This is a genomic window from Mucilaginibacter sp. P5_A6, assembly GCF_056400585.1.
Genome location: NZ_JBFUKZ010000006.1, coordinates 1 through 115343 on the forward strand (window position 1 = coordinate 1; position 115343 = coordinate 115343).

93 protein-coding genes, 1 tRNA gene and 1 riboswitch (1 of these 95 running past the window's edge) are annotated in these 115343 nt (G+C 42.0%); of the genes, 29 read left to right on the plus strand and 65 right to left on the minus strand.

What is annotated here, in order from left to right; genetic code table 11:
- Positions 1-113: 113 nt before the first annotated feature.
- The 3 genes from AC1DO4_RS07805 to AC1DO4_RS07815 all read right to left on the minus strand — a co-directional run bounded on the left by AC1DO4_RS07805 (position 114) and on the right by AC1DO4_RS07815 (position 2010).
- The gene (locus tag AC1DO4_RS07805; RefSeq protein WP_477414540.1) at positions 114-698 is read right to left on the minus strand and encodes a 50S ribosomal protein L25/general stress protein Ctc; all 585 of its coding nucleotides are present in this window, start codon (positions 696-698) and stop codon (positions 114-116) included.
- A gap of 120 nt (positions 699-818) precedes the next feature.
- On the minus strand, positions 819-1763 hold the full coding sequence (locus AC1DO4_RS07810) for a ribose-phosphate pyrophosphokinase (RefSeq protein WP_477414542.1): 945 nt from the start codon (positions 1761-1763) through the stop codon (positions 819-821).
- Between the two features lie 176 nt (positions 1764-1939).
- Positions 1940-2010 (minus strand) — tRNA-Gln (locus AC1DO4_RS07815).
- A gap of 213 nt (positions 2011-2223) precedes the next feature.
- Here AC1DO4_RS07815 and AC1DO4_RS07820 point away from each other — a divergent pair.
- The gene (locus tag AC1DO4_RS07820; RefSeq protein WP_477414544.1) at positions 2224-5361 is read left to right on the plus strand and encodes a glycosyltransferase family 117 protein; all 3138 of its coding nucleotides are present in this window, start codon (positions 2224-2226) and stop codon (positions 5359-5361) included.
- 168 nt (positions 5362-5529) lie between these two features.
- On the opposite strand, the gene AC1DO4_RS07825 is transcribed toward AC1DO4_RS07820, so the two are convergent.
- The 3 genes from AC1DO4_RS07825 to AC1DO4_RS07835 form a co-directional block, all read right to left on the minus strand.
- Positions 5530-6486, minus strand: a complete 957-nt coding sequence (locus AC1DO4_RS07825) for an acetyl-CoA carboxylase carboxyltransferase subunit alpha (RefSeq protein ID WP_477414546.1) — start codon at positions 6484-6486, stop codon at positions 5530-5532.
- Between the two features lie 48 nt (positions 6487-6534).
- The gene (locus AC1DO4_RS07830; RefSeq protein ID WP_477414548.1) at positions 6535-7035 is read right to left on the minus strand and encodes a hypothetical protein; all 501 of its coding nucleotides are present in this window, start codon (positions 7033-7035) and stop codon (positions 6535-6537) included.
- A 67-nt stretch (positions 7036-7102) separates the two neighbouring features.
- Positions 7103-8860: a family 43 glycosylhydrolase gene (locus tag AC1DO4_RS07835; RefSeq protein ID WP_477414550.1), complete on the minus strand. Its 1758-nt coding sequence runs from the start codon at positions 8858-8860 to the stop codon at positions 7103-7105.
- A gap of 221 nt (positions 8861-9081) precedes the next feature.
- On the opposite strand from AC1DO4_RS07835, the gene AC1DO4_RS07840 reads away from it, so the two are divergent.
- Complete coding sequence (locus AC1DO4_RS07840) at positions 9082-11166, plus strand: beta-galactosidase (RefSeq protein ID WP_477414552.1); 2085 nt, start codon at positions 9082-9084, stop codon at positions 11164-11166.
- Between the two features lie 111 nt (positions 11167-11277).
- Here the strand turns inward: AC1DO4_RS07840 and arsB are convergent, their stop codons facing one another.
- The 11 genes from arsB to kdpF all read right to left on the minus strand — a co-directional run bounded on the left by arsB (position 11278) and on the right by kdpF (position 22812).
- A complete protein-coding gene (gene arsB / locus AC1DO4_RS07845; protein ID WP_477414554.1) occupies positions 11278-12348 on the minus strand; it encodes an ACR3 family arsenite efflux transporter in 1071 nt (356 codons plus the stop codon).
- 55 nt (positions 12349-12403) lie between these two features.
- Positions 12404-12736 carry an ArsR/SmtB family transcription factor gene (locus AC1DO4_RS07850; RefSeq protein ID WP_477414556.1) on the minus strand — a complete coding sequence of 111 codons (333 nt, stop codon included), beginning with the start codon at positions 12734-12736 and terminating at the stop codon, positions 12404-12406.
- 44 nt (positions 12737-12780) lie between these two features.
- Positions 12781-13194 (minus strand): arsenate reductase ArsC, encoded by a 414-nt coding sequence (locus AC1DO4_RS07855; protein WP_477414558.1) that lies wholly within the window; start codon positions 13192-13194, stop codon positions 12781-12783.
- 1 nt (position 13195) lies between these two features.
- A complete protein-coding gene (arsN2, locus tag AC1DO4_RS07860) occupies positions 13196-13627 on the minus strand; it encodes an arsenic resistance N-acetyltransferase ArsN2 (RefSeq protein ID WP_477414560.1) in 432 nt (143 codons plus the stop codon).
- Between the two features lie 11 nt (positions 13628-13638).
- Positions 13639-14202: a DUF6428 family protein gene (locus tag AC1DO4_RS07865; RefSeq protein WP_477414562.1), complete on the minus strand. Its 564-nt coding sequence runs from the start codon at positions 14200-14202 to the stop codon at positions 13639-13641.
- Between the two features lie 895 nt (positions 14203-15097).
- Entirely contained in the window at positions 15098-16807 is a 1710-nt protein-coding gene (locus AC1DO4_RS07870) for a HAMP domain-containing sensor histidine kinase (RefSeq protein ID WP_477414564.1), read from the minus strand.
- Positions 16808-16809: 2 nt separating this feature from the next.
- Positions 16810-17940 carry a sensor protein KdpD gene (locus tag AC1DO4_RS07875; RefSeq protein ID WP_477414566.1) on the minus strand — a complete coding sequence of 377 codons (1131 nt, stop codon included), beginning with the start codon at positions 17938-17940 and terminating at the stop codon, positions 16810-16812.
- A gap of 352 nt (positions 17941-18292) precedes the next feature.
- A complete protein-coding gene (locus AC1DO4_RS07880; protein ID WP_477414568.1) occupies positions 18293-18862 on the minus strand; it encodes a K(+)-transporting ATPase subunit C in 570 nt (189 codons plus the stop codon).
- A 115-nt stretch (positions 18863-18977) separates the two neighbouring features.
- Positions 18978-21005, minus strand: a complete 2028-nt coding sequence (gene kdpB, locus AC1DO4_RS07885; RefSeq protein WP_477414570.1) for a potassium-transporting ATPase subunit KdpB — start codon at positions 21003-21005, stop codon at positions 18978-18980.
- A 2-nt stretch (positions 21006-21007) separates the two neighbouring features.
- Positions 21008-22723, minus strand: coding sequence for a potassium-transporting ATPase subunit KdpA (gene kdpA, locus AC1DO4_RS07890; RefSeq protein ID WP_477414572.1), 1716 nt, complete (start codon positions 22721-22723; stop codon positions 21008-21010).
- Between the two features lie 11 nt (positions 22724-22734).
- Positions 22735-22812, minus strand: a complete 78-nt coding sequence (gene kdpF / locus AC1DO4_RS07895) for a K(+)-transporting ATPase subunit F (protein ID WP_169611101.1) — start codon at positions 22810-22812, stop codon at positions 22735-22737.
- A gap of 387 nt (positions 22813-23199) precedes the next feature.
- On the opposite strand from kdpF, the gene AC1DO4_RS07900 reads away from it, so the two are divergent.
- Positions 23200-23718, plus strand: coding sequence for a hypothetical protein (locus AC1DO4_RS07900; RefSeq protein ID WP_477414574.1), 519 nt, complete (start codon positions 23200-23202; stop codon positions 23716-23718).
- A 15-nt stretch (positions 23719-23733) separates the two neighbouring features.
- Here the strand turns inward: AC1DO4_RS07900 and AC1DO4_RS07905 are convergent, their stop codons facing one another.
- The 5 genes from AC1DO4_RS07905 to AC1DO4_RS07925 all read right to left on the minus strand — a co-directional run bounded on the left by AC1DO4_RS07905 (position 23734) and on the right by AC1DO4_RS07925 (position 27038).
- Entirely contained in the window at positions 23734-25080 is a 1347-nt protein-coding gene (locus tag AC1DO4_RS07905; protein ID WP_477414576.1) for a sigma-54-dependent transcriptional regulator, read from the minus strand.
- Positions 25081-25167: 87 nt separating this feature from the next.
- Positions 25168-25371, minus strand: a complete 204-nt coding sequence (locus AC1DO4_RS07910; RefSeq protein ID WP_477414578.1) for a YqaE/Pmp3 family membrane protein — start codon at positions 25369-25371, stop codon at positions 25168-25170.
- A gap of 60 nt (positions 25372-25431) precedes the next feature.
- Positions 25432-25971: an acyl-CoA thioesterase gene (locus tag AC1DO4_RS07915; RefSeq protein ID WP_477414580.1), complete on the minus strand. Its 540-nt coding sequence runs from the start codon at positions 25969-25971 to the stop codon at positions 25432-25434.
- Between the two features lie 144 nt (positions 25972-26115).
- Positions 26116-26487, minus strand: coding sequence for a DoxX family protein (locus AC1DO4_RS07920; protein WP_477414582.1), 372 nt, complete (start codon positions 26485-26487; stop codon positions 26116-26118).
- A gap of 74 nt (positions 26488-26561) precedes the next feature.
- Positions 26562-27038 (minus strand): hypothetical protein, encoded by a 477-nt coding sequence (locus tag AC1DO4_RS07925; protein ID WP_477414584.1) that lies wholly within the window; start codon positions 27036-27038, stop codon positions 26562-26564.
- A 93-nt stretch (positions 27039-27131) separates the two neighbouring features.
- Between AC1DO4_RS07925 and AC1DO4_RS07930 the strand changes: the two genes are divergently transcribed.
- From AC1DO4_RS07930 to AC1DO4_RS07940, 3 genes are all read left to right on the plus strand, one after another.
- Entirely contained in the window at positions 27132-27779 is a 648-nt protein-coding gene (locus AC1DO4_RS07930) for a MarR family winged helix-turn-helix transcriptional regulator (RefSeq protein WP_477414586.1), read from the plus strand.
- A 214-nt stretch (positions 27780-27993) separates the two neighbouring features.
- Positions 27994-28266, plus strand: coding sequence for a DUF4242 domain-containing protein (locus AC1DO4_RS07935; protein WP_477414588.1), 273 nt, complete (start codon positions 27994-27996; stop codon positions 28264-28266).
- Between the two features lie 904 nt (positions 28267-29170).
- The gene (locus AC1DO4_RS07940) at positions 29171-29824 is read left to right on the plus strand and encodes an LpxL/LpxP family acyltransferase (protein WP_477414590.1); all 654 of its coding nucleotides are present in this window, start codon (positions 29171-29173) and stop codon (positions 29822-29824) included.
- 59 nt (positions 29825-29883) lie between these two features.
- On the opposite strand, the gene atpG is transcribed toward AC1DO4_RS07940, so the two are convergent.
- The 8 genes from atpG to AC1DO4_RS07980 all read right to left on the minus strand — a co-directional run bounded on the left by atpG (position 29884) and on the right by AC1DO4_RS07980 (position 35743).
- Positions 29884-30765, minus strand: coding sequence for an ATP synthase F1 subunit gamma (gene atpG, locus AC1DO4_RS07945; RefSeq protein ID WP_477414591.1), 882 nt, complete (start codon positions 30763-30765; stop codon positions 29884-29886).
- 140 nt (positions 30766-30905) lie between these two features.
- Complete coding sequence (atpA, locus tag AC1DO4_RS07950) at positions 30906-32480, minus strand: F0F1 ATP synthase subunit alpha (RefSeq protein ID WP_477414593.1); 1575 nt, start codon at positions 32478-32480, stop codon at positions 30906-30908.
- Between the two features lie 33 nt (positions 32481-32513).
- Positions 32514-33062, minus strand: a complete 549-nt coding sequence (atpH, locus tag AC1DO4_RS07955; protein ID WP_477414595.1) for an ATP synthase F1 subunit delta — start codon at positions 33060-33062, stop codon at positions 32514-32516.
- An 89-nt stretch (positions 33063-33151) separates the two neighbouring features.
- On the minus strand, positions 33152-33643 hold the full coding sequence (gene atpF, locus AC1DO4_RS07960; RefSeq protein WP_477414597.1) for a F0F1 ATP synthase subunit B: 492 nt from the start codon (positions 33641-33643) through the stop codon (positions 33152-33154).
- Positions 33644-33739: 96 nt separating this feature from the next.
- Positions 33740-33982 carry an ATP synthase F0 subunit C gene (gene atpE / locus AC1DO4_RS07965; RefSeq protein WP_477414599.1) on the minus strand — a complete coding sequence of 81 codons (243 nt, stop codon included), beginning with the start codon at positions 33980-33982 and terminating at the stop codon, positions 33740-33742.
- Positions 33983-34035: 53 nt separating this feature from the next.
- Positions 34036-35094, minus strand: coding sequence for a F0F1 ATP synthase subunit A (gene atpB, locus AC1DO4_RS07970; RefSeq protein WP_477414601.1), 1059 nt, complete (start codon positions 35092-35094; stop codon positions 34036-34038).
- Positions 35095-35126: 32 nt separating this feature from the next.
- Positions 35127-35513: a hypothetical protein gene (locus AC1DO4_RS07975; protein WP_477414603.1), complete on the minus strand. Its 387-nt coding sequence runs from the start codon at positions 35511-35513 to the stop codon at positions 35127-35129.
- Positions 35510-35743, minus strand: coding sequence for an AtpZ/AtpI family protein (locus AC1DO4_RS07980; protein ID WP_477414605.1), 234 nt, complete (start codon positions 35741-35743; stop codon positions 35510-35512). Before AC1DO4_RS07980 ends, AC1DO4_RS07975 begins: the two co-directional genes overlap by 4 nt.
- Before the next feature lie 125 nt (positions 35744-35868).
- Between AC1DO4_RS07980 and porW the strand changes: the two genes are divergently transcribed.
- The 3 genes from porW (at position 35869) to uvrC (ending at position 43070) form a co-directional block, all read left to right on the plus strand.
- Positions 35869-38775 (plus strand): type IX secretion system periplasmic lipoprotein PorW/SprE, encoded by a 2907-nt coding sequence (porW, locus tag AC1DO4_RS07985; protein WP_477414607.1) that lies wholly within the window; start codon positions 35869-35871, stop codon positions 38773-38775.
- 1 nt (position 38776) lies between these two features.
- Entirely contained in the window at positions 38777-41029 is a 2253-nt protein-coding gene (locus tag AC1DO4_RS07990; RefSeq protein ID WP_477414609.1) for a transglycosylase domain-containing protein, read from the plus strand.
- A gap of 229 nt (positions 41030-41258) precedes the next feature.
- Complete coding sequence (gene uvrC / locus AC1DO4_RS07995; RefSeq protein WP_477414611.1) at positions 41259-43070, plus strand: excinuclease ABC subunit UvrC; 1812 nt, start codon at positions 41259-41261, stop codon at positions 43068-43070.
- Positions 43071-43318: 248 nt separating this feature from the next.
- Here uvrC and porN read toward each other — a convergent pair whose 3' ends face one another.
- From porN to AC1DO4_RS08025, 6 genes are all read right to left on the minus strand, one after another.
- Positions 43319-44296, minus strand: a complete 978-nt coding sequence (gene porN / locus AC1DO4_RS08000; RefSeq protein WP_477414613.1) for a type IX secretion system ring subunit PorN/GldN — start codon at positions 44294-44296, stop codon at positions 43319-43321.
- A gap of 6 nt (positions 44297-44302) precedes the next feature.
- On the minus strand, positions 44303-45817 hold the full coding sequence (gene porM / locus AC1DO4_RS08005; protein WP_477414615.1) for a type IX secretion system motor protein PorM/GldM: 1515 nt from the start codon (positions 45815-45817) through the stop codon (positions 44303-44305).
- Positions 45818-45855: 38 nt separating this feature from the next.
- Positions 45856-46659 (minus strand): type IX secretion system motor protein PorL/GldL, encoded by an 804-nt coding sequence (porL, locus tag AC1DO4_RS08010; protein ID WP_477414617.1) that lies wholly within the window; start codon positions 46657-46659, stop codon positions 45856-45858.
- 45 nt (positions 46660-46704) lie between these two features.
- Positions 46705-48015, minus strand: coding sequence for a T9SS ring complex lipoprotein PorK/GldK (gene porK / locus AC1DO4_RS08015; protein ID WP_477414619.1), 1311 nt, complete (start codon positions 48013-48015; stop codon positions 46705-46707).
- A 251-nt stretch (positions 48016-48266) separates the two neighbouring features.
- Positions 48267-49031: a uroporphyrinogen-III synthase gene (locus AC1DO4_RS08020; protein ID WP_477407087.1), complete on the minus strand. Its 765-nt coding sequence runs from the start codon at positions 49029-49031 to the stop codon at positions 48267-48269.
- A 12-nt stretch (positions 49032-49043) separates the two neighbouring features.
- Entirely contained in the window at positions 49044-50024 is a 981-nt protein-coding gene (locus AC1DO4_RS08025; RefSeq protein ID WP_477414621.1) for a DUF4271 domain-containing protein, read from the minus strand.
- Positions 50025-50399: 375 nt separating this feature from the next.
- Between AC1DO4_RS08025 and AC1DO4_RS08030 the strand changes: the two genes are divergently transcribed.
- Entirely contained in the window at positions 50400-50867 is a 468-nt protein-coding gene (locus AC1DO4_RS08030) for a response regulator (protein ID WP_477414623.1), read from the plus strand.
- 15 nt (positions 50868-50882) lie between these two features.
- Here AC1DO4_RS08030 and AC1DO4_RS08035 read toward each other — a convergent pair whose 3' ends face one another.
- From AC1DO4_RS08035 to AC1DO4_RS08055, 5 genes are all read right to left on the minus strand, one after another.
- Positions 50883-51284, minus strand: coding sequence for a response regulator (locus AC1DO4_RS08035; protein ID WP_477414625.1), 402 nt, complete (start codon positions 51282-51284; stop codon positions 50883-50885).
- 5 nt (positions 51285-51289) lie between these two features.
- Complete coding sequence (locus tag AC1DO4_RS08040; RefSeq protein WP_477414627.1) at positions 51290-52375, minus strand: hybrid sensor histidine kinase/response regulator; 1086 nt, start codon at positions 52373-52375, stop codon at positions 51290-51292.
- Positions 52376-52471: 96 nt separating this feature from the next.
- Positions 52472-54619, minus strand: a complete 2148-nt coding sequence (locus AC1DO4_RS08045; RefSeq protein ID WP_477414629.1) for a sensor histidine kinase — start codon at positions 54617-54619, stop codon at positions 52472-52474.
- 99 nt (positions 54620-54718) lie between these two features.
- Positions 54719-57022, minus strand: a complete 2304-nt coding sequence (locus AC1DO4_RS08050) for an Rv1355c family protein (RefSeq protein ID WP_477414631.1) — start codon at positions 57020-57022, stop codon at positions 54719-54721.
- Between the two features lie 73 nt (positions 57023-57095).
- Positions 57096-57905, minus strand: a complete 810-nt coding sequence (locus AC1DO4_RS08055) for a hypothetical protein (protein ID WP_477414633.1) — start codon at positions 57903-57905, stop codon at positions 57096-57098.
- 328 nt (positions 57906-58233) lie between these two features.
- Here AC1DO4_RS08055 and AC1DO4_RS08060 point away from each other — a divergent pair, with 328 nt between their 5' ends.
- Positions 58234-59706, plus strand: coding sequence for a sensor histidine kinase (locus AC1DO4_RS08060; protein ID WP_477414635.1), 1473 nt, complete (start codon positions 58234-58236; stop codon positions 59704-59706).
- Between the two features lie 22 nt (positions 59707-59728).
- Here AC1DO4_RS08060 and AC1DO4_RS08065 read toward each other — a convergent pair whose 3' ends face one another.
- Together AC1DO4_RS08065 and AC1DO4_RS08070 are read right to left on the minus strand one after the other, a co-directional pair.
- Positions 59729-60385, minus strand: coding sequence for a 4'-phosphopantetheinyl transferase family protein (locus AC1DO4_RS08065; protein ID WP_477414637.1), 657 nt, complete (start codon positions 60383-60385; stop codon positions 59729-59731).
- A gap of 205 nt (positions 60386-60590) precedes the next feature.
- Complete coding sequence (locus AC1DO4_RS08070; RefSeq protein WP_477414639.1) at positions 60591-61235, minus strand: hypothetical protein; 645 nt, start codon at positions 61233-61235, stop codon at positions 60591-60593.
- 60 nt (positions 61236-61295) lie between these two features.
- Positions 61296-61408, minus strand: a riboswitch (SAM riboswitch).
- Between the two features lie 147 nt (positions 61409-61555).
- On the opposite strand from AC1DO4_RS08070, the gene AC1DO4_RS08075 reads away from it, so the two are divergent.
- From AC1DO4_RS08075 to AC1DO4_RS08090, 4 genes are read left to right on the plus strand one after another with little or no spacing between them, the layout of a single operon-like run.
- Positions 61556-62476: a family 2A encapsulin nanocompartment shell protein gene (locus AC1DO4_RS08075; RefSeq protein ID WP_477414641.1), complete on the plus strand. Its 921-nt coding sequence runs from the start codon at positions 61556-61558 to the stop codon at positions 62474-62476.
- Positions 62460-64385 carry a family 2A encapsulin nanocompartment cargo protein cysteine desulfurase gene (locus tag AC1DO4_RS08080; protein WP_477414643.1) on the plus strand — a complete coding sequence of 642 codons (1926 nt, stop codon included), beginning with the start codon at positions 62460-62462 and terminating at the stop codon, positions 64383-64385. The genes AC1DO4_RS08075 and AC1DO4_RS08080 overlap by 17 nt, the downstream gene beginning before the upstream one ends.
- 8 nt (positions 64386-64393) lie before the next feature.
- A complete protein-coding gene (locus tag AC1DO4_RS08085; RefSeq protein ID WP_477414645.1) occupies positions 64394-65170 on the plus strand; it encodes a serine acetyltransferase domain-containing protein in 777 nt (258 codons plus the stop codon).
- Between the two features lie 56 nt (positions 65171-65226).
- Positions 65227-66480 carry a cation:proton antiporter gene (locus AC1DO4_RS08090; protein WP_477414647.1) on the plus strand — a complete coding sequence of 418 codons (1254 nt, stop codon included), beginning with the start codon at positions 65227-65229 and terminating at the stop codon, positions 66478-66480.
- On the opposite strand, the gene AC1DO4_RS08095 is transcribed toward AC1DO4_RS08090, so the two are convergent.
- The 5 genes from AC1DO4_RS08095 to AC1DO4_RS08115 all read right to left on the minus strand — a co-directional run bounded on the left by AC1DO4_RS08095 (position 66473) and on the right by AC1DO4_RS08115 (position 73711).
- Positions 66473-66637, minus strand: a complete 165-nt coding sequence (locus tag AC1DO4_RS08095; protein WP_477414649.1) for a hypothetical protein — start codon at positions 66635-66637, stop codon at positions 66473-66475. The genes AC1DO4_RS08090 and AC1DO4_RS08095 overlap by 8 nt on opposite strands.
- A gap of 316 nt (positions 66638-66953) precedes the next feature.
- On the minus strand, positions 66954-68147 hold the full coding sequence (locus tag AC1DO4_RS08100; RefSeq protein WP_477414651.1) for a serine hydrolase domain-containing protein: 1194 nt from the start codon (positions 68145-68147) through the stop codon (positions 66954-66956).
- 153 nt (positions 68148-68300) lie between these two features.
- Complete coding sequence (locus AC1DO4_RS08105; protein ID WP_477414653.1) at positions 68301-71831, minus strand: ABC transporter permease; 3531 nt, start codon at positions 71829-71831, stop codon at positions 68301-68303.
- 127 nt (positions 71832-71958) lie between these two features.
- Entirely contained in the window at positions 71959-72666 is a 708-nt protein-coding gene (locus tag AC1DO4_RS08110) for a LytR/AlgR family response regulator transcription factor (protein ID WP_477414655.1), read from the minus strand.
- Entirely contained in the window at positions 72638-73711 is a 1074-nt protein-coding gene (locus AC1DO4_RS08115) for a sensor histidine kinase (protein ID WP_477414657.1), read from the minus strand. Before AC1DO4_RS08115 ends, AC1DO4_RS08110 begins: the two co-directional genes overlap by 29 nt.
- A gap of 254 nt (positions 73712-73965) precedes the next feature.
- Here AC1DO4_RS08115 and AC1DO4_RS08120 point away from each other — a divergent pair, with 254 nt between their 5' ends.
- From AC1DO4_RS08120 to AC1DO4_RS08130, 3 genes are all read left to right on the plus strand, one after another.
- Positions 73966-76398: an outer membrane beta-barrel protein gene (locus tag AC1DO4_RS08120; RefSeq protein WP_477414659.1), complete on the plus strand. Its 2433-nt coding sequence runs from the start codon at positions 73966-73968 to the stop codon at positions 76396-76398.
- Between the two features lie 344 nt (positions 76399-76742).
- Positions 76743-80255, plus strand: coding sequence for an ABC transporter permease (locus AC1DO4_RS08125; RefSeq protein WP_477414661.1), 3513 nt, complete (start codon positions 76743-76745; stop codon positions 80253-80255).
- Between the two features lie 98 nt (positions 80256-80353).
- Positions 80354-81790 (plus strand): amidohydrolase family protein, encoded by a 1437-nt coding sequence (locus tag AC1DO4_RS08130; RefSeq protein WP_477414663.1) that lies wholly within the window; start codon positions 80354-80356, stop codon positions 81788-81790.
- A gap of 4 nt (positions 81791-81794) precedes the next feature.
- Here the strand turns inward: AC1DO4_RS08130 and AC1DO4_RS08135 are convergent, their stop codons facing one another.
- The 12 genes from AC1DO4_RS08135 to AC1DO4_RS08190 all read right to left on the minus strand — a co-directional run bounded on the left by AC1DO4_RS08135 (position 81795) and on the right by AC1DO4_RS08190 (position 96698).
- Complete coding sequence (locus AC1DO4_RS08135; protein WP_477414665.1) at positions 81795-82265, minus strand: nuclear transport factor 2 family protein; 471 nt, start codon at positions 82263-82265, stop codon at positions 81795-81797.
- A 219-nt stretch (positions 82266-82484) separates the two neighbouring features.
- Positions 82485-86033 carry an ABC transporter permease gene (locus AC1DO4_RS08140; protein WP_477414667.1) on the minus strand — a complete coding sequence of 1183 codons (3549 nt, stop codon included), beginning with the start codon at positions 86031-86033 and terminating at the stop codon, positions 82485-82487.
- Complete coding sequence (locus AC1DO4_RS08145) at positions 86030-88393, minus strand: ABC transporter permease (protein WP_477414669.1); 2364 nt, start codon at positions 88391-88393, stop codon at positions 86030-86032. Before AC1DO4_RS08145 ends, AC1DO4_RS08140 begins: the two co-directional genes overlap by 4 nt.
- 309 nt (positions 88394-88702) lie before the next feature.
- On the minus strand, positions 88703-90106 hold the full coding sequence (locus AC1DO4_RS08150) for a zeta toxin family protein (protein WP_477414671.1): 1404 nt from the start codon (positions 90104-90106) through the stop codon (positions 88703-88705).
- Positions 90107-90147: 41 nt separating this feature from the next.
- Positions 90148-90540: a hypothetical protein gene (locus AC1DO4_RS08155; RefSeq protein WP_477414673.1), complete on the minus strand. Its 393-nt coding sequence runs from the start codon at positions 90538-90540 to the stop codon at positions 90148-90150.
- Positions 90541-90644: 104 nt separating this feature from the next.
- Positions 90645-91130 carry a hypothetical protein gene (locus AC1DO4_RS08160; protein WP_477414675.1) on the minus strand — a complete coding sequence of 162 codons (486 nt, stop codon included), beginning with the start codon at positions 91128-91130 and terminating at the stop codon, positions 90645-90647.
- Positions 91131-91166: 36 nt separating this feature from the next.
- Positions 91167-92231: a relaxase/mobilization nuclease domain-containing protein gene (locus AC1DO4_RS08165; protein WP_477414677.1), complete on the minus strand. Its 1065-nt coding sequence runs from the start codon at positions 92229-92231 to the stop codon at positions 91167-91169.
- On the minus strand, positions 92228-92818 hold the full coding sequence (locus AC1DO4_RS08170; protein ID WP_477414679.1) for a plasmid mobilization protein: 591 nt from the start codon (positions 92816-92818) through the stop codon (positions 92228-92230). The genes AC1DO4_RS08165 and AC1DO4_RS08170 overlap by 4 nt, the downstream gene beginning before the upstream one ends.
- Complete coding sequence (locus AC1DO4_RS08175; protein ID WP_477414681.1) at positions 92787-93821, minus strand: toprim domain-containing protein; 1035 nt, start codon at positions 93819-93821, stop codon at positions 92787-92789. The genes AC1DO4_RS08170 and AC1DO4_RS08175 overlap by 32 nt, the downstream gene beginning before the upstream one ends.
- The gene (locus AC1DO4_RS08180) at positions 93818-94165 is read right to left on the minus strand and encodes a helix-turn-helix transcriptional regulator (RefSeq protein ID WP_477402053.1); all 348 of its coding nucleotides are present in this window, start codon (positions 94163-94165) and stop codon (positions 93818-93820) included. Before AC1DO4_RS08180 ends, AC1DO4_RS08175 begins: the two co-directional genes overlap by 4 nt.
- A gap of 125 nt (positions 94166-94290) precedes the next feature.
- On the minus strand, positions 94291-95241 hold the full coding sequence (locus AC1DO4_RS08185) for a hypothetical protein (protein ID WP_477414683.1): 951 nt from the start codon (positions 95239-95241) through the stop codon (positions 94291-94293).
- Between the two features lie 92 nt (positions 95242-95333).
- Positions 95334-96698, minus strand: a complete 1365-nt coding sequence (locus AC1DO4_RS08190) for a site-specific integrase (protein WP_477414685.1) — start codon at positions 96696-96698, stop codon at positions 95334-95336.
- A gap of 184 nt (positions 96699-96882) precedes the next feature.
- Here AC1DO4_RS08190 and hemW point away from each other — a divergent pair, with 184 nt between their 5' ends.
- The 4 genes from hemW (at position 96883) to AC1DO4_RS08210 (ending at position 100756) form a co-directional block, all read left to right on the plus strand.
- On the plus strand, positions 96883-98004 hold the full coding sequence (gene hemW, locus AC1DO4_RS08195; protein WP_477414688.1) for a radical SAM family heme chaperone HemW: 1122 nt from the start codon (positions 96883-96885) through the stop codon (positions 98002-98004).
- Between the two features lie 118 nt (positions 98005-98122).
- Positions 98123-98671: a fasciclin domain-containing protein gene (locus AC1DO4_RS08200; protein WP_477414690.1), complete on the plus strand. Its 549-nt coding sequence runs from the start codon at positions 98123-98125 to the stop codon at positions 98669-98671.
- A gap of 157 nt (positions 98672-98828) precedes the next feature.
- Entirely contained in the window at positions 98829-99710 is an 882-nt protein-coding gene (locus tag AC1DO4_RS08205; protein ID WP_477414692.1) for a cupin-like domain-containing protein, read from the plus strand.
- A 488-nt stretch (positions 99711-100198) separates the two neighbouring features.
- Positions 100199-100756, plus strand: a complete 558-nt coding sequence (locus AC1DO4_RS08210) for a hypothetical protein (protein ID WP_477414694.1) — start codon at positions 100199-100201, stop codon at positions 100754-100756.
- Between the two features lie 106 nt (positions 100757-100862).
- Here AC1DO4_RS08210 and AC1DO4_RS08215 read toward each other — a convergent pair whose 3' ends face one another.
- Together AC1DO4_RS08215 and AC1DO4_RS08220 are read right to left on the minus strand one after the other, a co-directional pair.
- The gene (locus tag AC1DO4_RS08215) at positions 100863-101846 is read right to left on the minus strand and encodes an AAA family ATPase (protein WP_477414696.1); all 984 of its coding nucleotides are present in this window, start codon (positions 101844-101846) and stop codon (positions 100863-100865) included.
- Positions 101847-101868: 22 nt separating this feature from the next.
- Positions 101869-102288 carry a YybH family protein gene (locus AC1DO4_RS08220; RefSeq protein ID WP_477404547.1) on the minus strand — a complete coding sequence of 140 codons (420 nt, stop codon included), beginning with the start codon at positions 102286-102288 and terminating at the stop codon, positions 101869-101871.
- 154 nt (positions 102289-102442) lie between these two features.
- Between AC1DO4_RS08220 and AC1DO4_RS08225 the strand changes: the two genes are divergently transcribed.
- The 6 genes from AC1DO4_RS08225 (at position 102443) to AC1DO4_RS08250 (ending at position 109162) form a co-directional block, all read left to right on the plus strand.
- Positions 102443-103321, plus strand: coding sequence for a carbohydrate kinase family protein (locus AC1DO4_RS08225; protein WP_477414698.1), 879 nt, complete (start codon positions 102443-102445; stop codon positions 103319-103321).
- Between the two features lie 257 nt (positions 103322-103578).
- Positions 103579-104676 carry a vWA domain-containing protein gene (locus AC1DO4_RS08230; protein WP_477404543.1) on the plus strand — a complete coding sequence of 366 codons (1098 nt, stop codon included), beginning with the start codon at positions 103579-103581 and terminating at the stop codon, positions 104674-104676.
- Between the two features lie 152 nt (positions 104677-104828).
- Complete coding sequence (locus tag AC1DO4_RS08235; RefSeq protein ID WP_477414701.1) at positions 104829-106337, plus strand: sigma 54-interacting transcriptional regulator; 1509 nt, start codon at positions 104829-104831, stop codon at positions 106335-106337.
- A gap of 14 nt (positions 106338-106351) precedes the next feature.
- Positions 106352-107629, plus strand: a complete 1278-nt coding sequence (locus AC1DO4_RS08240; RefSeq protein WP_477414703.1) for a metallophosphoesterase — start codon at positions 106352-106354, stop codon at positions 107627-107629.
- 26 nt (positions 107630-107655) lie between these two features.
- Entirely contained in the window at positions 107656-108543 is an 888-nt protein-coding gene (locus AC1DO4_RS08245) for a UbiA prenyltransferase family protein (protein ID WP_477414705.1), read from the plus strand.
- A gap of 1 nt (position 108544) precedes the next feature.
- Positions 108545-109162, plus strand: a complete 618-nt coding sequence (locus AC1DO4_RS08250) for a class I SAM-dependent methyltransferase (protein WP_477414707.1) — start codon at positions 108545-108547, stop codon at positions 109160-109162.
- Positions 109163-109478: 316 nt separating this feature from the next.
- On the opposite strand, the gene AC1DO4_RS08255 is transcribed toward AC1DO4_RS08250, so the two are convergent.
- From AC1DO4_RS08255 to AC1DO4_RS08265, 3 genes are read right to left on the minus strand one after another with little or no spacing between them, the layout of a single operon-like run.
- Complete coding sequence (locus AC1DO4_RS08255) at positions 109479-110171, minus strand: response regulator transcription factor (protein ID WP_477414709.1); 693 nt, start codon at positions 110169-110171, stop codon at positions 109479-109481.
- Between the two features lie 3 nt (positions 110172-110174).
- Positions 110175-111821 carry a sensor histidine kinase gene (locus tag AC1DO4_RS08260; protein ID WP_477414711.1) on the minus strand — a complete coding sequence of 549 codons (1647 nt, stop codon included), beginning with the start codon at positions 111819-111821 and terminating at the stop codon, positions 110175-110177.
- 5 nt (positions 111822-111826) lie between these two features.
- Positions 111827-113716, minus strand: coding sequence for an alpha/beta hydrolase family protein (locus AC1DO4_RS08265; protein ID WP_477414713.1), 1890 nt, complete (start codon positions 113714-113716; stop codon positions 111827-111829).
- A gap of 152 nt (positions 113717-113868) precedes the next feature.
- Between AC1DO4_RS08265 and AC1DO4_RS08270 the strand changes: the two genes are divergently transcribed.
- A protein-coding gene (locus AC1DO4_RS08270; protein ID WP_477414715.1) for a tetratricopeptide repeat protein crosses the window boundary here: on the plus strand, positions 113869-115343 show its 5' portion. Its footprint extends 331 nt past the window's final position; 1475 of the gene's 1806 nt are visible here — the first part of the coding sequence; it begins with the start codon at positions 113869-113871; its stop codon lies beyond the right edge, outside the window.

Below are 115343 nucleotides of genomic sequence, written 5' to 3' on the forward strand. Positions count from 1 at the left end.
GAATTTACCTGTATTTCAAATCAAACAAAGAATCTTTGTTCCTTGCTCCAAAAATCTTTTATCAAAAAAAAGCGCCGGGCAACGCCCGACGCTTTTTTTAAAGTTCGAAGAACTTATTTTTTACCAGAAGCAGCTTCCTGCTCAGMCTGACGTAATGCACGTGAAGTGGTTACAGATACGATAGTATCTTCCTGTGCATTGGTAATGGTAAGGTTTGGAACTTTAATTTCCGCTACTTTAACCGATTTACCAACTTCCAAAGCTGAAATGCTTACTTCAATAGCATCTAAATGATCTTTAGGTAATGCTTTGATGCGCAGTTTCCTTAGTTTTTGAACTAATTTACCACCCACTTTAACACCTGGAGAAGTTCCGGTTAATTTAACAGGGATCTCGATAGTGATAGGCTTTTTCTCGTCAAGCAATAAAAAGTCTACGTGGATAATTTGTTCAGTTAAAGGGTGAAACTGCATATCTTTAATAATAGCCTGTGATTTAACACCAGCAACATCAAGATCGATGAAATGAACAACCGGAGTGTAAACTACGGCTCTCAAATCAGCTGCGGACACTGAAAAGTGGGTTTGGGTTGGCCCACCGTAAAGTACTGCAGGCACCAGACCCTGGTAACGCAGTTCTTTAGCGTCTCTTTTCCCTACGTTCTCTCTTGGAGAACCGCTAATAGCAATTGATTTCATTTGTTTTTATTTTATTATTTATTTGTTAAGTCCATGGTCAATAAACCATGGATTTGCTTTTATTCATTCAATGTACGTTCATTGCCATAGATTATCGACCACTGGCTATGGACATACTACTTAATCCACCTTAAACAACTGGCTTATTGAGCCGTGTTCATTTACATTACTTATCGCTTTGGCAAAAAGCTCGGCTGTTGATAGTACCCTTATTTTAGGACTTTCGTGTTTCAACGGTATGGTATCTGTAACTATCAGTTCAGTTAATGCCGAATTTTCGATAGTTTCATATGCTTTACCTGATAATACCGGGTGAGTACAAACCGCACGTACGCTGCGTGCACCCCGCTCCATGATCAACCCTGCTGCTTTGGCCAATGTACCGGCTGTATCACAAATATCATCTATCAGTACAATATCCTGGTCGGTTACATCACCAATCAGTGTCATTGATTCAATTTCATTGGCGCGTTTACGGCGTTTATCGCAAATAACCACTTCGGCATTAAAAAATTTAGCGAAGCTGCGCGCCCTGTATGAGCCGCCCATATCCGGCGAAGCAATGGTTAAATTGCCTAAGCCCAGGCTTTTTATATACGGTACAAAAATGATTGATGCATCAAGATGATCAACCGGAACATCAAAAAATCCCTGGATCTGCGCTGCGTGCAAATCCATGGTCATTATACGGTCAATACCAGCTGCAACTAATAAATTGGCTACCAGCTTGGCGCTTATCGCCACGCGGGGCTTATCTTTCCTGTCCTGGCGTGCCAAACCAAAATATGGGATAACCGCGTTTACATAATGCGACGATGCACGGCGGGCGGCATCAATCATCATCAGCAATTCCATCAGGTTATCAGTAGGCTGGTGGGTACTTTGTATCAAAAATACATCGCATCCCCTAACAGTTTCATTAAAATGTGGTTGAAATTCGCCATCACTAAAACGTGAAAGTACTACATCGCCTAATTCGCGACCATAGGCTTCAGCAATTTTTTGCGCCAACTCTTTTGAGCCCGAACCTGCAAATAATTTAACCGGATTAAATTGTAATGGCATTTTTTTTGATTTTGGATTTCGGATGTTAAATTTAAGATTTGCTTAATTTTCAGCTACTTATCGCTACATGAAAAAATTAACACTCCTGATGATAACCTCCTAAAATACAATTCGGATTTCATTTTTCCCCCGAACCTAAATCCGAAATTGAAAATACGAAATCCGAAATTCTCTTGTTGCCCGACCAGGATTCGAACCTAGACAAACGGTACCAAAAACCGTCGTACTACCATTATACTATCAGGCAATCTCCTTTGGTTGTTTTACTCTCCGAAAAGGAATGCAAATATAAGACGATTTTTTAACTCTCAAAACAGAATTTGAAAAAAGTATTTATAAGCCTGTTTTACAGTCCAAAATGGGTTAAAAAGTGTTAATAAGGCTGTTTTTGTTTCAGCATCGTCATAGTTTTTCTTACTTTCGGCTATATTAAGCCTTTTGCTATCGAAAACATCCCGACATGAACTACAATAAAATCAATAATATTTTTGGCTGGATAACTTTTATCATCGCCACCTTAACCTACGTTTTAACCCTTGAACCATCATCAAGCTTTTGGGATTGCGGTGAATTTATAGCCTGTATTTTTCGTTTGCAGGTAGCCCACCAACCAGGTGCACCATTATTTACAATGATAGGCAAGGTATTTACGCTGCTATCCATGGGCGATAATACAAAGGTGGCTTACTGGGCTAATATGGCTTCGGCCATTTCAAGYGGGGCTACTATCATGTTCCTGTTCTGGACGGTAACCTCCTTAGCCAAAAAGATTCTGGTTAAAACAACCGAAGACCTTAATATCAGTAATTTGATCATCATAACAGGCTCGGGTCTGGTTGGCGCATTGGCTTATGCCTGGTCTGATACCTTCTGGTTCTCGGCAGTTGAATCTGAAGTGTATGCGCAATCATCCTTATGTACGGCCGTAGTGTTCTGGGCGATATTAAAATGGGATGCCCATGCAGATGAACCTCATGCCGACAGGTGGATTGTATTTATTGCTTATATAATGGGTTTATCAATTGGCATTCACTTGTTAAACTTGTTGGTAATACCGGCTATTGCTTTGGTAATTTATTTCCGCAAGGCAAAAACCATTACTACACGGGGTTCTTTACTTTCATTTTTTGCAGGTATTGTATCGGTAGCTTTTGTATTGTGGGGAGTTATACAATTCACGGTTAAGGGCGCAGCATTCTCCGATCTGCTTTTTGTGAACACCCTGGGAATGGGCTTTGGCAGCGGTGCAATCGCATTTTTTGTTTTGCTGATAGCAACCATAGTATCGGGCATATATTATACCATTAAACAATCAAAGGCAGCTATTATCACTTGCGCCACCTGCTTTATCCTGGCGCTTGGAATTAGTGCCGGCTACCTGGGAGCTATAATTGGGATAATAGTTTTAGCACTGCTTGAATATGCGGTAAAAATACGCGAGAGGCGTTTTGCACTCAATAGCTTTTTTGTTTGTCTGCTGTTTATCCTGTTTGGCTATAGCTCATTTGTAATGATTGTGGTACGGGCCAAGGCCGATCCTAATTTAAATAACAGCGATCCGCAGGATGCTTTCGCGCTTAACAGCTACCTGAACCGCGATCAGTATGGCGATACTCCATTACTTTACGGCCAGTTTTTTGATTCGACGCCAACCGATCAAACCGAGGGAGCAACAATTTACCGCCGTGGTAAAACCAAATATGAGGTTGCCGGCAAAAAGCTCGCCACTATTTATGATCGTAACACGATATTCCCGCGCATGTTTAGCGATAAGGCCGGGCACCCCCAGTTTTACCGTGCCTGGAGTAAATTAGCCGATAGCGAAAAACCAACCCTTGCTACCAACCTGGGCTTTTTTGGCACCTGGCAGGTTAACCAGATGTATACCCGCTATTTCCTTTGGAACTTTGCAGGTCGCACCAATGACCTGGATGGCCAAACCAGCAACAGCGGCTCTGATGGTAACTGGATAAGCGGCTGGAACTTTAACAAACAATTACCTGATGCGGTTACCAAAAGCAAAAGCTATAACCGTTTATTCTTTTTGCCGCTCATCATAGGCTTGGCAGGCTTATTTTTTCACTTTAAACGCGACCAGAAAAATGCCGGTGTTGTAGGTGTATTATTCTTTTTTACAGGTTTGGCTATTGTACTTTACCTAAACCAGGACCCATTACAGCCACGCGAACGTGATTATGCTTATGCAGGCTCATTTTATGCGTTTGCCATATGGATTGGCCTTGGCGTTGTTGCCTTAGCCGATTTGTTAAGTAAAAAACTTAATGCAAAAACCAGCGGTATCATTGCTACCGTAGTATGCTTGTTAGCGGCCCCCGTGTTAATGGCCAACCAGGAATGGGATGATCATAACCGCTCAACCAAACTTACACCGCATGATATGGCCTATAATTACCTTAACTCCTGCGCGCCAAATGCTATTCTGTTTACTTATGCCGATAATGATACCTATCCGCTTTGGTATATACAAGAGGTTGAAAACGTACGCCCCGATGTACGGATTGTGAACTTAAGCCTGCTGGGTACCGACTGGTACATCCGCGGGATGAAAAACAAAATGAACCAATCGGAACCATTGCCTATCAGCATGCCTTATGATAAGTTTAAGCCCGGTGTACGTGATGTAATTTACTTTAACGACCAAAAAGTGCCCGGCGCTATTGAGCTAAAAGAGATTTTTGATTTCATCACCTCTGATGATAAAGCTGCCATGGTGGAGTATAGCAATGGTGATTTAACCAATTACCTGCCTACCAAAAACTTTAAATTAACAGTAAATCCTGATGAAGTGGTAAAAACCGGAACGTTACCAGCCATCCAAAAAGATAAAATAACTCCGGAAATGGACTGGACCTTTAATGGTAAGTATGTTACCAAGGATATTTTGGCGATGATGGATATACTGGCACATAACAACTGGAAAAGACCCATTTATTTTGCAACCACCGTACCGGAAGAAAACCTGATAGGACTTAGTAAATATTTATATAGCGAAGGTTTTGCCAACCGCCTGCTTCCGTTGAAACCAGATACCGCAGCAAGCGCGGCAGATGTTACCAATACGCCGGTAATGTACCAGAACATGATGACCAAATTTAAATGGGGCAATATGAAAAATGCCAGTTACCTTGATCATGAATCAAATACCATGTTTTACCCTTTGATATCAAGGCTTTACTCAACCCTTGCCGATAACCTCCTTAATGAGGGTCACCCTGATATGGCAAAAAATGTTTTCAAAAAGTATGATGAAGTAATGCCTGATAACATTCCTAATACCGAGATAGCTATCCGTAAGTATTATATGATAGAGACGGCTTACCGGCTTGGTGATGTGCAAATGGCCAACAAACTGGCAAACCTGGTTGATGATTATGTAATCGATCTGCTCGCCTATAATTATACGCTTTTACAAAATGGTGAAGTAAGTCTTGATAGCAGGGATCTCCAATATTCGATGTCGATGTTGAATGGTTTAACAGAGTACACCAGAAACTATAAACAAACAGACCTTAATACCAAATTCACCGCACAGCTCAGGGATTATGAGAAGAAACTGGGAATGGGTTCGACGAGGTAGTATTGCAGAAAAATAAGAAGTAAAAGTCAGGAACCAGAACAAAATATCTTACAAGAAAACTAAAACAAGGTATTAACAAAAAAAGCGGCATAAGCCGCTTTTTTTGTTAAAGGAACTCCTTTGTCCTTTGTCCTTTGTCCGAAAGTCCTTTGTTCGAAAGTCCAAAGATTAATCCTCATTAACCACGCCCATCGAACAAAATTTCTCGATGCGTTCGTTAACCAGCTCAGTAATATCTTTTTCTTTCAGGGTTTTAAGATCTTTAAGCAGTTGTTTTTTTAGGGTAGCCGCCATAGCAACCGGATCCTGGTGGGCGCCGCCAAGTGGTTCTTTTATAACACCGTCTATCAGTCTGTTCTTTAACATTTCTGTCGAAGTCAATTTTAATACTTCGGCAGCACGTTCTTTATTTTCCCAGGTTTTCCATAGGATGGTTGAACAGTTCTCTGGCGATATTACCGAATACCACGAATTATCAAGCATCAAAACCCTATCACCAATACCTATACCTAATGCGCCTCCCGATGCACCTTCACCAATAATAACGCAGATGACAGGAACTTTAAGAATCGACATTTCGAGGAGGTTACGGGCAATGGCTTCACCTTGTCCGCGTTCTTCAGCTTCTAAACCAGGGAATGCTCCCGGCGTATCAATTAAAGTAACAACAGGCTTATTGAATTTTTCGGCCATTTTCATTAGCCTTAAGGCTTTGCGGTAGCCTTCGGGATTAGCCATACCAAAGTTACGATACTGGCGCTCTTTGGTATTACGCCCCTTTTGCTGACCAATGAACATTACAGTTTGCCCGTTCAAGGTACCAAAACCGCCTATAATGGCTTTATCATCACCAACAGTACGGTCACCGTGCAGTTCAATAAAATCATCGCACATCAGCTCAATATATTGGAGGGTATATGGTCTTTCGGGATGACGCGAGATCTGCACTTTTTGCCAGCCGTTAAGGTTGGAGTATATTTCTTTTTTGGTGGTTTCCAGTTTAGCCTCAAGTTCTGCCACTGTTGCAGACATGTCGAGCTTGTTTTTATCTTCAACCTGCTTCACTTTCTCTATCTGCTGTATCAGCTCGGCCAACGGTTTTTCAAAATCAAAAGTTATTTTCATACACTTTATTTGGGGCCGCTAAATTAAACAAATCAAACGGCAAATTTATCAATTATGATTTTGCAAAGTTTCCAACTTTTTAATTTGAGCCGGCGCCAGTAATTTCCACGTGTTATAGCATGCTAATAATATGGCATTTCTGAGCTCACCGTAGTACAATCCCGATCGGTTACCATAAAAAATAATACTACCCTCGTCAGTTCCCTTCCGCAATAAGTTATCTAATGCCTGTTCATTGGTGATGATGAACTTGCCCATTTCTATTTTTTTACGCTTTAGCTCATTGGCTATTGCTGTAATTTGAGTTACCTGCACCGGACTAAGCCCAACTTCTTTTTTAAACGCGATAGCCTTATCGGGCATTGGGTAATGATTTACAACAGCAACCGGGGGCATTTCATAAATATCATCACCCTTTAATAAGGCATTGTACTGCGCGTCACTCAAGGTTTTAACCGTCGATTTTTTAAAAATGCTATCTGCCATCTGAGCGTTCGCGGCACAATAAACAAACAGGATCATCACAAAAACAGGTATGGTTTTTATCATATTTTGCAGTTTACAAAAAAATCCACAACTATTGGGCCATTTAAATGGATAAATATTGCTGCCTAAGTCATTCCACCTTAATCACCTTTGTTCTTTCCGAAATTCCGTTCTCGTTAAAGGCCTCTATCTGAAAATAATAAGGCAGATCCCTGTCCATCCCGCTAAAATAAAACTCATTTTTGCCATAAATCATCATGTTATTGTACAGTTTATCGGGCGCTATGCCAAAGTAGATGGTATAGCCGGTAGCTTTATCATTAGGTTTCCACTTCAGCCAGGAGTTGCGGCGCTCACTGTCACCACGCAGCGCAATCAGGTTTTGAACGGTATCGGGCTTAGCGCCAGCGCCTTTACCAAATACCCTGAACCCGGACAGCGCGAACTTGCCGGTTGGCATATGCAGGTTCATCATTTTAAGGTAGCGTGCTTTTACAGGTGTTTTCAACTCAATATAATCATGCGGAACATCGGTTTTGTTTTTGCTTTTGTCAATCAAAAGCTTCCACATTTTTCCATCCAAGGATGAATAAACAATATACTGATGATAAACGCCTAATGATTTACCTAAAAACTCAGCATCCTGATCGGCATAGTTGATCTGTAAAGCGTTTATAGTACTTACTTCACCAAGATCTGTTTTAAACCATTCGCCTTTATTCGCAGTTTTGGCGCTCCAGTAAGTTTTGATATCTTCATCAACAGCATTGTTTGCATAATAAGCTCCCAGGGTTGATGATACCTCAACTGGTTTATTATAGTTGAGGATCATCCAGCCCGTAAAATTACTCTTCAGGTGATCCTCCGGACCAGCAGCCAAATATTGCGGATAATCACCATAAGCGGTATTACAGTACAATGTACCATCTTTGTCAAAACCAGCCGGCCAGAACCCTATGCGACGCTCAAAGTTATTTTTTACCGAAATGCCCATTGTGCTGATATGCCAGTAATTACCAAACTTGTCTGCCCAGGTAGCTCCATGCCCCGCCCCTTTTGCAAAGCCTCCGGGTTTGTACGAGAACGGGTTATGCTTTTGGTAAGTAAACGGACCGAGCGGTTTATCGCCCACAAAAACGCCATCGCCGTAGCCGCTTTGCTCGGTGCCGGGTGCGCCAAACTGCAGGTAGTATTTACCGTTATGCTTATTCATCCATGAGCCTTCAATAAAGGGCAACAGAAACACGTTATCATTATGCTCGCCAAAACGCTCCCAGCCGTGCTTTTCGGGATCGAGTTTTACCATCTCTTTTTTGGGGCCTATGGGTTCAAATGTTCTCCTGTCTATCTCCTGGCCGTAAAGCGGCAGCGTATTGCTGGAGCCATGGTAAATATAAACCCGCCCATCATCATCAGCAAACATTCCCGGATCCCAGGCGCCTACTTTAAAATAATCTTTGGCGGCCTTCCAGTCATCTTTAGTGGGATTGGTGCTCATCCACAGCGTAAAATCCTTATTATAGGTAGAACCGATCACCAGCAGGGTATCGCCCAAAACTAAAGTGGCAGGGGCGCAAAGTTCATCACCGGCTACCTGGTTGTATGGGCGTACAAACTTGCGGTATACAAAGTTCCAGTTCAGCATGTCGTTGCTCCACCAGTAACCAAACTGGTTGGTGCTGAAGAGGTAGTATTTACCTTTAAACAGGGTCATGGTTGGGTCGGCGGTAGCGCGGTGTTTGCCCCAGCTGGCAAAATCGGCAAAGGGGGTATAGCCATAGTCGAGGTTAAGCGGGTTGCAGTATGTAAGCCTCCTGGTTTGCGCGCTTAAATCTTTTAAACAAAAACAAAACAGCAGTATCGGTAAAATACGGGCAGCTATTTTCATAAAGTATAAAGGTTTATAAGATAATAACAGGAAGCTAATATCTGTTTTAAAATATTAATAAAATGGGCACTTATAACTACATTTATTGCACAAATTATCAATTTTATCAAGATTTATTAAGATTTATCGCGCTCCTGCTGAATCTGAAACATTTTTGTTATTGTGTGTTAAAAACACAATTAATTTGTACCTTCATTTCCAGAACCAATTACCATATTTTTATGAAAAAGAAATACCTGCTGCTTTTCGTCGTGCAATTATTTTTCGGCGCTGCCGCATTTGCACAATATCCCAAAATGGATAAGCTGCTTTACGGCGTTGCTTATTACGATGAGTACATGCCCTATGAAAGACTGGATAAGGATGTGCAAATGATGAAGGATTGCGGCATCAACGTGGTGCGCATTGCCGAATCAACCTGGAGCACCGTTGAACCGCAGGATGGTGTGTTTGATTTTACCCATATCGACAGGATGCTGGCCGCCATGCAAAAAGGAGGCATCAAAGTAATCATAGGCACACCCACCTACGCCATACCTACCTGGATGGCCAAAAAACACCCCGAGATATTAGCCATTACCCCAACGGGCCAAAACCAATACGGACCAAGGCAAAATATGRATATTACCAATACCGATTTCAGGATGTATGCCGAGCGCGTGATCAGGAAAATAATGGAACATGTGAAAAACAATCCCGCAGTAATTGGTTACCAAATTGATAATGAAACAAAATCATACGGCACATCCGGGCCAAATGTGCAGGCGCTGTTTGTAAAATACATGCAGGCCAAATACAAAACGCTGGATAATATTAACCACATCTTCGGCCTGGATTACTGGAGTAACCGCATCAATAACTGGGACGATTTCCCATCGATGAATGCCACTATCAATGCCAGTTTAGCTTCGGAGTTTGCTAAATTTCAAAGACAGGTAGTTACGCAATATTTAGGCTGGCAGTCGGCTATTGTGCGCGAATATAAACGCCCCGAACAGTTCATCACCCAAAACTTCGACCTGGATTGGCGTGGCCATTCCTTCGGCATCCAGCCCGATGTTGACCATTTTGCAGCGGCAAAAGCTGTAGATATCGCGGGGATAGATATTTACCATCCGAGCCAGGATAAACTTACCGGTTCCGAGATCTCTTTCGGCGGCGATGTTGCCCGGTCAATGAAAGGCGGTAAAAATTATTTAACAATAGAAACCGAAGCCCAGGGTTTCCCGCAATGGACGCCTTATCCGGGTCAACTAAGATTACAGGCATTTAGTCACCTGGCATCGGGCGCCAATATGGTGGGTTACTGGCCATGGCATTCTATCCATAACTCCGCCGAAACCTATTGGAAAGGCCTGTTAAGTCATGATTTTGAGCCCAACCCGGTTTATAACGAAGCTAAAACTATCGGAAAGGATTTTGACAGGTTGAGTCCGAAACTCATCAACCTGAAAAAGAAAAACGATGTGGCCATACTGTTTAGCAACGAGGCGCTTACCGGCTTCAAGGCTTTTGGCTTTGGCTGGGGTGTACGCACCGGCTACAATGAGGTATTGCGTCAGTTATACGATGGCTTATACCACATGAATGTAGGCTGTGATTTTGTTGACCCTACGAGCCAGAATATCGAGAATTATAAACTATTGGTCGTTCCTGTTTTGTATGCCGCGCCGGATAGTTTATTGCAACGGCTTAACCGGTATGTAAAAAACGGGGGGCATATCATTTATACATTTAAAAGCGGATTTAGTGATGAGAATGTAAAAGTGCGCACAACCCATCAGCCAGGCATAATCAACGAAGCATTAGGAATTTACTACAGCCAGTTTACCGTACCCGAAAATGTGGGTTTAAAAGGCGATGATTTTAACCTAAAGCCCGAAGATAAAAAACTAAATACCTGGATGGAGCTCATCACGCCTACCACAGCAAAGGTACTGGCTTATTATGATCATCCTGTTTGGGGCAAATACGCGGCCATTACTGAAAACACCTACGGTAAGGGGCTTGCTACCTACATTGGTTGCATAACAACCAGCGCCGTAACCGATAAAATATTGGCCGACGCGGTAAAAAAGCTTGGCCTTTGGGGTGCTGATCAGCAGTTGGCTTTCCCGATAATTACCAAGTATGGTGTAAACCAAAGTGGTAAAACAGTGCACTACTATTTCAACTATTCGGGTAAAGAAACCAGCTTTACTTACCCTTATGGAAATGGAAAGGAGCTGATATCAGGAGCCGGCGTAAGCAGCAATTCGACTATGCAGCTGGAACCGTGGGGGATTAAGATTGTAGAGGTAAATTGATTTTTTATATAGTATTTTTACAAAAAATGTCTAATCGGGCAAAAACTTACGAAGTTTTTAAAACTTCGTAAGTTTGGTCCTGACAGTCTCTCGAAAATCAGAAGAATCTGCTTAATCCCGGTTCAGACCATAATACCGCTTCCTCAACCAAAAAGCCACATTAACCAACGCAATCAATGCCGGCACCTCAACCAGCGGACCAATTACACCTGCAAATGCCTCGCCGCTATTGATACCAAAAACACCGATAGAAACCGCGATGGCCAGCTCGAAATTATTGCCCGCGGCAGTAAATGATAAGGCAGCATTTTGCGCATAATCTGCCCCAAGCCATTTGCCGGCCATAAAGGTTACCATAAACATAATGGCAAAATAAATAACCAGCGGAATGGCTATCCGCACCACATCAAACGGGATCTGTACAATCAGGTCGCCTTTGAGGCTGAACATCACCAATATGGTAAACAAAAGTGCTATCAGCGTTACCGGGCTTATTTTGGGGATGAATACGTTGTTGTACCAATCATTCCCTTTCATCCTGCGTAATATATACCGGGTTAAAAAACCAGCAAAAAACGGGATCCCTAAATAGATCAATACGCTTTGAGCTATTTGCCCTATGCTGATGTTTACCACCAGACCCTTCAACCCAAACCAGGGCGGTAAAACGGTAACAAATACCCAGGCAAACAAACTGTAAAAAAGCACCTGGAAAATACTGTTAAAAGCAACCAGCCCGGCGGCGTATTCGCGGTTACCATCGGCAAGCTCGTTCCATACTATCACCATGGCAATGCAGCGGGCCAGGCCAATCATAATTAAACCTATCATATAGGCCGGATGATCGCGCAGGAAAATTATCGATAGTAAAAACATCAGCACAGGCCCGATAAGCCAGTTCATAACCAGCGAAAGGGATAAAATTTTAACATTGCTGAATACCCTGCCCAGCTCCTCAAACCTCACCTTTGCAAATGGAGGATACATCATCAGCATTAACCCTATAGCAATAGGTACATTGGTAGTGCCTGATTGAAATTGATTAATAAAATCTTTTGCCGAAGGCATAAAATACCCGATAGCTACACCCGCGCCCATGGCCATAAATATCCATAAGGTAAGGTACCTGTCTAAAAACGAAAGCTTTTTCCGTTGTGTGGGGTTGCAATTATTTGCACTCATGTTAATAAATTACATTTGTTTATTGCGATAAAGCAATGTATCTGATCAAAAAAAATCAACAACAATCTTTTTCAGGAAAATTCCCGGTTACCAGGAAAGCGCTCAGCTTATCTGCATACTGTTTCCATTTCACCTGGTCAATGCAATAGCTCATGGATGTGCCTTCTATGGTGCCTTTTATTATACCGGCATCTTTAAGCTCACGCAAGTGTTGCGAGGTGGTAGGCTGGGCCAAACCCAAAACATCAACCAAATCGTTCCCGATGCAGGCATTGGCCTTTATTAAATGCTCGATGATAGCGATGCGCGCGGGATGCGCCAATGCTTTAAGCATTTTGGCCAGCTCGTTTTGAGCCTCGGTAAAGTTTTCTGTTTTGGTTAATCCCATTGTAAGCAATATTACGATAAAGCACTTAATAATCAAACCCCGGTTTAAACGTGCTGCTGTATAAAATCGATAGAAAATACTTTGATCATATCCCTTACCCGCCTAAACTCGTCCATCACTTCCTCTTCAGTTCCGGTAGCTTTAGCCGGGTCGGGAAAGTTTTGGTGAAAACGTAAGGCTTTGGATGGAAAGTAGGGGCAATTCTCTTTGGCGTTATCACAAACAGTAATAATATAATCAAAAGGGATCTCCATATATTCATCCACATTATTTGATGTGTGTTGCGAGATATCTATGTGATCTTCGGCCATTATTTTGATGGCTTTTGGGTTAACGCCGTGTGTCTCCACTCCGGCGCTATAGATTTCGGCCTTATCCCCGGCAAAATATTGCAAATAGCCGTGAGCTATCTGGCTGCGGCAACTATTGCCGGTACATAATACTAATATTCTTTTCATTTCAATTTATTTCTTTTTTCATTACGATGGCCGATACAGGGCATACATGGCTAAACTCAGATGATTGCTTTACCTCTTCGGGTATGTCTCCGCGCAAAATTGTTGTATAACCTTTGCGGCTAAAATATTCAGATGCGGTTTCTGTAAGCAGGCAAATAACTTTAAGCTTATTTAACAGGGCCATACTTTCCACCTCCTGCAGTAACTTATCTGCAATGCCCTGGTTACGAAATTCCGGTTTAACCGCTACTGAACGGAGCAAAGCATTTGTACCATAAATTTCAAAACCTGCTACGCCTATTACCTGGCCGATATCGTCTACAGCTGCCAAAAAGTTATTCAACAACAGCGGAAGATCATCAACAGGAAGCTTAGCAGAGCTAAGCAATTGCATTATACCATCCCTGTAGTTTTCGGCATTTTTTATTAACATGGTATTCTTTTTTAGCAGCAACCACCGCCAGGTGTACAGCATTCGGCAGCAACAGCCAGGTTTTTTAATTCAACTTTTGGTTTTATTACAGCCGGTGCGCAGCACTCTTCGCCGGTAGCAGTGGTACCACAACTGCCGCCGCGTTCAATTGCCTTGCACTGCACAGTATCGGGCCGAAGATCAACAATTAGGTTACCACCCTCGGCAACTACCTGGTTGGGATACATTTGGCGGGTATCAAAGTCCGAATTGCCAAACTCAATTTTAACCTTTGCCAGGGGATTTAAAGGTAATGTTTTCTCAACCAATTCAATGATGGATAAAGCCTTACCAACCTGCATTGACCTTTCCTGCTGTTGATTCACAGGTTCCCAAAGCTGAACAATAATTTCTGTCCAGCTGTTCATTTTACCCCCGCAATCAACTGATGTGATGGGTGCCTGTTTAATTTCGGTGATGTGGTACGATGCATCTACCCACTTGTTTTCGGCATACTGAAATTGCAGATCCAGTTGCGGATGGGCAAGCAATTGCTCTTTAAATTCCATCCAATTTATAGCTTCCTGATTTTTCATAATACAAGCATTAAATTATATATTGCAATATTACGATAAATAGTTTAAAAACGAATAAATTTAAAAAAACTTTAATTGCGGGTTGGAAAGTCCGGGGACTATGAAGGGGGGAATGACGTATATCGCATGGCGGCGAGTCGACTCACCCCGACGAGGCTACGCCCGTCTGCCCCTCTCTCCGACTGCGTCGCATAGAGGGGCAAAAATAAAAAAAAGAGCTTCACCCTCTTTGCGGCGTAAGCCGGAGAGAGGGTCGGCCAGCGCAGCGTAGCCGGGGTGAGTCGGTGCCAGCGTTCAAACAAATGTTTATATAAATCCGTATACGTCATGGGTAGCCTGTCGAAGCATAGCGGGCAAAGGCCTCTCCGCACGAGTCTTCGACATGCTCAGACTGACAGGCCTTCACACCTGAAAATCGAATACGTTACAGGCAAAACGGTTTTAAGCTGTTGATTATCAGTGTATATTTTTACACATAGCTCTATAAATCGTTATTGCGAGTATCCACCAGGATAATCCTGGAAAAAATGGGGATGACGTGTTGGGTTTAGGGCCTCACAGCACCCATGTCATTGCGCAGCGCAGCAATCGCGAACTGTGCAGGTCCGCTCTGTATAGCATGCGATTGCTTCGTGCCTCGCAATGACTTAGAATATATTAAAAAATAGTACTGATAATCAGTAGTTTGCAAACACGCCATTATAAGTTACGAGGCAATCCACGAATTACAGAGTAGCTTTGCAAATCCGATCTGTATTTTGGGGATTGCTTCGTCGTACCTCCTCGCAATGACGATCATGAGGTGATTGTGGTATCCATACATGTCATTACTGTTTTTTCCAGCTCGGCTGATGATTACTTGTGACGGTACGTTTTTTTATTTTCATACAGCCTCTTACACCGCCCTCTTCAGCGTAAAGGCAAACCTGCTGCCTGCTCCTATTTCACTATCAACGCCTATGTGGCCAGATTGTGCTTCAATAAAATCCTTGGCTATTGCAAGGCCCAAACCGGTTCCGGTTTGGTCGGCAGTTGCGTTGGGAACCTTAAAATAGCGTTCAAAAAGGCGCGACAGGTATTGCTCCTCTATACCTTTACCATGATCGGTTACAGAAAATTCTATCTCGTCGTTCTTGTATTTTTTAACCACTAGCTCCACTACCGATTTTTCGTGACTGTATTTTATAGCGTTTGATAACAGGTTGATAAGCACCCAGGTAGTTTTATCCAGGTCGGCATGCACTTCGGGCAGGCTGTCATCGCATTTTACCTTAATAGCAACCTGCTTTTGATCGGCAGTAAATTTAATTGCCTTTACCGCATAGTCCACTATATTTTTAGGATGGGTGCTGCCAAAGTTAAGCTGTAGTTTTCCGGTTTCTACCTGTGCCATATCCAGCAGTTCGCCGGTAATTTGTAACAGGCGGCGGGCATCGTCATCAATATTTTCCAGCAGTTGCCGCTGCTCGGTATTCACGTTACCTATGCGATCATCTTCCAGCAGTTTCAGGCTCATTTTTATAGATGATATAGGCGTTTTTAATTCATGCGATATCGTAGCTATAAAGTTGGTTTTAGCCTCATCCAGTTGCTGGTATTCGGTAATGTTTTTCAGGATGATCACCTTCCCTATCACTTTATTTTTGCTGCTAACCGATAACGACTCGCGTGAGTAAAAACTTTCGCGGTTATCGGCAAATATCTTAAGCCGGGGTTGCTCGTTTACTAAAAGGTTGCGCAGCAGGTCATTCTCTAAAGCTACATCCGGAGCATAACGGCCGGTAAGCTGCTCGGTACTCATACCTATTAATGAGCAGGCTACCTCGTTGGCAAATATGATGATCATCTTTTCATCTAACCCTACAATGGCATCATGCATGGAATTAATGATGGTTTCAATCCGCTTTTTCTCGAACAAAATGCTGGCCAGGTTGCTGTTTTCATACTCATCCAGCTTTTTGGTCATGTTGTTAAAGGCCTGGCCAAGCTCACCAAATTCGTCATCCGACTGGAAATCTATCTGCTGATGGTAATTGCGGTTTGATATTTCTTTTATCTTTTCTGTTAATTCTTTTAGGGGGTTTGCAATATATCCGGGGAAGTTCACCGCAAAAGTAAATGCAATGGTGAATAACAGTACGGCGCAAAAGGCAACCAATATATTGGCTCTTTTGGCGGTATTAGCTGCAACAGAATTTTTATGAGCAATGGCATCCATATTTAAATGCATTATGCCATAAATTAGCCGCCGTGCCTGCGCCCGTGCCTCAATTTGCGCACCAGCAACACCAGGCAGTTTAATATCCCGGTAAACAGCGGTTAATGAGTCGGTTAATTTCCCCTCGCCTTTCTCTGTAATGTTATGCTGCTGCCTGTAAAGGTTATCATCAATTACAGCAATTTGCTTAGCCGAAAGCGGGCCATCACCGGCATCTATTTCGTTCAGGATATTTTGTGTGTATTGCAGGGTTTTGTAGTTATCCTTCAATATCACCCCGGCATCAGCCGAAAGACGGTTAAGGAAATATACTGATAAGCCGCAGCAGATGAGCGCCAGTACAAACAAAAAGCCAATGCCAGTACGGAGTTTATTTTTAATAGTCATTGTTATGATAGTATTACAAGGTCAATATCTGTTTTAGACATTTTATTTAATAACTGGGTAAACACAGCTGTTTTCATGATCAGCTGGTAAAACTTAAACCGTGGCTTACCAATACAAATAGTAGTGATGTCATATTTTTCGGCAGTTTCCCATATGGTTTGAGCTATCCGGTCGCTTTTTACTTTGAGCACCTGGCCGCCTAACTGGGTAGCCAGTTTCATGTTATTAATCAAATGGCGCTGCGATGCCAGGTTTATCTTATCGCTGCTTTCCCCTGAAGTTTGCACATACAAAACAAAAAACTTTGATCGGTAATATGATGATAACCTTGCGGTTTTACGTATAATTATTTTTGCCGATGCGTCATTCGTGCTGATGCAGGCTAAAAAAATCTCGGGCCGCAATTTAATGTTCCTGGGGATCTCAATATCAATTTTACGCTCCACCTGGTGGGCTACTTCCCTTAGTGCCAATTCGCGCAGCTGCAGGATCCTATCCGACTGGAAAAAATTATTAAGCGCCAGGGGTACCTTTTTTTCGTCATAAATCTTACCCTCTTTTAAACGGTCTATCAGTTCATCGGCGGTAAGGTCGATATTCACTACCTCATCTGCCAACTGCAAAACCTTATCGGGGATGCGCTCGTTAATGGCTGTGCCGGTTATGCGTTCTACCTCCTCGTTAAGGCTCTCCATATGCTGGATGTTTACCGCGCTGATTACATTGATACCGGCGTTCAGGATCTCCATTACATCCTGCCAGCGTTTTTCGTTACTGCTGCCTTCAATATTGGTATGCGCCAGTTCATCAACCAAAACCACTTCGGGGCGCAAACTGATAATGGCCTTCAGATCCATTTCTTCCAGCTCCTTACCCTTGTAAAAAAGTTTACGGCGTGGAATTACCGGCAAGCCTTCCAGCTGCGCTACGGTTTCCTTACGGTTATGGGTTTCAATATAGCCTATTTTAACATCAATACCATTGCGCATCAATGCCTGGGCTTCCAGCAGCATACGGTAGGTTTTACCCACACCGGCACTCATGCCAATGTAAACCTTGAACTTGCCCCGCCTCGACCGTTTTATCAGTTCCAGGAAATGCTCAACCGATTGCTCTTTACTTTCTTCGCTCATTGCTTTATGAATTATTTTTCAAATTCATTAGTTTTATTATGTGTATAAATGTAATAAAAGGAGACCCCTGACAGGTCCCCTTTTTACGTATGAACGTTCATGCTAACCAAACTTATAATTAACAACCAAAATTAATTATAAAACAATCCATACATGTCTTTATCAGAAGGCATACACCGCAGCCATCACAAATTCATATTCACGCGTCATTGCGAGGTGTGAAGCAATCCCCGCCTTACAGAGTAGCTTTGCAAACCCGATCTGCATAGTAGGGGATTGCTTCGTACCTCGCAATGACGGCCTGTTTTTTTATTTTGTCCCCCCAATTTAAAGTCTCCCCTTCAGGGGAGATTTAGAGGGGCTTCAATTCATCCAAAGCCACATTCAGTTTCAGCACGTTTACTTTAGCCGGACCGAATACACCCAATAAAGGTTTTTCGGTATGGGCATCAACCAATTTGGTTAACGCATCCGCAGATAGACCACGTACTTTTGCAATGCGGGCTACCTGTACCTGCGCTCCTGCCGGAGAAAGGTCCGGGTCCAAGCCGCTACCTGATGCGGTAACCAGTTCGGCAGGGATCTGCGCACGGGTTACACCGGGGTTATGTTTTAAAAAATCCTGGATCCTGCCCTCAACCTGTTTCAAATAATCGGGGTTTGAAGGGCCTTTGTTTGAACCACCTGAACCGGCAGCATTGTAATCAACTGCCGACGGGCGGCTCCAGAAGTATTCGTCCTTAGTAAATTTTTGCCCTTCGTTGGCATAACCAACCACGCGGCCCTTGTAACTTATGGTCTCCCCGTCGCCATGACCGGGGGTTAATTTGCCTACACCGGCTATAGCTAATGGATAAATTCCGGCTGTTATTACTATCAGTATGATAGTTAACTTAATAGATGGCAACAAATATGTTTTCATTTTCTTTTTTATTAGATATGAGATTTGAGATATGAGACGTGAGATTTTTGGATACGGGATTTTTGACGCTTCACTTTTTTGTCTCAAATCTCATATCTAATATCTCACATCTGCTCTAAATAAATACGCCTACTGCAAGGTCAATCAGTTTTATACCGATAAATGGTATCAGTACGCCGCCAAGGCCATAGATCAACAGGTTACGGCGCAATAATGCGCTGGCGCCAATCGGTTTATATTCTACTCCCCTTAAGGCTAATGGTATCAGCATCGGGATAATAATAGCGTTAAATATTACTGCCGATAATATCGCCGATTCCGGGCTATGCAAGGCCATGATGTTAAGCGCCCTTAACGATGGTATAGATACCATAAATAAAGCCGGCACAATAGCAAAGTACTTGGCCACATCATTGGCGATAGAGAATGTAGTGAGGGTACCACGGGTCATCAGCAATTGCTTACCTATTTCCACAATCTCTATCAGCTTGGTTGGGTCGTTATCCAGATCCACCATATTACCGGCTTCTTTGGCTGCCTGGGTACCGCTGTTCATGGCCACGCCAACGTCGGCCTGGGCCAATGCAGGTGCATCATTTGTACCATCGCCCATCATAGCTACCAGCTTACCACCTTGCTGCTCTGCCTTAATGTAGTTCATTTTATCCTCTGGCTTAGCCTCGGCAATAAAATCGTCTACACCGGCTTTCTCGGCAATAAATTTGGCTGTTAAAGGGTTATCACCGGTAACCATTACGGTTTTAACACCCATTTTACGCAAGCGGTCGAAACGCTCGGCAATGCCGGGTTTAATAATGTCCTGTAATTCAATTACACCCACTATCTTTTCGTTTTGTGATACTACCAGCGGTGTACCGCCATTTGAGGAGATCTTTTTAACGTTATCCTCAACCTCGGTTGGGAATGCATGACCAGCCTTAAGCGCAATATTGCGGATAGAATCAAAAGCGCCTTTACGGATGCGTAAGCCTTCGGGCGTATCCAAACCGCTCGACCGTGTTTCGGCAGTAAATTTTATAAATACCGAGTTTTTAGGGGCAGTTACAGATGGCACCGATTTATCAAGGCTTGCCAGTTCAACAATCGATTTACCTTCGGGGGTTTCATCAGCCAGTGAACTCAATACACAGGCGGTAACAAAATCGGCCGGTTTTACACCTGTTGCTGGGTAAAAGTTGGTAGCCTTACGGTTACCAATGGTGATGGTACCTGTTTTATCTAATAACAGCGTATCCAAATCGCCTGCAGTTTCAACAGCTTTACCCGATTTGGTGATTACGTTGGCACGCAGCGCCCTATCCATCCCGGCAATACCGATGGCCGATAACAGGCCACCGATAGTGGTAGGGATCAAACAAACAAACAACGATATAAAAGCAGCTATAGTTATAGGGGTATTGGAATAATCGCCAAATGGTTTCAGGGTAACGCATACAATAACGAAGATGAGCGTAAAGCCTGATAACAGAATGGTAAGCGCTATCTCGTTTGGTGTTTTCTGACGCGATGCACCTTCTACCAGAGCTATCATCTTATCCAGGAAGCTTTCGCCTGGCTGGGTAGTTACCATTACCTTTATCCTGTCGGATAATACTTTGGTACCGCCTGTTACTGATGATTTATCACCACCAGATTCGCGGATCACCGGTGCAGACTCGCCTGTGATAGCAGATTCATCTATAGTAGCAATACCTTCAATGATCTCACCATCAGTAGGGATGTTATCGCCTGTTTCGCAGATAAATACGTCACCTTTTTTTAATTGAGATGACATTACTCTTGTCTCTTTACCGTTAACCAATAAACGGGCGGGTGTTTCTTCACGGGTTTTCCTCAAACTTTCGGCTTGTGCTTTACCGCGAGCTTCGGCAATGGCCTCGGCAAAGTTGGCAAACAAAACGGTGAGCAACAGCACCAAAAACACGGTGAAGTTATAGGCAAAACTGCCCTGGCCTTTATTTGCAAAAGAGAATATAGAAACAATAAGCATTACTGCGGTACCTATTTCGACGGTAAACATAACCGGGTTACGGAACAGTATGCGTGGGTTTAGTTTGATGAAGGATTGTTTAAAAGCCTCCTTCATCTGATCGCCCTGGAATAATGTATTTGAGGTTTTCATGATTATTTAAGTGAAAAGTGTTCGGCAATTGGACCTAAAGCCAGTGCGGGGAAGAATGAAAGGGCGGCTATAATAACAATCACCGCGAAGATCATTAATCCAAAAGTTGAAGTATCGCTTTTAAGGGTTCCGGCTGATTCTGGAATGAATTTTTTGCTGGCGAGCAAACCGGCTATAGCCAGCGGACCAATTATGGGTAAAAACCTGCCCAATACCATTACTATACCTGTGGTAAAGTTCCAGAAAATGTTACCATCGCCCAAACCTTCAAAACCCGACCCGTTGTTGGCTGCTGCTGAGGTATACTCATACAACATTTCAGAAAAGCCATGGTTGCCCGGGTTGTTTAACCAGGCCGATGGTTTTACCGCCCAATCTGCACCCGGCATATGTACAACAACGTATGATGATATGGCTAAGCCAACCAATATGATGAACGGATGTAATAAAGCAATCAGCGATGCTATCTTCATTTCCCTGGCCTCAATTTTACGCCCTAAAAACTCGGGTGTTCGCCCAACCATTAATCCCGATATAAATACCGCTATAATGATGAAAATGTAAAAGTTAAGGAAACCAACGCCGCAGCCACCATAAAAGCAGTTAACCATCATACCCAGCAATTGCATAGCGCCGGATAAAGGCATAGTGCTATCATGCATGGAGTTTACAGAACCAGTGGATGTAATAGTGGTCATTACGCTCCAATATGCAGAGTTTGCAGGCCCAAACCGCACTTCTTTACCTTCCATAGCACCTGTAGGCTGGCTAATACCCATGTGAGCTATAGCCGGGTTACCGTTCAGTTCAGCGTTAATAGTTGGGATCATCAGCAGCAACATACCCAGGGTCATCACCCCAAAAATTACATAAGCGAATTTCTTTTTGTTGAGATAAAAACCCAAGGCAAATACCAAACCTATAGGGATAATAAGCTGTGCAACCAGTTCAACGGTATTGGTTAAGTAATTAGGGTTTTCTATAGGATGGGCCGAGTTGGCGCCAAACCAGCCGCCTCCGTTTGTACCCAGGTGTTTAATAGCTACCAAAGGAGCAACCGGTCCGCGGGAAACGTGAACGGTATCGCCCTGCATGCTAATGAAGGTATCTTTACCTGCATAGCTGGTGGTCATGCCGTTAAAGGCGAAGATTACAGCTATAACAAATGATATGGGTAATAAAATGCGGGTGATTGATTTTACAAAGTAATCCCAAAAGTTACCCAGTTTATCGGTCACCTTGTCTTTTAATGCCCTGTATAGTACCATGAGCGCTGCAATACCGGTAGCTGCCGATACAAAGTGCAGGAACATAAATACAAAATGCTGTGTAAAATAAGTAGCGCCGCTTTCGCCCGAGTAGTGCTGTAAGTTACAGTTAACCAAAAAGCTGATGGCTGTATTGAAAGCAGTATCGGCAGACTGGCCCGGGTTTGCATCCGGGTTAAGCGGCAAGTGGCCTTGTGCCATTAAACACACAAAAGCATAAATAAGCCAAACGCTGTTAATGGTAAGCAGGGCAAATAAATGCTGTTTCCAGTTCATTTCCTTTTTGGTATCAATGCCGCTAAAACGGAAAATGAAACGGTCGAGCGGGGCTAAAAAGTCGAGCCATGTTTTTTCGCCTTTAAAAACGCGGGCCATGTAACGGCCTAAGGGGATGGCTATTACAAGCGTGAGGAGGTAGGTAAAAATTACACCTGAAATTTCAGTGTTCATGGTTTTAATAATTAAAATTTTTCGGGTTTAAGCAGCACGTACACCATGTATATAAACACAGCTATGGCCACAATGAATAATGCGATCATGATGATTAGATTTTTTCGAAGTAATTAACTGATTTGAAGAAGATCCAGAAGATGACTATGAAAGTCACCACATAAATAATAACCTGTAAAATATCCATAGTATTCGTTTTTGCAGAAGGCTTTACCAAGGGGATGCCAACAAATAGCAAAATCAATTAAATAACTATTAATCAGTAATTTAATCGATTTCACAAACGTAACTTCGGTTTTAACAGGTAAAATATGCCTATCATTTTGATAGGCGATTATCAATGTGGAATAATGCAATGATTTATAAGTTATCCCCGGAGTGAGATTGGGGAATCAGAAGTCTTTTTTTTGAAAGGGATTTAGATAATAAACCATCCCAACTGTATCAATGCCATTTATTTATACGTAATGACCAATATGAAAACAACACTTACGCTCACCAGGATTTTCAGCCTTTTAGCTGCTGTTTTAGTACTTGCTTTTTCTGCCTGTAAAAAGGATGCCGCAAGCGGAACCATTGATATTACCGGGAAATGGGCAAAAATACAATTCCAGGGGATTGACCAATATGAGTTTAAAAATGACAATACAGTTGAATACAATATAATTGCAACAGATTCGGTTACCAAAAAAATAATAGGATACCGTTTTAGAAGTATAGGAAAATATACTGTCAAAAAGGATTCATTAACCATGTTTGATCTTGTAAATTATTCAAACTCAAAAAATAGTTATGGCCCGGCAACCGAACTTGTGCCCATTGATGGCTCCAAAACGGTTGGTTATACCGTGTCACTCAACGCGCAAAAAATAAACTTTTACTTTACTTTACCTGTCCGTTTAATGCTGATCGCATTCCTTCGCCCATTATTTATAACAAGCAGTAGCAATATACCTCGTCAAGAAAAGGTTGATACTATTGTTAAGCCGGCATGAAATTACTATGGGTATTTACTCCAACCCGTATTCCTTCAGCTTCCTGTACAATGTAGCTACCCCAATATTCAAAAGATTGGCCGCTTCGGCGCGGTTGCCGTGGGTATGGTTAAGTACGCGTTGTATGTGCAGTTTTTCAACCGATGAAAGGTCAAAGGCTGATATTGGGCTTCCTGCCTTTACCTGTTGCTGTTGAATTTCATAAGGCAGCAGGCTTTCATCAAGGGTGTTGTTATCGGTAAGTATTACAGCTCTTTCAATAATGTTTTTTAGCTCGCGGATATTGCCCGGCCAGTGGTAAGCTTCCAGTTTTGTTACAAACTCATCGCTTAGCACATTTATCTGTTTTTTAACTTTAAGGCCAAAGTACTGCATAAAGTACTCTGCCAGTAGTTTAATATCCTTTTTGCGTTCGCGCAAGGGTGGCAAGGTGATCTGGAACACCGATAGGCGGTAAAACAAATCCGACCGGAAATGGCCATCAGCTATTTCGGTTTGCAGGTTACGGTTGGTTGCGGCAAGTATGCGTACATTAACCTGCGTAGGTTTAGTATCGCCTATTTTTAAAAACTGCTGTGATTCCAGTACGCGAAGCAGCTTGGCCTGCAGGTCGTGATCAAGTTCGCCTATTTCATCTAAAAATATGGTGCCGCCGCTGGCTTCTTCAAAAAGGCCTTTTTTATCTTTTAAGGCGCCGGTAAATGAGCCGGCTTTGTGCCCAAACAGTTCACTCTCTAACAACTCCTTCGTAAAAGCGCTGCAGTTTACAGCCACAAACGATTTTGTATTGCGTTTACTGGCCTGGTGAATGGCTTCGGCGAAGATCTCTTTGCCGGTACCTGTTTCGCCTAATAACAGAACGGTGGTATCGGTTAGGGCTACCTTTTGAGCAAGCTTGATCACATCACCAATAGCGGTTGATCTGCCAATCAGCCTGTCGAAGCCAAATTTTTCATTCAGCTTGCTTTGCAGCTCTATCACAGTTTGCTGCAACAGGGCTTTATCCATTGCTTTGCTTACCAACGGAATGATCTTTTCGTTATCATCCCCCTTGGTTATGTAATCAAAGGCGCCTGCTTTAATGGCTTTAACACCATCGTTAATTGTGCCGTAGGCGGTAAGCACAATAATTTCTGTTGCGGGGTATGTTTTTTTTATGGTTTCGGTGAGGGTAATGCCATCAATATCGGGCAGCTTTACGTCACTCAATACAACGTGTATATGCTCCTGTTGTAATTTGCGCAAGCCTTCTTTACCGGTTGCTGCAGTAATTACCTCGTGCCCTTCCAGTTGCAAAATGCGGGCCATAAGGTTACGCAGACGTTCCTCGTCATCAATAATTAATAGCTTACCTTTTTGCACTGTTGATTGATTTGATTTTGTTGATGATTTTGCCTGCAAACATAACTATTTTCAAATCTTCAAATCATCAAATTCTCAAATCAGCTTTTACCACGCCCTGGCTCTTCTTGTAGCTCTCATCAATTGCCGATGCCTTCGGGCGTCATAATAATCGCTGGTAACCAATATGGAGTGAATAACCCCGGGGATCCAAAAAAACAGGGTCAAAAATATATTAAGAATAAATGCGCCTATCCTGCCGGTAGTTAATATGGCCAGAGGAGGCATTAAAAAACATAGAAAGTATCTCATGGCTAATGATTTTTTAAGCTAATATCATTTAGACCGTACCCATTACATTTTGTTACGGATTTAATCTTTGAGATTTAATGGCAGCTGCTCACCAAAGAAAAGGGCCTTTAGTTCGGTGGCATCATTAGGATGCATTTTACCACCCAGTATTAAACGCAGCTGGCGGCGGCGCAGGGCGCCTTCATATAGTGCTATTTCCTCGTCAGTTTCGGGCAATAATGCGGGTACCTGCGTTTTTTGCCCGTCGCCATCCAATGCCACAAATGTATAATAGGCCTCGTTGCTTTTTACCTTGGTGCCCGATGGGATATTTTGCGCCCATACATCCATCCTTACCTCAACCGAGGTGGTAAACGCGCGGGTAACCTTTGCTTCAATGCTAATCACGTCGCCCAGTTTTATAGGCGATTGGAATGATACATTATCCACCGAAGCTGTTACTACAATACGGTTGCTGTGTTTTTGCGCCGATATAGCGGCGGCGATATCCATCCAGTGCAGCAGGCGCCCACCCATCAGGTTGTTTAATGTATTGGTATCATTAGGTAATACCAGTTCATTCATGATGGTATATGATTCTTTGGGTGCTTTGCCTGTCATACTGATGATTTTAAGGCAAATATAGGCATTTATAGCCAGCCAAATAACAGTTGACGCCTTTCATAAGCTGGGTATTTAAGGATAGGTTAACACCTGAAACCGCAGCATAGTTAAATTTATCGGGCCATTCGACTTTACCCGCGATCATCCCATACTTTGTAGATTATTGAACATTTCCATTTTATACAAATACCGGTTTGAAAACGCCAGTATAATCAGCCAGATCAATGGCTCCAAAGCATTTACAATGGTATCGCCGCTATTGAAATGTGCAACACAGGCCGAAATCAATACAATACCAAATCCGGCGTACGCCCATTCTTTAATTTTTGCGGGGATCTGCGGAACAAGCAACACTATGATGCCGGCTATTTTGGCTATTGCAAGCTCAACTCTGAAATATTTTGGAAACCCGAGGTGTTCATAATCTGCCGAATACATTTTGTAAATGCTAAAAAGCATGATGCACGAAATGATGATAGTGGTTGTCCAGTAAATGGTCTTGTCCTTTTTCATGATATAAATTATTTGATGTTAGCAGCCAGTTACAAGCTGGCGGGGTTTGTTCGTTTTCCATATGCCGGCAATTTTTAATTGAATTTAAAAACGCTTAATATGATGATGGTTATAAAAATGGCCAGCTGGATAATATAAAAGCGGTTCAGCTTATTCCTGCTTTGCATAATTTGCGGGCTCAGCTCAAAGCCGCCATCTGTAAGTAGCTTTCTGAATTTTAGTCCGTGGCGTTTGCCCACAATTACCGCGTTGGCTACCAGGATGATTACCAAACCAAACTTAATCCTGAACCATAGTTGTTCGCCAAAAACTCCTTTTGTTAAAGCCATCATTCCAAGCCCGGTCAGGATAAGTATCGCCGCCCCTATTCCAATCAGCCTCGAAAACCTGGCTGTTACTTGCAACAAGCTGTCGGGTTTTTCTTTTCCATGGTCAAGTAAATTCCAAATGTTACTAAAAGCTATATAATCCACAAAGGTGGTTCCCGCCATCAGTACAAGGCCCATCACATGCAGGCATAATAGCGTCAATAGGTAAGTTCCGTTATTCATATTACTACTTTTTGGTTGTATTTTATTACAATATTAAACCAAAAGGTAGTTAATTGCAAATTATTGGTAACATTTTTTTATAATTGCTACCAAATGGCAGGAAATATGAATAAAACAGTTGAGCTGGTTAAACTATGGGGAGCGTTCGAGGAGCAGTATCCCGAAGGCACACTTGAAGACTTTTATCGCCTGCAGTTAACAGCCACCATCAAACAGGATTTGCCTATAGCAACCAAATGGCAGATAATGCCGGATATTAATGGTCAGCTGGTTATCCTCATCCGTAAAATCGGCAAGTTTCACGTCATGTATTCCAATAAGGCCCTGGAAGGTACCGGCTTAGACCAGATTGAAGAGTTTGGCATCCTGGTGATTATTTTTAACAAAAAGAGCCCCATTAAATCAGAGGTGATCTATGATAACCTGCTGGAACTATCCAGCGGAACCAACATGCTTATCAGGCTTAAAAAACGCGGCATGATCAGCGAATACAACGACCAGGACGACAAGCGTGTGGTACGGCTCCGGCTAACCCCAAAAGGCGAGGAAACCCTGGATAAAGCAAAAATAGAAGTTTTGAAAGTAGCAGGCATGATGGTAAATGGCTTAACCGACGACGAAAAACAATTATGCATCCAATTGCTAAACCCCATCAGCACGCGGTTTTCGTCCATCTTTCAAAAACATAAAAATGTACCTTTTGAAGAGGTTTACCGCGACATTATGAACATAGATAATTAAGTAATGAAATATACGGCTAAACCGATGCATCGCGCCTAAACACACAGCGATCCCGCACTGTGCAATCCAGGTTTCTAAATATATGCCTAACGCACTGACAACAAGGCAAAACCGACAAATTATTTTATTGATATATGATCCTTGTTTTCGTAACTTCACATAAGAAGGAACGCTCCCCCGGCGTTAAGCCTGTAAAAACCTAAAAAGCCAAATTATGCCAAAGTATGTAATTGAAAGAGAAATACCTGGAGCAGGTGAGCTTTCGCAAGAACAACTAAAAGCCATTTCACAAGCCTCATGCGGAGTATTGAGCAAGATGGGCCCGCAAATTCAATGGGTACAAAGCTATGTAACCGATAACAAGATCTATTGCATTTACATTGCCCCCAATGAGGATATGGTTAGGGAACATGCCCGGCAAGGTGGATTCCCGGCAAACTCCGTTAGTGAGGTTGGTACAATCATCGACCCGACAACTGCCGAGTAAATGAGCTTGTGATTTTACAGCTGGAACATTTCTAATCTCCCGTCAGAGGGAGCGTATTTGCTCTTGAGGTAGACGGAAATTTCTATGAGCGGCTGCAAGTGTTCCACCGTTTAGGTGCAAGCTGACACATTATTTTCAAATACCGAGGCAAGTTGTTATATATCACATAGTTAAAAAATTACACTACGACATGACTTGTCGTAGTGGTTGCTGTTTGTCTGTTCGTTCATGGAACGTTGACCTTCCTGCTAACTCCAACCAACCGGGAACTTTACACAATATGCATCCACTTCACAATATGCGTGCAATATCTAATTACGCATTCAATATCCACTGGCTATCAGTAAATTGTATCCTAATAAAAGTTAACCAACTAAACCAGCGAGGGCTTATTTGCGGGTATGAACAAACCCGGCAAAAGGCAAAAACCTTTAGGCCATGTAAATAGATCATCATTGCGAGTAACCACCAGGATAATCCTGGAAAAATGGGGATGACGTACTGGCTTTAGGGGCTAACAACAACCATGTCATTGCGATCGCAGCGCGGCAATCGCGAACTGTGCAGGTCGGCTCTGTATAGCACGCGATTGCTTCGTGCCTCGCAATGACATAGATTACATTAAAAAATAATGCTGATAATCGGCAATTTATAAACACGTCATTATAAGACACGAAGCAATCCTCTACCTACAGAGTAGCCGTGCAATCAGCTCTGCATAGTTCGGGATTGCTTCGTACCTCGCAATGACGGTGCGTTTTTTTATTTTTAAACAGCCTCTTATAATTTAATTAATATGCCTCTCAAGCCTTATATTTTAGTCCAATTCATATCTGCTTGCAGCATTTTATCATATTTAAGTGCAGGTATTCATTATTGCCTTATAACTTCCAGGGTTTTAAAAATGCCATTTTACATTTTAAACGGTAAAAGCCAATTATATAAAAACCTTAAGCAAATCTGGTACACCCGGTTTGTCAGGCGGGTTATCTCGGTATCCGTGCGAAGTCCGCTTCGCCTCACTACACTCCGTTTGGTAAATTTTAACGTCAATATCCCTCCCGATTCTGGTTGTGTTATAGCCATTTGCCATACTCCATGGAAAAGATTATTGGTGCAATGGTGCCTCGAAAATAATTTTTCGTTAATTATAGCTGGTGGTAAATGGACCAAACAAAGAGAGCGCATTCAACGACAGGCGCTGGGAATTACCGACTTGCGGTGTATAGTGAAATATTTGAACCAAAAAGGACGAATAGTTATTGCCTGCGATATTTTTAATAATTTAAGCAATTGCCCGGTTAACTTTTTAGGAAAACACCATAATGTATCGCTGCTTCCTGCCCGTTTGGCACGAATAGCAGGAGTACCATTAATTACTGCAGTACCGGTGCTTAAAAAAGGACGTATCAATTTTGATGGGGGCCCCCAATTCAATTCAAACAACCTAAATGCCGACCCTGGAGACGCAATGCAAAAAGTTGTTTTGTTTTTGGAAACCGAAATAAAAAACAACCCGAGCGTATGGCTTACAGCATATGTCAAAAATTTCGCTTAAAAACAAAAAAAGCCTCCTTTTGCAAGGAGGCCCGGTATAAATAAGTTTATAAATATGGATTAGCTTGAAAGGGCAGCCGCACCGCTCACAATCTCGGTAAGCTCGGTGGTAATGGCAGCCTGGCGGGCCTGGTTGTATGAAAGCTTAAGGGCTTTCAGCAGCTCGCCGGCATTGTCGGTAGCCTTATCCATGGCTGTCATACGTGCGCCATGCTCAGATGCGTTTGAATCTAATACAGCACGGTATAACTGGATCTTGATGTTTTTAGGGATCAGTTGTTCCACTATTTCCTCTTGCGATGGCTCCAGGATGTAATCAACATTGGCAGTTTTTACAGCTTCCTTCTTATCTGGTTTTGGCACAGGCAATAATTGCTCGGCAATAAGGTATTGTACAGCCGCGTTCCTGAAGTGATTATACACCAGTTCAACACGGTCAAACTTACCATCAACAAAACCTTCCATAATGCTTTCAGTAATTTTTGAAGCATTCTCGAAGTTAAGGTCAAGGTACAAATCGTTATTGTTACCAATTACATTGTACTTGCGCCTTTCGTAAAACTCCTGGCTTTTTTTACCTATGGCAACTATCGAAACGTTACCTGCCTGCAATTGCTTACTGTACTTTTCGGCAATTAGGTTATTGGCCGTTTTAATTACGTTTGCATTAAATGCACCCGCCAAACCACGGTTTGATGACACCACAACCACCAAAACACGCACGGGCTCACGCTCCTGCAAATAAGGTGATGAGCCATCCTCTAAACTTTGAGAAAGGTTTGCCAGCAGCTCTTTAAGCTTATTAGCATAAGGGCGCAATTGAACGATAGCATTTGTAGCGCGCTTTAACTTGGCAGCCGAAACCATTTTCATGGCCTTGGTGATCTGCTGTGTTGACGTTACAGATTTTATCCTGTTTCTTACTTCTTTTAAATTAGCCATCTTTTGAGATTTGAGATGTGAGATTTGAGATTTGAGACAATCGCCTCAATATTCAAATACACAACCTCGCTATGTTTATTATCTCTATTAAGATGTGAGTGAGCTTATCTCATATCTCACATCTAATATCTCACATCTAATTAATATTTTCCTGCCAGTTCTTTAGCTACTGTTTCCAGTACGCCTGTTATCTGGTCGTCAAATTTACCTGCTTTAAGGGCAGCTAATACTTCAGGGTGACGAACTTCTAACTGGCTTGTGTATTCTGCTTCAAACTTCCTGATGTCTTTTACAGGAACATTACGCATCAGGTTTTTTGTACCTAAGTAAATGATAGCTACTTGTTTTTCAACTGTTACCGGTGAGTACTGGCCTTGTTTTAACACTTCCACGTTACGTACACCTTTATCAAGCACGTTTTTGGTTGATGCATCAAGATCAGATCCGAATTTTGAGAAAGCCTCTAACTCGCGGTATTGAGCCTGGTCAAGTTTCAAAGTACCTGCTACCTTCTTCATTGATTTAATCTGCGCGTTACCACCCACACGTGATACCGAGATACCTACGTTAATAGCCGGACGAACACCCGCGTTAAACAAGTTTGATTCAAGGAAGATCTGGCCATCGGTGATCGAGATCACGTTGGTTGGAATGTATGCAGATACGTCACCAGCCTGCGTCTCGATGATAGGCAACGCGGTTAATGAACCACCACCTTTAACGATACTACGGATAGACTCCGGCAAATCATTCATCGCCTGGGCGATAGAATCATTGGCGTTGATTTTGGCGGCACGCTCTAATAAACGGCTGTGCAGGTAAAACACGTCACCAGGATAAGCCTCACGGCCCGGTGGACGACGCAATAATAAAGATACCTCGCGGTAAGCAACAGCTTGTTTCGACAAGTCATCATAAACAATCAGTGCCGGGCGACCTGTATCACGGAAGTACTCGCCAATAGCCGCACCTGCAAAAGGAGCAAAAAACTGCATGGTAGCAGAATCTGCGGCACTTGCAGCAACAACGATAGAGAAAGGCATAGCGCCGTTTTCTTCAAGCGTGCGTACAATGTTTGCAACTGTTGATGCTTTTTGACCGCAGGCAACATATATACAGATAACCGGTTTACCGGCATCATAAAATTCTTTTTGGTTGATGATGGTATCCACGCAAACAGCGGTTTTACCTGTCTGGCGGTCACCAATAACCAACTCCCGCTGGCCACGACCGATAGGGATCATCGCGTCGATAGCTTTGATACCAGTTTGTAAAGGCTCGGTAACCGGCTGACGATAGATAACACCAGGCGCTTTACGCTCCAATGGCATTTCGTAAGTTGTACCTACAATTGGTCCTTTACCATCAATTGGGGTTCCTAAAGTATCAACAACACGGCCAAGCATGCCTTCGCCAACATTGATTGATGCAATGCGATTGGTACGTTTTACAGTATCACCTTCCTTAATATCGTCAGATTTACCTAACAATACCACGCCCACGTTATCTTCTTCAAGGTTAAGTACGATACCTTGCAATCCTGTGCCAAATTCTACAAGCTCACCTGATTGTACTTTTGTTAATCCATAAACGCGTGCAATACCGTCACCCACCTGGAGTACAGTACCCACTTCTTCTAATTCAGATTCTGACTTAAAGCCTGCCAATTGCTGACGCAAAATTGCCGATACTTCGTCTGGTCTTACCTCTACCATTGTTTAAATTTATTTAGAGTTTTGTTTTTACTATTATTGAATCACCTTCAGGGCAAATTCTTTTTTCAATTTTTTCAAGCTTGCGGCAATGCTGGTATCAATCTGTTTGTCGCCCACGGTTAGTACAAAACCACCAATTAATGATGGGTCAACCCTGGTTTCCAATACAACAGTACCACCTACTGTGCTTTGTACTTCGGCTATAATGGTTTTCTTATTTGCAGCCGATAACTCGGTAGCCGATGTAACCTTAGCCTTTGTAATATGCCTTTTAATATTAAACAGGTTAATATATTCAAAAGCAGTAGTATATAAAACCTCACCACGACCTTTATCAACCATCAGTTTAAAAAACGCAATAGTTGCCTTGTTTACCTTTTTCAGGAATACAGCATCAAGTATTTTGGTTTTTTTGGAGTGGGCTACAATAGGGTTGCTCAAAACAGCTTTAAGCTCCGGACTGGCCTTTAAGGTATGTATAAACAGATCCATATCTGCTTTAATCGCATCAACAATATTTTGTTCCTGTGCAAGGTCAATAAGGGATTTTGCGTACCTGGATCCTACCGTTAATTCTGACATATTTTCTTTAGATGTGAGATGTTAGATATGAGATTGGAGACCGGAGAAAAAATCTCATATCTCATATCTCATATCTCAAATCTATACTATTATAATTTCACTTCTTTTAATAATTGGCTTACCAGAGCATCTTGTTTTTGCTGATCTTCAAATTGCCTGCGTAATATTTTCTCGGCAATATCTAATGATAGGGTAGCAACCTGGTTTTTAACATCAGCCATCGCGATAGCTTTCTGGTTGTTAATTTCCACGCGGGCAAGTTCAATCATGCGTGCGCCTTCTTTATGAGCAAGTTCCTTAGCATCAGCAATCATTTGCTCTTTAACTTTACGGGCATCATTAAGTATCTGGTCGCGCTCGGCACGGGCTTGTTTTAATAACGATTCGTTTTCGTTAGTTAAACGGGCCATTTCTTCTTTAGCTGCTTCAGCTTTTGAAAGCGCATCTTCAATAAAACGTTCACGATCGCTAAGCGCGCCTAAGATAGGTTTCCAGGCATATTTCCCTAATATAAATAACAGGATCCCGAAGGATATTGTTGTCCAGAAAACTAAACCTAATGCGGGTGTAACTAAATCCATAAGTGTGTATAGTAATTACTTTGAGTATATTTCTTTTTTTTAATGGGATTAAAAACAAGCCCGAAACCAATCGTTCCGGGTTGTTCTTAATAAAATTTAGCCTAACACTGCTACTACCACCGCAAATAAAGCAACACCTTCAACAAGGGCCGCAGCGATGATCATGTTAGTTTGAATTTTTGAGGCAGCTTCTGGCTGACGGGCGATACCTTCAACGGCTTTACCACCGATCTGTCCGATACCGATACCAGCGCCAATAACGGCTAAACCAGCGCCAACTGCACCAATTTTACCTGTAACTCCTGCTGCAGCTACAGCCTGTGCAATTACTCCAATCATTCCAATCATTGTTTGATAATTTAACGTGTATATTTATTGATAATTAATTCGGATTAATGATGATGCTCTTCAACAGCCATACCTATAAACAGGGATGTAAGCATCGTGAAAATAAAGGCCTGCAAAAACGCCACAAGCAACTCAATAGTATCCATAAATACCACAAACGGAACAGATACTGTTGACATCCATGCGGTTTTAAAGATAAATATCAATGATATTAAACTCAACACGATAATGTGACCCGCGGTAATGTTTGCAAACAAACGAATCATTAACGCGAAAGGCTTTGAGATAATACCAATAATTTCTACCGGAACCATGATAGGGTATAACCACAGCGGAATATCCGGTGTGAAAATATGCTTCCAGTAGTATTTGTTACCGCTAAAGTTAATAACGATTAATACAATTACCGATAACACCATAGTTACCGCTATATTACCGGTTAAGTTGAAGCCTCCCGGAAAGAAAGGAATTAAACCCAACAGGTTGTTTATTAATATAAAGAAAAATATGGTAAGCAGCAAAGGCATGTATTTAACATGCTTTACGCCAATGTTTGGTATAGCTACATCATCTCTTACAAACAGGATAACCGGCTCCAGCAATGCCTGAATGCCCTTCGGTGCTTTACCGGCACGTTTTTTATAGCCCGATGTAACACTAAAAAACACAATCAGTAAAATAATCATCCCCATCCACATACTGGCAACGTTGCGGGTTATCGAAAAATCATAAACTTTGGCATCTTTAATAACTTCTCCCGCGTCGGTAACCGGCAATATCTTATTACCTTCCAATTTGTAGCTATAATGCGCTCCTTTATACGGAGCCGGCTCATGCCCCTCTTCGGCCTCGCCTAATTCTGAGGATAGAAAAAGCTCGAGCCCCTTATCGGTATACAATATTACCGGAAGTGGAATTGAAGCATGACCAATAATATGCCAGGTGTGCGAATCGCCGATGTGTTCAAATACCACATCTTTTGGATCAAAGGGCTTTGACTCTTCTTTTTTAGCATTTTCCTGTGAAAATGACAGTGTAGGCATTACACCTAACAATAAAAAAAGCGCCGAAATCAGGAATGTTTTAAATATTTTTGAGTTCAAAATCGAGCTGTTATACATCTAAATGAAGTTTTCTACCTTAATTTTTGGTTGCGCAAGTTACGCAACAAACCATAAATTTCAAAGGCCATATTTAAGAAATATATGTAAAAAAAATCGCCTGCGAAAACATACCGGTTTACGCTGTTTTTCTTCAGGAAAATGAGCACGAAAAATAAGCAGACCAATATTTTAACCGTAGTGGCCGCTAAAAAGGCCTGTGCATACAAATCATAGTTAATTTGCCCCACAACTATAATGGAAATCACGGTTAAAAAGGTAAGCCCGGCGATGAACGAAAACACCAGCCAAAACTTCGGTGTTAATAAATTAGCATAGCCAACGTAGCTTAATACCAGCGGCGGTACCGAAATGATAACAATAAATAAAAGAAATGATAATACGGTAGGAAGCAGTTTCAACTTTTTACGGATCTGATAACGATGTACAATGAAATGAATACGCCCACAAGTGATAATATTGCAGTTACCCATTTAGTTTGATGATTTGCAGCCTGGTCTATTTTATACCCGGCAAAAGCAAACACACCAATAACAGCAATCATTTGGAAAGCCAGGCCGGTAAATTTGGCATAGTTACTTACCTGTTTACCGCCATTCTCCTTATTATTATCTGGTTCATTTTGGGCCATGCGCAAATTTATTAAACCTATTGTATAATCTTTAGTATTTTAGCAATGCTTTTTATAACCATGACCATATATTGAGGCGCGTGAGCATATTTTCCCTATCCAAACCGTACAAACTTATAATACCTGTGCTGATTATTATTTTAGCAGGGTGCTCGCTCGAAAAGAAAAGCGGCTTCAACCGCAATATGCAAAACCTTACGGCTCATTATAACATCCTGTTTAATGCCAATGAATTACTGCGTATTAAGCAGGAAAGCTATGCCGCGGGCTTTGTTGATTCATACAACGAACTGCTGAACGTTTACCCCGATACCACTGCCCAAAGCGGCACTCCCGATAAAGACCTGGAACTTGCCATCAGCAAAGCCAATAAGATCATCAATATAAAAGAGCAAAGCCATTACCTTGGCAATGCCTACCTTGTTATGGGTAAAGCGCGTTTTTTAGAAGGCAACTATTTTGATGCCGTGGAATATTTTAACTACGTTATTTTATCCTATGGCAAGCAGATTGAATTAAAACAGGAGGCTTTGATATGGAAGGGACGCGCCTTATTATACCTTAATAACCCGGCACAGGCAAAAATCATTATTGATACCGCTATACAAAACATCAACCCTAAAAAAAGCATTCCCGCAGGCATTTACGCTACCCAACTACAATACAACATTAATACCGAAGACTACCCGGCCGCCGAGGAAAGCGCCAAAACAGCTCTGAGGCTTTGTCATGATGGTAATCTTAAACTCCGCTGGACATTTATTTTGGCCCAGCTTCAGGAACTTAATCAAAAACCACAGGAAGCCATAGTTAATTATACCAGTGTTGTTAAAAGTAACGCCTCGTTTGAGATGGCTTTTAATGCCAACCTTAACCGCATCCGCATACAGGATAATGAGGACGGTATTAAACAAAATAAAATTGAGCGCCTGCGTAAACTGCTTAAAAACCAAAACAACAAGGAGTTTACCGATCAGATTTATTACCAGGTAGCCCAGCAGCTATACATTGCCGGTGATATTGACGGCGCCCTGAAAAATTACAAACTATCGGTACGCAGCAGCCTCAAAAACCAAAATCAAAAAGGTCTTTCTTATCTGCGCATTGCCGATATCGACTTTAAAAACAAAGCTGATTATGCTGAAGCTAAATTATATTACGATAGCACACTCACCTACCTTGCCCCCTCCTACCCCGGCTACCAGATTATCCGCAAAAAAGCCAATAACCTGCAAATTTTAACCGGCTTACTGCAAACCATATCTCGCGAGGATACCCTGCAAATGCTGGCCGCTTTGGATGAGCAAACCCGTACCGCCCGCATTGATGCTATCGTTACCCGCAAAATCTTACAGGATAAAGTAACTAAAGAAACGTTTACAAGCAATAACGGCCAATTTGAAAACAGCAGGAACACCAATAATTTAAATAACCAGCAGGCCAGCAAAAGCGGAGGCAGCATATTTTATTTTTATAACCCTGCCGCCTTAAGTCTTGGAACCAATGATTTTAAAAGGCAATGGGGCAACCGCAAGCTGGAAGATAACTGGCGCCGCAGTAAACGATCAAACAGTAATATTGCTGCCAATGTAACCGGAACAACTTCTGTACAGGATACTGATCCTTTTGCACCATCGGCACAGGAAGCAGCCAATGCTGCCAGGGGCGACGCAGGAAGCTACCGGCAGGACATCATTAAAAACCTGCCCTTAACAGCCGACCTGCTTAACCGGTCGAACTTTCGTGTTTATAATGCTTACATGGATATGGCCAATTTTTACCGCGATATTTTAGGCGATAAAAAGGAAGCCATTGCTACATATGAAGCTTTGCTGGTCCGTTTCACCAACAGTGCGGATAAAGCGGCTGTATATTACAATTTATACCGGCTATATGCCGATATTGATACCTCCCGGTCTGAAGCATACAAGAACAAGATACTGAAGGAGTTTTCTGAAAGCGTATTTGCCAAAGTGATACTTGATCCCGAATACAGTAAACACCTTGATAATACAAATGCCGAATTTAATGGGCTTTACAATAGTGTATATGAGCTGTACGCACAAAAAAAATATGCTGCCGTTGTTACACAGGCAAATGATTTGCTGAGCAAATATCCCGACAACCGTTTTGCAGCCCAGCTATCATATTTACGAACCATTGCTGCCGGTCACCAGGAAAAGCTAACCCCTTTTATGACCGATCTGCAGCAGATAACGGCAAAATACCCCGATGATAAACTGGTAACCCCACTTGCAAATCAGCACCTGGCTTATATTGATGCCAACAAAACCGAAATGGAAAGCCGTACGGTAGTGCTGACAGGTGATGACATAAACGAAATACCTTTTACCCCACCCGTAGCCTATCAAAAGCAAACAGAATACCGGCCCGATTACCATCCATCGCCCCAGGCACAGGTAGCACAAGTAAGGCAGGAACCAAAAGCAACTCCGCCTATAGTGGCTCAGGCAAAACCAACTGCACCTGTTGAAATACCCAAACCTGCCGAACAAATCAAACCAAAGGAAACAGCGGCAATTACGCCTCCGCCTGCGGATTCGTTTAATAAACCTGCCGATCAACCGCCGGTAACAACACCAGCCCAGCAGCCTCAGCAACAAGCAGCGCAGGCGCCAATAATAAAACCACCGGCCCCGGTAAACTACATATTCTCCATGCGCGATAGCAGCAATTATTATTTTGTGGTAAATGTTAGCAGTGGTACAACTAACCTTGCTTCATCGCGTTTTGGTATAGGGCAGTTTAACCGTACCAGGTTTTCGGGCAGTACCATTAAGCATGATTTAAAACCTATTGGGGCCGATGATCAGCTGATATTTGTTGGTCGTTTTTATAGTCTTGAGGATGTAAAAAAATATGCACGGGGAATTATCCCGCTGATGCCCGATATTATGAAGGTGCCAAAGGATAAATACAGTTTTTTTATCATTACCAAGGAAAATCTGGATAAATTAGCCGACCAAAAAACGTTAGATAGTTATATTGATTACTATCAAAAATATTATTGAAATGAGAACCTATAACAAAAAACCTGCGCTTACCCCACAGGATATAAGACGGTATAACTGGTACATATGGCGCGCTGTAATTGCCGCCTTTGTATTTGTAATTATAATGATAACGCTTACCGTTTTTGACGTATTTGGCCAATTGCCTCCATTCCGCGATCTGGAAAACCCTAAAAGCAACCAGGCATCAGAAGTAATATCATCAGATAAGCAAATTTTAGGCACCTATTATATCCAAAACCGCTCAAACGTTACATTTGCCGGTCTTTCGCCAAATGTAGTTAACGCCCTGGTAGCAACCGAAGATAAGCGCTTTTACGATCATTCGGGTATAGATTTCGGGCGGAGCTTTACTATATTCCTGCACCTGCTTATCGGGCAAAAACAAGGTGGCAGTACCATTACACAGCAATTGGCGCTTAATCTTTTCAGCGAAAGGGCTGCCAATCCGTTTAAACGTGTGATTCAAAAAATGCAGGAATGGGTAACAGCAGTTAAACTGGAACGCCATTATACCAAGCAGGAGATCCTAACCATGTATCTTAACACGGTTGACTTTGGCGCGTATAATACCTATGGCATCAAATCGGCAGCACGTACCTATTTTAATACCACACCTGATAAACTAACGCCAGATCAGGCTGCCCTGTTAATAGGTATGGTAAATGGCCCGGGCATCTACTCGCCTATAAGGCACCCGCAAAATGCGCTTAGACGCCGTAACCTGGTTCTTAACCGGATGGAAGAGCAGGGTTACCTGAGCAATGGCCAGGCAGATGAGTTTAAAAAGAAGCCGCTGGGATTAAACTTTCACCAGAATAATCACTTTGACGGACCTGCGCCATATTTCAGGTCGGTATTAAAAAAAGAGATCCAGAAGATCTTTAAAGATCAAAATATTAACCGGCCCGATGGTACTCCTTATGACCTTGACCGCGACGGCCTGAAGATATATACTACCATTGATGCTACCATGCAGCAATATGCCGAAGAATCGCAGCAGGAATACATGAAGAACCTGCAGATGCAGTTTAATGATCACTGGCGCGGGAAAAATCTGTCAAGAAGCATTCACAACTATAAATTCCTCATTAACCAGGGGATGTTGAAAAGCGACCGGTACAAGCAGCTGAAAATGGAAGGCTTGAGTGATGATGAAATTAAAACCAATTTCAACACTAAAGATACACTTAACCTGTTTACGTGGCGTGGCGATATCGATACGCTGATGAAACCCATCGATTCGATTGTATACTGTAAAATGTTGCTGCGTAACGCCCTCATGAGTATGGACCCAACAACCGGTTATGTTAAAGCCTGGGTGGGCGGTACCAACTTTGAGCACTTTAAGTACGACCAGGTTAAAAACGGCACAAGGCAGGTGGGTTCAACCGCCAAGCCGTTTACCTACGCGGTAGCTATTGATAATGGTTATTCGCCCTGTATGAAAATAAATAACGTGCCGGATACCATACGGGGTTATGGCGACCCATGGTGCCCACGCTCATCGCCATCAGAAACTTTACCGGGTTTTATTACCCTGCGCCAGGCATTGGCCCACTCGCAAAACTGGGTAACAGCCCACGTAATGAGCGAGGTGAAACCGGAACCTGTAGTAGAGCTGATTAAAAAAATGGGCATTACCAGCGCTGTACCCGCCTACCCTTCTATATGCCTGGGTACGTTTGATGCATCGGTATTTGAAATGACGGCAGCTTATTCGGTATTTGCTAATCATGGTTTGTGGACCGAGCCTACCTATATATTACGCATCGAGGATAAAAACGGTAACGTGCTATATTCCCATACCCCAAAAGTAGTACAGGCCATGAACCCGCAAACCGCTTACGTAATGACCTATATGTTGAAAGGCGTAATTGAAGATGGAACAGGTTCCAGGCTTAGCTATAAATATGGCCTGCACAACCCCATTGGCGGTAAAACAGGTACCACCAACGGCAACTCCGATGGCTGGTTCATCGGTATAACCCCGCAACTGGTAACCGGCTTATGGACAGGCTGCGAAGACAGGGATATCGCATTCCAGTCTACCAGGTTGGGCGAGGGGGCCAACAGCGCATTACCTATATTTGCCATGTACATGAAAAAGGTATACGCCAACGCCGCACTGGGCATTAAAAAAACCGTTGATTTCGACGCTCCCAAAACCGGTGTAAGCATCATTCTTGATTGCGGCCAGTATACACAGCAGCAACAAGGGACTAATGAGGTGGATAAAAAGTTAGATTTTTAAAATTGTTCATTGGTTGATTAGTCAATTAGTTCATTGAAGATGAATTCAATATACTGTTTGAAAAACTTCAATCTATCCATCTAAAACTAAATGCATATTTAAAATTCATTAGTAAAACCGCTGCGTATAAAGCAGATCAATGAATTAGTACACCATTAGCGTATCGCCCATTGTTCAGTATCTCAAAGCAGATTAATGAACTAATGAACTAATGAACCAATGAACGGCAATGGAAAAATTCGATTACAGGGAAGCATTAAAAAATATACCTCATAAACCGGGGATTTACCAATACTGGGATAGTGAGAAAGAACTGATCTACATTGGTAAGGCTAAGGACCTACGCAACCGCGTAGGATCATATTTTAATAAGGATGCCTACATAAATGCCAAGACAAAGGTATTGGTATCTAAAATACGCGGTATAACGTTTACCATAGTTGATACCGAGGTGGATGCATGGCTGCTGGAAAACAGCCTGATCAAAAAGCACCAGCCACGGTATAATGTAATGCTTAAGGATGATAAAACTTATCCCTGGATCATTATCAAAAACGAGAGCTTTCCCCGCATCTTCTGGACCAGGCGTATTGTTAAGGACGGATCGAAATACCTGGGGCCCTATGCATCCGTCAGCATGATGCATAATATCCTGGGGCTGATTAAGGAAACATATCCACTGCGCACCTGCAACCTGGCGCTTACCCGCGAAAATATCGACAAAGGAAAGTTTAAAGTTTGTTTAGAATATCAGTTGGGCAACTGCAAAGGCCCCTGCCAAAACTACCAGACGGAAGATGATTACGACAACAGTATAGGAGAGATAACGGATATTCTGAACGGCAAGATCGGGGCAATATTACGCCGCCTTAAAGGCGAAATGGAAGCAGCCGTTGCCGAATATAATTACGAGCTGGCCCATCGCCTTAAACGCAAGTTTGATTTACTGGAAAACTACCAGAGTAAATCAACCATTGTAAATTCATCTATTACCGATGTGGATGTATTCAACATCGCATCCGAAGAAAAACTTGCCTTTGTGAACTACTTAAAGGTGATGAACGGTACCATCATCCAAACCCAAACCATCGAGCTTAAAAAACGGCTGGATGAAAGCGATGAAGAACTATTAACGCTGGCCATCATTGAGTTTAGGAGCCGTTACAACAGTAACTCGAAAGAGGTAATTGTGCCATTTGATATCGACCTGCAAGAATCATCCATTAAGTTTACCGTACCCAAACTGGGCGAAAAAAAGAAACTGCTTGATCTGTCGCAAAAGAATGTACAATTCTTTAAGAAGGAAAAGATAGATCAGTACGAAAAACTGAACCCCGAGATCCGCACCGAACGTTTGCTTACGCAAATGATGAAAGATCTGCGTATGAACCAGCTGCCCCGCCATATCGAGTGCTTTGATAACTCAAATTTCCAGGGTAAATACCCGGTATCGGCAATTGTGGTATTCAGGGATGGAAAGCCATTTAAAAAGGATTACCGCCACTTCCATGTAAAAACAGTAGAAGGCCCTAATGATTTTGCTACCATGGAAGAGGCCGTGCACCGCCGCTACAGGCGCATGCTTGATGAAGGTACAGAACTACCCCAACTCATCATCATTGATGGCGGTAAAGGTCAGCTATCATCGGCTATGCACAGTTTAAAACTACTGGGTATTGATAAGCAGGTAACGGTTATAGGTATTGCCAAAAGGTTGGAGGAATTATACTACCCCAACGATCAGTACCCCATGTACCTGGATAAAAAATCAGAAACGCTTAAAGTGATTCAGCACCTGCGCGATGAGGCACACCGCTTTGGCATCACCTTCCACCGTAAAATCCGTGATAAGGGAACCCTGGCTACCGAATTAGAGTTGATAGACGGCATTGGCAAAACCACCGCCGAAAAGCTTCTGAAATACTTCAAATCTGTTAAAAAGGTCCGCGAAGCCAACGAAGAGTTGTTGCTTGAGGTTGTCAATTTAAAACAGGCGAAGGCGATATTGGGGTATTTTAACAGAGAGGAAAAGGAAAATTGATCTGCAGATTAACTTTGGTGAAGGGAACTCTGAAGGGCGAATGACGTTTTAAAAAATTTGCCATCCTGAACAGAGTGAAGGATCTATTCGCAGACTGTACAGGGCGACGAAGCATAGCGAATAATAGATGCTTCACTCCGTTCAGCATGACAAAAGGTTTAATTGCAAAAAAGTCATTCGTAGTCATAAACGTAAAAGTCAAAACCATATTAGTTTTGACTTTTTAATTTTGAATTTTGACTTAAATATTAGTATTGCCAAAGATTAAGCTCCCAGTCCATCAGATTTTTCTTTACCCGCTCCGATTCATAAAGCTTATCTATACCCTGGGCATAATCTTTAATACGTTCGTCTTTATCGTTACTTTCCTTAACAATGTAACTTGCAAATATGCGTTTCATAAAAACATCATCAAAGCTTAAGCCAGTTGCATCGTTGTTACGGCTCACTACTTCTTTAGTTGCCAGTATAGGGCGTGCTTCAGGGAAATAGATCCAAAAAGCAGGCTGATAATCAACCATATCACCGGCAATACCTACCCCTTTTGGTTTAATGAGCGGGGCAATACCAATAATACGTGGTTCAAATATAGAGCGCTGCCTGTCAAAAACCCAGTCTTCTTTAATACGGAACTTGACAACGCTATCCGGGTTAAATTCACCGGCTACCATTGTTGATGATATTACGTTATTATCCTTATCCCGTTTTTCAACCACACTGCTATCGGATGATAGGCGTCCGCGAGCCTGGCCAGAATTTAGTGGCGTCATAAAGCTATCGCCGTTAGGGTCATCCTTTTTACCTGGAGTTGGATCATATGCAGTTAATTCACCAGCGGCTATAGCATCCAGTAAAACATCTATCAAACGGCGTTTTGGCGATGCCAGATAAGTATTCATTTTATCACGAACATCAATTTCGCGCCATACCCTTTTTGCAAAAGCAACATCACTTTCGCGAAGGTTAGGATAAGGTGTTACCCTGGCACTCAAAATGTTATTTTTCTTGAAATAGCCATCAAGCGGCCTTTCAAAAGGTTTCATTGGCGTTTTTTTGGTTGTATCAACCGGCGGCGCCGCCTGGCTTACCACACTATTGGGTTGCTGCTGTACCGGCTGTGTAGTTACCGGCTTTTTTGCCGGAGCGCGTTTTGCGCGTTTTTTTGTTTGCCCGTAAGAAGCAATACAGGCAAAACAAAGTACAACTACCAAAATTCTCTTTTTCATACGCGTTTAATTTGCGGATAATACAATTGGATCAAGTGATCGCGGTGACCTATCGGGACCTACTGCAACAATATCCTTAAATATAACAGTAGTTCCGGGAGTTACAGTATTTAAAGCTGAATGCATAGCACCCGTAAGTTCGCCTCCGCTTCCCGATAATATAATGGCATCCTGGCGCGGTTTTACAACCAACAGCGTAAAATGCGTTACGTTAAATTTAGCATCAAAATCAAAACCATCTAACTGGGCAAATAACCTGTCCTGGGCACGAATATTTGCCGAACCGGTACTGCCACCGCTTTTACCGGCAAACTGTGCCTTAGGATCGGGGATCCGTTTAATACGGAACTCCGTTGTACCTAATACCATACCTTTTTCTCCGGTAACTGTAATACGGGCTTTACCTATCGAGCTTACCGAAGCAATATAATGCCCGCCTGAGCCACTAAGTGAGCCACCGCTTATGTTTGCACCTATACTTGCAGTAGGCACACCTGGGGCCGATACTGTAACGGGGTTAGGCACACCTATATACAATACATTCATTTTATCAGGAGATACTACCGCGGATGGTTTTGCAACCATATAAGTTGCAGAAACAGGATATGTTTTAGGCGCACCTCCATCAACAGATTTTACTGACAATTCTCCGTTTACCGTATGCAAACCTTCACCGCCTGCTGTTACCGTATAGGTACCGACACCGTTGGTTGTTGGTACCCTTGAGCCACCAATGGTGATTGTTGGATCTGAATGTGAATCATAAGCAGTTAAATAAATGTCTGCCTTGTATTGCTGGCCGGCCAAAACATAGCTGCTTGGCGCTACCACAACTGCTTTAAACGCATTCAGGGTAACTTCTGCCTGGTCTACTTTACTAAATAATTTTTTTACAACCTCGTTCTCGGCATTCTTGGTATCCGCCTGTATTTTTGCCAGCGTAGTTAAAGTAGCTCCTAATGGAATACCTTCACCAAAGTAGGCATTTTGCCATGTTTTCTTTTGCACCCCAGGACGCCCCGGTGGGTTATTGGCATTCAAAGAAAAATTAACACCTGCACTATCCTTGCCCAGTAATTGCATTAATTTGGCTCTTGTTGCCTCAATTTTTTCTTTTAAAACATCGGCTTTTTTTCCGTTTATCATCACCTCTGATGATATATCTAAATTGTCTCTGGCAGTAACATCATCAATCTCGGGGTTAATACCTCCACCTTCTTTTATCAATTCAGCTTTCAGTTCTTCAATGTAACCGTTCAAATCACCGGCCATCTTAGTTGCCTCTTTAGCCGAGTTCAGATATTTAGCTTTGTCGGGCTGGGCTTTTATTTTAGCATCAAAAGCACTATAAGTAGCTTGCAGGCTTGAGTTTACATTTTTTGTTGATGCATCCAAACTCCTGGTAATATTCTTAAAAGCATCCAGCAAATTTTCAGGCACATTCAGGGCAATTAAGCCTAAAAGCACCAGGTATAAAATACCTATCATCCGCTGTCTTGGGGTTTCCTTACCTCCGGCCATGTATTATAAATCTTAGCTTGTAAAAAATCTATTAATTATTAATTAACACGTGGCTGGTTCATAGCAGTAAGCATATTACCATATATAGCATTTAACGCTCCAAGGTTTTTTGCTAAACGGCCAACCTCTTCTTTAAACTGTTTTGAATCATCTAACGATTCGTTAAAATTATTCATGGTTAAAGACAGGTTTTGGTAAAACTTGTTCATTGATTTTAAATGTGCGCTTGAATCCTGTAATTCCAGTTCATAAACAGCGTTTAATGACCCCAGGTTTTTAGCAAGCTTGTTGATTTGCTCATGGTATGCCTTTGCGTCAACATTTGAGTTAGCCAGTTCGGATAAATTTGCTGATGCCTTGTCAAACGAAACGCTTAAATTTTCATAACTTGCAGTAGCTGCCTTTATTTTACTTGTAAAAGCAATTGTAGCTTCGCCTGCATCGGTAACTCTTGATATAGCGGCTACTTTATCGCCAAAAGTTCTTAAGCCATCTCCCAGGCTACGAACCAATTCTGGACCTATCTTGGCATCATCAAGCATTTTATCTAATGCAGCTGTGCTATTTGATCCGGAACCAATAGCGCCAGAAAATGATGATTTTGGCAGTTCGCCCTGGTAATCTTCATTAAGTTCGGGGTAAACACGTACCCAGTCAACATCTTTATCGTCGCGCTGTAAGCCCAATATAAAGAAAAGCACAGCCTCGGTACTTAAACCTAAGGTAATAAATTCAGATGCGTATTTCCAGTGTTGTATTTTAAATAACAAACCGATGATAACAACGGTTGCGCCGATTGAAATTATGTTTCCTATCCCGAATGGTTTTTTCTTTCCTGCCATAATAATCAGAAATAACTTTGTTTGATGTTTTGTTTATTTGATTGTTTATCGTTTGTCTTTGATGTCGCGGCCAAGGTAGCTGGTTACACAGCGGAAACCGATATATGATTTCGCTGTATCCTGATACTCATAGGTACGGGTTGCATTTTGAAGAAAGTATCCGATATCTTTCCATGATCCACCACGCACAACTTTGCGTTTAAGCACTTCCGGGTCAGAAGATTTTGCTTCAACGGCGAATGTTGGCGCAAGGTCATGCACAAATGTTGAAGCCGACTCATCAAAGGCTGATGATGTCCATTCGGCCACATTACCAGCCATATTGTATAAGCCAAAATCGTTAGGGAAGTAAGAACGAACGTTTACTGTATATGCACCGCCATCATCTGTATAGTTACCGCGGCCTGGTTTAAAATTGGCCAGTAAACATCCTTTAGCGTTTTTAATATAAGGGCCACCCCATGGGTAATCATTACCTATACGGCCACCACGGGCTGCATATTCAAACTCAGCCTCGGTAGGTAACCTGTAATCTGCGCGGTGCGGCAAATGTCTTGAATCTTTATAAGCTTCGTTATAACGGGTACGCCATACGGTGAAAGCCCTTGCCTGTCTCCAGGTTACACCCACTACCGGGTAGTTACGGAAAGCAGGATGCGAAAAATATCCCTCAACCATTGGTTCATTGGCAGCGTATGAAAAATCACTAAGCCAAACCAGTGTATCCGGATAAACATTTACAGTATCGCGCAAAATAAAATCAGAGCGTCTTGATTTAGGATCGTTCCTGTGGTTGGCGGCATCGCGCAATACCATTAATGCATAATTGTATTTCAATATACGCACGTCAAGTTCATTACGATCAAACACACGATCTTCTCCCTGGTAATACATACCCTGAAGTTTTGAAGCGTTACCCGCCTGCCCTTTTTTGTTGCTCCAAACCGGGTTCTTTTTTACGTAAGCCCAATTGATATATTTTTTACCGCTGTTATTAGCTGCGGCGCCTTTAGGCTGCAGGTAATATTTATTATCATTAACATAATTGGTAATTGCAATTGAATCGCGCACCCAAAATACAAACTTCTTGTACTGACTGTTGGTGATCTCCGTCTGATCCATAAAAAAGGGAGCTTCGGTGACCTGTTTGAGTTGCGCTATTTGTCCAAAAGTAACATCCTGATCAGTTTGACCCATCATGAATGAGCCACCCGGAATATAAACCATTCCATAAGGCACTTCGGCCTTAAATGACCTTTGCGGTACGCCGGTTAATTCACCTCTGTCACCGCCACCGCCGCAACCGCTCAATATTCCACCAGCTAAAACAACTATTAAAAAGTATATCTGCTTCATTTTAAAATCAAAATTCAGTCATAAAAATATAACATTATTAGACCCCCGAATATATCAAATTTGCTTTACGATGCCAAAAAACATTTAATTTAAGCAATAAAAAGCCCATTAAGATGCATTCAGCATCGTTTAAAGCATAAATAATTGTATAAAAAACAATAAATTACCTAACTACACCTGTGCAAATTAGATGTCGTTAATACGCTGTAACCCCAAAAAAAGTTGCAATTGGGTTAAATAAATTTCCTTTTTTATTTATTTACATGCTTACAGTACTGCTCAATAGCCATTGTCATGGATGGGGCAGCCGGAGTTGGCGCCGGAATATCCAGGATCAATCCGGCTTCAAGCACGGCTTTATGGGTGGTTGCCCCAAAGGCGGCTATACGCGTATTATTCTGTTTAAAATCGGGAAAGTTTTTGTACAACGACTGTATGCTTGATGGACTGAAGAAGGCTATAACATCATAAAACACTTCGGCCAGATCGGAAAGATCGCTGCAAACGGTACGGAAGAGCACAGCTGGCGTAAAGTTATAACCATTTTCAAGAAGGAAACGCTGTGTTTCTTCGGCTGCTACATCCGAGCACGGGTAAAGAAATTTTTCGGCAGCATGTTTTTTTAACACTTCGGCCAGATCTGCAGCGGTTTGTTTACCAAAAAATATTTTTCGTTTACGGTATTGGATATATTTTTGCAGATAAAGCGCAATAGTTTCTGAAAGACAAAAATACTTCATCTCTACAGGCACTTCAAAACGCATCTCTTCGCAAATACGGAAAAAATGATCGGCAGAGTTACGGCTGGTAAAAATAACTGCGGTAAAATCACCCAGATTAATTTTTTCCTTCCTGAAATCCTTGGCCGGCACGCCTTCCACATGAATAAATGACCTGAAATCAATTTTCAGGTTTAGCTTCTTAGCCAACTCAGCGTACGGATTTTTGTCATTCTCAGGCTTTGATAAAGTAACTAATATACTTTTTACCTTTTTCTTTCTATCTTCCAAGTCAATTCTTTTAACTACCTAAATTTTAATATTCAATGCCTTTATTAAGATTAAAATAGGGCAAATTTCGAGGGCACAAAGATACGTAAATAAATAAAACTTATGAAATTTGAAAGTAGAAATTATATTTACGCTGCTCCTGAGGTATTGCCATATAAAAATCACGATGACAACGGTGAGCGTAAGGCCAAGCAAAACAGGTATGTATTGAGTACCCAGCAAGCTAAAACATATTACAACCGGTAAAAAAACAAATGCTATATTAAAATAAGTAAGGTGTAATATATTCAAATATTCGTTCACCAGGCGACTGATATCAAATACAAAGCCAAGGAACTTTAACACAATAAATTTTAAGGCAAACAAAGCGATCACAATTATGGTAAGCGAAACAAATAGTCTGCTGCCACTCACTACGTAATACACTCCATTGTATGCCGCAAGCTGGTATAAAAATAAACTAAATGTTGAACAGAACAACAAAAAAAGGCCCAAAAAGGCCCATGAACTTACCACACCATCTTCCTTACCGGCCTGGGAAAACACGCGTTTACTAAAAAACGAATGCAACACAAAGTTTACATCGTTATTGAGCGCTATATTTAGTATAGCAGTATACAATAACATACCTATAATTAACACAATAACCCAGGGATCTCGCGATGAGCGCGTAAGGCCATCCTTTACCTTGCTCTTGTTTTTTAAGTGAATATCTAAAAAGCCGTAACTCTTATATAAAACATGGGCAAATAAACTATCAGTAAATTCACTACGGGTAGTTGAATCGGGTATGCGGATATAGCGCATATTGATAGAATCGGCGACGAAAAGTTTACGCGCCTGCATAGCATTGGCCACCGAATCGAGCAGTGAATTACCGCTGACATTGCTATGCCTGTAGGTTGGAGTATCAGCGCTTGCGGCGGTTGTATCCTGCTGAGCGAATGCAGCAGAAAAACTCCATAAAATTATCATAAAGCTACCGGCAAAAAAACGCATCTAACAAATTAGCCCTTTAAATTCGCTGCAAAATTACAGTAATAATTGATTGTTTTAGTAAACCTCCTTTAAAAAGCAAAGCTTTCATTAACACCGAACAATTAATATGAATATCTCACCCGCCGGAAGACTTTTATTTTATACTGGCACAGCAGTTGCTGAAATAAGCGGGTAACCCGGCAGGAAACTGCTGGTAAAAAACAAAAATTATTATTACTGGTATTAATCTTTGAACAAAAAGCATTTGGATTTTATTACGCAAAACTTAAGTTTTAAAATACCGTATAAACCTATCAGATAAGCTCTATTAGCTATAGTTGTATAGACTTCATTGTCTTTACATACGTTAATATGATGTATTTTAATTATATCAACATGTCAGCAATTAATAAAATCACGGTACTTTATGTAGACGATGAAGAAAATAATCTTTTTTCATTTAAGGCTACTTTCCGAATGAAATATGAGGTATTAACTGCAGTTAGTGCCAAAGAGGCTTTAACCATTTTATCAACAAAGCAAGTTCACGTTATTATTAGTGATCAGCGTATGCCCGAGATGACCGGCGTTGAATTTTTTGAGATAGTATTAGAAAAATTTCCTGACCCAATAAGAGTTCTGTTAACAGGTTATACAGACATGAGCGCGGTGGTAGATGCTATTAATAAAGGTAAAATATATCATTACCTTGATAAACCATGGAACGAAGAAGAGTTGGATTTAACTATAAACCGCGCATATGAAAAGTACCTTGAACTCCTTGATCTGAAAAACATGAATGAAAAGCTTACAGGGTCAAATGAGCRATTAGAATTTTTGCTGAGGCAGAAACTACTTTCATAGTCTTAATTATCTTTGTTATACATCCGGGGCTAAATGCGTAATTAATAAAGATATATCTGCCTTAATAAGTGGCTTCTCTAACATACTAATTACAGTTTCGTAGGCCATGATCCTGGCAATGTCACTGGCATTTCTGGTACATGATAAAATACATATTTTATATCTGTTCCGTATTTCAACCGGGAGCTTTTCAAATTCTTCGACAAACTCAAAACCGTTCATTATGGGCATTTGTATATCAAGCAAAATTATCGTGATATAACCCTTGCTTATACGGTTTTCACGAATACTGTCCAATGCAAGTTGTGCACTTTGAAAAACATTGACAATTAAGTTCTTATCTACCTGCTGTATAACCTTTCGGGCAATGAAGCAATCAAGCTCACTTTCATCGATAACTATAAATGATAACGCCATACTAATCAGATAGATGGAATGATTACTTTAAAAGTTGTTCCCTCGTGCATCACAGAGTTAACTTCTATTTGCCCGTTTAATTTCATTAATGCACTTTTCACGTTATATAATCCAAAACCCGACCCAACCTCCTGGGAATTTGCACGATAAAAAAGATTGAATATCTCGCCTATATGGCTACCTAAAATACCTATACCTGTGTCTTTTACATAAATTGTTGCAACGTTTTTATGCACATCAACAATTACCTCAACAGATTTATCATTTTTGTCTTTATCCTGATACTTAAAGGCGTTGGATAAAAGGTTATTCAAGATAAGCTTTACCGGCACTTTATCGCTTCTAAAAACCTCGTCCTGATTAACGGTTATACTAAACTTTATATTATTTATTTTTGAAAGCACCATATAAATGGACTTCATTTCATCAATAATGTCATTAAAATCAATCTCTTTTATTTTTAGCTCTCCTCTTTGTAAGCTATAATAATCATGCATACTTAAAATGTAAGTATCCAATTTTTTGAGTGATTTTTCCATCAGAAACAACATCTCTTTCATCTCTTCTACATCATCAATTTCACGTGCTACGTTAATAGCGCCCAAAATTCCGGATATAGGCCCCCTGATATCATGACTTACGCTATATGCAAACTTATTAAGTTCATTATATGCCTTTTGCAATTCATCATTCTTAACAGAAAGCATTGAATTAGCCATATAAAACTTATTTGCTTCGTCAATAGCCGAAATAATATCAGCTTCAAGCCAGGGCTTTTTTACATATCGAAATATATTACCCTTGTTTATTGCATCAATTATTGATTCAATATCAGTATAAGCGGTTAATAAAACACGAACAGGTAATGGATAACTTGTTCGTATTTCCTCAAAAAATTCAACGCCGCTTTGCCCCGGCATCCGCTGGTCGCAAAAAACGACTCTGATATCCGGATGATTACTAAGATAATTTAAAGCTTGTGGTATATTTACGGCTGTAAAAATCTGATATTCAATTCTCAACGATGCTTTAAAACCTACAAGATTTTCCTGCTCATCATCAATATATAGTATTTTTATTTTTTCTGACATTATGCTAAGTATTTGATACCCATAATTGTAATGCTCCTATTACTTAAACTACATTATAATAAACATCGCTAAACCTTTATACCCATTAATTGAGCTTTATGTTGACTTAGAATTAAATATTATTGGTATCTGTAAAACTAATTCTGTCCCTTCTCCCGGCAAACTGTTCGCAATTATTTTCCCGTTGTGTTTTTTTACCGTATTATAGGAAATTGACATGCCTAAGCCCATTCCTTCTCCAACATCTTTTGTTGTAAAAAAAGGTTCAAATATCTTTTTTTGTGCTTCAGGTTCCATACCGATTCCATTATCTTTTATCTTTATTATTACATCGACTTCATCACAAGTTGTTGTAATAACTATTACACCACCATCGTTTTCGCCAAAACGCTTCTGCACTGCATAAATGGCATTTGAAATAATATTTAAAAACACCTGGTTCAACTTACCTGGATAACATTCTACAAGAGGTAAATCACCATAAATCTTAGTTACTGTTATTTTTTTTAGCAGATTATTTGCAATAACCATGGTTGCTTCCAGGCCCTCGTTAATATCTGCTTTTTTCAATCCGTCTTCATCCAGGCGCGAAAAAATCTTTAATCCTTTAACTATTTCGGCTGTTCTGCTGGCCCCCTCATTAATCCCTTTTATCAAATGGTTAATTTCAATGGTGAGATAATCAAAATCCAGCTCTTCCTTATATTCCCTGATCTGTTTCTCTTTATCAGCCACAGACAAATTAGATACGCCAACATTTTCAATAACCGCCATAGCCTCAAACACTAAATCAATATTCCGTTTTAAGGGTCTGATATTGGATGAAACAAAGTTTATGGGATTATTAATTTCATGGGCTATACCTGCAGTCAGCTGGCCTAATGAAGCCATTTTTTCTGATTCCACTAATTGCGATTGCGCCTGCTTTAAATCTTCAAGAGTTTTGTTCAGTTCCTGGTTTGATGCACTTAGCGCAACGGTTCGCTCTTTTACCTTTGTTTCCAACAATACGTTTTGCTCTTTAACAATCCGTTCGTTTTCCTTTAATGCTTTTAATGTTTCTTCCTGTGATCTTTCTTTCTCGGCTTTAAAAATATTTATCTTGTCGGCAAGTGCCAGAGAAAGTAATGTAACTTCAAATGCAGTGCCTGCCTGCATTGTATAATTTGTTAAATTATTATAGGGTAATATTCCTAAATTACGCAATACAAATAAGATAATCCCTGTTAAAAACAATGTCCAGGCTAACAGGAAAAACCTCGCAGGCCTATATCCATTTAATGAAAGCTTAATGATAACAATATACACGCTAACCGTTAAGCATAAAGCACTAATGTCAATCATCCGATAGCTGATATGTGCATAACCAAGAAGCCTTACAATAATTGTTATAGTATACAATAAGATTATAAATTTAAGTACTCCGCTCATCACAGGCATTCTTTTTTTTATGCCTAAAAACGATTCGGCAAATAACACCAGTGATATGCCGGCCATTGCGGGGAAAATAACTATACCCATGTTAAACACAACCGGAGAATTGGGGAAAATAAACCGGTAGGTATAACCCGATAATGAGGTTTGAGTAAGCCCTATTAATAACGTATAGGAAACATAGTATAAATAACTGATATCCCTGGTTGATATAAATACAAAACAATTATAAACCAACATAACCAGTAACACGCCTGTAAGCCCGCCCCATAACAAATCGTGACTAAGCTTTGATTCGGCTATTTTTTGCGGTGTACCTATTACTAATGGTAAAACCATTTGCTGGCTGCTTTCAACCTTCAGATAAAAAGTAGCTGTGCTGTCTTTTGGAATTTTAACATCGAAAAGAAAATCCTGGTGTTTATATTTTCTTTTTGCAAAAGGATTATTGTCGCTTAATGTTTCTTTATAAAAAACACCATTAACAGGATAATAAAACTGGCATAAATCTAATGTGGGATATTCAAGATTAAGAATAAGGTTCGTTTCGGAGGTTTCATTCTTAATTATAAACCGCAGCCAAAAAGCTGAATTACTAAGCTGAAGATTAGGAACCTGAGTATGCGACTGTACAAACCCCGAGGCCTTACGCACTGATTGTATATCGAGATGCCTTGTAGCATCTTCCAATACAGACACGTTTTCACCAATAACTATATTATCGCCTTTAAAAAGTATTGCTTTTTGTGCAAAACCTCTTGTTAAACAAAGTATTTGAAAGAATATCAGACTTAAATAAATTTTTTTCATATTAACAGGCACGGGATGGTAAATCACGCTATTGGTTGATGTAGGTTTGTGTTTAATATTAAAAAAACTAATTTAATACTAAAATATATTAATTTAATGCTAATCAAAAACTAATACTTGTTCCAATGGCAATCTATGGGCTTTTAAAACAGGTTCTTCTGCAATCGCAATCTTAGTAAAGAATACCTCAGCCCGGTTATTCCCCAATTCGGCAATTTCATCAAATTTTTTTCTTAAGCCGGTGAGCTCCTTAATAGTTTTGGGATCTAACCCTTCGCCGTTACCATGTAATATTCTTGAAAACAAATAAAAAGGAGAGATAACCGGGTGCACTGCCAGGTTAAGGTTAGTAGCCTGCAGCCAAAAACGCTCCATTGCACGCCCCCCTTCAAAAAAATTCTCCAGGTTATATTCGGGCAAAGTAATCATACACAGTGCCGATGCTGTTTTCACTATTTTTTTCGAAAGCGAATCAAAGCCGTAACCGCCTTCAAGCTTGTTAATGGTTCTGATCACTTCCTCATTCCTAATGATATTTAAAGCTGCCAGTTGCGAATTAGTGAAACCAAGCGTTTTTACATCAATACCATCTTTTTTGATTAAAGCCTCTTCAGATGTCCATCGCATTTCATGATTAATAAAATCGTTATGCCCGGCAGGGTTTAATAGACGAGCCCTATCACACGCACCAATAATATCTCCTAACTCTTTTATGACGCTTTCATCTGTGAAATATTGAAACGCAGCCCCCGGAATCGATTCTGTAATAATTGCCAACTGCTCAAAAACAGTTGAAGAAAGTTCTGTTTTCGGTGATGGGTTTCTGTTGGTATGACGTTTAAAAATGCTGGCATCAAGATTATTTAATTGGGGATTTACCTGATTTTCAATCTTTTTGAAACGGATTGCCGCCACCAATCTTTCATCTAGGCCGGGTAAAAACTCATAAAAAGTTTCTATCCCCTTACTAAGCGCATGAATATGCAGGTTTTCATATGCTGCGCCAAATGAAATAAATGATGCTGTTTTTTGAAAATCACCGAAAGAAAAAGAACGGTATTCGTCATGATAAAGAAATAAAGTTTCGTTATGATACAGCCATTTCCAGGGCTGGTCATTCCCCGTTGAGGGAGCAGCACAGGCGGCCTTAACCAATTCTTGTATCAAATCATTATCAATACTAATCCCGCCGAGCTTAACTTCCGGATTATAACTTTGTGCCAATAAATACATGTCATTTTCCTGTAACGGCGAGAAGGGATTAACAGGCACTTGCGAAATAAATGGCTCGGGTATGCTATCGGCAACAATTTCATCCAGGTCAACATAATATCTTCCCGAATCATGAAACTGATTAAGCAGGATACGCCGGCATGCATCAGCACCCACAGCCCCCCCTAATGCAACAGAACTTGCCAGCTGAGGCCATGTGTTAATGGTTTGCTCCACCTCTATCATAGAGGCTTTTATCCGTAATGATACGTTTTCAATACCCAGCATTTGTAAAACAATGGGTATTTTTTCTTCATTAGTTAAACCTTTTACCGTTGCTGTATCTACATTATCAACCGTTCCGTGCAATATAGGCCTTAACGGTTCCAGATCAAATCTTTCCACATCCAGCATCCCACGGTCGCTGGTATCCATAACTACCGGTATTTTAAGCTCTCTTGCTTTAAAACGTGATATTATTTTCATATCAAGCCCATCGCATTCATCCACCAAAATATCGAGCTTTCCATCTTTCAAAAAAAAATCGTCCATATTCTTTTCTGTCAGGCCTTCAAAAAAACATGTCACATCCAGAAAAGGATCTATTTCAGCTATCTCCCGGGCTGTTATTACTACTTTAGGAACCCCTAAATTATGCACCCCGGCACGAATCCGATTTAAATTACTCAACTCTAATTCATCAAAATCAGCAAGTCGCAACTCACCAAACCCACGTTCCATTGCTAATGTTAAAGCAATGGATTGCCCCACAGAAAGCCCAATAATTCCAACCCTCTTGGTACTTAGTATATCCCGCTCAGCTTTGGTTATTTTATATTGGTTTCTATTTGTACGCACTTCAATAAACTCTTCCTTATCCAGCAAATGCACCAAACGCTGATTCCATGGATAATAAACCCATACGCCATATTCCCCGATATCTTTCCCGGCTAAATGTTTATCAATAAGTTTGGGGTATTCATCCTGCTTAATTTTAACAGATGGGTTATAACACTTAATCAGCTCTTGTAACTGCCCATAAATTTCATCGTAAACAAATGTTATTTTTGAATCCTCAAATAGCTTTTTAAAAGTTGCTTTATCAGCCTGGCTATCTAACCTGAGTATGATTGGCTTGTGAATGTTTTTTGTTTTTTTAAAGCTTGCAAGAAAATCTGGTATATTATCCATAAGTTAAGATTATTAACCATCTATACGAAGTAGACAGGAATTAGTTAACCTTTAAAAACAAATAAAATAAAATTTAAAAAAACTCCGGTTCTTTTCTTTCTACTTTCCTTTTCAGAAAATTCTTTTGGGCTGATGCTATAGTTTGAGATAAATCCCATTGATGAAGGTTAGGAATTTGAAGCCTAAAATTAATTGTTATTTCTTTTTGCTTTAATTCGTCTATCCTTAAAGAATTTGGGGAAGACCGCATTGCAAGCATTGCAAGTTTATCCTCTTCCCCGGCTTTTTCTAAAGATAAAACATCTTTTAAAATCATAGCTGTGGCGATAAGGTCAATCTTCGGGTAGTAAAAAGTTCCTTTATCACCAATCCCAGCTACGAGTACCATACCGCAATTGACTACGGGTTTTACGGTATAAGGAGCACATAATGCAAAAAGTGATTTTAGCCCTATTTGAGATGAAATTGCAATGCCTGCACGTATCAATAATGGGGTTCCTATACCATATCCTGAAAGTTCCTGCGAATTCCACAAACCACAAATTTCTCCGGTACCATGTTGTGCAAAATTATTAACCAGGCCAAATACCCGTGCGTCCATTCCACCAGTTGCCTGCTCAATGGGTAATGGCTGCGATCCTCCTGCAACGTGAACCCTCGCGCCTCCGTAAACCTTTTTTCCATCCATTGATTCAACGATTATTACAAAAGCGCCGGGGTTTGCCGACCATTCATTTTTAGAGGATGTAACCTTTGTAACGCCAATGCTGGTTAAAACATTAGTGTGGCCTTCAATAAATAGCTCGCAAGTTTCGGGCTCATCAATTGCCCTGAAAGCTCTGAGTCTTACTTCGGGTTTTTCTTTATTTACATTATCATCCATTAATGAAATTTTTTCTGAAAAAATGATATTTAATCCGACAGGATTATTACTTAATTAGCGTAGGGGGATTAAGTAAATTAAACGGCGATTTTCGTTTAAGGTTCGGGTTTTTAATTAGTAATTGAAGAAATAGAAATCAAGGCAGAACTAAGAGGGCTATCGGGGTAACTTTTTAACCTATTAAGGCTTTATCATGCCGATAGTACATTTTTATTATGTACTATTGTAGTGATCCGGTTTTTTCAAGCTTAGCAATTCACAATCAGTTTGTTATAATTTGTATCGGACAGTTACGATATACCCCCCAAATTGGTTGTAAAGCCATATTATGGAAAAAGATAAAATGAATCTATCCGATCAATTAAGTATTGCAAACAAAGAGCTCATCATCCAAAATCAGGAAAAAGAAAAGCTTGCTGCCGAATTAAGCATTGCAAACACCCAACTACTTTTTCAAAATAAAGAAAAAGGAAAGCGCGCAGCAGAGTTAATTATTGCAAACATTGAGCTTGATTTTCAAAACGAAGAAAAACTAAAGCTTGCCGCAGCGTTAATTGAAGTAAATAAAGAGCTTGATTCTCAAAATGAAGAGAAGGAAAGGCGCGCGGCAGAATTAATTATTGCCTATGCCCAGCTCAGTTTACAAAACGAAGAAAAAGAAAAACGGGCTGCGGAGCTGATATTAGCGAATACAGAGCTAATATTTCAAAACCAGGAAAAAGAAAAGCGTGCAGCTGAATTGATAATAGCAAACACAGAGCTAATATTCCAAAATTTAGAAAAGGAAAAACGAGCAGCTGAGTTAATAATTGCCAATGCCGAACTGGTATTTCAAAATAAGGAAAAAGAAAAACGGGCAACAGAATTAATCATAGCTAACAAGGAGCTCGTATTTCAAAATAAGGAAAAAGGAAAAAGGGCGGCTGAATTGATATTAGCCAACATTGAACTCGATTTTCGGGATGAAGAGAAAGAAAAACGTGCCGCTGAATTGATTATAGCACTTAAAGAACTCGACTTTCAGGATGAAGAGAAAGAAAAACGAGCCGCAGAATTAGTTATAGCCAACAGAGAATTATTGGTTCAAAAGCAGGAAAAAGAACGACGCGCGGCCGCCGAAGCAAAGAAAGATGAGTTCTTTAATATGGTAAGTCATGAATTTAAAACGCCATTAACCAATATTAAAGCCATTAATCAGCTCCTCGAAAAAACGACAAACAAAACTCATAAAACTTATGCATTTATTTTAAATGCCAACAATAGCATTAAACGCCTGGAAAGATTAATAGAGGATTTATTAGATGTTACCAGGATCAACTCCGGGCAAATAGATTTGAATATATCAGAATTTAGTTTTTCAGATGCACTTGCTAATAGTATATCCAGCGTACAACAAATCTCTAATAAACATGAAATCCTGCTTGAAAACTCAATTGATATACACTACACAGGTGATCAATTTAAGATAGAACAGGTTTTGATTAATCTTCTTAATAACGCGATAAAATATTCTCCTGATGCAAATAAAGTAATTGTAAAGGCGAAAGTAGCTTTGGGGCACATTGTAATAAATGTGGAGGATTTTGGAATAGGCATCGCAAAAGAGGACATAGGTCAATTATTTCAGCGCTTTTACCGGGTAAGTAAAACATCAATGCTTTACCAGGGCGTTGGCCTTGGACTTTATATCGCATCCGAGATCATCAAAAAACATAATGGAAATTTTACAATAGAAAGTGAACCAGGAAAAGGAAGCATCTTTGGCTTTAGCTTACCCTTAAATCCTGTAATGTGTAATTGATACTAATCTGTTTAAGGTTGATTCAAGATTTTACATTCACGATGTCTTTCCATTCTAATCCAATAGAATTTATATTCAGCAATTGATAATCAGATGCAATGTGCATTATATAATTGTCAGCCAATGCAATAGCCCGATAATGCCATAAGGTTTTTTCCAATAGCGATTTCCCATCTTTAAGTAAAATGTTATTCAGCGGAATACTAAGCCCTTTCCCATCTGCTTTAATTATAGCCTCTTTGGCTGTCCAGTAAGTATAAAATGAGTGATAAATATTTTCAGAGTTAATAATGGCGTTCCATTCCTCTTCAAGAAACTGATTTTTAAATTCACCGACAGAAACCTCCTTAACCTCCTCTATATCAACACCAATCCTACCAATTGTAGAAAATGCACAAACAACGTAATTAACCGAATGGGAGATATTAAAATCTAAAACACCTTCGATGTAGGGTCTGCCATAATTTGTATATTTTAATTTTGACAGATTGGAATCTAAATTGAAATCATCCAATCCTTTTTTCAATAGAGCTTTGCCCAGAAGAGATGCCTGAGCATCCTGCCATCTGCTAAATCTTAAAATTTTGCTTTTTATATCTAAAGGAAATGAATTGAGATAATTTAAAAAATCAACGTTGGGCAATGGGGATTCATTGCTTATAAAATAAATTTTAACCATTGATACCGTGTCTCAAATTAATTATAAATATCAACATATTGGCAATATTTGTCCATCTTTCCCAGGAATTCTTACAAATGTTTATTTTATTAAAAAAGTTAACACGAGCGTGGTTTTGCTACAAAGAATGTTCTGAAATATTTGATACCTTTTACTGGGTGCCTCTTAAACGGGACGGGAACCTGTTCCAGCCAATCATTTGTCGCTATTCATTATCACCAGTAGTTCTTTTTGCAGCAAGCGGGTATTGCTTATCAATCTTGTTAAGCACAACATATATCGAATCATTCTTACGGTCTACTCCTTTTATAATAAATCTGCCGGGGAATGGTACAGTATAGTTAAGCACAATTTTCTCCGTTGTATCGGACCGGTTTTTCAGTGTAATAACATGCTTAACCGTATCTGCCTCATATCCGTAAAATAGCCTGCCAACGTTACCATAATATTCGGTAGTGCGGATTTTGTTTTGCGTGTTTAGTTGAAACTGCTTAGCTACCCTGATGCTGATGGTATTAAACTTTTCAAATATTACGTTCTGCCAGCATACGGTATCGTCGGGCGCACAGGACGAAAGCCTGTTATTAAGCCTAAACTCGCTTACGTTATAAAAACCGATAAAATGTTGCACGCCGTTATCAAGCGGCAGCTTAAAGGTTTTCCCGGCCGCGTAAAGGCGGCCATAGTGATATCCGCGATAAAACAGGAATACAAAAATAAAACCTGTTTTTGATACAATACCGGCAGTTCGTTTCCATTGTTTTGAAAAAACGGGTGGTTGGATATAAGCTATCGCGGCCTGTTGATGTCTAATTAAGATAATATAAAATCTGTCGGCGTCCTTAGCCAAGAGTAACAATGACAACAACTACCCGGAAAAGAGCTGTGGAGATATTTATAAACCTGTAGCATCTTATCTCTCTCCCTTTACAGGAGCAGGAATTAGCACCTTTTACAACACAAGGTATTGTATAGGTTGCCAAGACATCATCGGGCCTTTCACTCTGTCTTTCTGGATAAGTAAAAAAGAATGTGATACTGCAAATATATATTAATTCTATAAATTCTATAGATTTAATATATATTATTTCTTATCATTGCGAACAGGTTATTGTAATTTAAAGCAGCACCATAAAATAATTTCTTAATACACTTAGTCTATTATCCAAAATGCCAGATCAAAAATCAAAACAAACAGCTCTTGGCGATGTAGCCGCCAGGCAGTTAGCGGTAGCAACCCGTACCGTTCCACAGTTATCAACCATTACGCCACGCTGGTTAACTCATTTACTCAATTGGATCCCGGTTGAATCTGGCGTATACCGTTTAAACAAAGTTGTAGACGCTAATAATGTAGAAGTTGATTGCTCTTCGCGCGATGAACGTGAACTGCCGTCAACCTTTGTAGACTACGAGGAAAATCCCAGAGAGTATAACCTGAGCGCAGTAAATACGGTATTGGACGTACACACCCGCGTATCCGATCTGTACAGCAAGCCTTACAACCAGATCAGTGAACAACTCCGCCTTACTATCGAAATCGTTAAGGAAAGGCAGGAAAGCGAGCTCATTAACAATCCTGAATATGGGCTACTGAGCAGTATCGCCCCATCACAAAAAATTAAACCCAGGCTGGGCCCTCCCACCCCGGATGACCTGGATGAACTGATCACTAAAGTTTGGAAAGAACCTGGCTTTTTCCTGCTGCATCCGCTGGCTATAGCTGCCTTCGGTCGCGAATGTACCCGACGCGGCGTACCACCGCCTACGATTTCACTGTTCGGGTCGCAGTTTATTACCTGGAGAGGGATCCCGCTTATCCCATCTGATAAACTGCCCATCGTAAATAACAAATCAAAGATCATTCTACTAAGGACAGGCGAAAGCCGCCAGGGTGTTGTTGGCTTGTTCCAACCTGGTCTACCGGGCGAGCAGTCACCGGGTTTATCTGTACGCTTTATGGGTATCAATAATAAAGCTATTGCCTCATACCTGGTTTCGCTTTATTGTTCTTTAGCCGTATTGGTTGATGATGCTATTGCAGTTTTAGAGGATGTTGATTTAGGCAATTACCATGAGTACAAATATTAATCCGGATAACTTACCCAACCTGCAGGAACTGGAGCAACTGGCCAACCAGTTCTTTAAATCGGGACCAGGCGGCTTTGTAAACCAATTGCCCGTTCAACGGGCTTCTGAACCTTTTTTATTACCGGGCAATATAGCCGATGCAGGCTCATTTACCTCATTGCAGCAGGTAAATACTCCCGTACAATCCATTCCTTCAAGTACAATCGGGGGTGGTGGTATTTCGCCATCTGCCATTAACCAGAATAATGCTATTAACCTAAAAGATCCGCAAACCAGCTTTGCGGATCCTAATTTAAGCAATCATCCTAATCCGTCGGCGCCTTTTCCTGGTAGTACCTCCACTGCGTTTGGAGAGCAATTGCCTGCGCAACCTGGTTTTAGTTACAACTCTTACCTGGTGAAAACTGATCTTATACCTGATGTACCTTTAAAGCAAAGCTTCCCGGTTGAGCAGTTATCACCTGTTCCTGAAAGCCTGTTCCAGCTGCCATACCAGCAGGACCAGGCTTTTGATATCGATCTGAAGAAAATATTGAGCAACATTAATACATCGGGTCCTTCAAACACTTTATCATTTGCCGGTGCACCTGCAGCCACCGAAATTCCCTTTTATTTTTTATCAGTTAAGCATGGATTACCTGCGGTAAAATCAGATCAGGAAAAAGTTAAGCAGGCAGGCATCAGCAATATTATCAGTTCTCCGTTTGATGTAAACCTGGTAAGGCGTGATTTTCCCATATTGCAGGAACAGGTGAATGGTAAATCGCTCATATGGCTGGACAATGCGGCTACTACCCAAAAGCCAAAACAGGTAATTGACCGCATCAGCTACTTTTATGAGCACGAAAACTCCAACATCCACCGCGCAGCGCATGAACTGGCGGCAAGAGCCACCGATGCTTATGAAGGGGCACGCAAAAAGGTACAAACCTTTTTAAATGCCGGCTCCATAAACGAGATCATCTTTGTACGCGGTGCAACCGAAGCCATTAACCTGGTAGCCAAAAGTTGGGGCGAGCAAAACCTGCACGCGGATGACGAGATTATTGTGAGCCACCTGGAACACCATGCCAATATTGTTCCCTGGCAGCAACTTGCTGCAAGAAAGGGTTTAAAAATAAAAGTAGTTCCTGTTGATGATGATGGACAGGTATTGATAGATGAATATGTTAAACTCCTTGGACCCAAAACCAAACTGGTTTCGTTTACACAAGTATCCAATGCTTTGGGTACGGTTACGCCCGCTGCACAAATTGTTCATTTGGCCCATTTGGCAGGTGCTAAAGTATTGGTAGATGGTGCGCAATCTGTTTCGCACATGCCTGTAGATGTAAGGGCTTTAAATGCTGACTGGTTCGTATTCTCGGGCCATAAAGTTTTCGGGCCTACGGGCATTGGTGTGCTTTATGGTAAGGAAGACCTGTTAAATGAAACCCAACCCTGGCAGGGAGGCGGCAATATGATTAACGATGTAACTTTTGAGTACACCCAATACCATGATGCACCCGGTAGATTTGAAGCAGGCACCGGTAACATTGCCGACGCGGTCGGTTTGGGTGCAGCGATTGATTATGTAAGCCGTTTAGGTATGCCCCTTATAGCCCAATACGAGCATTACCTGTTAGGTTATGCAACCAAATTATTAAAAGAGGTAAGGGGATTGCGCCTGATAGGCACGGCGCCAGATAAAGCCAGCGTTTTATCATTTGTGCTTGATGGATATAAAACTGAAGATGTAGGAGCAGCATTAAACCAGCAAGGTATAGCCGTACGCTCGGGCCACCATTGTGCCCAGCCTATATTGCGGCGCTTTGGCGTAGAAAGCACGGTAAGGCCATCACTGGCATTTTATAATACCTGCGCCGAAATTGATCTGTTGGTGAATACGCTACACAATCTTAAAAGATAGGCTACAACATGAAAGACGATAAATTCGACAGCTTCATAGAATCGCTTTACCAAACACATAAAGCTGAATGGGAGGCGACACCCAAAATCAGGCAATGTGTTGGTTGGCTATCCGACCTTTTTGAATTTCTGTTTCCTAATAACCATGCAAATAAACTATCAATTTATGGCGGTCATCTTAAAAAGAACCAGATAGATCTGGAGAATATATTGTTAAGTTATCTTGATCCAAAAGATCTTGATATTGAGCAGGCCGTAATTTCGTTCTACGATTCGTTGAATGAAATTTACCAGGATCTGCGACAGGATGCCTCGGTGATCTATGAAAAAGATCCTGCGGCCACGAGCGTGCATGAGGTAATTGTATCTTACCCTGGTTTTTACGCCATCGCAGTTTACCGCATAGCACATCAACTTACCCGGTTGGCAATACCTATTTTACCCAGGATATTGTCTGAGCATGCACATGGTAAAACCGGAGTTGACATTCATCCTAAAGCTAAAATTGACGTGCCTTTTTGTATTGATCATGGTACCGGGATAGTTATTGGTGCAACCAGTGTTATTGGAAAACATGTCACTATATATCAAGGAGTAACATTAGGTGCTGCGCAGGTAAGTAAGGAATTGTCCGAAACAAAACGGCACCCTACGGTTGAGGATAACGTAGTCATTTATGCCCGCAGCACCATTTTAGGCGGCCGAACTGTAATTGGGGCACCACAGTGTAATTGGAGGCAGTGTATTCTTAACAAAAAGCGTACAGCCCTACGCTCATGTTTTTAATACACACCAATTAAGAATTGAAGTAAAAGAGGGCATGTAATAATATTTATCAGACCATGATTTCCAAACTCAGCTCATCAGAGATAGTCCACTTCTTAATTATCCTGTTAATCATACTTATCCCGGCAAGGCTGTTGGGTGAGTTGTGCCGCAGGTATAAGCTACCGGCTATCATCGGCGAAATTTTTGCAGGCATTATTGTTGGCCCTACGTTGTTAGGCTTGTTATTTCCTGATCTTTTTAAAGGCGTTTTTTTATCAGCCCCCCACGCCTTTGAAGCATTTGATGGCATTGCCAATATTGGTATCATTTTACTAATGTTCATTGCAGGTTTTGAAGTTGACCTTAAACAGATCCGTCAAAACGGTAAACAGGCCATAAGCATCAGTCTTACAGGTATTATATTTCCATTTGCCATAGGTTTTGCCGCTGTATGGTTTCTGTACCAAAGTCATTTTGCTAACGGGTTTAATAACCAGCTGGTTACTTCATTGTTTTTTGGCACGGCACTTTCCATTACAGCACTTTCTGTAATTACTAAGATTTTGCTTGATCTGGATATTTTAAATACCCGAATAGGCAACATCGTACTTACCGCTGCCATGGTGGATGACTTTTTAGGCTGGATATTATTTTCCGTAATCATCCAGCTCATGAATGTGGGTAAAGAAGAAGCCTCATTTTGGTCAGTGAGCATCGTTGTGCTATTTGCTATTTTTATGCTTACCGGAGGTCGCTGGCTAATGCATAAACTTTTGGCTTTTGCCGGCAAAAGCCAAAAGCCTGGCCGGGTACTAACTATGGCGGTTTGCTTGTGCCTCATCAGTGCCTGTATTACCGAAAGCCTGGGCGTTCGCGGAGTGTTCGGCGCTTTTTTGGTGGGAGTTGGTATCAATGATTCGGACTATTTTACCGAAAAGCATAAGCACGTTCTTCATCAATTTACCATCAATGTGCTGGCACCGCTTTTTTTCGCTTCGGTTGGATTGAGGCTGAATTTCATAGCCAATTTTAACCTGGAAATCGTTGTTATCATCCTGGTAATTGCCTGCCTTGCCAAACTTATTGGTGCTGGCATAGGCAGCGCTATGAGCGGTATGTCAAAAAATGAATCCATAGCTGTGGCTTTCGGCATGAATGCGCGAGGATCACAGGAAATCGTATTAGGTTTACTTGCATTACAGGCAAAGATCATCAGTGAACCGGTTTTTGAAGGGCTGGTGGTAATGACAGTAATTACCATGATCATTTCCGGGCCTATCATGAAGCACTATTTTTTAAAGGAAGAAAAGCTACAAATCATCACCTAACCAATTTCAGGCACTCCTTTGAAGCAAGGGCAACCAGTCCATTTAGAATGGAATTGGCACTTTCCGTTAGTGAATACCATTCCAGCGGGTTACGCTCCTGCACTGTTGAGCTGGCTGTGGTGAATGATAGTTTCGGAAAGAACTTTACGATCTTCAATACAATATTGAGAAACCCCGCCAAAGATTTGCTTTCCTTCGCTACCCCTTGTCGCCGTATTTGAATAATCTTTATACAGATAAATACTTATATATACCTTTGCCGCATGGCCGGTATTGAATAAAAGCCTGACATTAAACGAAATAAATCGGATAAGTAACAAATGGGTAACACGGGTTTGTGAAATCCATGTGTTGTTGAGCCCGAGATCTGCCATGTGAATTATAAGTACTTAAAACAGCTCACTCCAGTGCTTTTAGCTATGACCCAAGAGTAATAGTGCCTGGATATTTATACCGATCATCCGCTTCCCATTTTACTTCAGGTAAGGCTGCATTTCTTTGACCGAAGGAACAATGTAATTGGTAAATGCAGCGTAGACATCCCTTGCTCTATCGTTTCGATTATAATTTCCCCCGGTAAAGACAAGCAATATATTCACGTCCCTCCAAAAAACGATGACCTGCCCGCCATTGCCATTTGCAAAAGGAATATCAGTTTTGTACCGGGATTGTTTAAATAGGTCAGTCCAAAATTGAAAACCATAACCACGAGGTATATCGGGGCTTTCCGATAGCCTGGAAACCTGGGCACTTAAGGATTGTTTTACCCAATCTGTATCCAATACCTGCGTATTGCCCCATTTGCCATAGTTCATATACAGAAGCCCGAATTTGGCCAGGTCCCTCGACCTCAACCGGAGGCCCCATGCGGCAGCAGTCATATTCTTATTCTTAGGCATGGAGACCCATGTATACTTCCTGATGCCCAACGGGGCAAACAAATTCTTCTCCGCATATTTATCCAGTCTTTCGCCGGTAGCTTTCCATAGGATCTCTTCTAAAAGCAGTGTGCTGCCTCCACAATAATTCCAGGTTCTGCCAGGAACGGATATAAGCTTGCGGCTTAATATAAACGAGATCGGGTCATCGCTCCTATTCATTTGTGTTTCGCTATTTTTGGGATCGAGGTAGGAAATCTTTTCATCCCATTCTAACCCGCTGGTCATGGTTAGCAGGTTCCGGATCGTTATTTTTCTTTTAGCCGGATCGAAATATTTTGCATATGCTTTGAAGTAGGAAAATATCGGCTCATCAATACTTTTGATAAAGCCTTGTTTTAGGGCGATACCGATACACGCCGAGGTGAAACTTTTTGAAACGCTTCTGCAATCGTGCAGATCGTTTATCGTGTGGTTTACATAACCCGCATATCCTTTGCCTGCAACTTCATCTTCACCTGCAAAATAATTTTCGTATATGAGTTTGCCATGCCTGAAGATGAGCAGGCTGTGGATATTTGCGTATTTATCAGCTAGTATCAGTTTGGTAAGCGCTACAATTTTACCGGTGTCCATCCCGTTATTATACATGCCATCTACAGGCAGTCCATCTGAAAGCTGTTTGGGTTTTACATACGAATATGCTGTGGAGCGGTAATGCCAATGACAGCTTATCAATGCAGCAAATGCCAGTATGAATGCTAAAAAACCGCCTGTTACTTTTTTCATTTATCTTTTGGGTTTAAACCAAGTCCCAGAGTTCGCCACGGGTTAAGCGGTGACCTTTCGAGTCTGTACGCTTCAGAAATTCGCAGAAGAATTAACGATTTAAATAAATATTGCCAGAACCCCGCATATACCTTCGCAGTTAGACCGCCACAATCATTCGCTTCTCAGGCTTTTTACGGGATTGGCCAATGCGGCCTTAATACTTTGGTAGCTTACAGTTGCTAAAGTGAGTACCAAAGCGCCGATGCCCGTCAACACAAATACCCACCACGCAATTGGCGTGCGGTATTGGTATCCCTGCAGCCACTTTGACATAAAATACCAGGCCACGGGGGCAGCAATGAGAAGCGAGATAATGACCAGCAACACAAAATCTCTTGATAGTAACCGCCACAGGGTAAATACTGTTGCACCCAGCACTTTTCGCACCCCAATTTCTTTAGTGCGTTGCTCTGCCATAAACGCAGCCATTCCAAATAAGCCAAGGCAGCTGATGAAGATGGCCAGGCATGAAAAGAAACTTGTTAGTTTGCCAATATGTTCTTCAGCAGCAAACTTTTTAGAATATTCTTCATCCGCAAAACTATACTCAAATGGAACGGAAGGTATGATCTTTTTAAAAACACCGGCTATTTTGGGCAAGGCATTGCTGACGCTTACCATCGGGTTGATCCTGATAAAGATCCAGTTGGGATTACCTCCGAGCCGAAAAATGGTAGGTTGTACAGGATCAAACGGTGACTTCATCACCATATCTTTTATCACACCGATGATTTTGTAATCCTTGTCAAGGTTTAGCCATTTACTTTTCCAATGAATGGTTTCTCCTACCGGGTGCTGTAAGCCCATATACCTTGCCGCAGCTTCATTGATCACAAAGCCCGATGAATCTGTAATGAAAGCCTTGGAAAAATCACGCCCTTCCTTAAACTGCCACCCAATTGTTTTTCCATACTCCGGTGTAACCGTTAATGTTCCAAAATCTTCTTCTATGCCGGGGTCCTTCCCTTTCCAGTTGAAACCGCCGTTATGCGAGGACACTCCCGTAACCGGGCTTTCGGATTCAGCCATTTCGGCTATCGCACCGGTGTTTTTCAACTCAATACGAAGCACATCATATTTCCCAAGGAAGTCCATTGATTGCATCCGTATGATGACCAGTCCATCCCGGGAATATCCTACGGGGCGGTTTTTAGCAAAGATCAGCTGGTTGTATACAACAATGGTACAAATGATCAACACAATCGAAACAGTAAATTGCATCACCACCAATACTTTCCGCGGAACGGACGCCATGCGGCCTGCCCGGAAGGCCCCTTTTAGCACTTTTACCGGCTGAAAAGAAGATAGGTACAAAGCCGGGTAAATTCCTGCCAGCAACCCTGTAAATAAAATAAAACTAAGGCACGCAATCCAAAACCATAAATTGGTAAAGGGTATGGTGATTTGCTTGGCAGCCAGGTCGTTTAAAAATGGAATAGAAAGGATCGCCAGCAAAAAGGCTATTATAAATGCAAAAAGCGCCACTAACAACGATTCACTAAAAAACTGGTTGATCAATTGCCTGCGTGCCGAACCGATCGCTTTACGGATCCCTACCTCTATTGCTCTTTTTTCTGAGCGGGCAGTACTTAAGTTCATGAAATTGATGCAGGCCAGCAACAATACAAAGCCGCCGATAATGCCAACCAGCCAGACGAATTGAATCGGCCCCCTATCGGCAACGCCGTCTTTAAAGTTTGAATACAGGTGCCAATTCTTCATTGGATTAAGCAATATCTCCGGGTTTGAAGCCACTTCCTGCTTCATATTATCCAGGCGCCTGATCGCTTTAAGCTCGGCACCCTTAATGCTGGCAGCCACCTGATCAAAGTCAGCATTGGGTTGAATTTCAGCATAGATCAAAAAACGGTGATCATCCCATGTCATGGCATTTAACTGCTTATTGCCCACAGCATACAAATTCCAAGGCATAAAAAACTGAGTTTCATGAAATAGAGTATTTTGCGGCAGGTCTTCATAGATCCCCGTCACTTTTAAATTTGTGATATTGCTTACATCCCAGGTATCACTCACTTTCACCGTTTTATCCAAAGGATCGGCATGACCAAAAAGCTTTTTTGCGGCAGATGCCGAAAGCAAAACCGAATACGGATCGTTGAGCGCGACCCATGAACCGCGAAGCATTTTCAATGTCAGCATTTCGGGTGCTGCTGCATCAATATATTGCCCTGTTTGTGCTATTTTAGTTTCGCCCCGCGACAGATAGTAATTGCTTGTTGCAGTAGCTGTCACGATGTGCTTAAAACTGCCCTGGTAATTTGTTTTGAGCTCATGAACCAGTTGGTAAGGCAGCTGCTCCCATACTTTTATATTTCCGAGAGATTTTTGCTTTTGCATGATCTGCACAATGCGGTCATAGTTTTGATGGTATTTATTAAACGACAGCTCATCCCATATCCATAAACCGATCAGCATCGCCACAGCCATGCCTACAGCAAGCCCCCCGACGTTGATGAAAGAAGAAGCCTTGTTCCTGGTGAGGTTGCGCCAGGCGATTTTTATATAATTCCTAAGCATATAACTGTGGGTTAATTTCCGGTTCAAAATTACTGCCGCAAATCCGGGATGTTGTCCTACATTATAAGGTGGGAGTTCTTTTTGCAGACCGGCTTTATACTCTGCCGGGCTTTTACCCGTCATTTCCTTAAATATCCGGTGAAAGGCGCTTTTCGAGTTGAAGCCCGAATCATACGCAATGCCCTGCAAGGTTATCCGGTCATAAGCCGCGTCCTGCATTTTCCTGATCACTTCCGCAACCCGGTATCCATTAATAAAATCGTTGAAGCTTTTTTTGAGCGTTGTATTGATTATCCGGGATAATTCATGGGGACTTAAGCCAAGCCTTTTAGCCAGTGAACTTAAACTTAATGCCGGGTCCTCGTAATACCGGTTTTCTTTGACAATTTTCTTCAGCCAGGTACCTTTTTGCTTCAGTTCCGCGGGAAGCGGCAGCTTTAAAAGCGAAGGCGAATTTGGCGAAACAGACACCTCCGGCCTTAAAAAGGTAATGGCTGCAATGCGGATGACGATTGCCGCCAATAGCAGATACAAAAAATGATGAGCCTGGATGCCCGGCTGGTTGTGGTAATAAAAATAATCTACCGCTGCACAAGGTATCCACAGTAGCGACAACAGGCTGAAACCCGCCAGCGAACGATGCAGCCACCGCAATTCGCTCCTCTGCCGGTCACCCCCGTTAAATTTCAGCCGCCTGTAAAAGCTTTCGATCAGTCTATGGGACCGATACAGGTAGATACCTACCGAAATAAAGGTCAGCGTATGATAAATAGTGCTATCCTGCATACCCAGTCCAAGTAATAACGGACTGAAATGCAGTAGATCCTTAAGACGGAATTTATGATCAGGCTGGGTTATTTTAAGCACATAAAAGAAAATAAGCGGACCAAGTGCCAATGAAAATTGCAACGAAAGCCAAGCCCATTGTAGAATGTAGCTTGACAATCCCATATCAATGCCCAATAATACGACGGCCAGAAACCGGTTTGCAGGCTGGTTTTTTTTCCTGGCGAACCATAAAAGCAAGATAAAAGGGAGGCTGATAAATATCGTTCCAAAGAACGCAGCATCATAAAGGGTAATATGGAAAGTATATGGCTTCAAGTAAATCAAACAGCTCAATCGCCGTTCCAAACTATTAACTAATTGATTGATGCGAAGTTACAGGATATTTGAAATAAATATTGTCACAAAACCGTTCATAAGATCGTTCGGTTTTGAATGACGAATATTAAGATTTCTTTAATGTTTGAAAGACCAATTCTTTATAGCTTTCGCCTATAGGTATCTCAATTTTACCGATTTCGACATCACTTGAGGTGAAGGCGGTCAAATGGCTCAGGTTAATAATAAAGGAACGGTGAACCCGCAGGAAACCTTTGTTTGACAATTCAACCTCCATATCACTTATCTTAAATTTTGTGGTAATGCTCGTTTCTGCGGTATAAATTTTCACATAGTCCTTTAGGCTTTCGACATATAAGATGTCACAGGTGTTTACTTTAATGTTCCGATGTGCCGATTTAATATACAATGCGGCCTGTTCCTTACCTAAAGGAACTGCTGATAAATCCGTTAAATTATTGTTCCGGAGATAACGCTCAATGGCTTTGAAAAAACGATCAAATGTTATCGGTTTCAATAAATAGTCTGTAATATCCAGGTCATAGCCATCCAGGGCATATTCCCGGTAGGCCGTTGTGATGATGACTTTGGGTGGCCGGTGCAGCATTTTCAGGAAATCCAGGCCGCTTATCGCAGGCATCCTGATATCCAGGAACATCAGATCGATCTCCGTTTTTTTCAGAATTTCCAAAGCTTTTAGTGCATTTGGGCAAGTTCCTGTAACTTCCAGAAAATCAAGCTGCTCAACATGCTTTTTAAGCAGCGAAATAGCCAACGGCTCATCGTCAACCAGCAAGCACCTTACTCTTTTCATATCCTATTTTTTGATGTTTCAGATCGATGGTTAAACTTACTTCAAAAGATTTATCCCGGCTGATCACTTCAAGTGTGTAATCTTTTCCGTAGATATAATCCAATTGTTTGCGCAGGTTGTTTAAGCCGATCCTGTTTGCTGATGAACTTTCCATGTTATTTTTTTGCCCGGCAACCGTATTCGATATATTGAAAATCATGCTTCGTTCATTGACTTGCAAATCAATAGCGATCACCGGGGCGCCCGTGTCATTTCCGGCACCATGCTTAAAGGCGTTTTCGACCAGCGAGAGCAGGATCAAAGGGGCGATTTCTATTTCATAGGGCGCATTGATTTCAAATTTTACGATCAACCGTTCATCGTATCTTAATTTCTCCAGTTCAATATAATTTTTTATTAAAGCGATCTCGGAGGCCAGGGATACGTATGGTGCTTCACAGCGGTATAATATATGATCCAGTATAGCTGCAAGCCGGGCGATGGAATCGGATGTTACCGGTGATGAAGTGAATGAAAGTGAATAGATGTTATTCAGGGTGTTGAAAAGGAAATGCGGATTAAGCTGTGTTTTTAAAAGCTTTAACTCGGTTTCGGCTTTTTCTTTTTCCAGGGTAAGTGTTCGTTTTTGTATATCCAGCTGATCTTTCAATACCTTCAAACACATAAATACAAATGCAACAGCAAATATCTGGAAGAAATAGACGTACATTAATTTAGGAACGTCCGTGAATATTTCCTGGTAAGTCTCAAAGGGTTTTGGCGCGACTCCTGCCAGGGGCTCACAAACTTTTACAATGATCACACGGGCAGCCACACAAATCAGGTAACTGATAAGAAAAAAAGTCGCAACGGCTATGACATATTTTTTTCGATAAAAGAAAAGAGGCACTACAAGATAGGTTAAAAAATAAGCCGCCGCCATTTCGGTAAGTTGGTATAAGCCATCACTAACCAGTTCGAATCCATAGGCCCCTTGCTTGCCTTCATAATATTTACTGGAACTTATCGAAACTACCAGCACGGCCGACCAGAAAATCACATGCATTGGCCACCGATGCTTTTTATGAAATTGTAAGATGCGTTCCAGGAAGTTCATAATAGAACAATAATAACCAATTTACAGTATTTCAACCTCAATTGTCGACCAAAAGGCAAAACCGCCCCCTGAATATCCCTGATCAGCATCCCGGCTGGTTTGGCCTGTAGAATTGACCTGTATATCGCCCCGTATATTTCATCTGTCCCCTTTCCTGTTTTAAAGCTTTCCTAACAGGTATCATTGACCAAAATTCACAGCTCATGAAACCCGGTTTCCGATTGCTATTATTGCTTCCAGTCATTTATTCGGCCTCCATATCGCTGTCTTACGCACAAGGTGTTATTAAAGGCATGACGGCGGATGAGAAAAAGGCGCCGCTGCCATCAGTCATTATCCGGTTGAAAAAACTTCCCGATTCGACATTTTATAAAACCGTATCCACCGACCTTTCAGGAAATTTCATTTTCAATGATTTACCGCAGGGGAGCTATGTGCTGGAGACCGATCTCATGGGTTACCGGCCTTTTGAAAGATCAGGTCTGGCAATCAACTCAGCTGATGTTCTTGATATGGGTTTACTGTTGTTAACCCCATCTTCGAAAATGCTCAATGAGGTTATCATAAAAGCGCAGACGCCGATGATCGAGAAGCAGATCGATAAAACAGTGGTCAACGTAGATCAGAACATTGCCAATACGGGTACCAATGCATTTGAATTATTGAAAAAGCTCCCGGGCGTGCAGGTCACCCCCGACGGGCAGATCACGCTTAATGGCAAACCAGGCGTTAATCTGATCATCGACGGTAAGACCAGTTTTCTTTCCGCTGATGACCTGGCCGCTTTACTGAGCAGTACCCCTTCTTCCGAAATTCAAAAGGTCGAGATCATGACCAATCCTTCAGCAAAATATGATGCTGGGGGAACCGCGGGTATAATTAATATTATCCGTAAAAAGAGTATCAAAAGCGGGTTGAACGGGAGCGTTACCGCCAGTTTCGGCCAGGGATATTATGATCGTTATAACGGGAGCCTGGTGCTCAATTACAAAACCGACTGGTACAACTTCTATCTGAATAATAGCTACAGTTATAATAAAACACTGCTGGGCGGCAACGCTGCTGCAGATATACTGGACGGCAATGCCTTGCTTAATGAACAAGTTTCTGCCACCAACCGGGTGACCGGAGAGAAGGCTTACAAGAGTATAATAGGGCTTGACCTGTACTTGTCGAAGAAAACCACATTAACACTTTCCGGCAACATTTCAGACCAGACAGCAACAGAAAATATCAATTCCGAGTTGAATGTCTTTGATGATAATCACCATAAAACGGGTAGTAAAAGTTTTGCCGGCCTCAATGCCGACAGACCATTCAATTACACAGCCGGCATACAGTTGGTGCGCAAACCGGATACATCCGGCAGGCAATGGTCAGCCGGTGCCGATTATTCCAATTATCGGTACCAACCAGGCCAATACAATACAACGATGAACTATGACCCATCAGGGGATTTTATAAACCAGCAAAATGTTTTCATCGATGAATTGAGAAAGCTGCAAATTTTTGGTGGACGCGCAGATTATATGCAGCGCCTGCCGGGCAATGGCAAGATAGAGGCTGGCCTGAAATCAAGCTATGTAAAAACCAATAATAACAGCACCTATTACAACCAGGCGGCGGGCCAAAACATGATCGATCCGGCCTTAAGTGATTACAACACAAATAGTGAAAATATCAACGCCGCTTATTTTAATTTTAATAAGCAATACCGGCAATTAGCCGTGCAGGCGGGATTACGGGCAGAACAAACCATCATGAAAGGACAGCAGCTATTCTCAAATGCTGCTGTTTATCAAAATTATTTTCAATTGTTTCCTACGCTTTTTCTAAGTTATATGCTTAATGACCAGCACACTTTTAATTTTCAATTCGGCCGCCGCGTTAACCGACCGGATTATCATGAATTGGTGCCATTCAGACGGCCGCTTTCCACGACCCTTTATTTTAAAGGGAATCCAAACCTGGAACCCGACCTGAACTGGCATACAGAAGTATCATGGGCCTGGAAAAATACATTTTTTATAACGGTGGCTTACGACATCGATCATAATTATGTGCGTACACTCCCCTTCCTTGATTCGAACAAAAGTACGATTACCCGCATGCCCGTCAATGTGCAAGGTTCGCGCTCATGGAATGCAAACATCAGTTTCAATAAGGAGCTTACAAAATGGTTAACAACCAATACTACCGCAACCATCTACCAGAATTCATTTAGCGGCAGTACCAATGGCTTCAGTTTGGATGACGGTGGATTGGCAACCGTTGACCTGGTGACCAACAATAGCTTCCGTTGCAGCGATAAGCTATCGCTGGAAGCCGATTTTGAATATGAATCCAAACGCCGGTTTGTAGGTTCCATATATGGAGCTTATTCAATAGTGAACCTGGCGGTGAAGCAAAAAATACTGAAGGACAAAGGCTCAATCACGATCAACGCGAATAATGTATTGAATAGCGAAAATTACAACAGCATCGATCGTTACCTCAACCTTAATCAACACGCCTATACCCGTTTTTACACCAGGGCAGTCATTTTAACTTTTAATTATCGTTTTGGCAGCGGGAATCTTCATAAAACACAAAGCAAATCAGGTTCAGAGGATGAGCAGCACCGGGCCGGCAACTGATCATCGTTATTTTCCTATTCAGAACGGAGTGTCTTTACCGGGTTGGCCATTGCTGCCTTGATGGCCTGGAAGCTTACGGTAATCAATGCAATGAATAAAGCGGCAAACCCGGCGAGAACGAACATCCAAAAAAGTTACTTTATAAAAGTATCTGCGCGACCGGTATCTTACTCGTAACGTGGCTTGGTCCTCTGCACTCAATGTCATTAAGTAAGCTATAATATTCGGCAACCGTCCGACCCATACGTTCGCTTTTATTACAAATCCTTATCATGTCCAAATGGCCAATATGCTGCATTTCAATGCATTGTATATTTGGAACATCAATTGTGCGAATAAATTGATTGAACACATATAATTTCCATATCACCTGCTATGACCTGGCCTTCGTCGGAACGATATTTACCGGGCTTGGTTTAGCGCTGCAATTGTGGTTCACAAAAAAGATCAATCGTGCAGGAAACCGGTTTCTTGCACTGGCTTTAATCGCCGTTGTTCTGTGGATGATTTGGCTGCTGGGAGTTGATATTGGGCTGGCTGGTTATTTCTCCCGCCGGAGCTGGCTTCAGCTGCAATATTTACTTTTACCCGGGCCCCTTATTTATTTTTATGTTTTAAAAATAACCCGGCGGGAATTTAAGATCCGACCGAAGTATTTATGGCATTTTAGCCCCTTGTTGCTTAGCCTCATGGTGGGCTATCCCCTGTTACAATTACTGGTATTTATCTCCGCCGGCAGTTACCTGTATGCATCAAACAAACTGGTAGAACGCATTTACAGGCGGATGAAATTTAATGACACAAGCGACCGGTACCGGTCCGAATTTACCTGGCTGCAACGGCTACTTACCGGGCTCGGCCTGTCGTGGCTTTTATTGATGCTTTATATGCTGGCAGATTACTTTTTTGATCATAAGCTGCCAGGCACCATCGGTTACCTGTTGTATTTACTTTTAGCGATCATGATGATTTGGATGGCTGCATCGGCACTGGCCAGGCCGGATGAAGGGCTTTTGCCACAGGCGGCTCCCTTTAAGCCATTGTTGCCTGCGGGCCTTAAACAAAAAGGTGTTTGGCTGACAGAAGCTATGAAGGCAAACCTGTATTACCAGGACGCGGAGCTTAGCTTGCGCTCACTGGCGGAGACGCTGGGAATGCAGCCTAACGATTTATCCCGTATTATAAACCAGGTGCTCAAAAAAAACTTTAATGATTTTATCAATGAATACCGGGTAGCGGAAGTGATTGATAAAATGCATAATCCTGCGTATAATAAGCTAACACTGCTCGGTATTGCGATGGATTCCGGGTTCAATTCCAAATCCACATTCAACCGTATTTTCCGGGATATGACCGGGAAAACCCCGGCGGAATACAAAAGCTGGTTAAAAGAGCGCCCAAACTACACTTTGAGACCTTTTTCACGCCCTGCTGCGCTAATTTCGGGTCACGAAACCACACCACGATGGTCTTCTAAGAAATTAAATCGCAGCCTTATGTTTAAAAATTATTTAAAAATTGCCTGGCGTAGTTTGTTAAGAAACAAAACGCAATCCTTTATCAATGTAGCAGGCCTTTCAGTCGGAATGGCGGTAGCGTTGCTGATTGGCCTTTGGGTGTATGATGAGCTCTCCTTCGACCGCTATCATCAGCATTATGACCGCATCGGCCAGATCATGACTACGCAGACCTCCAATAGTCAAACGGTGACTTTCGGGGTGACAGTTGTACCGCTTGGTAACGAATTACGCAGCAAATACGGTAATAACTTTAAATTGTCCGCACTTACGTCGGGCGGCGCACACCTGCTGACTGCCGGTGAGACAAAAATATCCCAACAGGGTATGTGGGCCGAACCCGGTCTGCCTGCAATGCTGTCCCTGGTAATGATTAAGGGTCATTACAGCGCTTTTAAAGATCCCTCTTCCATGCTGCTTTCGGCGGCTACCGCCAGTGCCCTGTTTGGCAATGAAGACCCAATAAATAAAACAGTGCGTATTGATAACGCTAAGGATATGAAAGTTATCGGCGTCTACCAGGATCTGCCTGATAATACAACATTAAGGGATACAAAATACCTGTTGCCCTGGGCAAATCCCGCAAACTTCTGGAATACCCAGCAAACGAAATGGGATAACCATGGCGTGCAGCTTTATGTACAACTTAATCCGAACGTGAGTTTTGACAAAGTATCTGCACAAATCAAAAATATTACATCACCCTATAACAAAACTATTAACGAAACGATACAAGTGTTCCCGATGTCCCGGTGGCATTTATATAGTAACTTTCAAAATGGTCAATCAGTTGGCGGCCGCATCCAGTTTATTTGGTTATTCGGCATCATAGGCTCTTTTGTATTATTGCTGGCCTGCATCAACTTCATGAATCTGAGCACTGCGCGCAGCGAAAACAGGGCCAGAGAGGTAGGCATCCGCAAGGCTATTGGCTCTCTCCGTGGTCAGTTGATATGGCAATTCCTGAGCGAGTCGATGGTGGTGGTATTTCTGGCGTTTATATTTACTATCCTATTGGTATTGCTGGCCATTCCATATTTTAATGAAATTGCGGTCAAGCAAGTGGCTTTACCCTTAGCAAACCCGGCATTCTGGTTGTTTGCTTTAGGATTTACCTGCTTTACCGGTTTGATGGCAGGCAGCTATCCCGCATTTTATTTATCCGGTTTTAAGCCGGTCAAAGTTTTAAGGGGTACTTTCAAAGCCGGCCGGTTAGCTGCGCTTCCGCGCAAAGTGCTGGTCGTAGTCCAATTTACGGTTTCCATAGTTTTAATAATCGGTACAATAACCGTGTTCAGGCAAATACAATTCGCAAGCAGCCGCCCGGTGGGCTATACCCGCGAAGGATTAATTACGGTTGAAATGAATACGCCCGAAATCCGGGGGCATTATGAACCGATGAGAAATGACTTAATTGCCAGCGGCGGCGCACTCGATATGGCAGAATCCAGCAACGCTACAACAGAATTGAGTATAACCAATACTGGATTTGACTGGGCAGGAAAGTCCCCGGGTTTTGACCCATCATTCGGACAAGTATTCGTGTCGCCTGATTTTGGCAAAACCATAGGATGGAAAATAATAGACGGGCGCGATTTTTCAAGGAGCATCCCTGCGGACACCGGTGCATTTATTCTGAACGAATCTGCGGTAAAACTTAGCGGTATCAAAAACCCAATTGGCAAAACGATGCATTGGTTCGGCAAAAACCATGTGATTACCGGGGTTGTAAAGGACATCCTTATGGAATCCCCCTATACACAAACAAGAGCCACCGTCTTTCAAATGAAACCTGATTGGGTTAACCGCATCACTGTTCGTATTAACCCAAAATTGCCCATGCAGGAAGCGCTAAGCAAAATTGCACCGGTATTTAAAAAATATAATCCCGGCAGCCCGTTCGAGTACAAATTTAACGATGAAGAATACGCCAAAAAGTTTTCGGATGAGCAAAAGATCGGACGTTTAGCCAGGATATTCGCGCTGCTGGCCGTCTTTATTTCGTGCCTTGGCCTATTTGGTATGGCATCGTTTGTTGCCGAGCAGCGAACAAAAGAGATCGGTATCAGAAAGGTACTTGGCGCGACAGTCTTTACCCTGTGGCAATTGCTTTCAAAAGATTTTGTAACGCTGGTGATCATTGCCATGCTGGTCGCAGCGCCGGTCGCTTATTATTTTATGCACAATTGGCTGCAAGCGTATGACTATCGTGTGGGAATGAGTTGGTGGATATTTGCAGTGACCGCCCTCGCTGCTTTGCTCATTACGCTGGCGACGGTAAGCTACCAAAGCATTAAGGCGGCTATACTTAACCCGGTAAAGAGCTTGCGTAGCGAATAGGCCCCGTCAAGTTATATCATATTGATAATCAACCATGAAAAGCGAAGTTGACCATTACAGGAGGGGGACTTCCACAAGAAAATTCATTAAATTCGTCTATGACTTATTTTTTAAAAACAAAACTTCTTTGGGGCGGCGTTACAGCGATCCTGCTGTTTAGCGCCGTGCCTGCTTTTGCGCAATTCAGCAGTGCGGTCAAAAAATTGATCAGCGTACAGGCGGACACACTGGCGCTGGTACACGCTAAGATCGTCGATGGCACCGGTAGGCCTTCGAAAGCGGACCAAACGCTGATCATTATCAAAGGCCGGATTGCCGCGACGGGTAATTCGGCGGGCATGGAAGTCCCGGCCGGTGCAAAGGTTGTCGACTGCTCCGGGAAGACGATCATTCCCGGGATGATCATGATGCATGAACATCTTTTTTACGCGGAAACGGACGGACAGTACTATTTCGGGCAGGAAATGCCGATATCCTTCCCGCAATTATACCTTGCGGGAGGCGTGACAACCATGCGCACAGCCGGGAGCATTGAACCGCAGACCGAATTGAACCTGAAAGAATGGATCAAACAGGGCCAGATGGCGGGGCCGGATATGGATGTTACGGGGCCTTATATCGAGAGATCGGGCTTTCCGGTTCCCGAAATGCTGCATATTACGAAGCCCGAAGATGCCGCCCTGATCGTGAATTACTGGGCGCACTTCGGCTGCACCTCATTCAAGGTATATATGGACATTACGCCGGAGGACCTGAAGGCCACCGTACAGGCAGCGCATAGGCTGGGACTGAAAGTGACGGGCCATCTTTGCTCGGTGACTTACCGGGAAGCCGCCGAAGCCGGGATTGACAACCTGGAGCACGGCTTTATGGAAAGCAGTGATTTCGACGCGGCCAAAAAGCCCGGTGCTTGTTCGGGCGACGTATTCCGGTCATTGCTCACGCTGGACGAGAACAGCAAAAAGATGGAGGAATTGATGCGGCTGCTGATCGCTAAAAAAGTGGCCCTGACTTCTACGCTGACCGTGTTTGAGCCCTGTACCGGACGGGAGGCTATTCCGGGCGGCGGCGCGGATGCGCTGGCACCGCAAACCAGGCAGGCAGTTGAGCAGGGATATAAGGAAACGGCCGGCCGCGACACGAATGCCGTAAGGGTGTTTAAAAAGGAAATAGCCTGGGAGAAAAAGTTCGTGCGGATGGGCGGCACGCTGATGGCCGGAACGGACCCGACGGATGACGGGAGGATCATACCGGGGTACTCGGACCGGCATGCATTGGAACTGCTGGTCGAAGCAGGTTTCAGTTTCCCGGAAGCGATAAAAATATGTTCGCTGAATGCGGCGGTATACGAGGGGATCGCAAACGAAACCGGAACGGTGACTATAGGTAAACGCGCCGACCTGGTATTGATCGGCGGAGACCCGGAAAAGGACATCCGCACCGTGCGCAATACCGAGATCGTATTTAAGAACGGCGTGGGTTTTGATTCGAAAAAGATCTTCGACTCGCTGAAAGGAACCGTAGGAAGATATTAAAAACTTAATTTGCTGAATGACCGGCGTGGGTGCTGATCACGCGGGTGATCTGCCATTTGCCATCCCGGTGTCTCCAGATGACGATGAACCTGCTCGGCTCGGATACATGATCGTGTTCGGCATGGTTGATGAACCGGTGCAGGGCGATTTCGACCGCGCCGAAACCGGGCAGAGGGTAAACCTCCAGGCTCCCCGGTACAAGCTCGCGTGTAACCTTGCCGCAGATATTTTCTTTGATCACTTTCAGGAGGTCTTTTTTCGAGCTTTCCAGGCCGCTTCCGTCGTGGTAGAACTCGATACTGTCGGAATAGATGCGCCCCTGGGTATCCATATCGCAGTTGTTGTACGCGTTGAAATAAACACTGTCCATGCGGGCAATGGTCCGGTATAATTCGCTTTTGGGTTTGTCCTGCGCGTATGCGGTTATCGAAGCGGAAAAGCCGATGAACAAGGTTAAAATAATCATTTTTTTCATGATGATGTTTTTTTAAAGGTTATATTTTGTATTCTTCCGGGCCGGCCGTCTGGATCATTCACTCAACTTTAATCAACACGCCTATACCCGTTTTTACACCAGGGCAGTGACTTTAACTTTTAATTATCGTTTTGGCAGCTGGAATCTTCATAAAACACAAAGCAAATCAGGTTCGGAGGATGAGCAACACCTGGCCGGCAACTGATCATCGTTATTGATCTATTCAGAACGGAGTGTCTTTACCGGGTTGGCCATTGCTGCCTTGATGGCCTGGAAGCTTACGGTAATCAGTGCAATGAATAAAGCGGCAAACCCAGCGATAGCGAACATCCAATATTGTATGGTTGTCCGGTAGGTATAATTCTGCAACCAATTCTGCATCAGCCACCAGGCTACCGGAAAAGCAATGACACAGGAAACGGTCACCAATTGGAGGAATTCTTTGGCGAGCAAGCCAGCAAGCGCTGTAACTGATGCGCCAAGCACCTTCCGGATGCCAATTTCCTTTGTACGGCGTTCGGCGGTATAGGCTGCCAATCCAAACAAACCGAGACAGGAAATAAAAATGGCGAGCATCGCAAATAATCCGGCAAGATTGCCGATCAACGTTTCGGAGGAAAACAGGTCATTAAAATCTTTGTCGGCAAACCGGTATTCGAAAGGAACGCCAGGGTTTTCCTTTAGCATAACGGCGCGGGTTTTTTCCAGCGCCTGCGACAGGTTTACGTTGGGTTTAACGCGGATGGCCATCACCGTAGCTGAATAATTGCCGTTGAATAGGATTAAAGGAGCGCCACTTCCGTATATATCGTTGTAGATAAAATCTTTAATAACGCCAACGACGGATAGCTGGTACCGTCCTGTCCTTATTATACTACCAGGCTTACCTTCGCGTCCCATCAGCCTGGCCATACTTTCATTGATAATCACGCTTGTGCTATCCGCAATGCCAGGGTAAAAATCCCGCCCATCGATCAATTGCATATCCATGGTCTTTACATATTCGGCACTAACAACATTGGAATGAATTGCCAGTCTAGCATTTGGATCTTTGCCCTGCCAGTTAAAGCCCTCACCAACGCTATATACGTGTAATGCATCATGTAAACTGGTCGCTGCATTCTCAACATATCCCGTTGCAATAAGACTGTTCTTTATACTGCCGAAGTGGTCTTTCATGTTACCTTGCAGATCCAGATAAATGAGCTTATTTTTATTATAACCCAGATCCCTTTCCTTGACGTGCTGAACCTGTTTGTAAACTACTATCGTAGCTATGATCAAAATGACGGATGAGGCAAATTGTATGACCACCAGCCCCTTGCGAATAAAAACAACACTTGCAGCGCTTTTTACCTTAATGCCTTTTAACACTGCTATCGGGTTAAAGGATGATAAGTAAAAGGCAGGATAAAAGCCGGCGACAATCCCGGCAATAACGCCAATACCCAGCAGGCCCCCGAGATGGGCAGGGCGGAATAAGTTGATCGACAGTTGTTTTTGTACCAGGTTATTGTAAAAAGGCAGTAACAGGTACAGCAACACCACGGCCATTACTATCGCGATAAATGACATCAGCATGGATTCGCTGATAAACTTACCTATCAGGCTTACTTTGTTTGCGCCCATCACTTTGAGCACACCTACTTCCTTACCACGCTGCTCCGAACGCGCAGTGGAAAGATTCATAAAATTGATACAGGCTATCAGCAGAACAATGACCGCGATTATGGAGAAAAGCTTAACATACTTGATGCTGCCCCCATCCTGCCGGCCGTTCACAAAATTACTTCGCAAATGCCAGTCATTCATACTAAATAAAAAACACTGATTGGTTGTTTTGGGTATTTTAGTGGCTAAGTAGTTTTTTAATTTTTTATTGATAGCTGCCGTGTCTGCTATTGGCGAAAGTTCAACGATCGTTTCTGAAAGGTTGTTGCCCCAGGGCTTCAACCAGGTATTTGCATTTTCCCAGGTGGTGTAGGGGGAAATCCATTGAAAGTGATAATTACAATTTGCAGGCAGATCTTTGTATACACCGGTTATTTTATAAAGCCCGTCGACACTGTATGCACCTTTAGCATTCATTTTGATGGTTTTTCCAACCGGATCAGCGTTACCAAAAAACTTGCGGGACATCGTTTCACTGATCACCACATCATTAGGGTTGTTTAATGCCCTTGTGCGGTCACCATAGACAAAAGTTAGGGTATACATGGAAAGTACCGATGGGTCTGCATACGCGCCATTTTCTTTAATGGATTTTTCACCTGATAAAACAAGTTCATCCATTGCCCAGCTAAGACGCCCGCTGTTAACAATGCCCGGGATATCGGCTTTCAATGCCGCAGCGAGCGGCCCGGGCGTAGAGCCATTGGTATTTATACCTGCATCGCTTTTTTCATTTTGCATCACATGATACAGGTGATCACGCTTCGTAAAATTATGATTGAAGTTCAGTTCATCTTCCACCCACAAGAAAATCAGCGCTGCGCTCACAATGCCTATGGCCAAACCCGCAATGTTCAGCGCGCTGTAAACCTTATTCTTTTTTAAATTCCGCCAGGCGGCTTTGAAATAATTTTCAAACATATGGTTGCGATTTAATTTTGACTGAGACCAGCTAGGAAGCGGTTCATGATTCAAAATTAACGGCGCAAGTTGGTCACGGGCTCCCATATTATAAGATGGGAGTACTTTTTTGAGGTGGTTTTTATATTCAAGCGGGCTTTTCCCGGTTACCTGTTTAAAAATACGGTGAAAACTGCTTTCTGAATTGAATCCTGAATCAAAAGCAATGCCCAGCAGGGTTAGCCGGTCATAAACCGGGTCCTGCAATTTCCGGATCACTTCCGCAACGCGAAATTCATTAATGAGATCATTGAAGCTTTTTTTGAGCACGGTGTTGATGATCCGGGATAATTCGTGGGTGGTCAGGCCAAGCTTTTCAGCAAGCGAGCCTAAGTTTAATTCCGGGTCCCGGTAATAATAGTTTTCTTTAACGACTTTCTTCAGCCAGGTCCCTTTTTGCTTCAGTTCCGCGGGCGGTACCGTTCTGGAAACAAAAGGTGTATGGACCGGCACGCTGGCATCTTGCTTTAAAAAGGACATGATTGCAATCCGGATGAAGCTTATTGCCAAAAGGAGATACAAAGGCTGATAAGCCTCGATACCCATCCGGCCATGGTAATAAAAATGATCCACGGCGGCATATGGAATCCACAACAGCCACAACAGGCTGAAGCCAGCCATTAAGCGATGCAGCCATCGCAATTCGTTCCTGTGCCGATCACCGCCATTAAATTTCAGCCGCCTGTAAAAGCGTTCGATCAGTTTATGTGACTGATACAGGTAGATACCTACCGAAATAAAGGTCAGCGTATGATAAATAGTGCTGTCATTTACCCCCCATACCTGCGCGCCCAGTTCAAGTAATAACGGGCTGAAATGCAACAGGTCTTTCGGGCGGAATTTATATCCAGGTCTGATCATTTTAAGCACATAAAAAAAGATCAGGGGACCAAGCGCCAGTGAAAATTGCAGCGGCAGCCAGTGCCAGCGGGGGAAATATGCATCAAGCTCCATATCGATGCCCAATAACCAAACCATCCGGAAAACAATGATTAAAATGGCTAAGGCAAGAAAACGGTTTGCACTCCGGTTAATTCTTTTAGCGAACCATAACTGCCCTGCAAAAGTCAGCCCGGTAAATATCGTTCCCAGGAAGGCCAGGCCGTATGGGGTGATATGAAAAATATACGGACTCAACTTCTTAAGCTCTTAACCGGGTTAGCCAGGGCCGCTTTTAAGGCCTGGAAGCTGATCGTGCCAATTGCAATAAATATAGAAAGACCTCCGGCAAGGGCAAAAACCCACCATTCGATATGGATGCGATAATTATACCCCTGCAGCCATTTATTCATCGAGAACCACGCGATTGGCGAGGCGATAATAAAAGAGATAATGACCAGCTTTAAAAAATCGACGGACAGTAAAGTGGTAATACAGGTAACCGAGGCTCCCAAGACTTTTCGCACACCGATCTCCTTAATTCTGTTCTCGGCCACATAGGTAGCCAGGCCAAATAATCCAAGGCAGGATATAAATACGGTCAGTCCCGCGAACAATGCCGCCAGTGTCCCTACACGGTTTTCGTCTTCAAACTTTGCAGCATATTGCTCATCCACAAATTTATATTCAAAAGGATAGCGGGGATTATATTGTTTAAAGATCTGTGCCACCATCTCCATGTTTTTTGCGATGGTGTTTGCGGGGTTTAGCTTAATATGTACGATATTGAACCATGCTTTGGGGCCGTATACTGCCAATTGCTGTATTTTTTTATAGGGCGATTCGTAGATAAAATCTTTAACCACGCCCACTACATGCCAGTCGACGCCATTATTTTGCACCAATGCGCCGATCGGGCTCTTTAGCCGCATCACTTTTACTGCTGTTTCATTTAACAGCAAGGCGGTAGAATCAGACGGGTATTTTTTGATATCGATATCTCTTCCCTGGGTTAATTTTACCCCCATGGTCTTCACAAAATCTGCTTCAGATGCCATCAGTACAAAGTCAATCTTTTTGTCTGTCTCTGTACTTCCCGGCCATGAAAACCCCCAGCTATCACTGTAGCTTTGCGTAATAGGACTCATAGACTTGGTAACGGCGGTTGCCGCAGATTTATTGAGCAGGTCCAGTTTGATCAGGTCATAATTCCTGGCCACATCGCCCTGCATATTGACATAGATCAAATTATTGCGGGAATAACCCGTTTCACGTGCCTGGGCAAATTTTATCTGGTGTTGTACAATGATCGTACAGATAATAAGCGCGATGGCAAAGGTAAACTGCAGCACAACCAGTATTTTACGGGGTGTTACTACCGAATCTACTGCTTTAAAAGCCCCTTTTAAGACTTTTACTGGCTGGTAAGAAGACAGGTAAAATGCCGGGTAACTACCAGCAAGCAGACCTGTAAACAGGATAAATAGGATCGAAAATAACCAATACCCAGGGTTGTGGAAATCAATATAAAGTTCTTTGCCCACCAACTGATTAAAACCAGGCAAACTCAACTCTACGATAATTATGGCCAATAGTCCCGCTAAAAAAGATAGCATAACGCTTTCGCTGATGAACTGAACGACCAGCATCTCTTTTGTTGCTCCTGCTACTTTACGGATCCCAACTTCCCTGGCACGTTTTTCACTTCGGGCAGTACTCAGGTTCATAAAATTGATGCAGGCGATCAGCAGGATAAAAATAGCGATCAGTCCAAAAAGCTTCACTCTTTCTATACGCCCACCTACATAAACACCATTTTTGGCATCGGAGTAGAGCCAGGCATCGCTAAACAACTGGGTAAAAACCTGCGTAGTAGCTTTGTCGCCGTTTTTAGTATGTTCTATAGTAATATTTTTGATCTTGGCATCAAAAGCTGCTTGCGCTACGCCGGGCTTTAACAGGATAAAAGTTTTTGTAATATTGTTGTCCCACCTGTTATCGTCCTGGTTGATCTTTTTTAAGTATGACCAGGGTATGATATATTCGAAATGGAACGCCGTATTATTTGGCAAATCTTTCAGTACGCCGGTTATGGTAAAATTGTCAGCACTGTCAATTTTGAGCGTTTTGCCCATCACGTCATCGTTTCCAAACAACTTGATCGCCATTTTTTGCGTAACGACGATGGAATTATTGCCTTTCAGTGCATCCGTATTGCCCGCGATCAGCTTAAAGCTAAACATCTTCAAAAAGCCGGGGTCCGCTGCTGCGCCATCAATATTCAGGTGTCTATCACCCGTCGTAAAAAGGAACGTTTGGTAGTCGTTCACCCTCACCGCATCTTCCACATCGGGGTAATCCTGCTTTAGCGCGGGTCCGAGCGCCTTTGGCGTGTTACTCCAGGCCCAGACCTCACCATTAAATTTATCCCTGTTGTTAACGACGTAAAGCCGGTCTTTTTTTTCGTGAAACCTGTCATGGCTCATTTCATTCTGGATCCAGAGTAAGATCAGGATGGCGCTGGCCATGCCTATCGCAAGGCCGAGGATATTGATCACCGAAAAGCTGATATTGCCGATCAGATTTCTCCATGTGGTTTTCAGGTAATTTTTAAACATAGCTCTATATTTTAAATTAGTATAACCGGTTAGATTGAGATGAAAAAGCGCAGTTGGATAAAAGGCAACATTTGCAATGCCAGTTTTGTAACTGCTTTATTTTTAAATTGTTAAAAATTATTTATATCGAATGAATGTTCGCTTTTGTTACAATAATCAGATCATTTACGTACACCCGGACTACGGACATTGAGGTTAATAAAATATCAGTTTTTCAAAGAATGAAAGCAAATCACAACGCGCTTCGCGCGTTGTGATTTGCTTTCATTGAAATAGCCATTAACCCTTTCGTGTTATAGTGATCTTATTTCACCGGCCTATTTTAGGAGTCCAGTCAAGTCCCTGGTCTAAATCTTCGTCGGAGTTCCTGCCTTTTTTTTGATCTTGTTCTTGCCTTTTTGGTTCCTCCTTCCTCAAATTTTGCTGGATTAGTTCTGGTAAGGCAGATTGAAAAAGCTGTTTAACCACAGCAGTCAACTCGTTTTGAATAGGGTGGGCTTTGACAAATTCTTTAATATCAACCTCAAGTATTTCTGCCGTAGCTACCGGATCGAGCTTTGCTTCAACGGGGATTTCGACTACGACAACATTTTTCGGCAGTGATTTGATATTGGCCGGGGGATCGTAAACGGTATGTTTTTGCGTATGATAGAAAAAGAGATAGGCTTCGCCTGCACGCCCGGCCTGCATCTGGTGCAATTGGATGCTGTTTCCCGGTGCTTTTGTTTCACGTAACTCGCCCAACCGCAGGTCTATGGTAAAATCTGTTCCATTGATGTCAATATGAGGCAATTCACCCGCCATGCGCTTATTAAGGTGCTCAGCAAATTCCTGCTCCTTTATTTGTTGCTCCATTTGCAACTGCAATTGTTTTTGGGTGGGATATTCACTCTGCATGTCTTTCAGGAAACCTTTAATCTCCTGCTCAGCGGCGTTCCTGGCCTGCATTAAATGAACCGCATGTTGAACACCCTGGTTAAAACTTGCTGAAAGCTCCGGCGACCATTTCCGGTCAATTTCATCCTGGAACAACTGCAAGGGATTAGGCGGATTGGTAGCGATCAGATAAACCCCTAACTTAAAGGAACCTTCAACGGGTTCAACGCTACGGCCATACATTTGCAGTTTGTTGTACAATGCGGCAGATTGTACAGTATAAAGGGTGGGCGCAACCATCTCATATTTTTGGTCATGCACTTCCTTGCCGACCATTCTGCCACCTTTCTCCTGGGACTTCATGTCCTCAAAGCGCAGGTGGGTGCCCAACAAACTCAGCCGGGGATGGATAGCCAGCAGCTTAATCTCTACACGGTAGCCCTTTTGTTGAAGTTCATCGATGGTCTTATTCATCTCTGGGCCGGACGAAAACGTTGTTTCCAGTATATAGTTAAGCCGGTTGTCTTCGCAGTAAGCCCTCAAACCATTATTCCAATCCTGGGCGTATTTGGCAGTAAGTGAAGGATAGTAGGATTCAAAGCGGGATTTGATCTCGTGGGCGTCAGGGTGATAATCTCTGAACAAGTCTGCATTACAATTAATAATATTACCACCCAATTCGGCCCTGGCGATTCTTTCTAACTCTGTTTTGCCCGCACCAGGCTGGGCACCTAAGATAATGACCACGGGGCTATCGGATGGTTTAGCAATAGCCGTGTTATCTTCAATAATGATCTGTTGAATTTTGTCAAACCGTTGTTCAGAGAGCGTGTACAAGTTCTTTAAGGACTCGGTTCGGTCTACTCCATACGCTGAACTTAAATCGGGATTTTTTTTTTCTCCGCTAATAAAATAGGACCGTATTTTTCAATGACCTGATCCATCCGCTCCAGGCTGGAAAAATTATCATTGTTGTTTACCGCCTCAATAGCCTCTTTGCGTAAAGCCAGCAATTCCTCGATGCGCTGCTGATCAGGATTGGCCTTTTCAGATTCTTTCATTTTTTCCCGCGAGGCCAGTGCTACCAATCCGTTTAATATAGAGTTAGCGCTTTCTGTCTTGGTATACCAGTCGAGCGGATTGCGCGCCTGTACGATTTTAGCAGGGGGTAACGGCAGGTTTAATTGCCGGTACATTTCAACGTAGGTTTGGTAATCCATCACCACTCTTGTCGGTTCACCGCTTTCGTCTGTCAAAATTTGTGTTTCCATACTCTTATCCATCGTTAATCAAATTTACTAATTTTTTTGGTTGTTTGGCAGGGCAGCCGCCAAAACCGCTGCCCTATATTTAATGGGTTCATGGCAGAATTGAATTAACGGACGTGGGTTAAATTCATATAGTGCCAGATCAGCATAATGGTGCCGACAGATGTTACCAGGCCTATCAATCCAAAGACGATCCATGAAAGCACCGCTTTGTATTGCTCAGGCGTTTTGGCATCTGTGAATAGCTGAAGTTTCCGTGTGATCGGGGCAGGGCCTCTGTTGATCGTCTCTCTGATAGCAACAAAGTCTGTAGCCAAGCTTTTAGTGATGCCTGCAAGCCCGGCAGTAATCGCTTCCTTTACCACGGACAGATCAGGAGCTGGCGCAGTCACTTTAATATTGGCCAGCTTGGTTGCAAATTCTTCTTTTTGCTTCTTGCTTTCGGTGAGCAATCGTTCGATCATGGTGTCTTTTTCCTTAATCGCTACTGCCTGGGTTTCCATGTATTTCTGCATTTTTTCTTCATGCTCGAAAATATTTTTGAGCATATCTGTCATAGTCACTTCATCGATTGCTGTTGCTTCATTCTTCATATTATCATTAATTAATGGTTTAACAATTTAATTTTCCTACCTGCTTATGTGGTAGCTTTGATCCTGGCCTAATTTTTTTTTCTTCTTTTTGCTTGGCGTTTCCGGTTCTTCTTGCGGTATATTTTGAAGCAGGCCAGCAAACAATTCGCCGCCAGCTGCCAGCGCTGCCCTTAAATAATGCGTTTCTGGCTCCTGCTTCAAATAGGTTTTCTGCTCCTTTTGCTCATTCCCGCTAATCACTTCCCGTAACTGATCGGCCAGACTTTTGGGTGGTTCCTGCCCATGCGCCTGACGTTGATCGCGTGCCTGACTTTTTACCTGCATTTGCTGTACTTGCCGCTGTGTCTGCTCCTGCCGGATTTTCTTTTCAATGTCGGCCAGGCTGTAACCAACCTGGCTGCCTTTGAACCTGACATGCTGTTGATCGGTAAAAGCAATACCTCGCCCAAGTTCCACCTGATAGCCTTTCTGCTCAATAAAGCTTTTGACTTCCTTTACGCTTTTGCATTGCTTAACCGCCTTAGCCAAATGTTTCTTTAGAAGCTCCTTGCGTTGGTCTACCCGCTGGCTTTGTGCCACCCGCTGTTCCGGTTTCAGGAATTTGTTAGGGCTTAGTACTTTGGTTAAATTGTACGCCTGTTCCATTCGTCTGCAATATTCAGCCATGCGCCGATAACTGTTACTGTCGCTCGCGGTCGGCCCCTCTAACCCGATCCGGTTGGCAACAATATGCAGGTGTTCATGTTCGGTATCGGCATGGGTAATCACTACGTATTGTCTATCTGCAAAATCAAACTCTTTGGCCAACTCTTGAGCAATATCGATCCTGTCCTGGGTGCTGAGTTTACCATTGTCGGCCAGGTCAAAACTGATACTGGCGTGGAACACGGGCTTGCTGACATTCGGGTTCAATTGCGCTACCTCTACAAATTGCCGGATCAGTTCTTTCTTGTTGCCAAAGCACTGGTTATAATAAATAACCTCGGCCTGCTTTTTTTCCATTTCCAGCTTTTGCAGTTCCTCATTCTCCTGCAACCGGCCTTCATGCAGGTAGCTCATGCAGCCGCGAAAACTTTTACCGGTAGTGATTTTCCCGATCATGCCAAATAATTTTTAACCTCTTTTACGATACTCTGTAAGCCTCTGACTTCCTGGTTCAACAATGCTCTGTCGAGCGTATTTAAATCTTCACCCTTGTTCCGCTTCCTGGCGATCTGATTTAAATTGGCCGCCATGTGATTTAAGGTGCCGGTAAATTGCAACACTTCCTTCGGCAATGTCTTCACCGTTATCCGGTCATTTAATCCTACTTGACGGAGATAAATTGATACGTTTGTCCTGGCCCGTCTGGCATTGGCCTGTATCATCTTTTTCTCTATAATATTACACATCACCGTCAACTGGCAATCTCTTTTTATTTGCGCCTTCGGGCGGCCACCCTTGTTTACTACTCTTACTTTCTGTGTCTCCTTCATTTGACTTACTTTAAAATCCAGGCTGATAAAGCATAAATCTGTCTTAATAAAATCTTTCCTAATCCCCCCAAATGCGATAGCATGAAGGGGGGCCAGCGAGTTTCGGCAGGGCCGAAACATAGCTGGCTCCGCAAAAAGCGGATATATACAGCTATTCCCATAGCTGTATATATGCGGGTCTTCATCGGTGTAAACCATGTCCCGGTCTTTCATGTGTTTGTGACTTAATTTCCTGCCTCGGAACCTGTTGTTTTGTTGCCAGCAAAAAAGCATTGATGTCGTTATACTGTTGGTAAAAGCCGCTGGCATCAATTGTTTGGATGCCCGCCGCTTTCAGTTTTTCAGCAGTGGAATAACCGGTCTTATCGTGGTTCAGGTATTGATAAACGTCCTGGTATTTGTTGAGCAATTCGATGCTTCTGCCGATGAGGGAAACCGAATTTAACACAATGATGTCGGTGGGCACATCGGGCATTTTGCGCAATCGCTGCAAGGAAAGAAAATCCATAAACCCTTCGATCAGGCATACTGCCTGCGCGTTGTCATGGGTGCTGATTACCGTAATGTCCTTTGGCGATGATGATCCTTTAAACCATTGATTGCGCAGCTCATAGCCGCCGGATCGGTTCTCAAATCCGACAGCGGTGTAGGTCTTATCTTTAATGCTGAACTTGATCTCCCGGCAATACCAGCGGACGGTTGTGAGGTCGACACCCCGGCTATTAATGTAGGCGATCAGATCGAGACTTTGCAATGGCGAAACGTCCAGTACGTTGATTCGTGGTTCATCCGTATTATGAGCGTTGCGAACAAGTTTCGTGGTAACAAGTTCCCCCGGAACCTCAGAAAGCGGGTGAAAAGAAAGAGCGTTATTGTCCGCAGACAGACGCGCCAGTAGTTCTTCGACCGAGCAATGGTGCAGCCGGATGCCTAAGTCGATGAAGTTACCGCCCTCGCCCACGCCATGATCAAACCATAGGTTCTTATGGCTGTCCACTTTGAAAGAGGCGTGATTTTCGTCCCGCAGCGGGGATTGGTACCAATGATTGTTGCCTCTCACATAAACGGGATTGATCCCGCATTTTGCCAGGTATTCTACGATTGAGATTTGTTTTGCCTGTTTACAATTCATACGTTCCATTAAGTTGTATTGATTCAATAAATAAAAAAAACTAATGCTGCCCGGCAGCCAATAAATGGGTACAACCCTGCTCATTTTCTTCTAAGTTTGCGTTTGAATACAAAATCGTTTGCCCGTTGCTCGACCTCTTCCTTGGTCAATTTTTTATGGGACATGAGCCAGCTGAGGATTTCTTTCCTGGAAAAACGAACACCACCTGAAGGCATAGCGATGTAAGGAATTTTACCTTCCGACTTTAATTGATAGCAAGTTTGCCGGGCGTAGCCCGTAGCTCTTTCTGCAACTTCGTAACCGCCGATTTCATCGTCGTCTTCGGACGCATGTACTGGTGCGATGGGGATTGGAGTAGACTCCTTTAGAATGGTAATGAGATCGGAAACTTTCAGATCTATTACGCGGGTGTTTTCATTGATATTCATTTACGTTCCGTATTGATTCGGAAGCAAATAAATAGCATAATATAAACCTATACGAACGATTGGTCGGTATCGAATGACCGTGTTTAGATTAAGTCTTTAAGCATTATCAGGGTTTGTGTTTTAATTTATTTTTTGAGAGCGTGACTATACACATCCGTGTATTCAGGCGCTGTGGTGACATAGCGCTGGCCCTCCAGAAACACTAAATCCTTTTCGGGATTAAGGACAAAAATATCACGTAGAAGTTCGCGATTTTTATGATGCAGGATATTTGGGGAAAGCACTCTGCATTCTTCAATACAAAACCGAAGAAAACCCGCAAGGGACTTATTAGCGGCATTGGCTTGGACTGCTGCAATAATTTTAATTTTGCCCTCATCAAATTGAAAGAGTTCACCATTTTTACTGCCTTCATTCAGGCTGATTAGGAACTGTTTAAAGGCTTCCTGCCGTTCCTCTAAAGTCTTTCCCTTCAACCAGAAACTGTAAAAGGAAGTTCCATTAATTTCATCAAATGAACTGGTAAATTCGGATTGACCCGCGATTTTTAATTTCTTTCTCCAGTCTTTGCTAATCAAAAGAAAATAAATTTCGTCACGAACCTTTTTCCGTTTTACCGAGAGCATAACGCTRCCAAAAAAATACCCGCCTATTGCAACGATGAGGGCTGCTAAGATCGATATTGAAACCGCTATAGGAGTGGATTTAGTATTGCCATAATATAACAAATAGATGATACAGCCCATGATTGCCAAAGCATAAACAACTAAAAAAACATAGTGAAATATCAGGGTATGTATATAGAATAAACGCAGCTTTTGGGATTCAGCGTCCGTCATTCCTTTAAAATTATTTCTTATCTGCGCCAGGCGATCTTCAAAATTAAGGTGGCTATAATAGTCGCCAATTTCCTCCCGCCAATTTTTGTAACTAATGGATAAGATGAGTTGTACCGGCACGATCCATAGTCCCAATACAATACCACAGATTATAATTGCCAGGCGAAACTGAGGCACTAAACTGTAGAGTAAGCAAAATATAATGACGGCAATAATTTCTATGAATACCTTTTTCATCTAACAAATTCTGAAACCTTATTTCATTTTCCCATATACAATTTTAGCACAATCTTGTGTGATTTCGGGTATTGAACTAAACTACAATTCAACTATCTATTTTTAGTAAACGTGTTTTCTATAATCTTAAATTCATCCAAAGTTGGGTTAATTACATCAGTATCAAAAACGGAATCACGTTCATTCCAGTATGTAAGTCCATCATGCTCAACATCACCAGGCAGACCGACTAACTGTAAACTTCCATCATCGAACATTTCGACTACCGCTATTAATTGGTCAGAAACAGGCTTTACAAACTTAAAAGCATCAGGGAAATTGGGATGTTGTCTCTTTTGATAACCTATTGAAAGCAGATAGTTTATAATGTTATCTGCCTGGATTAATGGCGGAAATTTTAGCATTTCAAATTTTTTCTTCTGGTCAACAATTTTAGCATATACCTGTGTCATTTCAATTTTGCTGTGTCCAAGTATTTCCTTGACTGTGAAAATATCCATGCCAAACGTTAGTCCAATAGTAGCGAACGTATGCCTCGCAGCATGAAAGTGCAGATTTTTCTTTAGCCCTGCTTCCAGTGCCCAAAACTTCAGGTAAACATTAACTACCTGGCTCGATGGCAAATCCCAAAAGACTTTCTTATTAATATGATGCTTTGGTAAATTTTCTAAGATCGATTTGGCATCATCAGTCAGTGGCACCCGGACAATTTTTTTTGTTGTTTTAGCAGGCCGAAAGGTAATCTGGTTATTTTCAATTTCACTATAAACTAATTTTTTTACGTCAGAAAACCGCAGTCCGGTGAAACATGAAAATAAAAAAGCCTGCCGGATTTGACTATTCCCTCTTTTCGGAATAAAATTAGCTAACGTCCTAACCTCTTCGATGGTGAGGGTAGTCCGTTCGGTATCGCCTTCTTCTATGATCTTAAACGAAGTAAAGGGCGAAGCGGTGATTATGCCTTTAACTACAAGCTTGTTGAAATGTTGCCGAAAAACCGACAAATAAGCATTAGTCGTATTTCTACTGACCTGGTTAAGCAGGTAACTTTGAAAGTTATCTAACAATTCGTCATCCACGTCCTGTATCAGAACATCTCTTTTAGGGAAATACCTTTTCAGGTGTATAATAAGACACTCCAATTTATAATTAAATTTTTTGGCCAAACATTGATCAAAATAATCTAATAGGTTATAATTTATTTTGGCAGGCTGCTTGTAACCATTGTCCGAAAAATTCAATTCATTCTCTCTTTTATTGCGGAGGGCGTTTATAATTTTAAGATTATCTTTATCTGACTCTGTAATCCGGGTTCCCGGAACGGAATAGTCCTTACCGACATAAATCTTTAGAAATTCATAATTGCGCTTACCTTTGCCCTCTACGGTATTAGAGTAAATATCGAGATATGCACTAAATTTACCACTGCTAAGCTTTTTATATCTGATCGTTACCATAATTTATTTGTTACTTGTGTTACTCGTCATATATGAAAAGTAACATGTGAGTAACAAAAATAACATAAAATAAGGTCAACCGCAAATAAATAAAAGAGAAAAAATTAATATAAAATACTGAAAATGACCAATATAATTACTTTATCTTCCTTTACTTTATTCTTGTTTACGAACCCTTAAAAGCATGGCCGGCATCTACATTCATATTCCTTTTTGCAAACAGGCATGTCATTACTGCGATTTTCATTTCAGCACGTCGCCGCAATATAAGGATGAGTTGGTGCAGGCATTGGTAAGCGAAATTAAACTGCAAAAGAGTTACCTAAATGGCGAAACAGTAGAAACTATTTACTTTGGAGGTGGCACCCCATCGGTGCTGGCAGCCGACGAAATTCACCTGCTTATTAATACGATAACAGAACTGCATACCGTAGCCTCAAATGCCGAAATTACGCTGGAGGCTAACCCCGATGACCTTGACGTAGCCAAAGTAAAAGCGTTTAAACAAACCAATATAAACCGCTTTAGCATTGGCATCCAATCGTTTTTTGATGAGGATTTGGTATGGATGAACCGCGCCCACCGTGCCCGCGAATCCGAAACGGCAGTAAAACGAGTACAGGATGCCGGCTTTGAAAACATCACAGCCGACTTGATATACGGCTACCCTTTACTTACCGATACCAAGTGGAAACAAAATCTCGATAAAATATTTGAGCTTGCTATCCCGCATATATCGGCGTATTCCATGACGGTGGAACCTCAAACTGCCCTGGCATCATTCATCAGCAAAAAAAAACAACCGCCCATGAACGATCAGCAAAGCGCCGCCCAGTTCATGGTGCTGATGCAAGCCATGGCTGATCATGATTTTGACCATTACGAGATCTCGAACTTTGCGTTACCAGGCCAATATTCAAAGCATAACTCCAATTATTGGCAAGGTGTAAAATACCTGGGGATAGGTCCATCGGCACACTCCTATAACGGCGAGGTAAGGCAGTGGAATATTGCCAACAATGCCAAATACATACAGGCCATCATCACCGGTAAAATACCCGCCGAAACAGAAACCCTTACCGAAGAAAACCGCCTTAACGAGTATATCATGACCTCCATCCGTACCATGTGGGGCCTGGACCTGGACAGGCTTAATGCCATCGCAAAAGGCTCTTCGGACCAATTACTGATTTCGGCCGGGAATTTCTTTGACAAAGAGTGGATCACCCAAAAAGAGCGTACCATTTATCTTACTGCTACCGGTAAGCTTTATGCCGATAACATTGCCGCGGGTTTATTTTTTTAAGTAATAAACCATTAATCTGTTAAATGGTCAATAGCATTGTTACAAAGCAAAACTGTAATTAAAACCGTTTATATTTACTAACCGTATCTTACATAAATATGAACGCTATCCTGTAATTATGAAAAAACTCATCGTATTGACCCTGGCGTTAGCAGCTTTTGCACTAGCGCCAAAAGCAAACGCCCAAACAAAAATGGTAGGCGGCGCAACCATGCTCCCCAATAAAAACATTGTACAAAACGCCTCCAACTCTAAGGATCATACTACATTGGTAACTGCTGTTAAAGCAGCCGGCCTGGTGCCAACCTTATCTTCGGCAGGACCATTTACCGTGTTTGCCCCAACTAATGAAGCCTTTGGTAAATTGCCTGCAGGTACAGTTGATAACCTGGTGAAACCTGCAAACAAAGCCAGCCTTATAAAAATATTAACTTACCACGTAGTTGCCGGCAAAATGAGTTCGGCCGATCTGCTGGCCAAAGTAAAGGAAGGTCATGGTAAAGCCGAGTTGAGTACCGTAAGCGGTGGCACTTTAACCGTGATGGTACAAGGCACAAAACTATACCTGGTTGATGAAAAAGGCGGAAAATCATTCATCAGCATTGCCGATGTAAACCAAAGTAATGGTGTAATACATGTAGTAAACACCGTTTTAATGCCGAATTAAAGAGCGAGCGGCAGACGGCTTGTAATAGGCAGTCCTTTTAGCAGACGGAAAACTGCCTGATGAAAACTTTCCTTTTGAAGTTTTATTTCGTTCCTTTGTTTACTTTTTGGTAATATAAAGTCAATGTTAAAATAAACAGCCCTGGAAAGTACCCTATATGAGTTTTATACTTAGCCCAATTGATACCGTTGAAAATATTTCTCCTGAGGATTTTAAGAAGAACTATTTAAACCCACGTCGCCCATTAGTAATTAAGGGGCTTACCAAAAGCTGGCCTGCCCGCGAAAAATGGACACCTGAATATTTAAAAGAAGTGGTTGGCAAAAAGGTGGTGCCTTTGTATGACAACTCCAAAGCCGATCCATCAAAACCCATCAACTCATCGGCTACCGAAATGCCCTTTGATGAGTATATCGATATGATCCGTACCCAGCCTACCGAGCTGCGCATCTTTTTCTTTAATATTTTTAAACAGGCTCCGCAGCTATTGGATGATATTGTACTACCTAAAGACCTCATGGGTGGCTTTTTAGAAAGCATGCCGGCCATGTTCTTTGGCGGCTCCAATTCGGTTACATTTTTACATTACGATATCGATCTTCCGCATATTTTCCATACCCATTTTGGTGGGCGCAAGCATGTAATCTTATTCGAGAATAAATGGAAACGCCGTTTATACTGTATCCCTAATGCTACTTATGCCTTAGAGGATTATGATGTATTAAACCCCGACACTAGAAAATTCCCGGCACTTGATGGAGTAGAAGGCACAGAGGTATTTCTTGAACATGGCGATACCCTGTTTATGCCTACCGGCTACTGGCACTGGATGAAGTACATCGACGGATCATACTCCCTAAGCCTGCGCGCCTGGGATGCATCTGTAAGCCGTAAGGCCGCGAGCTTATACAACCTGGCCATCAAAGGCGGTGTTGATAGTGTGCTAAAAATGGCTTTCAAAGAAAAATACGCCAAATTCCGTGAGGAACTGGCCGTAAAATGGGCTAATAGGGAATTAGCTGCGGGCAAACCGTTGTAAGTTCGGTTGCGTGGAGCCGGTTGCGTGTTTTAATAAGATTTTCATTTATAGCGATGGGCCTGTGTTGAGGTTCAAAAGATTTTTTTATTCCCCCCGGGGGCAGTTCTGTGTATACATTATAGCCAAAAGCTGTTGCGTTCGCAACAGGTGAAACAGTAAAAAAATACATTTGACTAAAAACCAGCACATTACCAATTGTCATAAAATAAAAACCGCAACAAAACCGCAACAGCAGATAAAAAACAGCAGGGAATCGGGAGGCAAAACTTTCGGGTTCCATGCCGACTGATCGCTTTATTTAAACTTTAGTTCCGCCTTCCTCTAACAAGGACAACACATTATCTGCCCGTTGTTATTTCTTCCAAACATTCAAAGTTTCCCGTCGCTATTTTTGTTTGTGGCCCGCCGGATGTGTTCTCGTAGCCGATTTACACCATGGCCAAATCGTTAGTATTAATTTATACCTTTAATAACAAATCTTATCCTTTATGATCTCTGAAAAATTAAAACTTCACCTTGGTGATTACGTTAAAATCACACGCACGGTCGCCAAAGGCATTGAAGAAACAAGCAGTGGATATATCCTTGATTTTTCTGATAATTTTGCTTTGTTGCAGGAAGCAGGCGACTTCACTCTTGATGGATATATGGTTTTACCGGTTAACCAATTAAAGAAAATTCGGCATAATAAATTTGATAAGTATTTTAAACAAATAATGATCGCCGAAGGCGAAGCGACCATAGTGGGGATCAATTACAAAATTGATCTTAGCAACTGGCAATCACTTTTTGAAAGTATAAAAAGCACCAAATTGAATATTATTGTTGAATGTGAGAATCCTGATATCGATACTTTCACTATTGGGCCAATTTTAGAAACAACGCACAACCAATTGCTGATGCAAAACTTTGATGCTGTTGGCATCTTAGAAGATGAACCCGTAGACATTAATTTCGAAGATATTACTAAGGTGAAGTTTGACGCAAGATATATTAATGTTTTCAGCAAATATTTAAGAAAGGAAAGGACTAAAAATAAAACATAAGCCTGTTTATGAAAAGTTGGCTGCGAGGACACAGTCAACGGTTATGAGAGATCAACAGATATCTTTTCAAAAAAAGTGGATCGATAGGCATAAGATAAAAACATAATTATCGGGAAATAAATTTATTTACAGCTATAACAGCATTTTTAAACCTTTCCTCCCAATCATTTCCCTGTATTAAAACGTAGCTGATGCCCCGGTTAATTAGTTCCTGCCGATGGCTCTCATTTAGTCTGTTTCTGTCAGCCTCGTTAAGTCTTGTTCCATCCTGCACATAAGGAGCGTCGGCATCAAGATATAAATAAAGATCAAACTGATTAGCTGCGGCTACCCATTCCGGTACTTCCAAATCCTTATCAAACAAAAACCGGCTGTATGACCGTGTTGTATTTAAATCGGTATCAACAAACAACAGTTTATCGGCCCGTTTTATTTGTTCATTGATAGCTTGTGCATGCAATTCGGCTATCCGGATTAAATGTTCTTCTGTACATTCATGGGTATGTTCCAGTATCTCACGGGCCGTTTCGGGCACATCTACCGTATTAAAATGATTAGCCAGCCTTTTTGCCAAAGTAGTTTTACCTGTTGATTCGGTGCCATACAGGCAAATCTTTTTGATAAAATAAGGCTTTACAACACCAGGTAAAAAATTCCAGAAAGTAAAAGGATCATTCCTTATCTGCGTGGCAGATACAGGCACTATTTTGCGGGGTTCATCAAATATAATGTGCTCGCAGTTTAAAAACCGACCCATATATGCCCCGTAAGCTTCTGAGGCGAAAATCACATCAATGGCTGGCAATTGCACTTTCAAATAATCAGCCCAAAGCCTGGATACCCCTTCTGATGATGCCGAAGTATTGGGCAAAACCGCTTCATCATAATTCAATAACCAGGGTTTAACCTTGCTATTGTCTTTATAGGTTTCGGTAACCCATTCCAATCTGCGGGCGCCTTGTATTGGCTCATCATCACTGGCACTTACCAAAACAACCAGTTCATCGCAGTGCTCCAAAGCAAAATTAATTAAGGCTATATGCCCATTATGCAAAGGCATAAATTTTCCTATGACCAATCCTCTCTTCATCTCAAAAAATTCTGCCTCAAATCTAAGAAGTATGATCACATACTATCTTCCATTCACCATTAATTTTCCTGAACCAGAGGGTATAATAGCCGCCTAAATCGTCTTTAACACGCTTAAGGTGCCATCCGCCTAAAACAAAAGCATTAGTAGCATTCAGTACTTTTACTTGCATAATAGTAAATTTAAGCTGCCCCATAGCGGCCTTGTCCGGATATCGCTTTTTATAATGATCGAGCGTAGTTTGCCAGCCATAAACAGGCGCGTTTTTACCTACAAATACCAACGAATCTGATTTCCAGTAACCCTGCATAAAGCTTTCAATATCTGCCCGGTTCCAGGCAAGTTCCTGCTTATGCATCACAGTTAATATGGCTTGCTTATCCTGGGCATAGCAAAAACAAGAAATCAGGAGCAAGAAGAAAGACGGGATGAGTTTTTTCATAGTTTGAAGATAGGAATTTTGTGGAACCTGAATTTACCGAAAATATGAATTAACATAATGATAAAAAAAGCTAAAAATTCTTAAATTCTAAAAATTCCGGTTCAGACAAAAAATCAACTATATTTGAGTTTTACTGCCCTAACAAAAACTCAATATGAAAAATCAGGTATTAAGCTTTGGCGAAGTTTTATGGGATGCTTTTGGCGATGGTAAAAAAGCGGGGGGAGCACCAATGAATGTGGCCAGGCACCTGGTGCAGCAAGGCGTAAACGTTACTTTTGCCAGCTCTGTTGGCATGGATAACAGCGGCGACGCGTTGATTGAGTTCCTTAAATCCAACGGCCTCTACTCCGACCTGATCCAGCAATCTGATGAGTTTCCTACCTGCGAGGTTACCGTTAAGCTGGATGAAAACAACCAGGCAACCTATATTATTCCCGAACCTGTTTCCTGGGATAATATCGAAACAACTGATGTGCTTGATACAGCTGCAAAAAAAGCGTCGGCCATTGTATTTGGCAGCCTTGCCTGTCGCCTAAAAACTACCCGCGAAACATTGCTTAACCTGCTTGATGAGACCCCTGCACTCAAAATTTTTGATGTAAACTTACGCCCTCCTCATTTTACACTTTCAACCATAGAAACCCTGGTAGCGCGTGCCGATGTTGTGAAAATGAACGAAGAAGAAGCCAACCTGCTGATAGGTGGCAGCAATAATTCGTTAAGAGACCAGATAGCAGAGTTTCGTTCCAAATACCATAACCAAACCATTTGCGTAACACGCGGCGAAAACGGGGCGATAGTTTGGCACGATCATAAATTTTATGAAAGCCCTGGCTGCCCCGTAAAAGTAGGCGATTCGGTAGGTGCGGGCGACGCGTTCCTGGCTACCTTTGTAACCGGTTTACTGGCCAGCCACCCCATGCAAATTGTGGTTGATAAAGCTTGCTCTGTAGGGGCTTTTGTTGCCAGTCAGCGTGGTGCAAACCCAATTTATCCGCCAGAGCTGTTGAGTAGTTTGGCGTATATTTAAATCAAAATTCAAAAGTAAAAATTCAAAAATGCTTAAGGCCGATAGTCAAAATGACTGTTGGCCTTTATTATTGGATAGCGGTTCCATTTTCCAATTCTCAAATCTTCAAATTTTCAAATAAGAATCTGCACATCTGAAATCCGCACATCTGCACATCTATCAAATTGTCATACTTACCTAACAATTTATTTTAATCCCCGCTACTCCAAACTTTTAAGAATAATTATCCGTTCCTTTATATTAAGAAAGGACAAAATATGCGCGGTTTTGGATTTTCCAAGTTTAAACCCAACCAGATCCCTAAAGGCGGATTTGAAGAATTATTAAAATTATTTCTTGAATTGCTCAACTACACTTCGGGCGATGCAGGCGAAGCTTTAGCCTGGCTTAACGAGCTTGATAAACAATATAACCTTACTAACGACGAGTATGGTATAGGCGATTTTATTGACGAACTGAAACAAAAAGGCTACCTGAGCGATGACCAGCAAAGCGGCGGTTTCAACATAACGGCAAAAACAGAGCAAAGCATTCGCCAATCGGCATTGGAAGAGATCTTTGGTAAGCTCAAAAAATCGGGCAAAGGCAATCACATTTCACCACAATCGGGCCAGGGGGATGAAAAAAACGCAGAACGGCGGGAGTTTGAGTTTGGTGATAGTTTGGACCAGATTGACATGACTCAATCTATTCACAATGCGCAGGTAAACCACGGAATCGGTGATTTTATGATGACCGAGCGCGACCTGGAAGTGGAGGAAATGGACTACAAAACCCTTACTTCTACCGTGCTGATGATCGATATATCGCATTCCATGATCCTTTATGGAGAAGATAGGATAACCCCGGCTAAAAAAGTAGCCATGGCCCTTGCCGAGCTGATTAGGACCAAATACCCAAAGGATACTCTTGATATTGTTGTTTTTGGTAACGATGCATGGCCTATAACCCTGCAGGATCTGCCTTACTTACAAGTTGGGCCCTACCATACCAATACATACGCGGGCCTGGAGCTTGCTATCGACTTGCTACGCCGCCGTAAAACGCACAACAAGCAGATTTTCATGATCACCGATGGTAAACCAACCTGTTTAAAAGAAGGTACCAAGTATTATAAAAACAGCATTGGGCTTGATAGAAAAGTGGTAAACAAAACCCTTAATATGGCTGCCCAGTGTAAACGCTTAAAAATACCTATCACAACGTTCATGATAGCAAAGGACCCCTACCTGCAGCAGTTTGTACGCCAGTTTACAGAGACAAATGGCGGCAAGGCCTTCTACAGTTCATTAAATGGCCTGGGCGAATATATTTTTGAGGATTATATTAAAAATAGAAGGAAAACGGTGCGCTAATTTGAAGATATGTTAATTTGAAGATTTGAAAATGTTATTTTTTAAATTAGACAAACATACCTTCCTACATAAAATAAAAATCAGATGGTCGTTTGAAGATTATGATTTCCCATTTTCAAATCTTCAAATCCTCAAATTTTCAAATTCAACAAATGAGTAAATTATTAGATATTAAAACCCTCGGTCAGCTTAAAAAAAGTGCATACAAAAGCCGTTCGGTTAAAGATGAACTACGTACCAACCTTATTGAGCAACTAAAAAAACGTGAAGGCGGTTTTGAAGGCATTATTGGGTTTGAGGATACAGTTATACCCGATCTGCAAACAGCCATCCTATCCCGCCACAATATTTTGTTGCTGGGTTTACGGGGCCAGGCCAAAACCCGTATTGCACGTTTGTTGATCAATTTACTGGATGAATATGTGCCTTACATCGAAGGATCTGATTTGTTTGACGATCCTTACAACCCCATTTCATGGTTTGGCCATAGTGCCATAACCGAAAAAGGCGACGATACTCCTATAGGCTGGATTCATCGTTCTGAACGTTATACAGAAAAACTGGCTACACCCGATGTTACCGTTGCCGACTTAATTGGTGATGTTGACCCTATAAAGGCAGCAACATTAAAACTAACCTACTCCGACGAACGCGTTATCCACTTCGGGCTAATCCCACGTGCACACCGTGGTATTTTTGTGATTAACGAATTGCCCGACTTGCAGGCCCGTATCCAGGTTTCATTATTTAACATCTTGCAGGAGAGAGATATCCAGATCCGCGGGTTTAAACTGCGTTTGCCCTTGGATATCCAGTTTGTATTTACTGCCAACCCCGAAGATTATACCAATCGTGGATCTATTGTTACACCACTTAAGGATCGGATTGAAAGCCAGATTTTGACACACTATCCGCGCACGGTTGAAATTTCAAGAAAAATAACTCAACAGGAAGCTTCACTTACAGATGAGCAGCGGAACACTGTTGAAGCCGACAATTTGGTTAAAAATCTTATTGAACAAATTGCCTTTGAAGCACGCAGTTCCGAATATATTGATAAAAAATCGGGGGTATCGGCCCGTTTAACTATTTCGGCCTATGAAAACCTGATCAGCAATGCAGAGCGCCGCATGATCATGAACCATGAGCCAGATACCTTTGTGCGTATTACCGACTTTTTGGGTGTTATCCCTGCCATCACCGGTAAAATTGAGCTTGTTTATGAAGGTGAGCTGGAAGGCCCCGGCAAGGTGGCCAATATCCTGATAGGTAAGGCTATTAAAACCACACTCCTTGAATTTTTCCCCGATCCGGAAAAGGCTAAAAAGGCAAAAGGAGTAAACCCTTACGCCAGCATTATTAACTGGTTTGGCGAAGGTAACAACCTGGCTTTGGTTGATGATATGTCATTACTTGATTACAAAAAAGAGCTTAATGAAGTTGCTGGGTTAAAAGACCTGGTTAAAAAGCTCCATCCGCGTTTAACAGAAAACCAGCAATTATTACTGATGGAGTTTGTGCTACATGGTCTTTCAGAGTTTTCGCAGTTAAACAAAGGATTTTTAGATAACGGTTTTGCTTTCTCGGATATGTTTAACAGCCTGTTTAATCTGCAGCCTGATGAAGATGACCTTGATTTAGATGACGACCGTTATAATTGATACTTTTGCAATAAATGGCAGAACAGACGCTTAACATTATCCTGATTATTACGGCACTATTGCTAATTGATCTGTATGTATGGCACGGCATACGCGGGGCCTTTCAAAAGTGGGAGCTGGTGCGTAGAAAGCCGTTTACCATTTTTTATTGGGTAAGCTGCATTTTAATTATTGGAGGCTTGCTAATCGGGCTCTATTTTCATTTGGGGCTTGGTGTACGCGCAGCGGGTTTGCTAATCTTCTCCCTTACATTTATAGGAAAGCTAACATTTTTGCCTTTTTTGCTAATTGATGATGTAAGGCGGATACTGGTATGGCGCAAAGCCAGGTTTACAAACTTATCTGCAAAAAACACCGCCCTAACCCCACCCAATGCTATTCCCCGGTCAGAATTTTTGATGAAAGCCGGTTTGCTGGCGGGTGCTGTGCCTTTAGCTGCCATTAAGATTAATATGCCCAAAGGTTTGTACGATTATCATGTAAAATACCAAACCCTGTATCTGCCTAATTTACCCAAAGCTTTTGATGGCATTAAACTGGGGCAGATCTCTGATATCCATTCGGGCAGTTTTTATAATAAAAAAGCGGTACTTGGCGGTGTTGAAATGCTGTTGAAGGAAAAACCCGACTTTATATTTTTTACCGGCGACCTGGTTAACAGTGAAGCCAGCGAAATGCGGTATTACCAGGATATTTTTGCAAAAGTAAAGGCTCCGCTTGGTGTTTATTCATGCCTGGGCAATCATGATTATGGTGATTATACTGACTGGTCAAATCCCGCCGATAAGCAGAAAGACCACAAGGACCTGGTACTTACCCACAAAAACATGGGTTGGGACCTGTTGCTGAACGAAAGCCGCCGGCTTAAAGTTAATGGCGAGGAAATAGGAATACTTGGTGTTGAAAACTGGGGAGAATTTAGTCGTTTCCCTAAGTATGGACGTATGGATCTGGCTACAAAAAACACCAATGACCTGCCCGTAAAGCTCCTCCTCTCTCATGATCCATCTCACTGGCGGGCACAGGTGCTACCAGAATATCCGCAGATTGATGCAATGTTCTCCGGTCATACACATGGTATGCAATTTGGTGTGCGTTACCAGGACTTTCAGTGGAGCCCTATTAAATATGTTTACCCGGAATGGGCCGGACATTACCAGCATAACAAGCAGCAATTATATGTAAATGTTGGCTATGGCTTTGTTGGTTTATACGGCAGAGTTGGAATATTGCCTGAGATTACGATATTTACATTAAAAGCCGGGCACGATCCTTCTGGAAGCAAAGCATAAGATCAAAGCGGGCAGATCATTACCCAATGAAGAAAATATTTCAATCAGTTTTTGATTTTCTGCTGTTCAGTAATATCTTCATGTCGCTTTGCGCTGTGGCCCAGGCATTGGTTACCTTTCACCTCATCGGATCTAAACCTGTTTTATCGGTTTTGGGATTACTATTCACCTCTACCTTAGGTATATATAATTTCTGCATACTCATTACCAAACCTAAAAAGCCCGAAGCATCGCCCTACAAACGTGTACGCTGGTTTTTTGACCATTACCGGTTGATGGTAACGTTTACCATAGTTTCGCTGCTCTCGCTTGTCCCCCTGTTTTTCCTGATCACTACGGAATCAAAAATACTGCTCATCTTTTTGGGTATTTTATCATTTTGCTACGGTTTACCACTATTTGCAGTTGGCGAACAAAAGTTTGGGCTGCGTAATATACCTGGTTTGAAACCATTCCTTATCACCCTGGTATGGACAATGAGCTGCGTACTATTCCCGGTACTTGAAGCAATGCATCACCACGCAACTGATATATCTATGCGCGATACTACTATACTGATAGCTAAAAGGTTTTTATTTATTGGTGCACTTACTATACCCTTTGATATCCGCGATTTGTTTGATGACCGCACTATGGGCTTAAAAACCATCCCGGTAGTTTGGGGCGAAAAAAATGCTTACCTGTTTTGCCAGGTTTTACTGGCTGGCTATATAGGCCTGCTTTTTCTGTTCAGGCAAAACGGTTTCAGTCCCGATTTTTTTGCATTGACACTCACAGTTTTCCTCACAGGCTGGCTTATCTTTAAATCCGGCCGGGAAAAAGATGAGTACTATTATTTCTTTTTTATGGATGGCGTACTCATATTGCAATATGTTGTACTGTTGGCCGTTAACCTGATTTTTAAAGGCCATTAATATGGCTGCCAACTTTAATAATTCGGCCTGGTTTTATGATAGCCTTTCGCAGTTGGTTTATGGTAAAGCGATAGTGAACGCGCAGCTTTATTTGCTCGGTTATGTAAAACCTGGCAGTAAAATCCTGATAGTTGGCGGTGGCACAGGCTGGATACTGGAAGAGCTAACTAAACTTTATCCATCGGGATTATACATTACTTATGTTGAAGTTGCTGCGGGGATGATGGCGCTTTCCCAAAAAAGAAACATACGCAATAACCGGGTGAATTTTATAAATGATGCAATCGAAAATGTATCCCTCTCCCAGGATTTTGATGTAGTGATCAGCCCTTTTCTTTTTGATAACTTTACTAATAAAACTTTAAAAACCGTGTTCGATCATATTCATGTTCTGCTAAAGCCAGGGTGCATCTGGCTCAATTGCGATTTCCAGTTAACAGGGAAATGGTGGCATGGATTTTTGCTTAAAAGCATGTTTGTTTTTTTTAGATTGATCTGTGGGATAGAGGCCGGTAAGTTACCGGAGATTAGCAGCTGTTTTAATTTGAATGGATATAGGATTTTAGATGAAAAGCTTTTTTTTAATGATTTTATAGTGGCGAGGGTATATGAGAAGTAATAAGCCCGATATACCCGTCATTGCGATATACACGCAAACCTCTTACCCGTCATTGCGAGGTACGAAGCAATCCCCAACTTACAGAGTAACTGCGCAAATCCGATCTGTATTTTGGGGATTGCTTCGTCGTACCTACTCGCAATGACGATCACGGGGCAGTTGTGGTATCCATACATATCATCACCTTTTTCCAGCTTAGCTGGTGATTATTCGCAATGATACGCGGTTATGTACTTCATTAGAAGCATAAAAACATTAATAAACTCAATTTAAATAGCTTCTTAGTAATCTTGCAATTGACGAGAAAGAAAACATTTTACTGATTATACACAAACTTATACCCTATGCCCCTTACTGTTTGTAAATATTGCGGCGAATCGGCATTGGTTTCTATTTTTTTGCGCAAACGTACTATATGCATATCCAGCGTACGGGTGTTTACATCGGCATTGTAGCCCCAAACTTCCATCATCAGTTCTTCGCGGTTAATTACCTTATTCTTGTTTTTCAAAAAGTAAAGCAATATCCGGTTCTCCAGTATAGTAAGTTCAATTTTACGGCCATCCCTTATCAGCAGGTGCGTATTGGGCAAGTGTTCCATATTGGCAAACTTGTACGATTCTGCTTTTTCACTATTCAGACTGAACTTGATCTTATTATCAATCATAGCCACCAGCACATCCATATTAAACGGTTTGGTAAAATAGTCGGATACCCCAAAGTTATAGGCTTCAATTTTGTCAACATCCTGGGCTTTGGCGGTCATAAGTATCACCAGCTTATCGTAGCCCTTTTCCCTGATGTTGGCGCAAACTTCAGATCCGGGTTTACCGGGCAGCATCCAGTCAAGCAGTACAATGTCTGGCTGTTCGGCCAGTATCATAATCTCTGCATCGTCGCCGTTATCGGCCTCCAAAACTTTATACCCCTCGGTTTGCAAACGCTCTGCAACCAGGAAACGCAGGTTCTCATCATCTTCAACCAGCGCGATCTTAATTTCTTTGTTCATATTTTAATTTTCGTTTGGAAGCGTAACTATAAATTCCGAGCCCTCATTAATTTTACTGTTAACCGTAATCTCTCCGTTCATAAAATTAACCAGCTCTTTACAAAATGCCAGGCCTAAACCTACGCTTCCGTTTTGGTTATATTGGTTCTCTATCCGGTAAAATTTTTCAAATACGTTGTTTTGTTCGTTTTTAGGGATTCCTATTCCCCTATCAATAAAAGAAAATACAATCTTTCCTTTTCTCTGCGTTATATTTATATTAAGTTCCTTTTGCCTGGGGTGCGAATATTTGTAAGCATTTTCAATCAGGTTTTGAAAAACGCTGCCCAAAAGTACCGGATCTGTGTAAAAACTATGTACGCCTTCTGCCGTATAGTTCAGCTTAAAATCGGGGTACTTAATTTTAAAAGAACCAATATACCGGCCCACAAAATCGTTAACAATAATTTTTTCTTTTTTAATGCTAATAGATTTATTTTCAAGCTGGGTGAATGATAACAATTTATTCATCAAATCGTTTAGTTTATCTGCCTCTTCATCCAAAATTTTACCATAGTGCTTGCGTTGTCGTTCGGTAAGTTCCCCATCCCCTTTAAGGTTTGACCCTGCAATTTTTATTACGCTAACCGGGGTTTTAAACTCATGTGTAAAGTTGTTAATAAAATCATACTGTAGTTTAAACAACTTGATGTTCACATTAAGATTACGGTAAATGAGCCAGCCTATAAGCACCAAAAAAAGCGTTATCAATAATACGGCTGCCCCTATAGGCATAAACCTACGGTTAGTTTCGGCGGTTAAATAACCTTGCTCCGAACTAAAAAACAATTTATAATCAGAAAAGGCACCTGGAAACGATACTTCGGTTATTAGTTTATTCCCTTCGCTGTCAATRGGATCATACACTACCGGTTGTATGGATACATTTTGGTAAAGCTCATGATGAGTATTTTTTACCTTGAGTAAAAAAGGATCAAGGTAAAAGGTCACCATATTTTGCTTATAGGAGTCTGAGAGTGTACTACGGTGTTGCAATTCGCGGTATACCTTAACATCCTGCCGCCGCAAAATATTGGTATAAGTTATTTTATTAGGCTTAACATCCCAAAAAGTTTTGTACAACTCATCCTGGTCGGATACCCGGGTTGTATCAGAAAAAGTTATATAACTGCTTAACTTGGCAGCCATTTCCCTAAAATCAGATTCATCGGCAGGGTGTACCTGTTTTGCGCCCCATATTTTACCTTTTTTATGACCAAATAAATAAGTGGCTTTAAGTGATATAGTGAGGTTATTTCTGCGGGTAGATATTGGCATGGTATGCCCGCCGATAACTGCATCGTAAAAAACCACTTTTTTAACAAAACCATAATCATGAAAAACAGAGCCGGCGTATTTCCCCGCCGATGCCGAATCAAGGAAACCCTGGTATGATGTTATTTCGGGTATTTTATTCTGAAAGAAATCATTGTATGGCTTGATGGTTTGCTCCAGCACTTCAATTTTTTTGGAGGCAAACTCGTTCTCTACATACTTTGAGGTGAGGTTATAGGAAATAAAAAGTGCAACAACAAAAGTAATGGATATGAGCACCAGGAAAATGATGATCAGCGAAAAGTTTTTGCGGTAAACATTCTTTTGTGCCGGCATAACCGTTATGGTTTAACCCTCATATTATTATCCAGGAATTTTTCTATCTCGGTATACATTTCAAGGCGGTTTCGCTCGCTTCTAAAAAAAGCACGTTCATTGGGCTTTAAAAAATACTTCACATCTACATCATGCTTACGCAATTCGCGCACAAATTGGTTCAGTTCGCTGATGTTGGCCCGCTGATCCTTAGCTCCCTGGAAAATAATCAGCGGCACTTTTATCTTATCTGTATGAAAAACCGGCGAAATAGCCCGAAACTGATCTGCATCCGTTTCCGGGTTGCCAACCATTTCATAGGTCATTTTTAAATAAGGCTTAAAAAAAGGCGGTGCATCTTTAATATAGGTAAAAAAGTTTATCAACCCATACTGTACAACTGCACAGTTATATAGCTCAGGGTGAAAAGATACACCATATAAAGCAGAGAAGCCACCAAAACGACCGCCAAAAATGGCTATCTTTTTAGGGTTAGCTATTTTTTTGTCTATAAGCCAATGCACTCCATCGGTTATATCGTCCTGTATTTTACCTCCTACCTGTTTGTATCCTGCACTTCTGAAGGCCTTCCCATAACCGGTTGATCCACGGTAGTTCACCTGGAAAACGGCATAGCCACGATTGGCTAAAAATTGTACCTGCTCATCATATCCCCATGAATCGCGGGCCCAGGGACCATCATGCGGCATGACTACTATGGGCAAATTAGTTTTTTTATTACCCAACGGCATGGTTAAATATCCGTTTATGATTAGCCCATCTGTTGCTTTGTACGATATAGGCTGCATGGCACAAAGTTCATCGGGCACCAGCGATGAGTTAAGATCACCCAGTTTGATTAACTTGCCGGTAATTTTCTCATAAAGATAGTACGCCCCCGGGGTTCGGTCGGTATAAGTATACAATATAAATTTGTTCTCCGAGCTATCCCGATCAACTACCCTAATTTCAGCACCCTTAAGCTGTTGCTGTAAATTTTTATAAATATTCTCAATATCAGCCGCCAAAAAATGCTTTCGGGGTTTGGCTTCTTCCCATCCGGCAAACTCAACCCTTTGTTTGCTTTTTGAGTATTCTACATACATTATATCGGCTTTGCTGCAACTAAAAATGGTTTTTTGCTCCTTGCCATCTTCTGCATTAATTTCAACCAGCGCCATTTTATCACGATTGACGTTGGATAGCGCATAGAAATTGTTTTTCACCCCGGTGAAAGCTATGGGCCTTACCGAATTTTTGAAATTATTTTGAATGACAGGCTTAAAAGGCGCAGCGTCATAGGGCCGGTATAAAATAGCCTCATCAACTCCATCCGAAGATTTAACCAGGCGAATCTTCCCATCAGCATCCGGGAACCACTCTGTAATATTGCCTGGGTTTATAAGGTAAGGGGTAAGCTCGCCGGTTTTAATATTAAGCCGGTATACATCAAAATTAGCAGGGTCGCGCTTATTCATCCTCACGGTGATAATATCCGGCTGCTGCCTGCTGCGGCTAACCAGGCTTACCTTTACTTTTTCGAGCGACAAAATGATGCGCACTTTATGCTTTGATGCATCAAGCGCATACATTTTAAAGCCGTCATTTGCTACAATATCCTGGTTAAAAACCAATTGGTTATTAAAGGTCCAAAAGTAATCGCCCCGTACCGGATAATCCTCAAAGGAGGTTTCCATATGTTCGCTACCATCTGTAAGCGATTTAATAAACAGGTTCTGTTTATCCCTGTACGGTTTTAAATAACATATGTATTTGCCATCGGGCGATATTCTGAAAAAACTTTTTTCGGGCGTTTTAAAAAAATCAACAATAGGGATCTGCTTTACATGATCTTTGCAGGAACATATAACTGTAAAAACACCAATAAACAAAAAAATCTTTAACCGGCTCAACATATTTAGTTTTACCCCATTTTATTAATCAGGTCAAATTAGATAAAATTAGTTGACGATAACAAAATGTCACTACAATTTTACCCGGTGCATCCTTATACGAATATTACCCCCCAACGGTCATGTTATAATATTAATTCCCTATTTTTGAATAGATGAGGGCTTTATTTGCAATTATTGTTTTTGTTTCGCTTGGATCGGCTAAATTGTTTGCACAGAACAATGAACTTCAGCTGGCCACGCAATATAATGCTAATGGCGAACCTCAAAAAGCGCTTGAAATTTATCAGAAACTATACAAGCAAAATAATGAATCGTATTATTCCTATTACATAAACACCCTGCTCAGTCTTAAAAAATTCGATGAGGCCGAAAGTGTTGCCAAAAAGCTAACACGCAAGCACCCCAACGTTAATGAATATCAAATTGTACTGGGCACTATTTATACACAGCAAGGCAACCTTGATAAAGCCGATGCGATTTACGACAATTTGCTTAAAAATTTACCGGCAGACCAAATGGAAATTGCCAACCTGGCCAACCAGTTTTATCAGAATGCCAATATTGATTACGCTATCAAAATATTTCTACAGGGTCGTAAGCTACTCAAAAGTGATGAAGCCTTTACTTATGAACTGATAAACCTTTATCGGTTTAAACGGGATAAGGTATCTCTTATCGAAGAGTATCTTAACTTTCTGCCATCAAACCCCAGCTTTATTACCCAGGCCGAAACCACCTTTGCCAACATATTTGAAGGAGATACCGATTATAATTTACTTAAAACTGCAATACTAAGACGGATACAAAAAGCCCCGCAACAAACCATTTATGCCGAACTGCTTACCTGGCAATATATGCAGCAAAAGGAGTACGATCTTGCTCTTAACCAGGCGTTGGCTCTCAGTCGCCGGCAAAATGATGAAGGGAACAGTATTTATGAACTTTGCCGAACGCTGAACTCCAACGAGGCCTATGATGTTGCTATTCGCGGGTATGAGTATATTATTGCAAAAGGCGTAAGCAATCCCTTGTATATTCCCGCTAAAATTGAGCTTATCAATACCAAAAACCAAAAGATCACTGCAGGCAAATATCTGCCGGCAGACCTATTAGGCCTGGAGCAGGATTACATGGCCTTGCTTACCGAATTTGGCCGGAATAACAATACCGTTTTTGCTATGCAAAAACTGGCCAATCTGCAGGYTTTTAAACTGCATAAAATTACCGACGCCCAAAAATTACTGGAAAGCGCTGTAACCATCCCGAACATCCGCACCGACCTGCTTGCCTCCTGCAAACTCGACCTTGGAGATGTTTACCTGTTAAATAACCTGCCCTGGGAAGCAACCCTTTTATACAGCCAGGTTGAGAAGGATTTTCCAAATACCGCCATTGCACAGGATGCCAAATTCCGAAACGCCAAACTGGCCTATTATACAGGCGACTTTACCTGGGCAAAAGGGCAACTTGATGTATTAAAAGCTGCAACATCGCAGTTGATAGCCAATGATGCACTTAACTTGCTGCTGCTTATCAACGACAATACCACTGCTGATAGTTCCGGAGCTGCCCTCAAAATTTATGCCCGTGCAGATCTGCAGATCTTTGCCGAACAGCCTGCCAGGGC

Coding starts and splice junctions, on each gene's coding strand:
- AC1DO4_RS07810 (WP_477414542.1), bottom strand. CDS start 1,763: ATGCCATTACAATTTAATCCGGTTAAATTATTTGCAGGTTCGGGCTCA.
- AC1DO4_RS07825 (WP_477414546.1), bottom strand. CDS start 6,486: ATGAAAATAACTTTTGATTTTGAAAAACCGTTGGCCGAGCTGATACAG.
- AC1DO4_RS07830 (WP_477414548.1), bottom strand. CDS start 7,035: ATGATAAAAACCATACCTGTTTTTGTGATGATCCTGTTTGTTTATTGT.
- AC1DO4_RS07835 (WP_477414550.1), bottom strand. CDS start 8,860: ATGAAAATAGCTGCCCGTATTTTACCGATACTGCTGTTTTGTTTTTGT.
- arsB (WP_477414554.1), bottom strand. CDS start 12,348: ATGAGTGCAAATAATTGCAACCCCACACAACGGAAAAAGCTTTCGTTT.
- AC1DO4_RS07850 (WP_477414556.1), bottom strand. CDS start 12,736: ATGGGATTAACCAAAACAGAAAACTTTACCGAGGCTCAAAACGAGCTG.
- AC1DO4_RS07855 (WP_477414558.1), bottom strand. CDS start 13,194: ATGAAAAGAATATTAGTATTATGTACCGGCAATAGTTGCCGCAGCCAG.
- arsN2 (WP_477414560.1), bottom strand. CDS start 13,627: ATGTTAATAAAAAATGCCGAAAACTACAGGGATGGTATAATGCAATTG.
- AC1DO4_RS07865 (WP_477414562.1), bottom strand. CDS start 14,202: ATGAAAAATCAGGAAGCTATAAATTGGATGGAATTTAAAGAGCAATTG.
- AC1DO4_RS07870 (WP_477414564.1), bottom strand. CDS start 16,807: ATGACTATTAAAAATAAACTCCGTACTGGCATTGGCTTTTTGTTTGTA.
- AC1DO4_RS07875 (WP_477414566.1), bottom strand. CDS start 17,940: ATGAGCGAAGAAAGTAAAGAGCAATCGGTTGAGCATTTCCTGGAACTG.
- AC1DO4_RS07880 (WP_477414568.1), bottom strand. CDS start 18,862: ATGAAAACATATTTGTTGCCATCTATTAAGTTAACTATCATACTGATA.
- kdpB (WP_477414570.1), bottom strand. CDS start 21,005: ATGAAAACCTCAAATACATTATTCCAGGGCGATCAGATGAAGGAGGCT.
- kdpA (WP_477414572.1), bottom strand. CDS start 22,723: ATGAACACTGAAATTTCAGGTGTAATTTTTACCTACCTCCTCACGCTT.
- kdpF (WP_169611101.1), bottom strand. CDS start 22,812: ATGATCGCATTATTCATTGTGGCCATAGCTGTGTTTATATACATGGTG.
- AC1DO4_RS07900 (WP_477414574.1), top strand. CDS start 23,200: ATGAAAACAACACTTACGCTCACCAGGATTTTCAGCCTTTTAGCTGCT.
- AC1DO4_RS07910 (WP_477414578.1), bottom strand. CDS start 25,371: ATGAGATACTTTCTATGTTTTTTAATGCCTCCTCTGGCCATATTAACT.
- AC1DO4_RS07915 (WP_477414580.1), bottom strand. CDS start 25,971: ATGACAGGCAAAGCACCCAAAGAATCATATACCATCATGAATGAACTG.
- AC1DO4_RS07920 (WP_477414582.1), bottom strand. CDS start 26,487: ATGAAAAAGGACAAGACCATTTACTGGACAACCACTATCATCATTTCG.
- AC1DO4_RS07925 (WP_477414584.1), bottom strand. CDS start 27,038: ATGAATAACGGAACTTACCTATTGACGCTATTATGCCTGCATGTGATG.
- AC1DO4_RS07930 (WP_477414586.1), top strand. CDS start 27,132: ATGGCAGGAAATATGAATAAAACAGTTGAGCTGGTTAAACTATGGGGA.
- AC1DO4_RS07935 (WP_477414588.1), top strand. CDS start 27,994: ATGCCAAAGTATGTAATTGAAAGAGAAATACCTGGAGCAGGTGAGCTT.
- AC1DO4_RS07940 (WP_477414590.1), top strand. CDS start 29,171: ATGCCATTTTACATTTTAAACGGTAAAAGCCAATTATATAAAAACCTT.
- atpG (WP_477414591.1), bottom strand. CDS start 30,765: ATGGCTAATTTAAAAGAAGTAAGAAACAGGATAAAATCTGTAACGTCA.
- atpA (WP_477414593.1), bottom strand. CDS start 32,480: ATGGTAGAGGTAAGACCAGACGAAGTATCGGCAATTTTGCGTCAGCAA.
- atpH (WP_477414595.1), bottom strand. CDS start 33,062: ATGTCAGAATTAACGGTAGGATCCAGGTACGCAAAATCCCTTATTGAC.
- atpF (WP_477414597.1), bottom strand. CDS start 33,643: ATGGATTTAGTTACACCCGCATTAGGTTTAGTTTTCTGGACAACAATA.
- atpE (WP_477414599.1), bottom strand. CDS start 33,982: ATGATTGGAGTAATTGCACAGGCTGTAGCTGCAGCAGGAGTTACAGGT.
- AC1DO4_RS07980 (WP_477414605.1), bottom strand. CDS start 35,743: ATGGCCCAAAATGAACCAGATAATAATAAGGAGAATGGCGGTAAACAG.
- AC1DO4_RS07990 (WP_477414609.1), top strand. CDS start 38,777: ATGAGAACCTATAACAAAAAACCTGCGCTTACCCCACAGGATATAAGA.
- uvrC (WP_477414611.1), top strand. CDS start 41,259: ATGGAAAAATTCGATTACAGGGAAGCATTAAAAAATATACCTCATAAA.
- porN (WP_477414613.1), bottom strand. CDS start 44,296: ATGAAAAAGAGAATTTTGGTAGTTGTACTTTGTTTTGCCTGTATTGCT.
- porM (WP_477414615.1), bottom strand. CDS start 45,817: ATGGCCGGAGGTAAGGAAACCCCAAGACAGCGGATGATAGGTATTTTA.
- porL (WP_477414617.1), bottom strand. CDS start 46,659: ATGGCAGGAAAGAAAAAACCATTCGGGATAGGAAACATAATTTCAATC.
- porK (WP_477414619.1), bottom strand. CDS start 48,015: ATGAAGCAGATATACTTTTTAATAGTTGTTTTAGCTGGTGGAATATTG.
- AC1DO4_RS08025 (WP_477414621.1), bottom strand. CDS start 50,024: ATGCGTTTTTTTGCCGGTAGCTTTATGATAATTTTATGGAGTTTTTCT.
- AC1DO4_RS08035 (WP_477414625.1), bottom strand. CDS start 51,284: ATGGCGTTATCATTTATAGTTATCGATGAAAGTGAGCTTGATTGCTTC.
- AC1DO4_RS08040 (WP_477414627.1), bottom strand. CDS start 52,375: ATGTCAGAAAAAATAAAAATACTATATATTGATGATGAGCAGGAAAAT.
- AC1DO4_RS08045 (WP_477414629.1), bottom strand. CDS start 54,619: ATGAAAAAAATTTATTTAAGTCTGATATTCTTTCAAATACTTTGTTTA.
- AC1DO4_RS08050 (WP_477414631.1), bottom strand. CDS start 57,022: ATGGATAATATACCAGATTTTCTTGCAAGCTTTAAAAAAACAAAAAAC.
- AC1DO4_RS08055 (WP_477414633.1), bottom strand. CDS start 57,905: ATGGATGATAATGTAAATAAAGAAAAACCCGAAGTAAGACTCAGAGCT.
- AC1DO4_RS08060 (WP_477414635.1), top strand. CDS start 58,234: ATGGAAAAAGATAAAATGAATCTATCCGATCAATTAAGTATTGCAAAC.
- AC1DO4_RS08065 (WP_477414637.1), bottom strand. CDS start 60,385: ATGGTTAAAATTTATTTTATAAGCAATGAATCCCCATTGCCCAACGTT.
- AC1DO4_RS08075 (WP_477414641.1), top strand. CDS start 61,556: ATGCCAGATCAAAAATCAAAACAAACAGCTCTTGGCGATGTAGCCGCC.
- AC1DO4_RS08080 (WP_477414643.1), top strand. CDS start 62,460: ATGAGTACAAATATTAATCCGGATAACTTACCCAACCTGCAGGAACTG.
- AC1DO4_RS08085 (WP_477414645.1), top strand. CDS start 64,394: ATGAAAGACGATAAATTCGACAGCTTCATAGAATCGCTTTACCAAACA.
- AC1DO4_RS08090 (WP_477414647.1), top strand. CDS start 65,227: ATGATTTCCAAACTCAGCTCATCAGAGATAGTCCACTTCTTAATTATC.
- AC1DO4_RS08100 (WP_477414651.1), bottom strand. CDS start 68,147: ATGAAAAAAGTAACAGGCGGTTTTTTAGCATTCATACTGGCATTTGCT.
- AC1DO4_RS08110 (WP_477414655.1), bottom strand. CDS start 72,666: ATGAAAAGAGTAAGGTGCTTGCTGGTTGACGATGAGCCGTTGGCTATT.
- AC1DO4_RS08115 (WP_477414657.1), bottom strand. CDS start 73,711: ATGCATGTGATTTTCTGGTCGGCCGTGCTGGTAGTTTCGATAAGTTCC.
- AC1DO4_RS08120 (WP_477414659.1), top strand. CDS start 73,966: ATGAAACCCGGTTTCCGATTGCTATTATTGCTTCCAGTCATTTATTCG.
- AC1DO4_RS08130 (WP_477414663.1), top strand. CDS start 80,354: ATGACTTATTTTTTAAAAACAAAACTTCTTTGGGGCGGCGTTACAGCG.
- AC1DO4_RS08135 (WP_477414665.1), bottom strand. CDS start 82,265: ATGAAAAAAATGATTATTTTAACCTTGTTCATCGGCTTTTCCGCTTCG.
- AC1DO4_RS08145 (WP_477414669.1), bottom strand. CDS start 88,393: ATGTTTAAAAATTACCTGAAAACCACATGGAGAAATCTGATCGGCAAT.
- AC1DO4_RS08155 (WP_477414673.1), bottom strand. CDS start 90,540: ATGGAAACACAAATTTTGACAGACGAAAGCGGTGAACCGACAAGAGTG.
- AC1DO4_RS08160 (WP_477414675.1), bottom strand. CDS start 91,130: ATGAAGAATGAAGCAACAGCAATCGATGAAGTGACTATGACAGATATG.
- AC1DO4_RS08165 (WP_477414677.1), bottom strand. CDS start 92,231: ATGATCGGGAAAATCACTACCGGTAAAAGTTTTCGCGGCTGCATGAGC.
- AC1DO4_RS08170 (WP_477414679.1), bottom strand. CDS start 92,818: ATGAAAGACCGGGACATGGTTTACACCGATGAAGACCCGCATATATAC.
- AC1DO4_RS08175 (WP_477414681.1), bottom strand. CDS start 93,821: ATGAGCAGGGTTGTACCCATTTATTGGCTGCCGGGCAGCATTAGTTTT.
- AC1DO4_RS08180 (WP_477402053.1), bottom strand. CDS start 94,165: ATGAATATCAATGAAAACACCCGCGTAATAGATCTGAAAGTTTCCGAT.
- AC1DO4_RS08190 (WP_477414685.1), bottom strand. CDS start 96,698: ATGGTAACGATCAGATATAAAAAGCTTAGCAGTGGTAAATTTAGTGCA.
- hemW (WP_477414688.1), top strand. CDS start 96,883: ATGGCCGGCATCTACATTCATATTCCTTTTTGCAAACAGGCATGTCAT.
- AC1DO4_RS08200 (WP_477414690.1), top strand. CDS start 98,123: ATGAAAAAACTCATCGTATTGACCCTGGCGTTAGCAGCTTTTGCACTA.
- AC1DO4_RS08205 (WP_477414692.1), top strand. CDS start 98,829: ATGAGTTTTATACTTAGCCCAATTGATACCGTTGAAAATATTTCTCCT.
- AC1DO4_RS08210 (WP_477414694.1), top strand. CDS start 100,199: ATGATCTCTGAAAAATTAAAACTTCACCTTGGTGATTACGTTAAAATC.
- AC1DO4_RS08215 (WP_477414696.1), bottom strand. CDS start 101,846: ATGAAGAGAGGATTGGTCATAGGAAAATTTATGCCTTTGCATAATGGG.
- AC1DO4_RS08220 (WP_477404547.1), bottom strand. CDS start 102,288: ATGAAAAAACTCATCCCGTCTTTCTTCTTGCTCCTGATTTCTTGTTTT.
- AC1DO4_RS08225 (WP_477414698.1), top strand. CDS start 102,443: ATGAAAAATCAGGTATTAAGCTTTGGCGAAGTTTTATGGGATGCTTTT.
- AC1DO4_RS08230 (WP_477404543.1), top strand. CDS start 103,579: ATGCGCGGTTTTGGATTTTCCAAGTTTAAACCCAACCAGATCCCTAAA.
- AC1DO4_RS08235 (WP_477414701.1), top strand. CDS start 104,829: ATGAGTAAATTATTAGATATTAAAACCCTCGGTCAGCTTAAAAAAAGT.
- AC1DO4_RS08240 (WP_477414703.1), top strand. CDS start 106,352: ATGGCAGAACAGACGCTTAACATTATCCTGATTATTACGGCACTATTG.
- AC1DO4_RS08245 (WP_477414705.1), top strand. CDS start 107,656: ATGAAGAAAATATTTCAATCAGTTTTTGATTTTCTGCTGTTCAGTAAT.
- AC1DO4_RS08250 (WP_477414707.1), top strand. CDS start 108,545: ATGGCTGCCAACTTTAATAATTCGGCCTGGTTTTATGATAGCCTTTCG.
- AC1DO4_RS08255 (WP_477414709.1), bottom strand. CDS start 110,171: ATGAACAAAGAAATTAAGATCGCGCTGGTTGAAGATGATGAGAACCTG.
- AC1DO4_RS08265 (WP_477414713.1), bottom strand. CDS start 113,716: ATGTTGAGCCGGTTAAAGATTTTTTTGTTTATTGGTGTTTTTACAGTT.